This is a genomic window from Acinetobacter indicus (assembly GCF_009914475.1).
Lineage (GTDB): Bacteria > Pseudomonadota > Gammaproteobacteria > Pseudomonadales > Moraxellaceae > Acinetobacter > Acinetobacter indicus.
On sequence record NZ_CP045198.1, the window covers coordinates 57,672 to 173,014 of the forward strand.

Consider the following 115,343-nt stretch of genomic DNA (forward strand, 5'->3'; position numbering starts at 1 on the left):
AAAAACTTTGTCTGATGCCGGATTTGTGTGTACGATTCGTCAGACACGTGGTGATGATATTGATGCCGCGTGTGGCCAGCTGGTGGGACAGGTGGCAGACCGTACCCGTCGTGCGGAACAGTGGAAAAAGAAAGTTGCAGAGCGAAATGAAATTATGCGCTCTCAAGGATAATTAAATTTAGGGGGTGTCAGTTGAGAAAGCCAAGCTTGAAATTTATTTGCACTTCTATTTTGGGGCTGACCTTAGTTGTTTCTGGTGGATGTCAGACTACCGGTGCCAAAGGTGATCCAGAAAAAGCAGTAAAGGTAAGAACTCAACTGGCAGCTGAATACATTAAAGTCAATAACTTTGATGCGGCGAAACGTGCACTTGATCAGGCACTTGAGATTAATTCTCGCGATGCAACAGCCAATATGATGATGGGCGTGCTGTTACAGCAAGAAGGAAGCAAGTTTAATGTAGAGCGAGCAGAGCGCTATTTTAAACAGGCACTTTCTATTGAGCCAAAAAATGCGCAGGCACGTAACAACTATGGTACGTATTTGTATCAGGTGGGGCGTTATAATGATGCGATTGAACATCTCCAAATAGCAGGAACAACTTTGGGATATGATCAACGTTTTCGTGCATTGGAAAATTTAGGTCGAGCTTATGTGCAACTGGGTAAATTAAAAGAGGCGGAACAAGCTTTTATTCAGGCACTACAGATTAATCGTGATGCCTATATTGCTATGCTTGAATTGGCTGAGTTGAAGTATTTCAATCAGCAACAAGCAATGGCGACAGAACTTTATGAAGATTTTGTACGCGGTGTCGGGCAAAATAATCAAGATGCTCGTGCTTTATGGATCGGGATTCGTATTGCTCGAGCAAACCAAGACAATTTGGGGACACAGGTGTTGGTCAATCAACTGCGTGCCTTGTATCCAGAGAGTCAGGAATACCAACGTTATCTGCAATTGAAATACAGTACTGAGGCCGTATGGAAGTAAATCCTAATTCACCGCAATCAAATACAAATGTAGCGCCCAATGCATTAGGAAATATCCAACGCCCAGGTGAGTATCTGCGTCAAATCCGTCAAAATCAGAAGCTTGAGCTTGAAGATGTGGCGCAAGAATTGAATATTCCGGTCAAAACCCTGATGGCGCTGGAGCAGGATGAATACAAGTCACTGCCTGAAGCGACCTTTATCAAGGGTTATTACCGCACCTACGCCAAATATTTAAAAGTCGATGCCACCAGTATCATCCAGCGTTTTGATGAAATCTATGCCAATGATACCGGCATGCTGCCGAATCATGCCCTGAATAATTCCCCAATTAAAATTATGGGCAAACTGCCTGGCTCGAATCGTGACCGTAACCGCAAATGGTTAAAACGTATTGCGCTGGCGGTAGTGGCACTGGCCTTAATCTGGATTATCATCGCGGCCGTGCAAAACTGGTCATCTTCGCAGTCGAGCGACACTGAGCAGAATATTGTGCCAATGTCTGATGTCGAAATTATTAATTTAGACAACAGCAGTGCCGTGACCGGCGATCAGCTGTCTTTAAGCTTTAACCGTCCGACGTCGGTTCATATTGTGGATTCGACCGGGAAGGTGCTGGCCACAGGCCGTCAGGCGTCCAGCTTGAATTTAACTGGTGAGGCACCATTTCAGATTCGTTTAGATGATGCAACCGCAGTGTCATTAAGTCTAAACAATGAAAATATTTCATTGTCTCCATATACCGTCAATGGCAAAGCGGAATTCCGTTTGTCGCGTTAATGGCACAGAGTAGAGCGAAATCATGATTGAGAATCCAATTCGACGCCGTCCAACCCGTAAAATTCGTGTCGGTTCAGTCTATGTGGGCGGTGATGCGCCAATCAGCATTCAGAGTATGACCAATACCGAAACCTGTGATGTCGCTGCAACGGTTGCGCAAATTCAGCGCTGTGTTGATGCTGGTGCAGACATCATGCGGGTATCGGTACCAAGCATGGAAGCCGCACAGGCTTTTGGTGAAATCCGTAAGCAGGTCTCTGTTCCTTTGGTGGCTGATATTCACTTCGACTATAAAATTGCTTTGGCTGTGGCCGATTTCGGCGCTGACTGTCTGCGGATTAACCCGGGTAATATTGGTTCGGAAGCGAAAATCCGTGAAGTGGTGGCTGCGGCTAAACATCATGATATTTCCATGCGGATTGGGGTCAATGCCGGTTCACTGGAAAAAGATATTCAAAAGAAATATGGCGAGCCGACCGGTGCGGCTCTGCTTGAATCGGCCATGCGCCATATTGATATTTTAGACCGTCTGGATTTCCAGGAATTTAAGGTATCAGTCAAAGCATCGAATGTATTTTTAACCATGGATGCCTATCGTTTGCTGTCGCAGCAAATTGATAATCCGCTACATTTAGGTGTGACTGAAGCGGGAATCTATCGGACCGGTTCGGTGAAATCAGCGATTGCCTTAGGTGGCCTGCTGATGGAAGGCATTGGCGACACCATGCGTATTTCCCTGGCAGCAGAGCCGGAAGAAGAAGTCAAAATTGGCTTTGATATTTTAAAATCGCTCGGCCTGCGTTCTAATGGCATTAACTTCATTGCCTGCCCAAGCTGTTCACGTCAGGAATTTAACGTGATTAAAGCCATGCAGATGTTGGAAGAGCGTCTGGAAGATGTCCGCACTCCAATGGATGTGTCGGTGATTGGCTGTAAAGTTAACGGTCCGGGCGAAGCCAAAGAAGCTGATATTGGCGTGGTAGGTGCAAGTCCGCGTTCACTGGTGTATCGTAATGGTGAAAAGAGCCATTTAATTGATACCAATCAATTGGTTGATGAAATCGAAACAATGGTTCGTCAACGTGTTAAAGAGCTTGAAGAAGCTAAGTCAAAAGAGATTATTCGCACAGGTTTTTCTGAGTAGATCATGAGTTCAATCGTCGCAATCAAAGGTTTTAATGACATTCTCCCAACCCAGACCCCGGCTTGGAGACGTCTGGAACAGCATCTGTCCAGTCTTATGGATGCTTATGGTTATCAGCAAATCCGTTTGCCGATGGTTGAGCAGACCCATCTGTTCAAGCGTTCCATTGGCGATGCAACCGATATCGTTGAAAAAGAAATGTACACCTTCCTGGACAAAGGCAATCCGCCAGAGTCTTTGACTTTGCGTCCTGAAGGTACTGCGGGCTGTGTACGTGCCATGTTAGAGCACAATTTACTACGTGGCGCGACCCCGCGTGTGTGGTATATCGGCCCGATGTTCCGCTATGAAAAGCCGCAAAAAGGCCGTTACCGCCAATTTCATCAGTTTGGTGTAGAAACCTTTGGGGTTGCAACGCCAGACATGGATGCCGAACTGATTTTAATGACCGCACGGTTATGGAAGCGCATGGGCGTTGCCGATAAAGTTCGCTTAGAGTTGAATACTTTGGGTGAGTCGGATGAGCGTGCTGCGTATCGTGCTGCTTTGGTTGAGTTTTTAGAAGCTCACAAGGCCGATTTAGATGAAGATTCTCAGCGTCGTTTAAGTACTAATCCACTGCGTATTTTGGACTCTAAAGATGCTAAAACACAAAGCATCTTAGAAAATGCACCGAAATTACATGATTTTATGGGTGAAGACACCATGGCGCATTTTGCCCTGTTGCAGCAGTATCTGACTGATGCCGGTGTCAGCTTCGTGATTAATCAAAAATTGGTCCGTGGTCTGGATTATTACAACAAAACCGTATTTGAATGGACCACCACCCATTTGGGTTCACAAGGGACAGTGTGTGCCGGTGGCCGTTATGATGGTCTGGTGGGGCAGTTAAAAGGCAAGCCAGAACAGTCGGTTCCGGCAGTTGGTTTTGCCATGGGTATGGAGCGTTTATTGCTTCTACTGGAACAGGTCGAAGACAACAGCCCAAGCCGCGACTGTGAAATGTTCCTGGTGGCCGATCCGGCATCACAAGGTAAAGCACTGGTGCTGGCCGAGCAGATTCGTGACCAGCTTGAAGCCAGTGGTAGTGCCATTCGTTTGAAAGTCGGCTCGCAAGGCTCGATGAAAAGCCAGATGAAAAAAGCCGACCAGTCGGGTGCACTGTATGCTCTAATTCTGGGTGAGCGTGAGTGGGAAAACCAGCGCTTTACCGTTAAAGAACTGGCCACTGCCGAGCAGTTGGATGTAGCTGTGGCAGAGATTGTGCCATTTATGATTGAAAAATTTTCTTCAAAATAAGCCAAAGAACATAAGGAAAAGGGTAATTCAATGAGCGCATTAAGTGATGATGAACAACTTGATCATTTAAAATCATTCGCTAAGAAATATGGTTCTGCAATTATTAGCGGGATTTTGATTGCGCTGATTGCCTTTTTCGGATGGCAATACTGGCAGAAGAAAAACCTGGCTGAAGATCAGACCAACACCGCCAAAGTCCAGCAACTGATGGACGAGGCGCGTGCGGCTGAAGGCGATGACAAAGCTTTCCAGAATCTGTCAACCACGGCCGATAAGATTGTGAAAGAAGCGCCAGATTCCGTCCAGGCCATTCAGACCCAGTTCTTAATGGCGAAACTGGCCTATGATCAGGGCGATTATGCCGGTGCAGAAAAAGCCTTAAAGAAAGTTGAAAATTCTAAAGTCGATGATGCCGGCTTAATGCAGGTATTAAAACTGCGTTTGGCCTATGCGCAATTGGCACAAAAGAAATATGATGAGGCACTGAAAACCTTGTCTGCCGTCAACGATCCTGCCTTTAAAGCAACAGCTGAAGAAGCGCGTGGTGATGTGTACGTGGCGAAAAACGATATTGAAAATGCCAAAAAAGCGTATCAGAACGCATGGAATGCGTTACTTGAACGTCAACAGGAACGTCAAATTTTACAAATTAAACTCGAAAGTGTCGGCGTTTTAGTTGATGATCCTGAAATTGAACATCCTGTAATCGACACACAAGTGGATGAAACTGAATGAATAGAAAATATAAGATCCCGTTTGCACTAACTGTTTTAAGCCTTGCATTGGCTGGCTGTTCAAGCAACAGCATTAAAGTTGAAAAAGTAAAACCGAATCCTTTGCCAAAACTGCAACAGGCCAAAACCCTGGTGCCTGTATTTTCTCAAAACACCTCATCGACTGCTGAAGAAGATCCGCTGCGTTTACAGCTAGATGTCGATAATGGCGTAGTATTTAGTATTGATCCTAAAGGTGAAGTGGCGGCCTATCGTGGCAAGCAGCGTTTGTGGCAGGCCGAAGTCAGCAAACAGGGGCTCAGCTCAGGTGTAGAAGCGGCAGAAGGTCTGGTGATTGTTGGGAATCAGAAAGGCCAACTGTTTGCACTGGATCAGGCCACAGGTGAGAAAAAGTGGACCGCACAATTGACTGGGGCTATTCTGGCACCTTCGCTGGTGCATGCCAACCGTGTGGTGACTATCAGCAATGATGGTATTGTCTATGCGCATAACCTGGCGACTGGCCAGCAAATGTGGACTTACAATTTGCCGAATGTCCAGTTTAGCCTGCGTGGTAGCGCTGCACCGGTAGCGGTTGATCCGCGTACCGTCCTGGTAGCAACCGCCAATGCTTATATTTATGCAATTGATGTGGTGACCGGTACGCCGCGTATGCAGCGCCGTGTGGCCATCAGTGAAGGTCGCTCCGATATTCAGCGTTTAAATGATATTGATGGCGATCCGGTAGTAGCTGGCCAGTTCCTGGTCACTACCAGCTTCCAGGGCCAGGTGACCGTCACTGATCTGGCTTCACAGCAAGTGGTTTGGAGCGAAGACCTGAGCAGCACCAAACGTCCGGAAGTGGTCGGCAATGGGGTTTTTGTCGCCAGTGCCGATGGCCGTTTAGTGGCTTATGAAATTACCAGTGGCCAGAAGCTGTGGGAAAATGACCAGTTGCTTAACCGTCGTTTAAGTAACCCGGTAATGCTGGGTCAGGACCTGGTGGTGGGAGATATGGATGGTGTCTTGCATCTGTTTAACCCGAGCAACGGTCAGCTGATTGGTCGCGCCAAAACCAGCGGTGAAGTGCGTTCTTTACGTGTCATCGACAACCAGTTATATGTTGGTACGCAAAAGGGTGCATTCAGCATTTGGCAGAACCGTTAACTTTTTGTTGCCTTATGTTAAACTAGGCGACAATTTCCGTATTTTTTAACGCGGGGTGATTGAATGTTCAATGCCCCGTGTTTTTATTCAGGTCTTTGACTGAAATTTTTTCTTCCCATTTGTTTCTGATGTTCAGACCCGTGTAGTGGACTGATCTCAAATAAAGGTTAATCTATGAAACCCGTAATTGCGCTCATTGGTCGTCCGAACGTCGGAAAATCAACGTTGTTTAACCAGATCACCAAGAGTCGTGATGCTCTGGTCGCAGACTTTGCCGGCCTGACGCGTGACCGTAAATATGGTGATGCGACCTATCAGAATAAATCCTTCATCGTGGTCGATACCGGCGGTATTGGCGAATCTGAAGGTGGTATCGATTCTTACATGGCCGAGCAGTCGAAAACCGCCATCCATGAAGCCGATATGATCATCTTCGTGGTCGATGCGCGTGCCGGTCTGCTGGCTTCGGATGAGCAGATTGCCCGTGAACTGCGTACGCTGGGTAAAAAAGTCTTTCTGGTGGCCAACAAGGTCGATGGCGTACATGCAGAAGCCGCGCTGGTTGAATTCTTTAAACTGGGGATGGGCGAGCCAATGCAAGTGGCCGCCAGCCATGGTCGCGGTGTTCAGCAGATGCTGGAAGAAGTACTGCAAGATGTGCCGGAAGATGAAAACCCGGAAGAGCGTGATGAAGACACGGGTCTGCGTCTAGCGATTATTGGTCGTCCAAACGTGGGTAAATCGACGCTGGTGAACCGTTTGCTGGGTGAAGAGCGCGTGGTTGCTTTTGACCAGCCGGGCACAACACGTGACTCGATCTATATTCCGTTTGAGCGTGAAGGGCGTAAATACACCCTGATTGATACTGCCGGTGTACGCCGTAAAGGCAAGGTTGATGAAATGATCGAGAAATTCTCGATTGTAAAAACCTTGCAGGCGATGAAAGATGCCAACGTGGTGGTTGTGGTGGTCGATGCGCGTGAAGGGATTGTCGAGCAGGACCTGCACCTGATTGGTTATGCGCTGGAAGCTGGCCGTGCCATGGTGATTGCGATCAATAAATGGGACAACATGTCTGAATATGATCGCAAGCAGTGTAAGCTGGATGTCGAGCGCCGCTTTGACTTTATTCCTTGGGCGCGTATTCACCTGATTTCAGCGCTGCATGGCACTGGGGTGGGTGATCTTTATCCATCGATTCATCGTGCTTATGAGTCTTCGCGCTTAAAAGTATCACCAGCCAAACTGACTCAGATTCTGAATGATGCAACTGAAGCGCACCATCCGCCAAAAGTGCAGGGTCGTGCCATTAAAATGCGTTATGCACACATGGGAGGCCAGAACCCGCCAACGATTGTAATTCACGGTAACAAGGTTGATAAAACCCCGGCCGATTATCGTCGTTACCTGGAAAACGTGTTCCGTAAGGTCTATAAGCTGGAAGGAACTCCGGTGAAGATTGAATTTAAAACCTCTGAGAACCCGTTTGAAGGACGTAAATCACAGGTGGATGAACGTACTGCTGCGCGTCGTCGTCGTTATGTACAGAAGTTTAAGAAAGCCGAGAAGAAATTTAAACGCGGTTAAGCGGTTTGTCACTTGATACAAAAAAAGCCCGAATCAGATTCGGGCTTTTTTATGGCCATCAGTTTCTAGTCTGGACGCCGTGCCAGCCACATATTGCTATAACGATTCACCCACTGCGGGCTTAGGCGCGACAGGGTAAACAGGAATTTGCTTTTAAATCCGACCGGCTGATGGGTGGCGGTAAATAACGAGTTTTTTCGCGTAACACAACTGAAAATTTCATCGGCCACATCTTCCGCGCTTAAATGTACCCCCATGTTTTGAATGGTGCCGGCATCCATATCTTTGACCATGGCGGTTTGCACAAATAGCGGCATTACATCCAGTACCCGGATACCGTATTTTTGCCATTCTACATCCAGCCCTTCGCTTATACCGCGTACCGCAAATTTACTGGCCGAATACGACACCAGATCGGCCTGTCCATAAATGGCCGAAGCCGACGACAGGTTCACCACCCGGGCAAAAATCGCCTGTTTTAAATAAGGCAGTGCGGCATGACAGCCATTTAGCACCCCATTGACATTAACCTGCATGGTACGCTGATGCGCCTGAATCTCGGTGTCTTCAAAAGCACCCGAATATAAGATACCGGCATTGTTGACTAAAATATTCAGCTCGCCAGCCCAGTCTACAAAACGCGCCAAAGCCGTTTGCCACTGCGCATAATCTGCGACATCCAGCCCGCCGGCTTGCGCATTGGGACCCAGCTGCTGCGCCAGTTGCTCGGCCAGTGCAAAATTTAAATCATAAATTCCGACTTTATAACCCGCCTGATAAAATAAGCGGGCCACTGCTGCACCAATGCCTTGTGCTGCGCCACTAATGAAGATACTGTGCATGTGGCTAACTCCTTGTGTTTTTGTTTTTCAAAGTATTGTTCTGTTGAGAGCATAGCAAATATTTTTGTGTAGATGATGGTTGAAGAAGGTGGAAATCGGCATGGATCAGTTATTGGCAGTGATGAAACAGCTTCGTGAGCAATGTCCGTGGGACCAGAGGCAAACCCCGGAATCGCTGACCAAGTATGCGATTGAAGAAGCCTATGAAGTCGAAGCGGCTGTGCGCAGTGGTCATGCTCAGGACGTCAAAGAGGAACTGGGCGATCTATTGCTGCAAGTGGTGTTTCAGTCGCAAATGTATAGCGAGCAGGGTGCTTTTGATTTTCAGGATGTGGTGCAGGCCATTACCGATAAAATGATTCGCCGTCATCCGCATGTATTTCAGTCCGAGCAGTTTGCGGCCTTAAGCCCTGAAGATGTCAGTGCATTGTGGCAGCAGATCAAACAGCAGGAAAAAGCCGGCAAACCTGCATCGCGCTTATCTGAGGTCAAACATGGCCCGGCCATTCAGCAGGCGCAGCAGTTACAGCACAATGTCGCACAGATTGGCTTTGATTTTCCCGATATCGCTGGCGCAATGCAGAAAGTAGATGAAGAACTGCAGGAGTTGAAACAGGCGGTGGATCGGCAAAATTCCGACGAAATTCTGGATGAGCTGGGCGACTGTTTATTTTCTTTAATTAATGTTGGCCGTAAACTGAATCTGTCCAGCGAAATGGCTTTGCTGAGTACCGTACATAAATTTAGAACCCGCTTTGCTTTCATTGAACAGCAGTTACAACAGCAGCATAAAAATATAGAACAGGTGTCGTTGGCTGAAATGGATCAGTTGTGGGAGCAGGCAAAACAACAATTAAAATGACAGAGTGACCATGACAAGAAGAATAAGATTTCAACACGCTCAAGCTCTAATTCAACTGGCGTTAATGTTCTGCCTGTTTTGTAGTTTTTTCGCGCTGCAAAATGCGCAGGCAGAAAATTATGATGCGCGTTATCTGCGATGGAAGGCTGAACAAGAGGCAATTGATGCGCGTTTAAGCCCGTCGGCTTCTACGAAGACTTCCCAACCCCGTTCAGCTAGCGCAGGCAGCAGTGAAAAAATTAATCTGAATATGGCAACAGCCGCACAATTACAGCAATTATCTGGCGTGGGACAAAAGAAGGCGGAAGCCATTATTGAGTACCGCAATCGGCATGGAAAATTCAAACGGATTGAAGATTTACAGCTGGTCAAAGGGATTGGACCGGCATTATTGGCCAAAAACCGGCACCGGCTGGGTATTTAATCGGGTCTGATCATCGGCCAACACCGCATCAGCCGGGCCCGAGTATTGAGATAATCAAATTGCCCTTTGATTGTGTTAGAGATATGATTAGCGTCATCTAATCTATTTTACGTTCAGACGTAGGAGACAGCGTCTTTTGCAAACTTTGCGCGCGTCAAAATGTGGTTTATCAACCACGCAATTACCTGCTTACATTCTAGATGTTATTGATGCTTTAACCAAAGCTGGCTATGAAGCTTATATCGTTGGTGGTGGTGTTCGTGACCTGATGTTGGGCCTGAATCCGAAGGATTTTGATGCCGTGACCAATGCCACGCCATCTCAGGTCAAAGAGGTGTTCGGACGCCGCTGTCGCATTATCGGACGCCGCTTTGAGCTGGCTCATGTCTATTCTGGACGTGAACTGGTGGAAGTTGCTACCTTCCGTGCACCACCGAAAAGAGCGGTGACCTCTGCTGCGGGCATGATTTTAAGAGACAATAACTGGGGCACGATTGAGCAGGATTTTGCCCGTCGTGATTTCAGTATCAATGCTTTGTATTATCAGCCACGTAAAGGAATTGTGCTGGATTTCTGTCATGCAGTTGATGACATTAAATCCAAAACCTTGCGTCTGCTCGGTGATCCGACCGTCCGTTTTGAAGAAGATCCGGTGCGGATGCTGCGGACCTTACGTTTTGCGGCCAAGCTGAATTTCAATATTGATCCGGCCATTCTGGAGATTTTTACTCCGGAAATGACTCAGTTGCTGCGCGATGTTTCTCCGCACCGTCTGTATGATGAATCGCAAAAACTGTTCACCATGGGGCATTTAAATCGCGTCTTGCCGATGCTGATTGACTTCGGTATCTGGCGTCAGCTTTTTGCCGACATCAAGCCGGACATCACACCCTTTATTGAATTGGCTGCAAAAAATACCGATCAGCGCATTGCGATTGGCAAAACCATCAACCCGGCCTTTTTCTATGCGGTGCTGCTGTGGAAGCCATTTTTAGAGCGCTGTGATTTTTATCTGTCCAAAGGGGTAATTCCGGCAGAAGCACGTGCCCAGGCTGGACTGGATGTGTTGAAACGTCAGGCCACCCGCACGGTGATTCCGCGTTTTGCTGAAACCTTTATTCGTGAAGTCTGGGAAATGCAAACCCGTTTGCTGAATCCAAAACCTCAGCAAATTGCTGCCCTGTCCAACCATGCACGTTTCCGTGCCGGTTTCGACTTTTTGCTGCTGCGTGAAAGATCTGGCGATGCTCAGACTCAAGAGATGGGTACGTGGTGGGATCAGTACCAGACCATGAGCACCGATGAAAAAGAACGTGCCATTGGCCAGTACAACCGTCAGCGGGCCAAGAGCCGTCGCAAAGCTGCACAGGAAGAACATCTGGAGCAGCAGCTGAATGCCGCGCAGACCGCCGAAATTGAACCGCTGGTGAATGAGCCGGAGCCACGCAGCCGCCGTGCCCGTAAAGCCAAACAGCAGGAAGACGCCCGTGCCCAGGTTGCATCAACATCATCAAGCAATGGCTCGGGGATTGGTGCAGACCATCCAATTCTGAAGCGCAAGCGGGTACAACGTGATTTAAGTCAGGTTATTTTCGGGCCAACACAATGAGTAGGGTGACTTATATTGGCCTGGGCAGTAACCTGGGTGATTCACGCCAGATTCTGACCGAAGCTGTACACAAGCTGGCAACGTTGGGTCAGGTCAAAACCTCTAAACTGTATCAAAGTCCGCCGATGGGGCCACAAGACCAGCCGAATTATTTAAATGCGGTGATACAGCTGCGTACAGATTTACCGGCGCTGGAATTGCTGGATCAGCTGCAACGTTTTGAGCAGGAAGCCGGACGGGTGCGTTTACGCCATTGGGGTGAACGCACGCTCGATCTGGATTTACTCCTCTATGGACAGGAGCAGATTCAGCATGAACGTCTGACTGTGCCGCATGTCGGCGTTTTAGAGCGCGATTTCGTGGTGATTCCATTACTGGATTTAGACCCCGAACTGCGTGTGCATACGCAATTATTAAAAGACTTGCCGTTCATTCAACAGCCCGCACTGGATGTGCTGGACCATGAACACTGGGCAAATATTTAAAGTGATTTTTAGCATGTTCTATGCTTTTCCTAGAGGAACATCTCCATGATTAGTCTCAGTGACTTAAGACAATTTAAAGCCGATGGTCGCAAATTCTCCTGCCTGACTTGTTATGATGCGAGTATGGCCAAGGCAATGGAAATTGCTGAAATTGATAGTATTTTAATTGGCGACTCGCTGGGGATGTCGATTCAGGGCCGTGACTCTACCTTGCCGGTGACCGTTGAAGATATGGCCTATCATACGGCAGCAGTGCGTCGTGGCAATCAGCATGCCTTTATCATGACCGATCTGCCATTTATGAGTTATGCCACCTTGAATGATGCACTGCAAAGCTCGAAAACCGTGATGCAGGCCGGTGCGCAAATGGTCAAAATGGAAGGTGGTGCCTGGCTGGCTGAAACCGTAGAAGTGCTGACCCGTAACGGAATTCCAGTGTGTGTGCATTTGGGCCTGACGCCGCAATCGGTACATGTCTTTGGCGGTTATAAACTCCAGGCGCGTACCCGTGAAGCGGCAGACAAGTTGATTGCTGACTGTCAGGCGGTGGTTGATGCTGGTGCTGCGCTGTTATTGCTGGAATGTGTACCTGCACAGCTTGGTCAGGAAATTAGTGTCCTGTTTCCGCATATTCCGGTAATTGGGATTGGTGCCGGTGCAGACACCGATGGTCAGGTGCTGGTGGTGCAAGATATGCTGGGTCTGACGTTTGGCCGCGTTGCCAAATTTGTACGGAACTTTATGAAAGAGCAGTCTGGTGAAACGGCCATTTTAGATGCCTTCAAAGCCTATCATGCTGCGGTACAAGATGGTTCTTTCCCGGCACGTGAACAAACTTTCCAAGTTGAGTTGTAAAACATGAAAACAGAAACCACGATTCAGGGATTGGCAGCCTCATTAAATCCTGCACGTGCAGCGCGTAAAATTATTGGTTTTGTCCCGACCATGGGCAATTTGCATGAAGGCCATCTGAGCCTGGTGCGTGAAGCGCGTCAATTATGTGATGTGGTGGTGGTCAGCATCTTCGTGAACCCGATTCAGTTTGGTCCAAATGAAGACTTTGACAACTATCCACGGACCTTGGAACAAGACAGTCAATTGCTGGCAGAAGCCGGTTGTGACATCGTATTTGCACCTTCTGTCGAGCAAATGTATGGCAAAAACCCGCGTTTAACCAACATCAGTGTGTCTGAAATTACCGAAGACCTGTGTGGTTTGCAGCGTCCGGGACATTTTGATGGTGTCGCGGTGGTGGTGACCAAGCTGTTTAATATTGTGCAGCCGAACTATGCCTTCTTTGGCCAAAAAGATTATCAACAGCTGGCGGTGATCCGTCAGTTTGTACGTGACCTGAATATTCCGCTGGAAGTGATTGGCGTGCCAATTGTCCGGGCAGAGGATGGTCTGGCGCTCAGTTCACGTAACGGTTATTTAAGTGAACAGGAACGTAAAACGGCACCAGTAATTTATCAAAGCCTGAAAAATGCTGAACAGGCACTGCAACAGGGTGAAAAGCTGTCAGAAGTGTTAGCGAATATTAAGGCAGCATTGACGCAGGCCGGCTTTGTTGTGGACTATGTAGAGGCACGTACACCTGAACTGCAAAAAATTGATGAATTTAATCAAGAGATTGTTTTGTTCGTGGCGGCAAAATTGGGAAGCACCCGCTTAATTGATAATATGCAGATCAAACCGACTGCATAGCTCAGCAATGGAAAGGACAGCCTTGTCATGAAGCGTATTTTGATTGTGACCGGACAATCAGGTTCAGGAAAATCCTCGGCATTACAAGTGTTGGAAGATTTGGGTTATTACTGTATTGATAATTTACCTTTGGCATTGCTTCCCGAAATTGTGGATAAACTGGATCAGGAAAATAACTTGGAACAGTTGGCATTGGGGGTAGATGTACGCAGTACCCGTGCCGACTTGCAAGAGTTTGATTTGGTATTTGAGCAACTGCAAAAGCATGGTTCAGTCGATATTATTTATCTGACCACGCAAGATCAGGAATTGATTGCCCGTTTTAGCGCATCACGCCGTCCGCATCCACTCTCTAGCCGTTTTAAAAGCTTGAATGAATGCATTCAGGAAGAAAAAGTCCTGCTTATGCCGATTCAGCTGCGCTCCACGGTGCACATTGATACCACCGACAAGAGTGTGCATGACTTAAAACACACCTTGCTGTCGAAGCTGGGCCAGACCGATAAGCTGATTGTGATTTTGCAATCTTTTGGCTACAAGCATGGTATTCCGCTGGATGCCGACTATGTCTTTGATATCCGGCATTTGCCGAACCCACATTGGGATCTGTCTTTGCGCAAATATTCCGGGCTGGATGAGCCGGTGCAACAGTTTCTGGAACAGCATGAACAGACCAATGAAATGTTCCAGGATATTTATCAGTTTTTAAATAAATGGCTGCCTGCATTTGCAGAAGGGCATCGTCATTATATGACCATCTCTATTGGCTGTACCGGTGGGCAGCACCGATCTGTTTATATGGTGGATAGACTAAAAAAGGCACTTGAGGCACAATGGTCTATTCAAGTCTTACACCGGGAAATGAAGCACTGGTCATGATTGACACAACTGTTGACGTAATTAATAAACTAGGTTTACATGCGCGTGCATCAGGCAAACTGATTGAAGTCACCACGAAATTCCGTTCGTCCATTCAAATTGGCAAAGGTGACAAGTTGGTCGATGCAAAAAATATCATGTCCCTGCTCATGCTCGGCGCAGGTAAGGGCACAACTTTACGTTTAGTGATTGAAGGTGCAGATGAAGAACAAGCTTTATCTGAAATTCAGGCACTTTTTGCAGCAAAATTTTACGAGGCAGATTAATCGTGGCACGTCGACCGCACCGTTTTACCGAAGATGATTTCGAATCTTTAGAAGGACGTGCAAGTAAAACTGAACAGAAAAAAGCCGTACAGCGTATGGCTGCTTTGGGCGAGCAGTTGGCTCAACTGAACCCGAAGCAAATTCAAAAGCTTCCTGTAGATGAGCGTTTAATTGATGCACTCATTGAAGTGCAGAATATCAGTTCGCATGAGGCGCGTCGCCGTCAGTTCCAGCGGATTGGGAAACTGCTGCGCAATGAAGATGAATCGGTGATTCTGTCTTATTTAACCCCGCAGCAGGGTGCCAAAAAAACCGCACAGCTGCAACGCTGGGTCGAGCGGATTATTAAAGATGGTGATCCGGTAATTAATGATTTCTGCAAAACTTATAATGCGGCAGAACGACATACCCTGCGTCAGCATGTGTTGCGCATTCACCGTGATTTGAAAGTGGAAATGCCGGAAGCAGAGCTGGAAGCATCCAAGTTAAAATTATTTAACTATGTGCAGCAAGTGGCGCTGTTATCTGACAATTAAGCTAATCAGACTTCATCTGGTCCGAAGCCATTAAAAACGACTCAATGGAGTCGTTTTTTTATTGCGGTTCATTTTTGGGTGACTGATTTGAAAACGGGCACTATGACCCGCATCAACATCTCAGCTGGCTTTAACCGAACTCGCCGACAGCGCGTTCTTTGGCCCATTCACGTAATACAAACTTCTGTAATTTGCCGGTCGAGGTTTTAGGAATCTCGGTAATCACCACTTCTTTTGGCACTTTAAAGCGCGCCAGATGCTGCTGGCAGAAGGCAATGATTTCATCTTCGGTCACGATTTTACCTTCTTTAATTTCAATAAAGGCGCACGGGACTTCCTGCCAGCGCGGATCCGGTTTGGCCACCACTGCCGCGGTGAGGACCGCAGGGTGCTGGTACAGCACCTCTTCAACCTCCAGCGAGGAAATATTTTCACCGCCGGAAATAATCACATCCTTGGAGCGGTCGGTAATTTTGGCATAGCCATCCGGCTGGCAAACGGCCAGGTCGCCGGTATGGAACCAGCCACCGGCAAAGGCTTCGGCCGTCGCTTCCGGATTTTTTAAATAGCCTTTCATCACGATATTGCCACGGAACATAATTTCGCCCATGGTTTCGCCATCGTTCGGTACCGGTTGCATGGTCTCCGGGTCGAGGACTTTCATGCCATCTTGCAGCGGATACGGCACGCCTTGGCGTGAATGCAATTGCGCCTGTTCCTGAATAGTCAGCTCAGACCAGCCAGCTTGTGATGCACATAGCGCCGATGGGCCATAGGTTTCAGTTAAGCCATAAACATGGGTCACGTTAATGCCCAGATTACGCATCCCTTCAATAATCGCCGCAGGTGGTGCAGCACCGGCCACCATCACTTCTACGCGATGCTCAATTTTGATCTGTTGCTGTTCCGGAGCATTAATCAGCATCGACAGTACAATCGGTGCGCCGCAGAAGTAATCAACTTTATGTTCAGCAATCAGTTTAAAAATCAGCTCAGGATCGACTTTACGTAGGCAGATATTGGTACCGCCATTGGCTGCCATGGTCCAAGCAAAACACCAGCCGTTGCAGTGGAACAGTGGCAAGGTCCATAAATAGGTGGCACGTGGGGTCATACCGCAGGCAATAATATTACTGGCGGCATTGATATAAGCCCCACGATGATGATAGACCACGCCTTTCGGGTTGCCGGTGGTGCCAGAGGTATAGTTCAGGCTAATCGCATCCCATTCATCTTGTGGAAGTGACCATTCAAAATTGGCATCGCCTTCAGCCAGCCAGTCTTCATATTCAATCTGGCCAATCGGGGCAGTAAAGCACTGCTCATACAGCTCATCTTCAACATCAATCACAAAAATCTCTTGTGGCACCAACGCCAGCGCTTCTTTGGCCACGGCAGAAAATTCCGGATCAACCAGTAACACTTTGGATTCGGCATGTTCCAGCATAAAGGCCAGACTTTTGGCATCGAGCCGGGTGTTGAGGGTATTGAGGACGGCGCCTGCCATTGGTACGGCGAAATGTGCTTCCAGCATGGCTGGTACGTTCGGGAGTAGGGTGGACACGGTATCATTCTTGCCGACCCCCAGCTGTTGTAGCTGATGGGCAAACTGGCGGCAGCGTTGATATTTTTCTCGCCAGGTAATGCGGCGTTTACCGTGAATAATGGCGTCCTGATGCGGGTAGATATAAGCAGCGCGTTCAAGGTATCTCAGTGGAGACAAGGCCACGAAATTGGCAGGGGTACGCGGCAATTGATCATATGCGCTAACCATTATTATTACTCCCTAATCATATTTATTGTTTCTCTGGTTTAAAGATATTCATTTCAGTGCAGGCTTGCAGTTATTCTTTAGTCGAGTGAGCGGTATTGCTGCTGAATAGGCACGCTATCACCTGAAATATAAACCTTTTTTGATCCGGTAAAATTGTATAGAGATATTTCTTTTTTATCTGGGTGTAGCTGATGATGGCAGTTGCAGATAGATTGGCCAGATCAGCATATAAAAAGCCACATCATCCGTTTGACCGGTAAATCCGGAAATAAAATTGGCCCATGCAGCACATTTTTTTAAATCGGAAAAAATTAAGCATAAACACGAGGCTTAATTTGAATTTTCTCGGAGAAAAGGTTTAATCACCGCGCCAAGACGTGTAAAATTCTAGTCGATTTTTTTATTTACCACCGTTTTTTATCTTTTGAGGTTCTCCTCGATCATAATCTCGCGGTGACATGCTCCATGGTACGGGGCATCACTCCTTAAGGATTTTCTATGCCAATTATCACTTTGCCGAATGGTGATCAAAAACAATTTGATCAAGCCGTATCTGTGATGGAAGTTGCACAAAGCATCGGCCCGGGTCTTGCCAAAAATACTGTGGCAGGTCGTGTGAACGATCGTTTAGTCGATGCCTGCGATTTAATTACCGAAGATGCCACCTTACAAATCATCACACCGAAAGACGAAGAAGGGGTCGAAATTATTCGTCACTCTTGTGCGCACCTGGTGGGCCATGCGGTAAAACAATTGTTCCCTGAAGCAAAAATGGTGATTGGTCCGGTCATTGAAGAAGGTTTCTACTATGACATCTGGATGCCACGTCCATTTACTTTAGATGACATGGCGGCCATCGAAGAGCGTATGAAAAAGCTCATCGACCAGGACTACGATGTTGTGAAAAAAATGACCCCGCGTGATGAAGTTATTGCTGAGTTCACTGCGCGTGGCGAAGAATACAAACTGCGCCTGATTGCAGACATGCCTGAAGAAACTCAAATGGGCCTGTACTACCATCAGGACTATCTGGATATGTGCCGTGGTCCGCACGTACCAAATACCAAATTCTTAAAATCGTTCAAGCTGACCAAAATCTCGGGTGCTTACTGGCGCGGTGATGCCAAGAACGAGCAGCTGCAACGGATTTACGGTACCGCTTGGGCTGACAAAAAACAGCTGGCTGCCTACATCAAACGTATTGAAGAAGCAGAAAAGCGTGACCACCGTAAAATTGGTAAAGCCTTAGACCTGTTCCATATGCAGGAAGAAGCGCCGGGTATGGTGTTCTGGCATCCAAATGGCTGGACCATTTACCAGGTGCTGGAACAGTACATGCGTAAAGTGCAGCAGGACAACGGTTATCAGGAAATCCGTACTCCGCAGGTGGTCGATTTCACCTTATGGGAAAAATCGGGTCATGCCGCGAACTATGCGGAAAACATGTTTACCACGCATTCTGAAAACCGTAACTACGCAGTGAAGCCAATGAACTGCCCATGTCACGTGCAGGTGTTTAACCAGGGCCTAAAGTCGTATCGTGATTTACCAATCCGTCTGGCAGAATTTGGTTCATGTCACCGTAACGAGCCATCGGGTTCATTGCACGGTATTATGCGGGTACGTGGTTTCACTCAAGATGATGCGCATATTTTCTGTACCAAAGAGCAGATTGGCCAAGAGGTTGCTGACTTTATTCAGTTAACCTTAGATGTCTACAAAGACTTTGGCTTTGAAGATGTGCAAATGAAGTTATCGACTCGTCCTGAAAAACGTGTGGGTGATGATGCACTGTGGGATCTGGCAGAAAAATCACTGGCCGATGCTTTGGATGCAGCGGGTCTGGCCTGGGAACTACAGCCGGGTGAAGGCGCATTCTATGGTCCGAAAATTGAATTCTCATTGAAAGACTGCTTAGGCCGTGTATGGCAGTGCGGTACCATTCAGTGTGACTTTAACTTGCCAGAACGTTTAGATGCTTCTTATGTGACGGAAGATAACGACCGTGATCAGCCGGTAATGTTACACCGTGCGATTCTTGGAAGTTTTGAGCGTTTTATTGGTATACTTATTGAGCATTATGCAGGCTTTATGCCACCTTGGTTATCGCCAACACAAGCCTGTGTAATGAATATTACCGACGCGCAAGCTGAAGCCTGTGGGTCAGTCGTCGAGAAACTGAAAGAAAACGGTATTCGTGCGATTTCTGACTTGAGAAATGAGAAAATCGGCTTTAAGATTCGTGAACGTACTTTAGAGCGTATTCCTTACTTGCTGGTTCTTGGCGACCGTGAAGTAGAGGAAGGTACAGTGAACGTGCGTACCCGCTCAGGAAAAAATTTGGGTACTATGTCAATTGATGCTTTCGTTGACCTAGTAAAAGCAGCCGTTGCCGAACGCGGCCGGTACATTGTGGAGTAAGAAAGATTAAACAGCCTGACCGTAACCAACAACAAGGTGCTAAGAGTAACCGCCCTGCAATTAATGACGAGATCCGTGCAAAAGAAGTACGCCTCGTTGCAGCGGATGGTGAACAAAAAGGAATTGTTTCTTTAGCGGAAGCATTGCGTGCTGCAGAGGATGCAGATCTTGACCTCGTTGAGATTGTGGCAAATGCAGAGCCGCCTGTTTGTAAAATCATGGATTACAACAAGCACTTGTTTGACCTGAAGCAAAAGCAAAAAGATGCCAAGAAAAAGCAGCATCAAGTGCAGGTAAAAGAAATTAAATTGCGCCCAGCAACCGATGTAGGTGACTACAACGTAAAACTGCGTGCAATTATCAAATTCCTTGAAGAAGGCAACAAAGTCAAAATCACACTGCGTTTCCGTGGTCGTGAAATGGCTCACCAACAGTTAGGTTTGGCTCAATTACAAAAAGTTGAAGCTGACGTAGTTGAATATGGTGTAGTTGAACAGGCGCCAAAAATGGAAGGTCGTCAAATGGGTATGCTGCTTGGACCGAAAAAGAAAAAGTAAGCATCTCCGAATCAAAAAAGCACTGCCCAGCAGTGCTTTTTTTGTGACTACAGTTTATGAGGTCACTAATATTTTGACATAATGATCGTTCGGTATGTTGAGCAGCTCAGCATACTTTGCATGATAAAAGCCCGGTGACTTTTGAACAGCTGCGGGTCATCTCTGGTGTTTAATTTTTATGTGACAACAGTTGCCCTGCTCAGGCTTATCTCGTATCTTTAACGGCAGAGCAATAACACATGACAACGACAAGAGCGCAAGGATATACACATGATTGATCTTTATTATTGGGGCACGCCCAATGGTCATAAAATTACGATTGCCTTAGAAGAAATGGCGCTGCCATACCAGATTTTCCCGATTAACATCCTTGAAAACGACCAGTTCCAGCCAGATTTTCTGCGCATTTCTCCCAACAATAAAATTCCAGCTATCGTCGATCAGGATGGACCGAATGGCCAGCCGATTTCGATTTTTGAATCGGGGGCAATCTTGCAATATCTGGGCCGTAAAACCGGCATGTTCTATCCGGTAGATGAGCTCGAGCGGGTAGAGGTGGAGCAGTGGCTGATGTGGCAAATGGGTGGCTTAGGCCCGATGCTCGGTCAGAACCATCACTTTAGCCGCTTTGCACCCGAGCGTATTGCCTATGCCACCGAGCGTTATGTCAATGAAAGCAAACGTCTGTATGGCGTGTTAAACAAGCAGCTGATCGGGCAGAAATATGTAGCCGGTGAATATTCAATTGCCGATATGGCGATTTTACCGTGGTTGTTACGCCATGAATGGCAGCAGATTCCGCTAGAAGATTATCCGCATGTGCAGGATTATATTGAGCGTTTAACCGCCCGTTCGGCAGTACAACGCGCCCTGGCAATTCAGGTTTAAATAATCATCATAAAATCACCTAAAGCATCTTCGGGTGCTTTTTTTGTGATTTCAGTTAAGATGGGCAGAACCTGTTAACTGCATCTGTTATGGCTTATCTGCTGTTATTTCTGTCGGCCTTTGGGGCGGCTACCTTATTGCCGTTGCAATCTGAAGCGGTATTACTGGGCCTGCTCATTCAAGAGCAACATTCGGTGATGGCTTTAATAGCCATCGCCAGTCTGGGCAATATTCTGGGCAGCTGTGTGAACTGGTGGTTAGGACTCAAGATCGAGCAGTATAAAGACAAGCGCTGGTTTCCGGTGTCTGAACCCAAGCTGCAGCAGGCACAGCAGATTTATCGGAAATATGGCTTCTGGTCCTTACTGCTGAGCTGGGTGCCGGTGATTGGTGATCCAATCACCCTAATTGCCGGTTTAATGAAAGAAAACTTCGCCCGATTTCTGCTGATGGTGAGTGTAGCCAAAATCGGGCGTTATCTGTTTATTTATCTGGCTTATGCCATGTTCTAGTTTAGCCCTCACATTCTGCTGGCTGAAAACGGACTTCATCTTTCAGGCTGGATTTTTTATAGATCCAGAATTTGCGTGGTACATCGACCTGTGCACCTTGCAGCGCCTGAATCAGTTTCTGGTCCAGCGCATAACGGCCGGAGCCTTGCTGAATTTTAACCTTGTGGATGTTGCCGTATTTATCGGCTTTCATTTTGAACTGAATCCGGCGGGCATGACCATTTAACTCATCTTCGGTGACGTTCAGTTGAGGCTGGCTGCGATATTGAAACGCGCTTTTTGCGCCAGCTTGCTGCGCTTGCCAGACAGTCGAGTCAAAGCTGTAGTGGCAGTCCTGAGCAGTATCTTTTAAATCCAGATGAAAGACCTGATAACCAATCACTGGAACCGGGGTATCATCGACCAGATGTGGTTTGATTCTGGCCTGTTTTACCGCCTGGCTAATCAGCTGATCTAAAGATTTTAGTCCGGTGCTTTCCTGTACCGTGACCTTGTTGATTTGCCCCGATTCATCGGCATGAATCCGTAAAATGGCCGCGCGGTTTTGCTGCTTTAAATCGGCATTGCTATAACGCAGCTGCGGAAACTCGGTCCATTGAATACGCGTGGTCAGATGGGCGGCCAACGCCGAGGTTTTTTGTACTTGCAGTTGTTCGGCAGGGGCAGCAATGGCAAGCGTGGCACTAAGCGGCAGTGCCAGACACAGACTCAGGCAAATGGTTTTTTTCATGAGGATTAGCTTGTTGTTGGGCAAAAGAAGGAACGCTGCGCAGTATTTCCTGAATCGGGCTTCAGTACAAGTCTTCCGCTATAAAAATAAGATGTTCCATCTTCATGTTTTGGCTGTTCAATAACAAGGAGAGATCCTGCTAATCTCAAAGACCTCATCTGCCAATAGAAGGCGAGCGACTTTTGCAATATTTGCTTTTGTTTTAGACAAAGATGCTTTAGAATACGTGCTCCCTTACCTGCAGGTCGTTTGTAATGGTGCAAATGAGCCGAACAGGTACTTAAAAGAGGTTGTTATGGCTAAGTTAAAAACTCGCCGTGGTGCAGCTAAACGTTTCAAAGCGACTGCTAACGGTTTCAAGCGTAAACAAGCGTTCAAACGCCACATTTTGACCAAAAAATCTGCTAAACGTATCCGTCAATTGCGCGGCTGTGTAATGGTTCACGTGAGTGACGTTGCTTCAGTTCGTCGTATGTGCCCATACATCTAAGGAGATTTATAAATGGCTCGTGTAAAACGTGGTGTACAGGCTCATCGCCGTCATAAAAAAATTCTTGCTCGTGCTAAAGGTTACTATGGTGCTCGTTCACGCGTATATCGCGTAGCGTTCCAAGCGGTAATCAAAGCAGGTCAATACGCTTACCGTGACCGTCGTCAGAAGAAACGTCAATTCCGTGCTCTATGGATTGCGCGTATCAATGCTGGTGCTCGTCAAAACGGCTTGTCTTACAGCCGTATGATTGCTGGTTTGAAGAAAGCTCAAGTGATCATCGACCGTCGCGTACTTGCTGACATCGCTATGCATGACGCAGTTGCATTTGCTGCTTTAGCTGAAAAAGCGAAAGGTGCATTGGCTGCCTAAGTCCTCGTGACTTAAAAGAAGACCGCTTTATGCGGTCTTTTTTATTGCGCAGAATCAGGGTCTGAATGATAGAGTAGGGAAATTGTATGCAGCGAATTAATGTGGTTGGTACTTCGGCTTCAGGCAAATCGACTTTTGCCCGGGCGCTGGCAGAAAAGCTGGGACTGGCCTATATCGAGCTGGATAATCTGTTCTGGTTAGATGACTGGCAGCAAAGTGCTGATACAGATTTTTTTGCCAAAATTCAGGCAGCCAGTGAGCAGGCACCCAATGGCTATGTGATTGATGGCAACTATACTCGCACCATTCCCATTAAATGGGCGCAGGCCGATACCATCATCTGGCTGGATTTACCGTTTCATACCAATTTGCTGCGCTCTGTACAACGCGCCGTGCAGCGCGCGGTTTCACAGCAAACCCTCTGGTCCAATTCTAATAATCGGGAAACGATCAGGCAGCTGTTTAGTCGCGATTCGATTGTCTGGTGGATGATCAAGACCCATCAGAAAAATCGCCGGCATTATCTGCAGCTGATGCAATCTCCTGAATATGCCCATCTGCACTGGATTCGGCTGACCTCAGTGGTTGAGGTTGAGCGATTTTTAAACAGTGTTTAAAGTCCGAAATAATAGGCCAATAAACAAATCACCACGGTAATAAGAATTAGCTTGATGACCCCGGTCGCACCAACTTTATGATGAGACGGTGCTTTGGCTGAATGCGCTGCTTGCGCATGGGTGGTCTTGCTGTCAGATGCGAACGGTTCCAGCGGATTCGGCTGTGCGGTGGGCGTCAGCTGGGCACTTTGGTAATGGTTGGCTACCTTGACAATAAATTTGGCGCTTAAATCATCCAGCTTCTGGGCAAAATGGCGCAGGTCAAGCTGTTCTTCCGGACTTAGCACCTCATTATCTGCATTATAGGGATGTTGGATTTTCTGCTGGATATTATCTTTTAGCGCTTCTAAACGGTACAGCATACGATGTGCATAATCGGCCTGATAGTGAGTCGGTAATAAAGACAGCTGATGCGGATCAGGTGTATCTGCCGTAAGCGGAACACCATAATAGGGTAAATTCTGCTGTTCAGGTGGCTGAAAGTCGGCCGCCAGTGTATGGGAAAACAGCTCCTGCTCGGTAAACAGATGAATTTCATCCCAGTGAGCGGGTTCTAGATCGGCCTCTACCTTTTTGGCCAGCTTACTATTGAGTTCATAACGCCAGAACGTTTCCTGGCGCAGTTCAATACGCTGTGCCGATGGAAATTCATAATCATTGTCGGCGTTATACCATTCCGGCAATTCCTTGCCACAAATCCAGGCGAATTTTTTATGTGCTTCATGGCTGACAATAAAATGCGGGTAGGGCAGCAGCTCGACATTGGCGTTGGGATTTTTTTCATCGACCAGCAGACTGGCATTGTGCAGACTCAGTCGGGTTGTACCCTGGCGTTTTAAGCCTTCCAGCCAGATTTCAAAATGCTGGGCCAGCAGATGCTGGGAATTTAAATCACGAAACCAGAACATGTGCTGATTAAAAATGGGATGCGCACGCCAGCGACTGAAACTCAAATCCTGGCTCAGATATTCATTGCCATAGGTGACCAGGGTCAGTTGCTGTTTCCAAATTTGATCGAGCGCCATAGTGTTTGATCTCATTGATATTTTGATTATCTTATACTTTTTCCAAATTGCGATGCCAATCTAATTTTCCTGCAATGCAACTTCATTCTACTGTCCAAAAACTGTTAGAATGTGGGGTTTTTTAATTATATTCAAAATTTGTTGCTTTGAGAGTTACTATGTCACTGGAAGCCCTGACCACTGAAGCGCTCGCTGCCATTGCAGCAGCAGACGACCTTGCTACACTCGATCAAGTACGGGTGCAATTTACGGGGAAGAAAAGCCAGCTCGCGGAACAATCTAAGTCACTTGGTAAAATGGATCCTGAACAGCGTAAAGCGTTTGGTGCGCAAATCCATGCGGTGCGTGAAGCCATTAATACTGCATTAACCGAGCGTCAGGCAGAATTACAGCAAGCGGCATTAGAACAAAAACTTGCCAGCGAAACGGTGGATATTACTTTACCAGGCCGTGGTCAGACCATTGGCTCCATTCACCCGGTAACTCAGGTGCAAGAGCGTATTTGCCAGTTCTTTACCAAAGCTGGCTTTACTGTGGCTACTGGCCCAGAAGTTGAAGATGATTATCACAACTTTGAAGCGCTGAATATTCCAGGCCATCACCCGGCCCGTGCCATGCACGACACGTTCTATTTTGATGCGACTCATTTGCTGCGTACCCATACCTCTGGTGTACAGATTCGGACCATGGAAACCCAGCAGCCGCCAATCCGTATTGTCTGCCCGGGCCGTGTTTATCGCTGTGACTCCGACCAGACGCATTCACCAATGTTCCACCAAATTGAAGGTTTGTACGTGGCGGAAAACACCAGCTTTGCTGAACTGAAAGGTTTACTGGTGAACTTGCTGAACGAATTCTTTGAAAAAGATTTGAAAGTCCGTTTCCGTCCGTCGTATTTCCCGTTCACCGAGCCAAGTGCTGAAGTGGATATTATGGATGAGCGCGGTAAATGGTTAGAAGTGCTGGGCTGCGGTATGGTGCATCCAAATGTATTACGCGCGGCAGGTATTGATCCGGACAAATATAAAGGCTTTGCTTTTGGTCTGGGCGTAGAGCGTTTTGCAATGTTGCGTTATGGCATTAACGACCTACGTATGTTCTACCAGAATGATGTGCGTTTCTTACGCCAGTTTGCTTAAAACAAATTTATACCTCTCCTAAAAGGAGAGGGGTTGTCCATCGGTGACATAGGGTTCTCCCCCTTTTTTTAAGGGGGAGTTAGAGGGGGATTTTAGAGATTTGAATTACAGGTTTTATATTAATGAAAATTAGCGAAAATTGGCTACGCACGTGGGTCAACCCAGCCATCGATAGCGAAAAACTTTCTGACCAGTTAACCATGCTGGGTTTGGAAGTTGATGATTTATCTCCAGCTGCAAAACCATTTACTGGTGTAGTGGTTGGTGAAGTGCTGACGGTTGAACAACATCCAGATGCAGACCGTTTACGTGTAACGACGGTGAACATTGGTTCCGGTGAGCCTTTACAAATCGTCTGCGGCGCGCCAAACGTACGAGCAGGTATGAAAGCACCTGTGGCAACTATTGGTGCAGTATTACCAGGCGATTTTAAAATCAAGAAAGGCAAACTGCGTGGTGTGGAATCACAAGGCATGCTCTGCGGTGCATCTGAAATTGACTTAGAAGATAAAATCGACGGTCTATTAGAACTTCCTGTGGATGCACCGGTCGGTGTCAACATCCGTGAATATCTGGACCTAGATGACAACGTGATTGACATCAGCATTACGCCAAACCGTGGTGATTGTTTCAGTATTCGTGGGATCGCACGTGAAATTGGGGTGATTAACCAACTGCCTGTGACTGCGCCTGACATTCAAGAAGTGGCTGCAAGCATTTCTGATGAAAAGAAAGTGGTTGTATCTACTGAAGGCTGTCCACGTTATTTAGGTCGTGTGATCAAGAACGTGAATACCAAAGCCGCGACGCCTGAATGGATGGAGCGCGCATTGGCACGTTCGGGTATCCGTCAGCACAGCATTCTGGTTGATATTACCAACTATGTCTTGATGGAACTGGGTCAACCACTCCATGCCTTTGATGGTGCAAAAGTGCAAGGTTCAGTACAGGTGCGTCAGGCGACTGCGGGTGAAAAACTTGTTCTATTGAATGAACAAGAAGTAGAACTGCAAGACGATGTCATGGTGATTGCCGATGATGAAAAAGCTCTGGCGATTGCCGGCATCATGGGTGGTCTGTCTTCATCGGTTACCGATGAAACCACTGAAATCTTCCTGGAATCTGCTTTCTTTGCACCGCTGCATATTGCCGGTCGTGCGCGCCGTTTTGGCCTGCATACCGATGCCTCTCAGCGTTATGAGCGTGGTGTGGATTTTGAACTGCCATTGATCGCCATGCACCGTGCCTCTCAGTTAATTTCTGAGCTTGCAGGCGGTGAGTTTGGCCCAATTACGGTGGCGGAAAATGCAGCAGTATTGCCAACACGTGACGCGATTGAACTGAAACAGGCACAGGTCGATCAGCTGCTGGGTTATAGCGTAGATTCAGACTTTATTACCGATGCTTTAACACGCTTGGGTTGTGAAGTGACGGTAAAAGCGCAAGGTCAATGGTCTGTGGTACCGCCATCGCATCGTTATGACATGGCCATTTACCAGGACCTGATTGAAGAAGTCGCGCGTATTCACGGTTATGACAATATTCAAATCAGCCTGCCGGTGATTGACACCAAACTGGCGAAGTATCAGGATCAGTTTGAAGTGGCACAGCTGCGTCAAACCCTAGTGACTTTGGGCTATCAGGAAGCAATCAGCTTTAGCTTTGCTGACCTGAAACTGGAAAAACAGCTAAATGCAGCGGTCAACCCACTGGCATTGGCGAACCCGATTTCAAGCGATCTGGCGGTGATGCGTTCAACCTTGCTGTCGAGCCTGATTCCTTGCGTACAGTACAATATTAACCGTCAGCAAAGCCGTGTGCGTTTCTTTGAACTGGGTTTACGTTTTGATTATCAGAACGCAGCCTCAATTCATGACCTGAAACAGATTCCAACCCTGGCAATGATTGCTGTGGGCGCTAAAACAGCAGAATCATGGCATGGCAAGCCACAAGCCATGGACTTCTTTGACCTGAAAGGTGAAGTTGAAGAGTTGCTGGCAGCAGGTCGTGTACAGGTCGAATATGTACGCTCAGAGCGTAGCTGGTTGCATCCAGGCCAATCTGCAGAGATTCTGGTCAATGGTCAGTCAATTGGTTATTTGGGCCGTTTGCATCCATCTCTGGAAAATGAACTGGATTTGGGCACCACTTGGGTGGCGGAACTGGATCAGCAGGCTGTTTTGCAAACTTATGTATCTAATTTTACAGAATTATCACGTTTTCCGTCGGTAAGACGTGATATTGCGCTTTTAATTAGTGATAAGATTAATGTTAGCGAAATTCAGCAACTTATCGAACAAACGGGCGGCGAGCTTCTGCATTCAACCTGGTTATTCGATGTGTACACTGGTCAAGGTGTTGAAGCGGGTAAACGCTCATTGGCATTTGCACTGTTATGGCAACATCCGACACGTACGCTTGAAGATGCTGAAATTAAATCAGGTATGGACAATATCCTAAAAGTGTTAGAAAACACTTATCAAGCGACATTGAGGGCTTCATGACAGCATTAACAAAAGCAGAAATGGCTGATCATTTAAGTGAGCTCACGAGTTTAAACCGTCGTGAAGCGAAACAAATGGTCGAGTTATTCTTCGATGAGATTAGCCAGGCGCTAATCTCTGGGGAGCAGGTGAAACTTTCAGGTTTTGGTAACTTCGAGTTGCGTGATAAACGTCAACGTCCAGGCCGAAATCCGAAGACGGGTGAAGAAATTCCGATTTCTGCACGCCGGGTGGTAACCTTCCGTGCCGGACAGAAGTTCCGCCAACGTGTTGGAAATGAGCAGATCGATTGATCTGCTTTTTTTATGCTGCTAAAAAAGTAAGGGCTGAGGTTCTAACGGCAGGTATTACCGTGCTCCTTGTATGTGATGATGAGATGTTGTAAGAAATATTCAGACAATAAAAAAGAGAGCCAAAAGGCTCTCTTTTTGTCAATAATCTAAGATTATTGAGCTTCAGAAGCAGCAGCGTCAACAGCAGCATCAGCAGCATCAGTAGCAGCATCAGCAGCGTCAGTAGCAGCAGCAGCAGCAGTGTCAGCAGCATCAGCAGCAGCGTCTACAGCAGCATCAGCGCCAGAAGCAGCTTCAACAGCAGCAGCGTCAGCAGCAGCTTCAGCTTCAGAAGCAGCTACAACAGCTTCAGATGCAGCTTGGTTAGCGTCAGCAGCAGCTTCTTCAGTTTTTTTAGCACAACCAACGAAAGCTAAAGTAGTAGCAACTGCAGCAGCAATAGCGATTTTTTTGAATAACATGGCATCACTCTCTAAAAAATTGAGATTAAAAAAAACCGACGTTAGCCTGTTATATGCTTTTATTATTCCTAATTTTGTTAGGCACTAACAACGCAGGAGCAGTCTAACTGGTCTGCGAATATGCTATCACTGAGTTTTTTTAATTACTACTAGCTTGCTCTAAAAAAAGCCGAAAAAAGCCCTAAAATGCGTTGTTTTTTAACAGAAAATAACAATCAAGAGTTCAGTTTATATTGGCGAAAGGCGATTTAAATCATTAAAAACTATAGGGTTTTTTTGAAATACTTATTTATAATCATTTACTTAAAAATAAGTTTACACAGAAAACGTCCAATTGTATCTTTATGTAAAGATGGTCAACCGAAATAAAAAAGCCATCGTTATACGATGGCCTTTTTAAAAAGTTTTGATCTTAGTTGCTGGCTTTACGCTTCATATGATCAAAGAACTCGTCATTGGTTTTGGTTTCTTTCATACGATCCAGCAGGAATTCCATGGCTGCCAGTTCATCTTGGGTATGCAGCAGCTTACGCAGAATCCAGACCTTACGCAGGTTGTCTTCAGACATCAGGCGCTCTTCACGACGGGTACCTGATTTCTTGATGTTCATGGCAGGGAACACGCGTTTTTCGGCAATACGACGATCAAGCGTAATTTCCTGGTTACCGGTACCTTTGAATTCTTCGTAAATCACTTCATCCATCTTGCTGCCGGTTTCAATTAACGCGGTTGAGATGATGGTCAGTGAGCCGCCTTCTTCAATATTACGTGCGGCACCAAAGAAACGCTTTGGACGTTCCAGTGCGTGAGCATCGACACCACCAGTCAGGACTTTACCTGAAGATGGCACCACGGTGTTATAGGCACGCGCTAAACGGGTAATCGAGTCAAGCAGAATCACCACATCTTTTTTGTGTTCTACCAGACGCTTGGCTTTTTCAATTACCATTTCAGCCACTTGTACGTGACGGGCTGGAGATTCATCAAAGGTTGAGGCAACCACTTCACCACGCACGGTACGTTCCATTTCGGTCACTTCTTCCGGACGTTCGTCAATCAGCAGAACAATCAGGAATACTTCCGGGTTATTACGTACAATCGACTGGGCGATGTTTTGTAATAACATGGTTTTACCAGCTTTTGGCGGCGCTACAATAATTGAACGCTGGCCTTTACCAATTGGCGCAACCAAGTCAACCACACGCGCGGTTAAATCTTCAGTGGTACCGTTACCAAGTTCCATGACCAGTTGTTCGGTTGGGAACAGCGGGGTCAGGTTTTCAAACAGGATTTTATTGCGCGAGTTTTCTGGCGTGTCGTAGTTAATCTGGTTAACTTTTAACAGGGCAAAATAACGTTCGCCTTCTTTTGGTGGGCGAATGGTGCCGGTAATGGTGTCACCGGTACGCAGGTTAAAACGACGAATTTGCGAAGGGCTGACATAGATATCGTCAGGACCGGCTAAATAAGAGCCTGCTGCAGAGCGTAAGAAGCCAAAACCATCTGACAGAATTTCGAGCACGCCATCACCAAAAATCTCTTCGCCATTCATTGCATGACGTTTTAAGATGGCAAAAATAATGTCTTGCTTACGGTTACGAGCCATTCCTTCAAGGCCCATAAACTCGGCAATCTTGATGAGTTCGCCAATCGGTTTTTTCTTGAGTTCGGTTAAATTCATAGGTGATCAGATAGAATCAAAAATTCTGGGGTACAGGTTGGAAGGGAAGCAACATTTGACCGCATGCAGGCAATAAAACGAACGCAATTGTATTTGCACAATAACAATTCAGAGGACTGATTAATTGTTTCAGAGAAAAATGTGAAAAAACAATTTCTGTTGCCGAGCGGCATTTTTGTGTTGTGTCTTTTAAGAAACGGGCGGGACGGGAAGTCCTTTATTTCTTGAGCAAGCAATATAAGAGAGAAACGCCGATTTGTCAATTTATAGACGAAAAAAATACGCTATGAAACATAGCGTATTTTAATTTTTCTAAACAGACAGGATTTAGATGTTTTCATCAATAAATGCAGTCAGTTTCGATTTTGGTGCAGCACCAATCTGCTGGGCAACCACTTCCCCATTTTTGAACATCAACAGTGCAGGGATGTTACGGATGTTGTAGTTCACGGCAGTTTGTTCGCAAGCGGTCACGTCAACTTTCACAATTTTAACTTTGCCTTCATATTCAGTCGCCAAAACTTCAAGTACTGGCGCAATTGCCTTACAAGGCGCACACCAGCCCGCCCAGAAGTCAACCAATACAGGTGTTTCAGATTGAAGAACGTCTGCTTCGAAATTTGCATCCGTTGTGTTTACGATGTTGCCAGACATGGAATGTGCTCCAAATGAATTTTTGTATAGATAGCTATATTTATTAGTATTACATAGCCATCTAGAACAATGTAGAGGAATATGTAAATTTTCGATCTTTCCTGTGAATTTGTCTAATTGATGCTCACGATGCTGATGATCGTGTCACACAATTGTCACATCTGCCGAAAATTTAAATACTCATCGAAATGTGCGCACAAATGGCTTTTAAATTGCATGTATGTGAATTACTCTAGGCACAATTCTGTATAGGTTTGTTTGAAGAATGTCTGATTTTTTAATTGATGAAGAGTTACTTGCAGCCATCGATATGGGGTCGAACAGCTTCCACCTGGCCATTGCCCGTGTGGATCATGGTGAAGTAAAAAAAGTGGCATCAATGTCAGAAAAAGTACAGCTTGCCGCTGGTTTAGATGAGAATAAAAATTTAACCGAAGCCGCACAGCAGCGCGGTTTAGCCTGTCTGGCACGCTTTGTTGGACGTTTAAGCGCTGTACAGCCGAACCGTTTACGTATTGTTGCTACCAACGCCTTGCGCCAGGCCAAAAACGGACATGAGTTTATTCAAAAAGCCGCAGAAATCTTGCCAAAACCAATTGAAATTATTGCCGGTCGTGAAGAAGCCCGCTTAATTTATCTGGGTGTGTCGCACACCATGGAAAACAGTGGTCGCCGCCTGGTGATTGATATTGGCGGTGGTTCAACCGAGCTGATTATTGGTGAAGAATTCGAACCTATTCATACCGAATCTTTACAGATGGGCTGCGTGGCCTATACCAAAGCCTTTTTCGCCGAAGGTGAAATTAACCATAAAAGTTTTGACAAAGCCGTGTTTGCCGCACGCAAAGAATTATCTACCATTGCCAATACCTATAAAAATGCCGGCTGGGATACCGTGGTCGGTTCAAGTGGCACCATTAAAGCCTGTCGCCAGATTACCGTGAATATGGGCTGGAGCAATGCCCAGGAAAATCTGACCCGTGAGGGCCTGGAAAAACTCAAAGATAAGCTGCTTAAATATAAGCATGTCTCTGAAATGGACTTTGACGGTTTAAAAGAAGATCGACGAGCAGTTTTGCCAGCCGGGATTGCGATTTTATATGCAGTTTTTGATATTTTAGATATTGATAAACTGGTTTATTCCGATGGTGCCTTACGTGAAGGCGTAATGTATGACCTGCTGGGCCGTTTCCAGCATGAAGATATCCGAGACCGCAGTGTGCAGGCGCTGATGGGCCGTTATAACGCCGATCCGAAACAGGCAGAACGTGTGGTCAAAACCGCGCAGTACCTGTTTGAAGGCGTAGCCGCGGAGCTGAAATTGACCAGCGATGACAGTGATTTACTGCGCCGCGCGGCCTATTTACATGAAATTGGTCTGGCGATCAGTCATGGTGGCTATCATCGTCATGGTGCTTATTTATTACAACATTCGGATATTCCGGGCTTTTCACAAATTGATCAAAACCATCTGTCGCATCTGGTTGCGCATCATCGCCGCAAGCTGCGTCAGGACGATAAAATTGATGTCAACAAGGTCGGTGGCCATAAATTAATGCATTTATGTCTGCTGCTACGCCTAGCAGTTTTAGTCAATCATAGTCGTAGCGATCAGATGCTTCCTGCCATTGAATTGAGTGTTCAGAATGCGCAACAATGGCAGCTCAGCGTTTCGGGTGATGCTAAACAATGGCCATTGCTTGTCGCTGAATTGCACGATGAACAAGTGCAGTTCAAGAATTGGGACATTGAATTAAAAATTCATTCGGAACAATTTGTCGATTAACGTTTTGGTTAATTTAGGGATAACAGTCGACTTATGAAAAATAAAGCTGCTCAATCAAAAGCATGGACAACGGTCCAAATTGCACGTCATCCAGAGCGTCCGCAATTCCTGGACTATGTAGGCGAAATTTTCACTGAATTTGATGCGTTGCACGGCGACCGTTTATTTGGTGATGATGGTGCAATGGTGGGTGGCTTGGCACGCTTCGATGGTCAGCCGGTCATGGTCGTGGGCCAGCATCGTGGTCGCAGTACCCGCGAGAAATTGCAGCACAATTTCGGCATGAGTAACCCGGAAGGTTACCGTAAAGCACAGCGTTTGCTGGATATGGCAGAACGTTTCAAGCTGCCGGTCTTTACCTTTATTGACACCATGGGTGCTTATCCGGGTGTGGGTGCAGAAGAACGTGGTCAGGCGGAAGCGATTGCTACCAGTCTTGCTCAATTATCGAACCTGAAAGTGCCGGTCGTGGCAACAGTTCTGGGTGAGGGTGGTTCAGGCGGTGCCTTGGGTATTGGTGTGGCGGACCGTGTGGTGATGTTATCTCACAGTATTTATTCAGTAATTTCTCCAGAAGGCTGTGCATCTATTTTGTGGAAAACTGCTGAAAAAGCAGAACAAGCAAGTGAAGCATTGGCACTGACTGCTGAAAAATTACAGCAGATGGGCATTGTTGAATATGTGGTTGATGAAGGTGAGGGAGCTCACTTGCAACCAGAAAAAGTCATGCAAGATTTAAAAGCCGTGTTAAAACAGGCTCTAGAAGAATTGCAACCGATGGATGCACAAGAACGATGCGAAGCACGTTACCAGCGTTTGATGAAGTTTGGCAGCGACAATTTAGGACTGGCGTCTTAACCCAGATTCAGTCTTTTCCAGAAGATACGCATTTTCTCATCGGATGTAGTGGCGGCATGGATTCCATGCTGCTGCTGCATCTGATGGCGTTTTTATGCCCGGAAAAAGTCCGGGCCATTTATATTGATCATCAATTACAGTCTTCCAGCCAGGCCTGGGGCGAATTTGTCCAGCAGCATTGTCAGGCCTTCAATATTCCGTGCATGATTCAAGCCGTACAGGTCGCCGAAGGCAATCTGGAACAGCAGGCACGCGCCGCACGTTATCAGGCATTTCAGCAGCATATTCAAACCAATGAGATATTGGTACTGGCCCATCATCAGCAGGATCAGGCAGAAACAGTGTTATTGCGCCTGTTTTCCGGTGCCGGTATTCCTGGCCTGGTGGCCATGAAAACTTTCGATTCACGCTCTGAGCTGTCAATCTGGCGGCCGTTATTGGCTTTATCGCGTGAGCAGATTCAGAGCTGGTGCCAGCAGCTTTCGGTTCCACATATTCAAGATCCGACCAATCAGGATATTCACTACGACCGGGCCTGGTGCCGGGAACAGTTGTGGCCGCTGTTAAACGCGCGCTTTCCCAAAATGCAGCAAAGCATTTGCCGCAGCAGCCAGCTGATGCAGGATGCCGAGCAGATTCTGACCGAAGTATTGCTGCAGGATTTAGCCAACTGTGGCGATGCCGAGCATCTGGATTTACACCGTATTCAGCAATTGTCCGAGGCGCGGCAACGCCAGTTACTGTCGTTCTGGATGAAAGGGGACAGCCAGTACCGGCCAAGTTTTGACATGGTGCAGCGTATTCAGCAGGAAGTGATTCAGGCCCGGGCCGATGCGCAAGCGGCTTTGCATTGCAACGGCTTTTATTATGTGCGCTATCAAAATGTCATTTACCGTCTGCCTCAGCTGGAATATTTGGCCAGTCAACAGGCCATCCCTGCGCGGGAACAGGTGTGCTGGCAGTTGGGGCAAACCCTAGATTTACCAGCCGGACAGTTTCAGTTGAATGCACCGCATCAGGTTGGTTTGTCTTTTGCATTACTCCAACAAGAATTGACTTTAAGTACGCGAGTGGGCGGAGAAAAAATCCATCTTCATGGACGTGTCGGGGCCTGGCCATTAAAAAAGGCGATACAGCAGGCACAAATTTTTCCCTGGAAGCGTCATACAATTCAAATATTAAGCAGAGATAATGTTATGCTAGGGGTTTTCACGCCAAAAGGGTTTTGGCTGGCAGATTCTGCCTATTGCGAACCGGATGGCTGGCAACCGACTTTAATCTCTTAACTATAAAGAACTCAACCAAGAGTGTGAATCATGAGTGCAGTGTTAAATTGTAATATTAGTTTTATTGGTGGCGGAAATATGGCACAGGCCTTAATTGGTGGCCTGATTGCACGTGGCATGCCTTCAACGCGTATTACAGTTGCTGATCCGGTCGAAAAAATCCGTTTGTTGCTTGAAGAAAAAGATGTACATGTGACCGAAGACAACCAGGCTGCCATTCGTGACGCCGATATTGTGGTGTTCGCAGTCAAACCGCAGGTGCTGGCCAGCGTGCTGCAACCGCTAAAAGGGCAGTTTGAAGGCAAACTGGTGATTTCGATTGTTGCCGGTGCAGAAATTGCCACCATTTCGGCATTGCTCGATACCGACCGTGTGGTGCGGGTGATGCCAAATACCCCGGCACTGGTACAAACTGGTGCGCATGGTTTATATGCGCATGATGCGGTCGATAGCAAAGACCGTGAATTGGCAAGTCAGGTTTTGGCTGCCACGGGTTTAACAATTTGGGTAAACTCTGAAGCGCAAATTGATGCAGTCACGGCAGTATCCGGTTCTGGCCCGGCTTACTTTTTCTATATGATGGAAAGTATGATTCGTGCCGGCAAAAACTTGGGCCTGGATGAAAAAGTGGCAACGGCTTTAACCTTGCAAACTGCGTTGGGTGCGGCACAAATGGCAATTACCAGTTCCAATACCCCGGCAGAGCTGCGTAAAAACGTGACCTCTCCAAACGGGACCACGCAGGCAGCGTTGGAAGTGTTTGACCGTGCGCAAGTGTCGCAGAATATTCAGGCGGCGTTGGCGGCTGCCAAAACACGCAGTCAGGAACTGGCTGCCGAGCTGAGTGACAGCATTAAATAAAGTATTTAATTTTAGGAACGTTCAAGTATGGGTGCAAATTCTGCGCTAATTTTTGGCATCATCATTAACGTAGCGATTTTGCTCGTCTTCTTCCGTTTTCTCATGCAGCTGGCTGCGGTGAGTCCTTATAATCCGGTGGTGTTGTCTACGATCAAGGCCACGAAAATTGTAGATGTATTTAGCCGTATTTTCCCGACCGTGGCAAAAGGCCGGGTGAATCTGGCGGCATTGGCGCTGCTGGTGGTGCTTTATCTGCTGAAAAATTACGGCATGATGTATTTAAACGGGGCGATGCCTAATGGCCCGGTACATCTGCTGATTCTCACCTTTGTGACCATGATTCAGGACCTGCTACGTTTCTGTCGTTACCTGATTTTTGCCACCATTATTTTAAGTTGGGTAGTGATGTTTACCCAGTCACGCGGGCCTTATATTGAAGTGATTCAGGAGCTGGCAGAACCTTTACTGGCGCCGTTTCGCCGGATCATGCCGAATATGGGCATGATTGACCTGTCTCCAATTCTGGCATTTCTGGCGTTATATATTGCTGAAATTCTGATGAACCAGGTGGCGATTGTTTTGCTGACCGGCTTCTAATAAATTCAGCTCAAGAAAAAAAGGACTCAATTGAGTCCTTTTTTATGGCTCAAGTTTTGAGGTGAAGACCTTGATATTTCGCCCAAGAGGCAAATGACCTTCAGCCCAGCCTTCCTCCGAGGAGGAAGGTGGAAAGACTTTAGTGTGCTTCATCCCAGTTCTGGCCTTTACCCACTTCGACCACCAGCGGAACAGACAGTTCAATCACCGACTGCATCACTTCGGCCAGTTTGGGTGCCAGTTCATCGGCGACATCGGCATCCACTTCAAACACCAGTTCATCGTGTACCTGCAGTAGCATTTTGGCCTGATCGCGTGGCAACATTTTGTCTACCTCCACCATGGCCATTTTAATAATATCTGCCGCAGAGCCTTGTAAGGGCGCATTAATTGCTGCACGTTCTGCTGCTTTACGCACCATCATGTTACGGGCATCAATATCCGGGGTATATAAACGGCGGCCGGTCAGGGTTTCAACAAAGCCTTGTTCCAGAGCCACCTGACGGGTGCGCTGCATATATTCATAAATGCCCGGATAACGCTGGAAGTATTGCTTGATATAGTTCTGCGATTCTTCCCGGGTAAAGCCCAATTGACGGATCAGACCAAATTCGGACATACCATATAACAGGCCGAAGTTAACCGCTTTGGCCTGGCGACGCTGATCCGGCGTGACATCTTCCAGGGCAATATTCAACACTTCTGCAGCGGTACGGCGGTGTACATCCTGACCATGATTGAAGGCATCAACCAGCGCGTCATCTTGCGAGAAATGCGCCATTAAACGCAGTTCAATTTGCGAATAGTCGGCAGCCAGTAACACGCGGCCTTCTGGTGCAATAAAGGCTTTACGAATTTGACGGCCAATATCCATACGCACTGGAATATTTTGCAGGTTCGGATCGGTCGAAGACAGACGGCCTGTTGCGGTCAGTGCCTGATGATAACTGGTATGCACGCGATGGCTGCTGCTATTAGCCTGCTTTTGTAAGCCATCGGTATAGGTACTTTTCAGTTTAGACAGACCGCGATATTCCACAATCAGGCTGGCAATCGGGTGCTCAATCTTTTCTAAAATACTTTCACTGGTGCTGTATTGGCCGGTGGCAGTTTTCTTGCCGCCTTTGATGCCCAGCTTTTCAAACAGGATTTCGCCAACCTGTTTGGGCGAGCTGACATTAAACGGCTGGCCGGCCAGTTCAATAATCTGCTGTTCCAGTTGCAGCATGGTATTGGAGAATTCTACGCCCAGCTGATCCAGGAAATTCAGATCCAGCTTGATGCCGTTTTCTTCCATCTGGGTTAGCACGCGTGCTACCGGCATTTCAATATGATGCAGCAGATTGCTTAGTTCCGGATGACGCTGCAGCTTTTCATTCAGCACTTCATACAGGCGATACGTCACATGTGCATCTTCGGCGGCATAATGCGCGGCTGTTTCAATCTCGATCTGGTTAAAGGTTTTCTGTTTGGCGCCTTTACCGGCAATCTGTTCATAGGTGGTGGTCAGGTGACTTAAATACAGACGCGCCACATCATCCATCCCATGACGGGTGGCGACAGAATTTAAGACATACGAGGCCAGCATGGTGTCAAAGTACCAGCCCTGTAAGTGAATACCGTGGTTTTCCAGCACATGTGCATCATATTTTAAATGATGGCCAATTTTTTCAACCGCTGGATTTTCCAGAATTGGTTTGATCTGCGCCAGCACTGCTTCACGGTTTAACTGTTCTGGTGCGCCGGCATAGTCATGCGCCAGAGGCACATAGAAGGCTTCCGTGGCATCAAAAGCCACCGAGAAGCCGACAATCTGGGCAATCCGATAATCCAGACTGGTGGTTTCGGTATCAAAAGCAAAACGTGTGGCGGTGCTTAAACGCTGGAATAGCGCATCCCAGTCTGCCGGGCTTAACACCGTATGATAGGTGGCTTCACCTAACTGATCTTCACTGCTGCTGAGCTGGGCCTGATCTTCAGTGGCAACTTCTGCGGTCGCTGGGGTTTGAGTAATGGCCTGGCTGACCTGTTTATAGCTGTTGCTGTTCGGGTTGTTCGGATGATCGAGCGACTGCAGCTGGTTCCGGAATTCCAGTTCGGTATACAGACGGCGCAATTCTTCGGTATTCGGATCGCACAGTTTCAGATCTGAAAAGGTCAGGCCCATGTCCAGATCGCAGACAATACTGGCCAGCTGATGGTCAATGGCAATGCCATCGACATTGTCTTTAATATTCTGGCCAACGCGTCCTTTAATCTTGTCGACATTTTCTAGAATGCCACCTAAAGAGCCGTATTCGGTCAGCAGTTTGGCGGCAGTTTTAGCGCCCACACCCGGTACGCCCATAATCCCGTCCGAGGCATCGCCCATCAGGGTCAGATAATCAACAATCTGATTCGGCCAGACGCCAAATTTCTCAAAGACACCCTGCACATCCATTGGTTTCTCTTTGAAGCTGTCTTCCAGCGTAACTTTGTCGGTCACCAGCTGAGCCATGTCTTTGTCGCCGGTGGAAATTAACACCTGATGACCTTCGGCTTCGGCGCGTTTGGCCAGCGTGCCAATAATATCGTCGGCTTCGGCACCCGGCAGCATATAAAGAGGAATCCCCAGTGCGCGAATTAAGGCGTGTAAATAAGGAATCTGCTGTGACAGTTCATCTGGCATACTTGGACGGTCACCTTTATAAATGGGTGACAGTTCGTGACGGAAGGTTGGTTCCGGGGTATCAAAAATCACCGCCATATGGGTGGGCTGGGTACGGCGCATCAGTTTCTGGATTGCGGAAATTGCCCCACGGATGGCGTTGGTATGTATACCGGTTGACGTGGTTAAAGGGGGTAAGGCGTGAAACGCACGAAATAAAAAATAAGACCCATCGACCAAGACAAATGGTGGCATTGAAAGTTTCCTAATCCAAAAAACCTGTTTATTGTACGTGATTTTACACACGCACGCTGAGTGATGATTGTATATGCAGGTTACCGAATATCTGATGAATATAAAATAAGCACTGTGCAAGTTGTTGTATGATCAGCACAATTAATAAAGGAATAAAACAAGATGCTGAGAGGGCAGAGCGAAATCCGCATGATCTGGTTGATGAGCCTGATGATTGTCGCCATCAGCGCGTGGTTTTTATCATTTCCACTGCTGACCTATGTCTGTGGTTTTGCGCTGCTGATGAGTGTCATGCACTATGTCGATGCTATTCAGCAACCGGCCCAGGCGCTAGGCGAACAAAGGTTAATTGCATTTCGTGCCACCTCCAAAGTGCCGCTGTATCTCTCCTCGATTATTGCCGTGGTCGGTGGGCTGCTGGATTGGGGCTGGATGATTGCTGCTGGCGCTGCGGCTTGGATTTTCTTTTTTCTGCGCTGGCTGCGGCGTCTGGAACAGTATTTGGGCCAGATTCAACAGGCCCAGCATTTTTTGCCGCAGCCGGCTTCTTCGGTACAGTCGGACATACCGCCTTTACCGTTTAGTGCAACAGCTGAAGCTGCACCAGCGCCCGCTCCCAATTTAGTCCAGCAAATCAAACACTGGATTTTTGAGGGTAATCCGGTGCTGAAAACCGCGATTTCTATTCTGGTGATCGGCATTATTCTGCTGCTGCGTTTTGCCACGGAACATTGGCAGCTGAGCCTGGCCACCAAACTGGCCATGGTCGCGCTGAGTAGTGCTGCCGTGACTGGACTGGGTTATCGCTTGCAGCAGCGCAATCGCAGTTTTGCCCTGGGGCTGGAAGGGCTCGGGCTGGCAGCCTTGTGTCTGACCTTATTCTTTGCCTATTACAATGCAATAATTCCAAACTTGCTGATTGCCAGTGGCTATTTTCTGCTACTAATGGGCCTGACGTTATGGCTGAGTTTAAGACAGCAGTCGGTTGAACTGGCGTTAATGGCCATGGGGATGGCCTATCTGGCGCCGTTTACCTTGCCGGTACGTGATGCAACTGCGCCTGAATTTATTAGCTATTATCTGGTGATTAATATTGCGGTGGCCGTGCTCAGCAGCCTGCGGCCATGGAAGTTTCTGAATCAGATTGCCTTTTTAATGACCGTGCTGGTCGGTGGCAGCTATGCCTTTGTGCATGGCAGCGATGCTGACCGCGACCTGATGACTGGGTTGATTCTGGCACATGCCGCTATCTTTATCTGGCTGGGTTTCCGCTTTAGCCAGTTATTGGCACAGCAGGACTTAGATAAGTTTAAGCTCAAGCCGGCGCTGGATATTGGGCTGATTTTTGCTGCACCGTTGCTGGCCTATAGCAGTTTATATGTGCTGCATTTTCAGGATACGGCCTGGCAGGCAGGGCTTAGTCTGCTGTTTGCACTGCTGTTCGCCGTGTTGTACCGATTGTCCAGACACCATCAAACGGTACAGCTAATTGCGCACAGCTATTTAAGCCTGACCTTAATTTTTCTGGCCTTAATTCCGCCGATTTTATTACCAGCTGAAAAAAGTGTTATGGGCTGGGCCATTGAAGGCCTGCTGATTTTCCTGTTGGGGCTGGTGCGGCAGTCCAAAATCAGTCTGTATCTGGCCATGGGCCTGCTGGTCGTGGCGGGACTGTCGAGTCTGTATTATCTGGTGGAGCTGATTGTATTTCCACGCGCCATGTTCTGGGTATTGTGCCTGAGTTATGTGGGCGTGGTGTTGCTGTCCAATAGCCGGCTGCAGTTTCAGCAACAACTTAGTAGCAGTATGATTGGCTTTCAATGTCTGCTGATGTTGCTGGCGACCACCATGCTGCTGGTGCTGCTCCAAGATGAATGGTCCGGCGAGCTCAGTGCGGTGCTGAGCCTGTTCAGCCTGAGTCTGGCCTATTGGGTTGTGAATGAAATCCTGTTACGCCGACAGGCCGGGGTGGCCTGGTTATTCAGCAAATGGTCGGGCCTGGTTCCCTTGCTGCTGTTTGCGGCAGGAATTGTCATGCTGCGGATGCAGCAGGGTAGTATTGTCTGGGCATCTTTCAATGAGCGGCTGTTGTTTGCCGGAGCTGGCATCATCCTCAGTCTGCTCTGGTTAAGGCCGCTTTTAGGTGTACGAACCGAAAAAGAATGGGTCAGTGCCGGTACTTTACTCAGTCTGCTACTGACCAGTCTGACTTTATTACCGCAGCAACCGTATATCAGTATGGTGATTTTACCGCTGCTGTTTTGCGGCTGGTGTTACTGGCAGGCACAGCCCGACTGGCAGATGTTCTGGCAGGCCCGAAGCAGTTTGCTGTTGATGCTGGCCTGGATGATCTGTTCGCAGCTGTTAAGCCAGCAGGCGTTTCATGGCTATCTGCTGCCCATCTTAAATCCTTTTGATCTGGTCAGCATCGCCATGCTGGTCGGCTTTTTATGGATGCTGTCGTTACAGGTTAAGGCCGGGCTGGACCGCAGTATGGCCGCAGTGTTGATGGTGCTGAGTTTATTGTGGCTGAGTAGCTATATTGTGCTGCGTGGCTTGCATGTCTATGTGGGTACACCGCTGAATGAACTGGCGCTGTGGCGTAATGGCACGGTACAACTGAGTTTGACTTTACTTTGGGTCAGCCTGGCATTTGTTACCATGAGCTGGGCCAGTCGCAAACAGCTGCGTTCGGTCTGGGTCCTGGGCGGCAGTATTCTGGTGGTTGTCAGCTTAAAGCTGGTGCTGTTTGATCTGTCGCATATTGGCACTTTAACCCGGGTGATTTCCTTTTTAGCCGCCGGTGCGGTGATGCTGATCATTGCCTATATTGCGCCAATGCCCGATCCAGAACAGCCAGTTGAACGGTCACCCTCTGAATAGAAAAAAGCCTTCTCTTGGTGGAGAAGGCTAATATTAAAAAATCTATTTTAAATCCGGTTCACGTTTCAGGGCTTTTTCATTGGCATATTGATCAATCTCTGCATTTTCCAGCGGTCGAGACAGCGGATGATCGACAAAGCCCATTTTCGGTACCGGAATTTCAATCTGGTTATCGACAAAGCCATTACGAATCCGTTCCTGCATTTCATCACGTACTCGCAGGAAATTTTCCTGCTGGCACCAGATCGCAAACAGCAGTTCAATTGAGGATTCTCGGAAGGCAGTTACCGTCACCGCAGGTTTCGGATCGGCCAGCACCAGCGGATATTTATTGGCCACATCCAACAGCACTTCACGTACCTTGATAATATCTTCATGAAAATTAATGGCCAGAGTAATTGGAATCCGCCGGATCGGGAATTTGGACAGGTTGTGTACCGGCGCCCGAATCAGCTGTTCGTTCGGTAAACGCACATACACGTTGTCCTGGGTGAGCAGTTTTACCGAGAGCAGGTCAATCGAAATCACTTCACCTTCTACGGTATGACCACGAATGAGGGTAATCTGGATGGTGTCACCCACTTCAAAGGAACCTTCACCAATCAGGAACAGACCGCTGATCAGGTTGGAGGCCGAAGTTTGTGACGCGAAACCCAACGCCACGGTTAAGATACCGGCTGCACCCAGGAAGACACTAAGTTTAAAACCGGCTTCTTTCAGGCTGGCCATCACAAAAATCAGGAAAATAAAATAGAAAATCCCGCGACGCCAGACCAGACTCTGATGCGCATTAAAGCGTTTACCAATGGTGCGGATAAAGGCATTAGAGACAAACCGTGCCACCAGAAAGCCTAAGAAGCACAGCACCAGCGCCACCAGAATTTCAGTCAGGCGCTCGGTGTTGATATTGGTGAAAATCCCTTTCAGGCTATTGGTAATTTCTTTAGGGATATTGGAATCGGCCATGTCTACTCCCTAGAAGAATGAATCAAACATATTAAATAACGCCCCCGCGGTTTCACGTGGCGGATGCACATAAATCACTTCACCGGCATGCGGTGGGGTACGGTTTTCAATTCGTACCCGTGGTGGCCGGTCAGAGCCTTCGTGCAAGACTTTAATTTGGGAGGTCCATAAACGTCCGGTACTTTCACTAAAAAATAGCGGCAGTGCCGGCACCGGTACATTCATCCGGTCAAAGCGCAATTGCTGGTTGCTGATATTATGAAACTCAATAGGCGTAATGGCACGAAAAGCGCGCGGGCGTAGCTGGTGCAGCTCGGTCCGGCCATCCACCGCGGTGGCATAACAGATTTCGCCATAACGGTGATTCGGTCCAAACCAGGTATCTTTGGGCAAAATCACCGGCAAATCAAAAATCGGCTCGCGCTGACCATCGACAAAACCGGCAATCCATAACGGGGTACTAATGTACAGCGTGCCACGCTGGCCAGCCGGAATATAAATTGGATCGACCGGTTTAATCACCACTGAACGGTCTGCCAGACGTGGCATCAGCTGGAGTTTGTTGGTGGTCGATTTGAACATGTAGCGTTCAATTTGCACCGGCTGCGGAAAGGAAAAATTCGGGTCATTGATGCGATGCCATTGCTGTTCATAGTCATACTGCACCTGCGGACGATGATATTCCAGACGCCACTCCTGCATGCCGCGTGTTAAACGAAACAGCAGGGAGCCAAATTGCCAGGCTTTGGGCTGATGCAGTTCAAACTCGTGTTCGCCCCACCATTTTAAATCGGGCAATTCATCATGATTCAGTAATTCATTCGGATGCGGCAAGGGCGTCTTCCTTTCAATTTAAAACCCTAAAAACAGACTTCACGCTGTCATAAGCTTAGAGTACACTCAAATGAGATTTTTTCATCATTATTATAATCGCTGATGCAAGTACTTAAACAATTACAAATTCCCTATAGTTTTGCAAAACGCCATGGCGTGCTGATTCGCTATGAGGGGGATCATGCTTTTATCGTGCGCCGTGAAAATACGCCGCTGCTGGCCATTCAGGAAGCACGCCGTTTTCTCGGGCATCCGGCCCAGTTCCAGTTATGTACCGATCAGGAATTTCATCAGCTGTTAAGCAGCAGTTTTGCCGGCGATACCGGGGAATCACAGCAGGTTGCGGCAGGTCTGGAAGATCATCCGGATTTACTCAGTCTGGCCGACTCGGTACCTGAAGCCGAAGATTTAATGGACCAGGAAGATGATGCGCCCATTGTCCGGCTGATTAATGCACTGCTATCCGAAGCCATTCGGGTCGGTGCGTCGGATATTCATATTGAATCGTTTGAAAAACGCTTATCGGTGCGTTTGCGGGTAGATGGACAATTACGTGAAATTGTACAGCCGCGTCGTGAGCTGGCGCCGTTACTGGTATCGCGGATTAAAGTCATGGCCAAACTGGATATTGCTGAAAAACGCATTCCGCAAGATGGCCGTATTTCGCTGCGACTGGCGGGCCGTGAAGTCGATGTACGGGTCTCAACCTTGCCATCTTCGCATGGTGAACGGGTGGTAATGCGTCTGCTGGATAAACAGGCCGGACGGCTGAACATGACCCATTTGGGCCTAATGCAAAATGATTATGACCGGCTAAAACAGCTGGTGCATCGTCCGCATGGCATTATCTTGGTGACTGGTCCAACCGGTTCGGGGAAAACCACCACCTTGTATGCAGCACTGTCGGACCTGAATGATGGCTCGAAAAATATTCTGACCGCTGAAGATCCGATTGAATATCAGCTGGAAGGGATTGGGCAAACCCAGGTCAACACCAAGGTCGATATGACTTTCGCCCGTGCTTTAAAAGCCATGCTGCGTCAGGACCCGGATGTGGTAATGGTCGGGGAAATCCGTGATCTGGAAACCGCAGAAATTGCGGTACAGGCTTCGCTGACTGGTCACCTGGTATTATCGACCTTGCACACCAATACTGCGATTGGCGCCGTAACCCGTTTAAAAGATATGGGCATTGAACCTTTCCTGCTGTCCAGTTCCCTGATTGGTGTGATTGCGCAGCGTCTGGTCCGAACCTTGTGCGCGCACTGCGCCACCTGGCATGATGCTGATGACTTTGAAAAAGAACTGTTTAAACCTGTCAGCAGTGCAGAGGTATTGCGCCTGCCGAAACCGAAAGGCTGTGAGCAGTGTGCGCATACCGGATTTACCGGTCGGACCGCCATTTATGAAATTGTGCCGGTAGATGATCACATGCGTCGCCTGATCCATGGCAATGCTGCAGAGTATGAACTGGAAAACTATGCGCGCCAGCAATCCGGTTCGATTCGTGAAGACGGTTTGCGTAAGGTGCTGGCCGGTAAAACCACGGTCGAAGAAGTATTACGCGTCACCAATGAAGCAGCAGACTAGCAGATTTGCAGAGTCTATTTAAAAAATCGTCAGTCCCTACCACAGGCTGACGATTTTTTGCATTAATAGGGCACGTAAGGGCGCCGTCGGATTGCCGGGATTGCGCTGGCTTTCATGAGTATAAAATGCCTGCCAGGCCTGCACCATCTCCAGGGTTAAACCTTGAATTTGCATCTGATGCACATCGGCAGCTGTGATAGAATCTAAACGCGCTTGCGCACCTTCCGGGCCGCTGCCCCAGCCAATTAGTCCTTGTCCAAAGGCCGGAAGATTCATCTGATTCGGTGTGGCTGGAACCGGCAGACGTGCCATCTCCGGATTGACCTGAGAATAAACCACAGGACGCATTTTTTCAGAAATACTCAGCTCGGCCAAGGCCAGTGTCGAGCACAGCAGCCCCAGACTGGTGATCACGATTTTAAACATCAGGATAATTTGTTGTTGAAAATAAGAATCATTATTATATGCAAGTTGAAAGCTTACGTCGATAACAATATCAGCGAGATCAAGGGAAAGACTTAATAATTGACTAACACGCGATGCTGCATTAAAGGCATTGACTCGCGTACCTGTTGCTGTTCTTTCAGGTCAAATTCGACTGTAATCAGTTGCGCGCCTTCGTCCTGCACCATGGCCAGTAATTGTCCACGGGAATTGGTCGCACCAGAATGACCCCAGGTTTGACGTTTTTCGCCGTGCCAGCCTTGCTGGGCAGCACCTAAAACCTGACACTGACTGTCCATGGCACGTGCTTGTAGCAGCAGCTGCCAGTGCATCTGGCCAGTGGTGTAGGTAAAAGCAGAAGGTGCTGTCAGAAGATTGGCGCCTTGTGCACGCAGTTTTAGCGCCAGTTCCGGGAAACGTAGGTCATAGCAGACCATCAGGCCAATATTGCCAAATGGGGTTTTGGCCACCACAACGTCTTGGCCCGGTTCAAAGAATTTGGATTCCTGATAACCCCCGACGGCATCACCCACCTGTACATCAAACAGGTGAATCTTGTCATAACGGGCTTCGGTTTTTTCCGGACTGATACACAGGCTGACAGTACGTACCCGGCCATCTTCAATGACTGAACCATCCGGGCGGAATGGACACGGCAGGGTACCCGCCACCAGCCAGATTTGATGCTGATGGGCCAGTTGTTCCAGACGTTGTTGAATAGATTCAAACTGGGCTGCAGTTTCGCGCTGCTTGCCGGCAGCAAAACAGATAAAATTTTCAGGAAGAACCAGCAGTTCACTGCCGGCGGCTTTACTCTGCTGAATCAGCTGCTCGACTGTGTTGAAATTGGCTTCAATATCATTTTGCGAGTTCATCTGTGCAACAGAAACGAAAGTCATGCAGGCATTCTCCCAAACTGAAAATTATACGTTTTGCTGATTAGACACCTGTTCCAAGTTGTCCTGTTCTTTTTGTAGCTGTTTGACCAGGGGTTCAAACATATTCTGGTTGCTGTCGTTGAGTTTCATCAGGGTTTTGTGGGCATCCAGTACGGTCGACAGCATATTGCTATGCGTCACATGCTCTTCAATCAGGGCACGGGTGCAGACACTCGGATCGCCACAGTAATTCAGAATCACAAACACCTGCCCCAAGCCCATGCTATTGGCCAGTGTGGTGATGTCCGGATTGGTCGACAGCATAACCGCCTGAATCTGATGTACCTGTTTAAGTTTTAGCCCGAGTTTTGCCAAAACACCCAAAACAGTACTGTCAATAAATGTGGTTTGAGTTAAATCGACAATGGCGCCGACCACATTGGTTTGCTGTTCAATTTTACTGAGTAGTTTGTCTAAACTGATACAAGATTGGGCACGCACTTCGCCGATCAGCTTGAAAATATGCGTTCCATCCAAACTTGCGTATTCAACATGACCTGTTGACATATAAATGCCATTTGCAGAGAAGGATAGATAAAATTATCCCATAGGGACACCACAGACTCAAGTGTCTGCTATGGACATAAGTCTAAGGATGGTTTTAAGTGGTTGATTAAGTGATTAATTCAGTCGGCACAAACTGAGGATGGCAATATCGTCGGCCACGTGTTCTGGCGCCTTAAAGGACTGATTCTGCAAGTGATAGACCAGTTGTTCAAACTGTTCATTGAGTCCACCAACATAGGGTTCCAGCGCACCATCTGAACAGATAATAAAGCGCGCCTGACGTGACAGCACGCATTCATATTCTTCTACTTCCAGGTCTTCGGTCAGGCCCAACGGGAAGCTGCTGGTGTTTAAGATTTTCGGTGGCTGATTTGGCTCAAAGATAATCGCAGGCGGATAATGTCCGGCACTGGACCAGCGCAGCTGATGGGTTTCCAGGTTTAAAATCCCGCTAATCATGGTGATATGCTTTTCAATATTTTCCTGTACCAGCATCCCGTTCAGTTTTTTCAGTAACTCGCGCGGGGTTTTGGAACGACCATGAAAAGCCGCCATCCACGAGGTTAATAAACTGCTGGTTACCCCATGGCCGGACACATCGGCCAGATAAAAAATCAGCTCTTTGTCACTAATTTTCCAGTAATCAAACCAGTCGCCGGATAAATAGGCCGAAGGCTGAAACAGGGTTTCAATTTCATAATTGACCAGTTCAATTGGGTTTGGCAGTAAACGTTTTTGTAACTCTGCAGCCGAGGGTAAATCACGGCTGTCCTGGTTGCGTTTATATTGCGCATCAATTTTAAGCAGGGCCTGCTGCGGCTCTGCTGGCAGTTTGCTCCAGATCCAGCCGGCCAGAGCGCCTTGTTCCCAGGCTTGCGACAGGGCCAGACCTTCATCTTCAAAGCCCAAAACAATGGTCGGTAAATTCCAGCGATGGGTTAAATAATCCTGTACATCGGCAATGGCAATGATGGTCTGATCATATAGGTCGATGTCATCTATGCGAATCATTTGCACACTGGGCAGTGTGTCAATCACCTGATCTAGATAGGGAATATCACGTGTGGGCTGAATGAAATACATAAATGTAGAATATAATCCTATGCGCTTTAGGGGATAGATGTACTATAACAATCAATGAATTACTAGGGGAAGTTGAACTTCCCGCCAGAAAGAAGTATTACAAATTATTCAGTGAGCGGTGCAACTGAATCAAAGTTTTCTTCATCTTCGATGTAGTCGTCTTCGACATCTTCAATAAATGAAATGCTCTCGGCCTCTAGGCCTTTTTTCTCGGCAATTTCAAAGTTTTTACGCTGCAGGTAAATATCACGGATGGCGGCATAGCGATCTCCTTGTAACACCTGTTCTACATCCAGAATCTGGGAGCGGGCATCAATGCCGCGTAAAGCCTGCTCGGTCCAGTACAGTCCATCATGATCTTCTAGAATGTATTTTTGTGGACGGGCCTGACTGTCAACCAGACGGCTAAAACCATCACGGAAGGTACTTGGGCCAATAATCGGCAAAACCAGATACGGGCCAGACGGCACACCGAAATAGCCTAAAGTGGTGCCAAAATCTTCATCTTCGGTTTCCATTCCCAAACGACGGGCCGGATCAGCCAGACCTAAAGTGGTGATGGTATTCACGGTAAAACGGCCCAGCGTTTTTGCCGCTCTGAGTGGACGGCCCTGAATCAGCTGGTTTACTGCATTCCATGGTTCACCCAGGTTTTTACGGAAGTTACGATAAGAACCACGCACATCGCCAGGAACTTTTTCTGTATATTGCACGGCCAGCGGACGGGCAATATTGCGGTCTAACACATCATTTAAAGCATAGACCTGACGGTTTAAAGGTTGCAGCGGATCTTTAACACTTTCCGGTTGTGCGGCATTGGCATTCACTTTCAAATCTTGTGCTTTAATATTTTTCAGCTCTTTTAAGGATTCAAAGCGTGAAGGGGCTTTGCTGGTTGCTGCAGATGAGTCTACTTCTGCTGTGGTGCGGGTAGAACTGTCTACTGCAGATTCATTGGCAAAAGCAGGGGAGGCCATCCCTAAAGTCAGCAGGCTAATCCATACATATTGTTGTTGACGCATAAAAGATCCTAGTGCTTTGAATACTGAAAGCAAAAAAGAGAAAGCAGAGTCATTCGACCCAGCGCACATTTTAAGAGAGTATTTAAACACTTTTGGCCGAAATTTATAGCTAAAAAAGGTAAAATGAATAAAAAATAATCGGATGATTAAATTTTTTTATCAAAGGGCTTGCAAGCGTAAATATTTCGCCTATAATGCACATCCATCGGCGGTGATGTTGATAAAAACTTGTTGATAAACAAGGGTTTAGCCAAAATGGTTGAGTTCTGGTTTAGGTGGTAAGTTTAGAAATAAAATCAACATTGCATGTTGACTTTCTAAAAATAGAGAGTAATATAGCCGACCTAGCTTGATGCTGACGAAGCATCGAGAAGATCATTAAGAGATTATGAAGAACAACTTGTGTGGATTTTTACTGGTTGATTAATCGAATATATTTTCATTAATTGATTGGTTTAAATTACTCGAAGTTTATTTGAGCGAAATTTAAGTCAGAAAATTGATGAGCCAAGTTTAAGAGTTTTACTTATAAAACTCGAAATGATTTTAAACTGAAGAGTTTGATCATGGCTCAGATTGAACGCTGGCGGCAGGCTTAACACATGCAAGTCGAGCGGGGATAGGGTGCTTGCACCTGATTCCTAGCGGCGGACGGGTGAGTAATGCTTAGGAATCTGCCTATTAGTGGGGGACAACATTCCGAAAGGGATGCTAATACCGCATACGCCCTACGGGGGAAAGCAGGGGATCTTCGGACCTTGCGCTAATAGATGAGCCTAAGTCGGATTAGCTAGTTGGTGGGGTAAAGGCCTACCAAGGCGACGATCTGTAGCGGGTCTGAGAGGATGATCCGCCACACTGGGACTGAGACACGGCCCAGACTCCTACGGGAGGCAGCAGTGGGGAATATTGGACAATGGGGGGAACCCTGATCCAGCCATGCCGCGTGTGTGAAGAAGGCCTTTTGGTTGTAAAGCACTTTAAGCGAGGAGGAGGCGCTCTAGGCTAATACCCTAGATGCGTGGACGTTACTCGCAGAATAAGCACCGGCTAACTCTGTGCCAGCAGCCGCGGTAATACAGAGGGTGCGAGCGTTAATCGGATTTACTGGGCGTAAAGCGCGCGTAGGTGGCTAATTAAGTCAAATGTGAAATCCCCGAGCTTAACTTGGGAATTGCATTCGATACTGGTTAGCTAGAGTATGGGAGAGGATGGTAGAATTCCAGGTGTAGCGGTGAAATGCGTAGAGATCTGGAGGAATACCGATGGCGAAGGCAGCCATCTGGCCTAATACTGACACTGAGGTGCGAAAGCATGGGGAGCAAACAGGATTAGATACCCTGGTAGTCCATGCCGTAAACGATGTCTACTAGCCGTTGGGGCCTTTGAGGCTTTAGTGGCGCAGCTAACGCGATAAGTAGACCGCCTGGGGAGTACGGTCGCAAGACTAAAACTCAAATGAATTGACGGGGGCCCGCACAAGCGGTGGAGCATGTGGTTTAATTCGATGCAACGCGAAGAACCTTACCTGGCCTTGACATACAGAGAACTTTCCAGAGATGGATTGGTGCCTTCGGGAACTCTGATACAGGTGCTGCATGGCTGTCGTCAGCTCGTGTCGTGAGATGTTGGGTTAAGTCCCGCAACGAGCGCAACCCTTTTCCTTACTTGCCAGCATTTCGGATGGGAACTTTAAGGATACTGCCAGTGACAAACTGGAGGAAGGCGGGGACGACGTCAAGTCATCATGGCCCTTACGGCCAGGGCTACACACGTGCTACAATGGTCGGTACAAAGGGTTGCTACACAGCGATGTGATGCTAATCTCAAAAAGCCGATCGTAGTCCGGATTGGAGTCTGCAACTCGACTCCATGAAGTCGGAATCGCTAGTAATCGCGGATCAGAATGCCGCGGTGAATACGTTCCCGGGCCTTGTACACACCGCCCGTCACACCATGGGAGTTTGTTGCACCAGAAGTAGGTAGTCTAACCTTAGGGAGGACGCTTACCACGGTGTGGCCGATGACTGGGGTGAAGTCGTAACAAGGTAGCCGTAGGGGAACCTGCGGCTGGATCACCTCCTTAACGAAAGATTGACGATTGGTAAGAATCCACAACAAGTTGTTCTTCATGACGATGTATCTGAGGGTCTGTAGCTCAGTTGGTTAGAGCACACGCTTGATAAGCGTGGGGTCACAAGTTCAAGTCTTGTCAGACCCACCACTAACGACAAGCAAGCAATTGCAGAGCGAATAGAAATCAGAACATTGACTTAAATGATAAGCTGGGGACTTAGCTTAGTTGGTAGAGCGCCTGCTTTGCACGCAGGAGGTCAGGAGTTCGACTCTCCTAGTCTCCACCATAGATTATAGAGCTTAGTAAGTTTATGCTTATTAATCTCTGTGATTTATCACAGTTGACTGCAGTCCGACGAGGATGCAGTGAATCATTAACAGATTGGCAAAATTGAGTCTGAAATAAATTGTTCACTCAATCAATATACGTTAACGCGTTGTTATGACGGGTTGATGAACGTAGATTGAATTGAGAACTAGCAAATTAACTGAATCAAGCGTTTTGGTATATGAATTTAGATTGAAGCTGTACGGTGCTTAAGTGCACGGGACTTCGAACTGTAGATTAAATAGATAATTGATTATTTATTTAATTGTCTTAATCCTACTTGTAGGGATTAACGACTGTTTGGGGTTGTATAGTCAAGTAATTAAGTGCATGTGGTGGATGCCTTGGCAGTCAGAGGCGAAGAAAGACGTGATAGCCTGCGAAAAGCTCCGGGGAGGCGGCAAATATCCTTTGATCCGGAGATGTCTGAATGGGGAAACCCACTTACCATAAGGTAGGTATCAATACATGAATACATAGTGTATTGAGGCGAACGAGGGGAAGTGAAACATCTCAGTACCCTTAGGAAAAGAAATCAATTGAGATTCCCTCAGTAGCGGCGAGCGAAAGGGGAACAGCCCATTAAGTTATGTGTGTTTTAGTGGAATGCTCTGGGAAGTGCAACCATAGTGGGTGATAGTCCTGTACACGAAAGGGCACACATAATGATGACGAGTAGGGCGAGGCACGTGAAACCTTGTCTGAATATGGGGGGACCATCCTCCAAGGCTAAATACTCCTGACTGACCGATAGTGAACCAGTACCGTGAGGGAAAGGCGAAAAGAACCCCTGTGAGGGGAGTGAAATAGATCCTGAAACCGCATGCATACAAGCAGTGGGAGCCACTTCGTGTGGTGACTGCGTACCTTTTGTATAATGGGTCAGCGACTTACATTCAGTAGCAAGGTTAACCGCATAGGGGAGCCGTAGGGAAACCGAGTCTTAATAGGGCGTATAGTTGCTGGGTGTAGACCCGAAACCAGGCGATCTATCCATGAGCAGGTTGAAGGTTGGGTAACACTAACTGGAGGACCGAACCCACTGTCGTTGAAAAGCCAGGGGATGACTTGTGGATAGGGGTGAAAGGCTAATCAAGCCTGGTGATAGCTGGTTCTCCCCGAAAGCTATTTAGGTAGCGCCTCGGACGAATACCATTGGGGGTAGAGCACTGTTTCGGCTAGGGGGTCATCCCGACTTACCAAACCGATGCAAACTCCGAATACCGATGAGTACTATCCGGGAGACAGACTGCGGGTGCTAACGTCCGTAGTCAAGAGGAAAACAATCCAGACCGCCAGCTAAGGCCCCAAAATCATAGTTAAGTGGGAAACGATGTGGGAAGGCATAGACAGCTAGGAGGTTGGCTTAGAAGCAGCCACCCTTTAAAGAAAGCGTAATAGCTCACTAGTCGAGTCGGCCTGCGCGGAAGATGTAACGGGGCTAAAACTATGTGCCGAAGCTGCGGATGTATACATTGTATACGTGGTAGGGGAGCGTTCTGTAAGCCGATGAAGGTGGATTGAGAAGTCTGCTGGAGGTATCAGAAGTGCGAATGCTGACGTGAGTAACGACAAAACGGGTGAAAAACCCGTTCGCTGAAAGACCAAGGGTTCCAGTCCAACGTTAATCGGGGCTGGGTGAGTCGACCCCTAAGGCGAGGCCGAGAGGCGTAGTCGATGGGAAATTGGTTAATATTCCAATACTTCAGTGTAATGCGATGAGAGGACGGAGAAGGTTAAGTCAGCCTGGCGTTGGTTGTCCAGGTGGAAGGCTGTAGGCATGCATCTTAGGCAAATCCGGGGTGCTCTATGCTGAGAGCTGATAGCAAGCTAGTTTACTAGCGAAGTGGCTGATACCATGCTTCCAGGAAAAGTCTCTAAGCTTCAGTTACACTGGAATCGTACCCGAAACCGACACAGGTGGTCAGGTCGAGTAGACCAAAGCGCTTGAGAGAACTCTGCTGAAGGAACTAGGCAAAATGGTACCGTAACTTCGGGAGAAGGTACGCTGTTGACGGTGATGGGACTTGCTCCCTGAGCGGTTGACAGCCGCAGAAACCAGGCCGCTGCAACTGTTTATTAAAAACATAGCACTCTGCAAACACGAAAGTGGACGTATAGGGTGTGATGCCTGCCCGGTGCTGGAAGGTTAATTGATGGGGTTAGCGTAAGCGAAGCTCTTGATCGAAGCCCCAGTAAACGGCGGCCGTAACTATAACGGTCCTAAGGTAGCGAAATTCCTTGTCGGGTAAGTTCCGACCTGCACGAATGGCATAATGATGGCGGCGCTGTCTCCAGCAGAGGCTCAGTGAAATCGAAATCGCTGTGAAGATGCAGTGTACCCGCGGCTAGACGGAAAGACCCCGTGAACCTTTACTGCAGCTTGACATTGAACTTTGACCTTACTTGTGTAGGATAGGTGGGAGGCTTTGAAGTTGGAACGCCAGTTCCAATGGAGCCGTCCTTGAAATACCACCCTGGTAATGTTGAGGTTCTAACTCTGTCCCGTGATCCGGGACGAGGACCATGTCTGGTGGGTAGTTTGACTGGGGCGGTCTCCTCCTAAAGAGTAACGGAGGAGTACGAAGGTGCGCTCAGCGTGGTCGGAAATCACGCGTAGAGTATAAAGGCAAAAGCGCGCTTAACTGCGAGACCCACAAGTCGAGCAGGTACGAAAGTAGGTCTTAGTGATCCGGTGGTTCTGTATGGAAGGGCCATCGCTCAACGGATAAAAGGTACTCTGGGGATAACAGGCTGATACCGCCCAAGAGTTCATATCGACGGCGGTGTTTGGCACCTCGATGTCGGCTCATCTCATCCTGGGGCTGAAGCAGGTCCCAAGGGTATGGCTGTTCGCCATTTAAAGAGGTACGCGAGCTGGGTTTAGAACGTCGTGAGACAGTTCGGTCCCTATCTACCGTGGGCGCTGGAAATTTGAGAGGATCTGCTCCTAGTACGAGAGGACCAGAGTGGACGAACCTCTGGTGTACCGGTTGTGACGCCAGTCGCATCGCCGGGTAGCTATGTTCGGAAGGGATAACCGCTGAAAGCATCTAAGCGGGAAGCCTACCTCAAGATAAGATTTCCCTAGGAATTTATTCCTCTAAAGAGCCGTTCGAGACTAGGACGTTGATAGGTTGGGTGTGGAAGCATAGCGATATGTGAAGCTGACCAATACTAATTGCTCGTGAGGCTTGACTATACAACACCCAAACAGTTGTTGTATCAAGCTGAATTCTAAACTAATCCTTGATTTAGTTAATGCGACACAATAAAATTCAGACCCAATGGCCAATCCGTTAATAACTCATTTGGAACAAAGTAAGGCATTACATGCAAAAGCATCAAGCTTAAGCAAAGTAACTAAGACCCGAACAAGTCCATAACAGTTGTGCTGGCGACAATAGCAAGAGTGAACCACCTGATCCCTTCCCGAACTCAGAAGTGAAACCTCTTAGCGCTGATGGTAGTGTGGGGTTACCCATGTGAGAGTAAGTCATCGCCAGCTCATTAATTCAAAATCCCCCTAGCTTAAATAGCAGGGGGATTTTTTTATGCTTTTAATAAAGCTATAGTGCTTCAATATAAATAAAATTATCAAAAAATAACCCATGTATAGAAAATTTTATCCCCGCTATTTGCTGTTAAATATTTGCATTTCAGTCATTTTCGTGGCTATTGGTATGTATCCTGAGCATATATTATTGAACTACTGGATGGTGGTAATACATTGGATTCTCGGAATTGTGCTGATGCATATATTAATTATCCGTTTACCGCTTTTTAATCGCTTTTATATTAATCGAAAAAAATTATATTATTCTATTGTACAAACCCCAATATATAAGCATGCAGAGTATAAGGCAGCACCCGTAATGTCTGGATTAGTGGTCTTTGGCTTGGTGTGTACCGTGTTATATGTATTCAACATGACAGAGTTTTATGTTGAATATGCGTTTATTGCAGGCTTATCTACAGGAAATATGAGTTTTTATTATGCTCCCTAAACCATCTCTAAGGCTCATTGAACTGCCGTAGCAGCATGCTTTAATACGTCCTTTAAGTCTTCTTCAAGGGGTGATAGGGGTTAAGTAAGAATCTCAAGATCATACCTTCACCATCTAGCAAGTTGAACGGTATTTATTTTCGTGGTGAGTGTAATGGTAGAGTTGCTGTAGAAAATAAAGAACAGATAAAAAGAAACCCCATCATCCTGACGGGGTTTCTTCGTATTTCGTGCTTTAGGTATAACTCCTGTCGTACCTCACGATCCTGGTGTACAAACTTATTATTGTTGTTTTTCGTTTGGGAAACATCCTGTTTCCTGATGAATTTAGAATACGAAAATTCTGTGTGTACGCCTAGCCTCAATTATCTTCATTCAGTGTAAGCCAAAACGTACAAGGAGACTGAACTATTTATTGGAAAATTTCAGCCATAAAAAACCGCCTATGTCAGGCGGTTTGGAATCAGACTGCTTAAGCAAACATTTGGCTTGCTGCGCAATATAGAATCCATAGAATCGCAATTGCTACGACAGGTTCCAAAACTTTGGCCCAGCCTGGAACAGTCGGTTCTGCTGCGACTGTGCTTTCTACCGGCGCATGATCGGCTTGTTGATGTAACATTTGATTAAACTCCTTCATCGTATCATCTAATGATAGCTCTTCTTGGGGAAGGGGTTTAGAGCCCTTTAACTCTGTTAGTTCGTTTGTTGACCAAACCCAATCATCTGCCTGACCTGACAGATGTTCAATTTGACCCTGTAGCAGCTCTTTTAAGCCGTTGCTGCCAAAGTTACCGGTTTCATCCAGCTGTTTTAATTCGGTCAGTTGCAGGCTTAAAATTTCACTAATACCGTGTTCGAGTTCAGGTTTAGGCAGTTCAGACTGGTTGTGTACCGAAGTGGTCAGATGACGGGACACTTCCTGAATATACAGCGGATCGAGGGTCTTGATTTCCTGATAGAGCTTATTGTCATCTTCGCGCCACAGACGAATCAGTTTGCCTAGAGTTAGCGCATTGAGTTCCTGGATATATGCATTGCGGCTATCAGCATCGTACTGCTGCAAAAGCTGAGGCTTTTGAATTTTAACCTGATCGCTAAAGTATTGTACTAAATCAAAAGCCATGCATTTACTCCTATTTCTTTTTTAATCTAATAATCTTAGGCTTGGTTTTTTCTTTGGTGTTTCAGTTTGTTCCTCTGTGCTTGATTTTAAAGCATTTGGATCATTTTGGATATGTTCATATTCACTTGGATCAAAGAATAAACCCTGGCCATTTTCGCGAGCATAAATCCCCAAAACTGCAGCAATGGGTACATAAATATCGCGTGCTACGCCACCAAAGCGCGCCGAAAAGCTGATGGCATCATTGGAGATGTGCAAGCCATGGACTGCATGTGGCACGATATTTAACACAATCTGGCCATCCTGAATGAACTGCTCTGGCACCATGGTGTTGGGTTGGGTGGCATCGACCAGAATATGCGGTGTAAGCTGGTTGTCGCAAATCCATTCATAAATGGCACGCACCAGATAGGGACGGGTTGGGCTTAAGTTGAGTTCCTGTTCAGACATATCTACTCTCTACTTATTTATTAAAAATTCGCTATAGCGGTTTTTTTCCTGCACGGTTAAGGATTTTACAAATGCAGGGCGACTAAAAATTCGCTGGCAATATAAATGAATCGGGCGGCAATGCTGTTTTGGCAGTTCAATGCCCATGGCTTTCAAGCGCAGGAAAATTGGGGCCAGCATACAATCCAGGATGCCAAAGTTTTCCGCCATAAAATAAGGGAAATGCTGAAATAATGGTGTGAGTGAGACCAGTGTATCACGAAGCTGCTTTTGTGCCTTGGCCTGTGCTGCGCTATTCAGGGTATCTTCATGGCAAAGCAGGATATCGGCCAGCTTTAGCCAGTCCTGCTCAAAACGCCAGATGTATTGGCGCTGCTCTGCGCGGGGTGCTGGTGCATCGGCATAGAGCTTGTTTTGCCGGTAGCGGTCATCAACATATTCGGAAATAATTGGGGCATGGAACAGTTTTAAATCTTGCTCTACCAGCATGGGTAAGCGATTATAAGGATTCAGGCTGGCTAAATCTTCATCTTCATGGTCGACCAGGACCAGATGATATTTAATATTCTTCTCAGCCAGTACCAGGCGAATCCAGTGCGAGCGGAAATCGTCTGCATGACTGTATAGTGTAATTCCCTGTAGCGGTGTATTTTCCAAGGACATAAATCAGTAAGCAGCAAAATGAATCAGTTAGGATACTAAAATTCAACCTAAAAAGCACGAAGCGAAAAAGGATGAATCGGGTGAAAATGGGTTAGATTATAAAAAAATAACAGGAGCGGCGCAGTATGATGATAAAACTTGTGTTTCTGATGTTCTGCTTAGGAATTGGGGTAGTGAACTATTATTTCAGCAAGGCCTTCTGGCTGCATGAGGGCAGTTGGGGTAAAGATGTACCTGAACAATAAATTCCTTTATCTTTAAAATAACAGCCAATAAAAAAGCCTTGGATAAACCAAGGCTTTTTGTCCAACTCGGTAAACGAATTAACGTTTAGAGAATTGAGGACGTTTACGTGCTTTACGTAAACCAAGTTTCTTACGTTCAACTTCACGAGCGTCACGAGTAACGAAACCAGCTTGACGAAGAGCAGGTTTTAAAGTCTCGTCAGAAGCGATTAATGCACGAGTAATACCGTGACGGATCGCGCCTGCTTGACCACCGATACCACCACCAGCAACAGTGATGTAAAGGTCATATTTTTCAGTTGCTTCAAGAAGCTCTAAAGGTTGACGAACAACCATACGAGCAGTTTCACGACCGAAATATTGCTCTAATGAACGGTTGTTGATCACGAGTTTACCAGTACCAGCAGATAAGAAAACACGTGCAGTTGCGGTCTTACGGCGACCTGTACCATAGTTAGTAGCCATGTGCTGTATCCCTTAGATATCCAAAACTTGTGGCTGTTGAGCAGTATGAGGATGCTCGCTACCAGCGTACACTTTCATTTTCTTGATCATTGCATAACCAAGAGGACCTTTTGGCAACATGCCTTTCACAGCGCGTTGGAAGATTTCTTCAGGTTTGTGAGCAACTAACTTTTCAAAGTTAGTTTCTTTTAAACCGCCTGGGAATTCAGTGTGGCGATAGTATTTTTTGTCAAGTGACTTGTTACCAGTTACTTGAACTTGTTCAGCGTTGATAACAACGATGTAGTCACCAGTGTCAACGTGAGGAGTATAAGAAGTCTTATGCTTACCGCGTAAACGACGAGCGATTTCAGTCGCAAGACGACCTAAAGTTTTGCCAGAAGCATCAACAACGTACCAGTCGTGTTGAACTTCAGCTGGCTTAGCGCTGAGAGTTTTCATTAAACCACTACCTATTATAGTTGGTTTGGACGGTGAATCAGTCCAAACAAAAAGGAGACGAGATTCTAAACGAAATTGTTGAGAACCACAATGAAAATATAAAATTTCAAGCGCTGTATTTTAATCAAAATCCTGAGAAAAGAAAAGACTTGCCAAGAACATCCATCTGCCGTGCCTAGTACTGATCAACTTTCAGCTAAATATCCGCCTTCAAAAGCAGTTTAGATTGCCCCAAAACCGGCCAATCTGCCCGAATCTTCAGCAGAATTCACGGCCGCTGCGGTCAAAGTCTGCTTATAATGGGAGATGCCTTATTGTTTAGGATCAATCATGCTGCCTTTATATGTGACCAGTGGTGAACCTGCCGGCATTGGCCCGGATATTTGTCTGCATCTTGCCGACCGTGTAGATGAGCGTCCCGTTGTGGTTCTGGCCGATCTGGCCATGCTGGCCCAGCGTGCGCAAGTGTTGAAGATGCCGGTAGAACTGATTGAATACAGCGGGCAAACTGCTTCTTCAGAAAAAGGGCAGCTCTATGTCGAGCATGTGCCTTTACAGCAAGCTGTGGTGATGGGCGAGCTGAATCCGCAAAATGCCGCTTATGTGTTGGAACAGCTACGTCGTTCGGCCGATTATGCCATGTCAGGCAAAAGTGTCGGGGTAGCGACTGCGCCGGTACAGAAGTCAGTCATCAATGACGCTGGTATAGCCTTTAGTGGCCATACCGAATATTACCAGGAGTTTGCGGGCGTGCCGCGCGTGGTGATGATGCTGGCCACCAAAACCCTAAGAGTGGCCCTGGCCACTACGCATTTACCGCTGCGTGCAGTGGCTGATGCGATTACCGCTGAACGTCTGCATCAGGTGATTGATATTCTCATCCACGATTTAAAATCCAAATTTAAAATTGAGCAGCCGAATATTCTGGTCTGTGGTTTAAATCCGCATGCCGGTGAGGGCGGTTATTTGGGCATGGAAGAAATTGAGGTGATTAATCCGGTGCTGGAAAGCTATCGCGCGCAGGGCATCCAGATGAGTTTAAGCCTGCCGGCTGATACCTTATTTACTCCGGAAAACCTAAAAGATGCCGATGCGGTTCTGGCGATGTATCACGATCAGGGCTTACCTGTGCTAAAATCGCAAGGCTTTGGTGAAGCCATCAATATTACTTTGGGCTTGCCGTTTATTCGCACTTCAGTTGATCATGGCACAGCACTCTCCCTCGCAGGCAGCGGTCTTGCGAAAAGCTCAAGCCTGAATGTGGCTGTTGATTTGGCGCTGGATTTAGCGCGTCACTGATCTTGTCTTTATTACACGTTGGAAATCTTTATGTATCAGATTAATGCCTTAAACCCGAAAGATGAAGGGCACCACACGCGCAAGCGTTTTGGTCAAAACTTTTTACATGACCAACGTGTGATTGCGAAAATTGTACGCTCGGTCAATCCGCGTCCGGGCGATAATATTGTTGAAATTGGCCCGGGTCTGGCGGCCTTAACTTCACCATTAATTGGTGAATGTGATGCCTTGACCGTGGTGGAACTGGACCGTGATCTGGCTGCCGGTTTGCCGGGGCGTGTGCCACATCCGGAACGTTTAACCATTATTGAAACCGATGCGCTGAAATATGATTTTAGCAATCTGTTTGAAGATGACCGTCCACTCCGTGTGGTGGGTAACCTGCCGTATAACATTTCGACCCCACTGTTGTTCCATCTCTTGGAGTTTGGTGACAAAGTCAAAGACATGCACTTCATGCTGCAAAAAGAAGTGGTCGACCGGATTACTGCTGCGCCAAATACCAAAGAATACGGCCGTTTGTCGGTGATGATTCAGTATTACTGCAAACCAACTTTCCTGTTTGAAGTGCCACCGGGCTCTTTTAACCCGCCACCAAAAGTGACTTCTGCGGTGTTTCGTTTAGAGCCGTATGAGGTGAAACCGATTGTGGCAAAAAATGAAAAGGCTTTATCGCGTCTGGTTTCGCATGTGTTTACCCAGCGTCGTAAAACCTTGCGCAATAGCTTAAAAGGCATGCTGGCAGAAGATGGTTTTGAAAAAGCCGGTGTTGATCCAATGGCGCGTCCGGAAACCCTGACCCTGGCCGAATTTGTGGCTTTGGCAGATCAAATGGTGGTGTAAAAAAACGATGGCACGTTATAACTATGTGATTGGCGATGTACAGGGCTGTTTTGAAGCCCTGAAAGCCTTGCTCAAGGAAATCCGCTTTGATCCGGATCAGGACTTTATCTGGTTTGCCGGTGATCTGGTGGCACGTGGTGAAAACTCGCTTGGCGTATTGCGCTTTGTGAAAAAGCTGGCTGATCGTGGTGTTGCGACCACAGTGCTGGGCAATCATGACCTGACTTTGCTGGCTGGTGCACGTGGCCTGAAAGAGATTAAAGACAAAGACCAGACCCGCGATGTGATTGATGCCATCGACAGCGATGAATTGATTGACTGGTTACGCAAGCAGCCGTTATGTGTCTGTCCGAATGAATCGACCATCATTACCCATGCCGGTATTCCGCATTTGTGGGACGCAGAAAAAACTCAGGCGCTGGCCAAAGAAGTTGAAGCGGTGATTCAGCATGACGATTTTGCGGTGATGGATCATTTTCTGGCCGAGATGTTTGGCAAAGAGCCGGCCCTCTGGTCAGATGATTTACAAGGCAATGAACGCTTACGTTGTATCGTCAACTATTTAACCCGCATGCGCCTGACCGATGCAGAAGGACGCCTGGAGTTCAGTTTTAAAGACAGTCTGGACGATCCGATGCCGGCCGGGTTTAAACCGTGGTTTGAATATGCCTCGGCTGCGGCTGCAACACATCAGATTATTTTTGGGCACTGGGCCGCGCTGCAAGGCAAAACCATTTCCGCCCAGATTCAGAATGTCGATGGGGGCTGTGTCTGGGGGCATCAACTGGTGGCTTACCGTCTGGAAGATGACGCGATTTTTCAGGTCGATAACCCGCTGGCTGATTTCTAACTACAATCGCCATAAAAAAAGCCACATCATGATGTGGCTTTTTTTGTCTGTACTGATTGGTCTTTGTCGATGTACAGCTTAGTCAATACGAATCCAGGTCTGATTGCGTCCCAGCACAGACACCCCAAGATTGGCTCTTAAGGTCAGGCGTCTTTTACTGCTGTTTAAACGGATTTTGGCATTATAGATTTTGCCGGCCAGCGGATCGATAACACGTCCGTGGTTATAGGTGCCGGTGCCTGCAACATGCTTAAGGCCTTGCAGGATTTTCATCCCTAAAATGGGCTGGTTGGTAAACGGTGCAGGGCAGTTCTGGCAGAGTTCGCGTGCCTGATAGCCGGGACGAGGTGTGACTTTCACAATAGTGCCGCTATAACTTTTATCGGCTTCCTGGCGAATCTGGATAATGGCTTTGGCCGCACCGGTTTTATCATCAATCTGCTGCCAGGTACCAGACAGATCATCGGCCCAGACATTGCTGCTCAAGAGCGTTCCGGTCGCCATTGTCAGCAATAATTTCTTCAACATAATTAACCCTGTTGCATCCCCTTGTTTTTAGAGGCTGCTATATTAGGTTAATTACTCCAGGAGTCAATAAAAGCCTTACCAGAACTGGGATTGTCGCAAAAATAAAGCCATAAATGTGGCTTCGTTAACAGATTGAAAACGGACTTATTCCATACGAATCCAGGTCTGGCTACGACCAAGTGCCGACACGCCGATATAGCCGCGCAGGGTCAGACGCTTGCCAGTTGAATTCATCCGGATTCTGGCGTTATAGATTTTTCCTGCCAGCGGATCGATAACCCGGCCTTTTTCATAATTGTTGGTGCCTTCAACATGCTTCAGGCCTTTTAAGATTTCCATACCCAGAATTGGCTGGTTGGTATACGGCGCAGGGCAGTTATTACAGGTTTCACGTGGCGTATAGCCCGGACGCGGAGTCACTTTAATGATTTTACCGGTATAGGTATTGTTGGCTTCTTTGCGTATTTCAATAATTGCTTTGGCAGAGCCGGTTTTATCATCAATTTGTTGCCAAACACCACTTAGGTCATTGGCGAATGCTGCAGTTGAGAATAACAGGCTGGTGAATGCGGTGAGTAAAATATTCTTTTTCATTTCAATTCCTTTACCGGGTACAACTTTTATTTTTTATCCCTGTTTTCAGGTATAAGACCTGTGACGCAGAGAGTCAACCCTTATTTTTATAAATTTCTATTTTTCAACGTATTAGTAGAACATGCCACCTCCTGTGGCATGTTCGCATGTAGCTTAGTCTGCTTTAATCCAGGTTTGGCTACGGCCAAGCGCAGATACGCCGACATAACCTCTGAGGGTTAGACGTTTACCGTTGCTGCTCAGTTTGGCTTTGGTGCTGTAAATATTGCCAGACAGCGGATCAATAATCTTGCCGCCGCTATAGTTGAGTTTGCCTTTATACGCCAGTCCTTTTAGTACATCCATGCCTAAAATTGGCTGATTGGTATAGGGTGCAGGGCAGTCCACACAGGTGGTTTTCGGGGTATACCCCGGACGTGGTGTAATTTTGACAATTTTAGCGGTATAGGTGCCATTGGCTTCTTGACGAATCTCTAAAATGGCTTTGGATGAACCGGTTTTATCATCAATATTGCGCCAGGTACCGGAGAGATCTTCCGCGAAAATGCCGGCACTGAATGTGGCTGCCAGAAGTGCCACTGTATATTTAAATTTCCCCATGTTTCTATCCCTTTAATACACTTCAAAAAATTCAATTTTCATCTTAAGAATATTTTTTCATCAACACAAGATGTAAATATTGATTCTTGAGTCACATTTTTTGAATAAAGAGTATAAATGTTGGCAGCCAGACTGCGGTAAACACGGCATTCACCGCCATTCCAAATGCAGCATAACGTCCGGCCACACTACCGCGTTGCCAGGCTTGCGCTGTGCCAATTGCATGCGCAGCAAGGCCTAAGGCCAGTCCTGAGGCGCGCTCATCATTAATATGACGCAGCAGCAGCGGCGAGAAAGCGGCACCAATCACCCCAGATAAAATCACAATCAGAATGGCCAGACTGACCGGTGCTTCCAGTAGGGTGGCAATATTAATGGCAATTGGTGTGGTCACGGCACGGGTGGCAAATGCCATGATGTCATCGCCGGCCATATGTAAGAGATAGGCCAGTCCCATTGGCAAGGCTACGGCACTGATGCTGGCAAACAGCAAAATGCCCAGAATGGCTTTGAGCGGCAGATCATCATAGCGCATGGCCGCCAGCGGAATCGCCAGTGCCACGGTCACATAACCCAGCAGATGGTTAAACAGCGGATTGACCTGTGCCATATAATCTTCATAGGGAATGCCAAATACATACAGCAGTAGCACAATAAAAATCATGCCAAAGACAATGACCGGAATTTGCGGCAGTTTCTGGTTACAGGGTTTGGCAAGCAGATAGGCCACCAGGGTGATTAAAAAGCCATAAACAATTGCGAGCATGTTTTAATCTCCTAGAGCCAGCGTTTGGCCATTTTGGCATACAGCCATAACGGCAGTAGGGTGCTGAGAAACAGCACCACCAGAAAAGCCGGAATTTTATTGCCCATATGGGTCAGCATCAGCAGTGAGCCGGCACTAATCGGTAAAAAGGCAAACGCACTTTCTTTCATGATTTTATTGTTGGTATCGACAATCCGGGCTGGAATTTTATGCAGTCGGCGCCACAGGAAAAGCACCACCAGCAGGCTGAGTAAACCCATCAGGTTGCCCAGTTCAGGATGGTTGAAATAGGTCGCAATCCAGACGGCTGTTTCACGAAATACAATAATTAAGAGCAGTGTGCCAATCCAAGCTGGCCAGTCGATACGTTTAAGCCTGTTCATTTTTTATCAGTCGGTCATATTTTACTGTTCAAGTTTTAACTGATCTCATCATCAATTTCAAATTCTTCTAAAGGCCGTTTAAATTGCTGAGCCTTGGCACCCAGAATTTCGTCCAGCGGCAAGTGCGCCTGACGGATCATCTGTTCCAGTTTGGCAGGGGCCATATTTACGCGCAGATTCAGTTGTCCCTGCTCATCATAGTGCTCGGACTGAATCACATTCAGTTCATAAAACTGGTTGCGTAATTTGCCATAGGCCGGTTTTAATACCACATCAAAACTTTGAATCTGGCCCATCAGACATTCATGTACCGCCTGACGTAACAGTTCCAGTCCCTGACCGGAATGCGCAGAAATATAAACCCGCTCCGGCTGATGCGGCTTGGCATAGACAATTTTGGCCTGCTCGCCGGTGCGGTCGATTTTGTTATAAACCCTGAGCACCGGCACATCTGCGCCAATTTCTTTCAGGACGCGCTCAACTGCTTCAATCTGTTCCAGCATGTCCGGACTGCTGGAATCAATCACATGCAGCAACAAGGTTGCTTCCAGAGTTTCTTCCAGCGTGGCCTTAAATGATTCCACCAGCGAGTGCGAGAGATTACGGACAAAACCCACGGTATCGGCCAGCACCAGCGTACCAATCCCATCCCATTCCAGCCGGCGTAAGGTCGGGTCGAGCGTAGCAAAGAGCTGATCGGCGGCGTAGACATCGCTATTGGCCAGAATATTAAACAGCGTCGATTTGCCGGCATTGGTATAGCCAACCAGTGATACGGTAGGAACGGCGGCTTTTTGACGGGCCACACGACCCTGCATACGGGTCTGGCGGACTTTATCCAGTTTGGCTTTCAGCTGGCCCATACGAATTCTTAACAGGCGGCGGTCGGTTTCCAGCAAGGTTTCACCCGGACCACGTAAACCAATCCCGCCTTTTTGACTGTCCAGATTGCCGCGGCTACGAATCAGGCGTGAGGAGAGGTGATGCAATTGTGCCAGCTCGACCTGCAATTTCCCTTCATAGGTCCGGGCGCGCTGGGCGAAAATATCCAGAATCAGCTCGGTCCGGTCGACCACACGGCATTTCATGATTTTTTCAAGATTACGTGCCTGTGCCGGCGTCAACGCATGATCGAAAATCACCAGTTCAGCCTCGAGTTCTGCAACCAGCGCAGCAATTTCTTCCGCTTTACCGGAACCAATAAATAACTTGGCATCGGGTTTAATCCGCTGGGCAAACACATGCTGCAAAACTTCAGCGCCTGCAGACTTTGCAAGCAGATGAAATTCTTCTGCATCAAGGTCTTCCAAAATCTGCACGTTGACGCTCACGAGCACAACGCGTTCACCGCCTTGATGTTGCTGGTAATCTGGCACCTGGGCATTTCTCCTCATGAAAATTCTATTCTAGAGCAAAAAGCGCCAGCTGCGTGAACTAGATGAAGATGATTACAGCAGCATGACAAAAAGCAGGCGAATCCTCACAATCCCCAGTTTGGAGGCTGTATCATCATTTCGTGAGATAGAGGAATGGGCAGTTTGATAGTTGCCTCTGATCCACCAAGATCATCATGACATCGGTGGATTCGTTCTGGATCTATCTATTACAGCAAGACTGTAGAAGAATTGGCATAGCGCATTTCAATTGAGCGATCTGGACAGTTTTTCGATGCTTATGATCAATGTCTGGTCAATTGCTTCAAGATAGAATACAGTTCTCTGAACAATTCTTGCTGTGATTTTCGCAATTCACGATTATGCTATGTCTCAAGTTTCTTTATCTTCATCCGCTTCAATGAATAGTTTGTCCAAATTTTTTCTCTATTCTAAAAAAATCACTGCCGGTCTGGCAGCGGTGAGCGAAGGCTTTTATCTGGTGTATCGTCACAGCTTGTATAAGCAGCCGAATAATCCGCAGAATACCCGTTATGTGCAGCATTTTTGCCGTCAGTTGTGCAAGGTGTTCAATATTGAAGTCGAAGTGCATGGAGAAATTCCCACCCAGCCGGCCTTATGGGTCAGCAACCATGTGTCGTGGCTGGATGTGCCGGTGCTCGGTTCAGGTGCGCGGGTATTTTTTCTGGCCAAAGCTGAAATTGAGCAATGGCCGGTGTTTGGAAAGTTGGCCAAAGGTGGCGGGACCTTATTTATTAAACGCGGTTCGGGAGATTCAATTAAAATCCGCGACCAGATTACCCAGTTTTTAAAACAGGATGTGCCGGTACTGTTTTTCCCGGAGGCCACGACTTCGGATGGGACTAAAATTAAAAAAGTACATGGCCGTTTATTGGGCGCGGCAATTGAAGCGCAGCGTCCGGTGCAAATCTGCCTGATCTGTTATATCAACCAGCAGGGCGAGCTGGATACCGTAGCGCCGTTTATCAATGAAATGACCTTTATTGAGCATGTTAAAAATGTGCTGGAAATGCCGAAAGTCACCGCACATTTAATGGCTCTAAACCCGATTTCGGTAGAAGGGCATACGGTGGAAAGCCTGACCTCGCTGGTTCAAAACAAGATGATTGAGGGCTTAGAGCAGCTGCATCAAAAAGTCCTGATTCAGCAGGCCAGTGCTTAAGCTTTAACCTGTGTTGCAGGCTTACATAAAGCCTTCAATTGGCAGCCAGGAAATGATTTTCATGGCTGCTTTTTCATACCATTTCATTTTTGGTTCTTTAACAAATACGCGTTCTTCACCTTTGCTATTCACGACACGCCAGTTAATGTTGTTTTGTGCATCCAGCACCAGACGGTAGGCATATTTGGATAAATTGGCATCCATGGTCTGATGCACCGATTTCGCCAGCGTCGGACTGTTGAGCAATACCCCAATTTCACTGTTTAAATAGGCTGAGCGCGGATCAAAATTAAAAGAGCCAATAAAGACCTGTTTTTCATCCAGTGCCATCAGTTTGGCATGCAGGCTGGAACGGCTCAGGCCTTTTAAGCTGACTTTGGCTTTTTTCGACAGTTCTTCGGTATTGCTGTTCAGATGCTCGGCCTCGGGTGCATATAAAAACTCATACAGCTCGACATCATTTTCCAGTAAGTCCTGACGGTATTTGGCATAAAACGCGTGTACCAGCGGAACGTCATTGGCCTTATAGGAATTGGTCAGTACCCGCACCTGTACGCCGTCATTGGCCAGCTGTTTTAAGCGGTCAGCCCCGGATTCTTCCGGCACAAAATAGGCCGAAATAATATCCACACTTTCAGTCGGTTTTTCCAGATGACTGAGCAGCTGGAAATTCAGTAATTCTTCTTTGGGTGCGCGGTCTTTAATCTTGCTTGGCGAGTCTTTCACCACTTCTGCTTTGACCCAGTCAAACTGGATTTTGTGGTTAAACCACTGTTCAATGGCTTGGGAGCGTGTGGCTAAATCAAGATAATTTTGTACCGCCACTTCTGCAGAATGGTCTTCGAGCTGCTGTTTCAGGCTTTCATAACGCAGATGATGCTGCTGTGGATTGACCAGCTGCTTGACCGAATAGGCATAATCATCATTCCAGTATTCATCAAAGGAGTGAATGATTTCATCGGAGGCAGAACCGACCAGCATCACATCGACATCGGAAAACTGATAGCTGTCGCTGACGTTATAATACTGGTTACTCATATTGCGCCCGCCAATCAGGGCAATCTGGTTATCGGCAATAAAGCTTTTATTGTGCATGCGCCGGTTGATACGTTTTAAATCTAGCACCATGTCCATGGCGCGGTATTTACGGAAGCGGTACGGATTGTATAGCTTGACGTCGATATTGCTGTGCTGGTCCAGCGCCAGATAAATACCTTCCATTTTCTTGGCATTGTTATCATCGACCAGCAAGCGCACTTTCACGCCGCGATCAGCTGCGCGAATAATTGAATGTAGTGCCAGTGCCCCGATTTTGTCGTTGTCCCAGATATAATATTGCAGGTCTAGGGTTTCTTCTGCCTTATCAATTAAATACAAGCGTGCTGACAGGGCTTCCAGCGGATCGTACAGCACCCGATAACCGGTCAGCTGCGGATTTTTTTCACGCAGCGGCAATACAATCTGGGCCAGATGGGTATGCTCGGTTGGCGTTTCAAAAGCCATTTGAACCGGATGTTCAATCTGTTTGGGCAGGGTTGAACAGCCACTGACTCCCAACACTAAACTGCAACTCAACAGCATGGCCGCGGTAGAAGAAGACATAGAACTTCTCGCGTATGTATTTGATTGCAAATTAAATTTGTCAGGATGTATCATATTGTCTAAAACAAGTCCAAAATTTGGTTTGAGTATAATTGCCAGCTGTGAAAAGATAAATATAAGAACGGACGAATTTAGTCGCCGGGGGAGAGTCGGGCATAACTATGTGGGATAGCCAATCAATTATACTGTATTTCTATATCGGCTTGGCCATACTGGCAGTTTGGGCCGTGTCACAGGCGTGGCGCAGTCAGGCCAATACAGAAACGATTCATCCCTTTAAAGCCTTTGTGCATCTGCTGGCCTTTTATCTATCCTATTTATTAATTCCGCTGTTCTTCTTTAGTATTTATGCCGGCTGGATTGGCTATTACTCCTTGCATGAAGCCATTTTTATCGGGCTGGTCAGTGGTGTGCTGGTCTATGCGCGTTTTATTGAGCCACATCTGATTCTGGTCAAAACCACCCGCTATCAGATGCTGCCCGATCAGCCGCTACAACGCCCGGTCCGAATTGCCCTGATTGCCGACCTGCACATTGGTCTGTTTTCCGGGCATGAACGCCAGCTCAAGCAGATTGTCGCCAAGATTAACCAGGAAGAACCGGAAATGGTGCTGGTGGCAGGTGACTGGACCTATGAGCCGGAAAATAAACTGGCCGATGAGCTGGCAATACTAAAAGAGATTAAAGCGCCAATTTATTCTGTGACCGGCAATCATGATGAACAGTATCCTGGTCCGCCGATTCAGGAACTGCTCAAACATGCGCTTGAGGTTAATCATGTGATTGATATTGAAGGGCAGATTGTCGAGTTTGACGAGTTCCGCCTGATTGGGATTGGCGATTTATGGTCCGGCCGTACCGATATGCGCTATATGCCGGATTTACCGCAAGACAAGCCGTGGCTGATTTTGTCGCATAACCCCGATACGGTCGATATGGTGCCGAAATTGCCAACTCATCCCTTAATGCTGTCGGGGCATACCCATGGCGGTCAGGTGGAATTGCCGTGGCTGACCGATTATGTAATGAAACGCGTATCGATTGTCGGCCATAAAAAAGGCCTGTACCGGCATGAACATGCCGATGTGTTTGTCACTGTTGGTACTGGGATGGTGGGTGTGCCATTTCGTTTTCGGGTGCCACCGACCATTGATATTATTGAACTCTGCTAATGCCAAAAGGTGGGCGTTTTAAAAGACCCACCACAGCAAGGCAATCAGAATCACGACGCCAATCAAGACCAATACCCCGATATTCAGGCGGTGATTGTTCCGGTTTAAATCTTCAATGCCATTTGCCGCTGTTTCGACCGGGGCTTGTGCTTCGGTATGTAGCTGCGGGCGCGGTGGATCTTCAGTATCAAAATAGGGTGTGCTGATGTCGTCTATCGGTTTGGGGGCACATTCACCCTTGGAGGCCTCCATGGCCAGACCGTGCTGGCGAATCAGTTCATCAATCAGCTGCTGGGCTTCTGCTTCAGTCAAATGACTGTCTCTTCGGAGGTACTGCACCGCTTCATGGCGTTTGCCATCATCCAGCAACAAAATAACTTTCACCAGTTGTTCTTCCCGAAGGGTTTCAATCAGACGATCCATACAATGACCTGCTAGCGGGGGATAAGCTTTTATTGTTTCTAAACTTGGCCAGATGCAATAGTGTGTTTGTGTATGATTTTGCATCACAAATAAAAAACCAGCGTTATCTACGCTGGTTTTTTCAGTCAGATGAATGTTTTAAATCTGGCTGTTGACATCATCATGCTTGGTTTCACGAATTGCCAGGAAGGCCAGAAGTGACAAGATAGATGCAGCTGTCAGGTAATAACCCACGGCAGCCAGACCATATTCGGTCGCCAGTTTGGTGGCAATCAGCGGAGCAAAAGAGGCACCGAAAATACCGGCCAGGTTAAAGGTCAGCGCAGACCCGGTATAACGTACCGAAGTCGGGAAAATTTCTGACAGAACGGTGCCAATTGGACCATAGGTCAGCCCCATAATCGCCAGACCAATACACAGGAACAGGAACACCACCAAGGTATTGCCAGATTCCAGCATGCTGGCAAAAACCAGACCAAAGAGCGCCGATACAATACACACCCCAATAGACGTGGCTTTACGACCGAATTTTTCTGCCAAAATCGCTGAGAGTGGAATAAACGCTGCAAAGCACAGGGTAGCAATCAGCTGTAATTCCAGGAAGTCGGCGCGGCTATAACCGAGTTGGGTGGTGCCCCAGTTGAGCGCGAATACCGTGGTCAGATAGAACACCACGAACGTACAGATCGCGGCAATGGTGCCTAAAATCAGCATGCCCCAATGTTTGGTCATGACTTCTTTAAACGGTACATTCACTTCTTTCTGTTTGTTTAAAACATTCTGGAAAGCCGGTGTCTCATGCAGTTTTAAACGAATCCACAGACCAACAATCACCAGTAAAGCACTGGAAATAAAGGGAATACGCCAGCCCCAGCTCATGAATGCTTCTTCGCTCATGAACGCGCCTAACAACAGGAAGGAACCGGTGGCCAGAATAAAACCAATTGGAGCCCCCAGTTGCGGGAACATGCCGTACCAAGCACGTTTGCCTTCCGGTGCATTTTCGGTGGCCAGTAAAACCGCACCTGACCATTCACCGCCCAAGCCCAGCCCCTGACCTAAACGGCACAGGGCCAGCAGTAACGGTGCGGCAATGCCGATTTGTGCATAGGTGGGTAACAGGCCAATGGCTACAGTGGAAATCCCCATGGTCAGCAGCGCAGCGACCAGGGTGGCTTTACGCCCAATACGGTCACCGAGGTGACCAAACAGTGCCGCGCCAATCGGGCGGGCAATAAAGGCAATGGCAAAGGTGGCCAGAGACTGAATGGTGGCGGTCATTGGATCGCTACTGGTCGGGAAGAACAGGTACGGGAAAATAATGACCGCAGCAGTCGCATAAATATAAAAATCGAAGAATTCGATGGTAGTGCCTACCAGACTCGCGGTGAGGACACGAAATTTTGAGTTCGTTGGTGCTGCTTCTTCATTGATTGCAGCAGAAGTTGATGACGCCATGAATGACCTTACACTTATTAAAAATAAAAAATTAGTTTTACAAGCGTAATCTTTTTAAAAAAGGCGTAATTTCTTAAAAAAACAACGGCAATCGTTTCGATTCAATGCGCTCAGGGTCACTGAAATGGAGAATCAAAACAATTAAATCACGTACAGATAGATAGACAGAAAATGTGATCCTGCCCCGATCAATACAAAAATATGCCAGATAGCGTGTGTGTATCTTACCCGTTTTAACGCATAAAACAATGCACCAATCGTATAAGAAATTCCACCAATCAATAAAAAAGTCAGCGCAGGTGGACTTAAAAAGCGTTGCATATCATCAATCACCAGAAGTGCTAACCAGCCCATTACCAGATAGGCAATTAGCGAAATTTTCTGGAACCGGTTGATGAACACCAGCTTAAATACGGTGCCAATCAGGGCAATAATCCACAGTGCAATTAACAGATATTGCGCTTTGGCGGTGGGAATGGCGATAGACAGAAAAGGGGTATAGGTGCCGGCAATTAAATAATAGATGGCGGTGTGATCGAGCTTTTTATACCAGCCGCGGCGCTGCGGACTGTCGGCATAATGGTACAGACTGGACGCCGAAAACAATAGGAACATACTCAGCGCATAGACCCACAGCCCGATCCAGGGGCCGATAGTTAAATAACTGCCTTTAATCACTAAAAAAATACCGGCCACCAGCGCCAAAGCCGCGCCTATGGCATGGCTGATGAAGTTCATTCGTTCTTCAACCGGATCGTAGTCGGGTGCCAAGGGTGCATTCATAAGCGTGGGATCGTTATAATTAAAATATACGAATGTATAGTAATTCAATTTTGCATTTCGCGTAAGACGCTTTACACTTTAGCTGCAATTCATTTCAGGTTTTACTCATGTCTCAATTGGCGACTTCTCCCAATCCGGAACAACAATTTCTAGATGCGTTTCAGCAAGCCATTGAAACACAGCGTTTTGAGCGTTTAATTCTGAGTCAGTACAAAGGTGAACTTGAACAGCTGGAAAAAATGACCTTCCGGGTCATTTCTTTGCAAAATGAAGCTGTACTGAACTGTGTGTACCGATATAAAACCCAGGATGTCACCAAAAACTATCCGCTCACTGAGGCAGTGGCTCAGGTCAGCGCACTGCTAGGCTGCTGCAAACAGGCCAATTTATTGACCCTGGATGAAGACCTGCAGCTGAAAAAGAACAAGAAAAAAGCCATGCTGATGGTGAACAAGAAAAAAGCTGAGACTGCACCGGCAAGTGTCGCGCAAGGTCATGACCGCAGCAAACAGCGTTATGTCGAACAGGACAGCCCATTTTTGCAGCATTTAAGCATTACCGATCAGCATGGCCAGATCATTCCGAGCATGGCGCGAAAATGGAAACAGATTAATAAATTTGTGGAAATTTTCTCCGGGGCCGTGGAGCAGCTCAACACTCAAGATCAGCCCTTGCATATTGTTGATTTTGGTTCCGGTAAAGGCTATTTAACCTTTGCCCTGTATGACTATCTGGCCAAGCATCAGCAGATACCGTATGTGACCGGTGTGGAACTGAATCCGAAAATGGTCGCGTTCTGTCAGCAGGTGGCGCAAGATTCCGGCTTTCAGCAACTGGACTTTTTCCAGGGCGATGTCCGTACCTATGCACCGGAACAGCTGGATGTGATGATTGCCTTGCATGCCTGTGATGTCGCCACCGACTTTGCCATTCACACCGGCATTCGCCTGAATGCACAAATGATTATGTGCGCGCCGTGTTGCCATAAAGAATTGCGTCCGCAGTTACAGGCACCCAAAGTGCTGCAACCGATGCTGCACTTTGGAATCCATGCCGGACAGCAAGCAGAAATGCTTACCGATACCATTCGGGCTTTATTGCTGAAAGCCTATGGTTATGAGACCAAGGTGTTTGAGTTTGTGTCACTGGAACATACCAGCAAAAACAAGATGATTCTGGCCACCAAACGCAAAGACTATACTGCGCCAGATGCGGCGGTGCTGGCCCAGATTCAGGCCTTAAAAGAACTCTATGGCATTCAGAAACATTCGCTGGAGCTCTTGCTGAATGATCAGTGGGACCAGCAGGATATCGGACGTAAATGTTAAGGATAAAACAATGAGCCAGATCAGTATTCATGCCGGCAGCTGGCAGGACTTGCAGGCCGATGCCAAAGTAATTCGTGAAGCGGTTTTTATTCAGGAGCAGGTGATTGCCCCGGAAGATGAATGGGATCAGGAGGATGCAGTAGCGCTACATTTTGTCGCGTATGCACAGCAGCAGCCGATTGCCACCGCACGGTTGCTCTCCAACCATAGCATTGGCCGGGTCGCGGTCTTAAAGTCTTACAGGGGCTTAGGTCTGGGCAAGAAAGTGATGGAAGCCATTATTCAGCAGGCCCAGCAGGAGCAGCGTCCGTTTCTGGTGTTGTCGGCACAAGTGTATGCCACCGGTTTTTATCAGCAGCTTAGTTTTCAGGTCGAAGGTGAGGAATATCTGGACTGCGGCATTCCACATATTCGGATGCGCCGTGAATTGCATCCAACCGAAGAAAAATAGCAATCTGCATCCAATAAAAAAGCGGACATGGAGTCCGCTTTTTTAATATTTGCTGATTAGTGACCGTGTCCAGTGGTATCGCTATGGCTTTCATCCATGGCAGCGTGTTCCGCTTCGGTCATTTGATGCTGTTCTGCACTGGCCGCCGCACGAGCTTCACGTGCTTCGCGATCAGCCTGAGCTTTGGCTAAAGCCTCTTCAGACATGGCAGGCGCATTTTTAAACGCATGTTGCTGGGTGTTGTGTTTATTCTGCTGGCTTGGCATATAGTCCGGTTCATTGCTCACGGCAAGATAGAACAGGCCAAGAAATAACGCACCTAAAACCGAGAAAATAATAAGTGCTTTCCAACCCCAAGGAGATTTTTCTGGAGATGAGTGGTCGGTCATAACAAACTGCCCAATTGGATAAAAAGAAAACTGAATCTGTTGAAACTTTATAACATAATTATTTCAAAGTCCAAGCCAAGAAAATGCTTTCCTTGCGCCGAGGCGCGGCTCAATACTGTCGCCAGAACAGACAAGAGGCCCTAAAGGCCTCTTGAATGCTACCCAGATGGATGGGTTTAAATTTGTTCACCTTGCGCGACTTTATCTTTCAATAACTGCGGTGGGGCAAAACGCTCACCATAGCGTTGTTCCAGAGCTTGTGCTCGGTTTAGCGCATCTTTTAGTCCATATTGATTCAGGAACTGCAGGGCACCACCTGTCCACGGGGCAAAACCAATCCCGAAAATCGAGCCGACGTTACCATCTACCACCGATTCCAGCACGCCTTCTTCCAGACAGCGCAAAGTATCCAGCGATTGGACAAACAGGAAGCGGTCAATCAGTTCCTGCTCATCGACAGTCTGCTCTTTTTTCCAGTAACTGAGGCCTTCCCAGAGCGATTTTTTGCCACCTTCAGGATAGTCATAGAACCCGGCGCCGGCTGCTTTACCTTTACGGTTAAACTGATGGATCATGGTTTCAATGACTTCATCTGCACCTGAGCGTGGGCGTTCTTTGCCTTCCGCCTGCAAGGCTTTGCGGGTTTCTGCCGCGACATGCTCGGATAAGGTCAGCGAGACTTCATCCTGAATCGCCAGCGGTCCAACAGGCATCCCGGCTTTGAGCGCGGCCATTTCAATTTTGGCCGGATGGATGCCCTCTGCCAGCATACGCAGACCTTCCTGCACAAAGGTACCAAACACACGGCTGGTAAAGAAACCACGACTGTCATTGACCACAATAGGCGTCTTGCCAATCTGCTGGACAAAGTCATAGGCCTTGGCCACGGTTTCACGATTGGTGTTCTGGCCTTTAATAATTTCAACCAGTTGCATCTTATCGACCGGACTAAAGAAATGCAGGCCAATAAAACGGCTTTGATCGTTCGCGGCTTGCGCCAGACCGCTAATGGGCAGGGTCGAGGTATTGGAGGCCATCACGCCATCGGCAGTCAGATAGCCTTCGGCTTCCTGGGTCACCTGTGCTTTTAATTGCTGATTTTCAAACACCGCTTCAATGATCAGGTCACAACCAGCCAGATCTGCGGTTGAGGCCGTTGGGGTAATGCGTGCCAGAATCTGGTCACGTTTTTCTGCAGTCATCCGCCCTTGAGCAACTTTTTTATCCAGCAGTTTCTGGCTGTAGGCTTTGCCTTTTTCAGCATTTTCTACAGCAACATCTTTCAGGATGACCGCAATGCCTTTAATGGCTGCAGCATAGGCAATTCCGGCACCCATCATTCCGGCACCTAAAATACCGACTTTTTTCGCCTGCCACTGCGGAATATCCTGTGGGCGGCTGGCACCGGATTTAATGGCATTCAGGCCATGCCAGAAGGTGCCAATCATATTTTTAGAGACCTGACCGGTCGCCAGATAGGTAAAATAACGTGATTCAATGGTCAGTGCGGTATCGACATCAACCTGTGCACCTTCGACCGCAGCCGACATAATTGCTTCCGGTGCTGGATAACAGCCTTTGGTCTTGTCACGTAAAATCGCCGGAGCAATCGCCAGCATCTGCGCCACCGCTGGATGTTTCGGATCACCGCCCGGAATTTTATAGCCTTTTACATCAAACGGTTGTTGTGATTTCGGATGTGCCTGAATCCAGTTGATGGCTTTTTGCAGCATTTCATCTGCTGAGTCGGCCGTGTCATGGATCAAGCCCAAAGACAGAGCTTTTTCTACCCCAAACTGTTTGCCTTCGATTAAAAATGGAAAAGCAGTTTGCAGGCCGAGCAGACGTACCATCCGCACGATGCCGCCACCGCCTGGCAGCAACCCTAAAGTCACTTCGGGTAAACCGAATCTGGTTTTCGGGTCATTCAAGGCAATGCGGTGATGGCAGCCCAGCGCCAGTTCCCAGCCACCGCCAAGAGCTGTGCCATTTAAGGCAGCCACCACCGGAATACCACGCGTTTCGATATAACGCAGCTGGGCTTTCATGCCTTCCACCATCTGGAAAAAATCGCTGGCCTGTTCCGGTTGAGCCTGAATCAGTTCATCGAGATCACCGCCGGCAAAGAAGGTTTTTTTGGCCGAACGGAAGATAATTCCGGCAATCTGTTCATCGGCTTTGAGTTTTTCCACGGTTTCCGCCAAAGCGGCACGGAAATCTGCATTCATGGTGTTGGCGGACTGGTTTGGCGAGTCTAGCGTTAAGATTACAATATTGTCGGCGTTTTTTTCGAATTGAATAGCGCTCATGCGGCTCCTCCTTAAACCAGTTCAATAATGGTGGCAATACCCATACCGCCACCGACACATAAGGTGGCCAGACCACGTTTTTTGCCCTGACGTTCCAGCTCATCCAGCAGGGTGCCTAAAATCATGGCACCGGTGGCCCCGAGTGGATGACCCATGGCAATTGCACCGCCGTTGACATTGACTTTGGCCGGATCGACCTGCATCTCGTTAATAAACCGCATCACCACCGCCGCAAAAGCTTCATTGACTTCAAACAGGTCAATGTCCTCAATGCTTAAGCCAGCTTTGGCCAGAGCTTTACGGGCTGCCGGTGCAGGACCGGTGAGCATGATGGTCGGGTCAGCACCAACCAGTGCCGTGGCCAGCACTTTGGCGCGTGGTTTTAAACCCTGTTCCTGTACGGCTTTTTTCGAGGCCAATAACACCAGCGCGGCACCATCGACAATACCGGAGGAGTTACCGGCATGATGCACATGCTGAATTTTCTCGACTTCAGGATATTTTTGCAGTGCAATGGCATCAAAACCCATCTGTCCCATCATTTCAAAACTTGGATTGAGTTTGGCCAGGCCTTCCGCGGTGGTATTCGGCTTAATAAATTCATCTTTGGCTAGAATTACAACACCGGCTTTGTCCTTGACCGGCACAATTGAACGCTCAAAATGACCATTGGCCTGCGCAGCCGCGGCTTTCTTTTGTGACTGCTCGGCAAAGGCATCGACATCGGCACGGCTATAGCCATCAATGCTGGCAATTAAATCGGCACCAATGCCTTGCGGGACAAATTTCGAGGCCATGTTGGTTTCCGGGTCCAGCGCCCACGGGCCGCCATCTGAACCCATTGGTACGCGGGACATTGACTCCACTCCACCGGCGACGACCAGATCTTCCCAGCCAGAGCGGACTTTTTGCGCGGCCAAGTTCACGGCTTCTAGACCGGAGGCACAGAAACGGTTGATCTGCACACCTGCCACATCATTGTTCCAGCCGGCAGCAATCGCTGCTGTTTTGGCAATATCGGCACCTTGATCACCGACCGGTGTGACGCAGCCCAGCACAATATCATCGACCTGGGCAGTATCCAGCTGATGGCGCTGTTTTAATTCACGCAACAGGGTGGTGACCAGACTGATCGGTTTCACTTCATAGAGTGAACCATCTTTTTTTCCTTTTCCGCGTGGTGTGCGAATGGCATCAATAATATAAGCCTCGCTCATGTGCTATCCCTTTGATGAGTTTTAAATTGTTATGCTTTTTGAGTGTAATGATTAATTGATGAAGTGCAATGACGAGAACGGGCGAGGTCAGATGATGCTTTTCGCCAATAAAAAAAGCCCTCACTTGGCGGTGAGGGCGGAGAGGAAGATCAAACCTGAAAAGACGTTGTCTAAAAAATGTTTAGTGATAACCGTGTAACTGGCGATATAGTCCTGGTGTCACTCCAGTCCATTTTTTAAAGGCACGGTGGAAGGTACTGGTTTCACTAAAGCCGACCTGTTGCGCTACATCTTCTAGCGTCAGTTCCGGATTCAGCAACAGGTGAATCGCGGCATCACGACGTAAGGCATCTTTGACGCCCTGATAGCTTTTACCTTCGGCTGCCAGACGGCGGCGCAGGGTTTGCGGCGACAGATACAGCATTGAGGCAACATCATTCAAGGTTGGCATTTCTTCGCCAATCTGGCTCTTCAGGACATCACGAATTCGTGAAGTTAAAGAGTTGGTATTTTTGAATTTCACTAATAACTGTGCCGGTGCCGCTTTCAGGAATTCTTCCAGGGTTTCTTCATTCTGGCGAATTGGCAAGTCCAGATAGTCGGCCGCAAAGGTAATTTCGGTACGCGGCATATCAAACTGCATCACTGGGGCGAAGAACAGCGCATCATATTCATCGGCATGGGCAGGGCGCTCATAACCAAAGTGGACACGTTCCAGCGGCAGACGGCGTTCAATTAACCACGATGCCAGACCATGCCAGATCATCAGCATACTTTCAGTAATAAAGTGGTCCGGGTCCATGCTCTTAGGAATTAACGGCACCAGACGGGCTTCGTGTTTGTCACGTTCCAGCGTCACCGACCATTCATCGCCAAACAGTTTATAGAACTGGGAGGACAGTTCTAAGGCATCACCCAAGGTTTTGGCATGGATGATCAGCTGGCACATGATGGCAAAAGTACCTAAGCGGCGGCCTTGAACATCAAAGCCAATGTGCTCGTCCTGAGTCACCATCCACAGCATTTTAATAAAACGGGTATATTGTTCTGGCGAGATTCGCGCTTTGGGCTGGCGTAACAGCTCGGCCTCAATACCCACGTGTGATAATAAGGTCTCGACGTCCATGCCAAGGCGTTTGACACCGGTTAGAGCCGCATTTACGAAGTGGATACTGATGGTATCGCGGCTCATATTAAAGCCTTCTGACTCTTTGTCTTTGGTAATCACGTATGTTTGACCTAAATGACATTAAAAATAAAGTTTTTGGCAATTTACTTGAGTTGTTTTGCCATTTTCACATATTAAATTGCCGAAATGATCAAGGTAAATGGCTGAACATGACATTGTGTTTATGCTTTTATATTTCTAAGATGATGAAAAAATCAACACAAATAGAGTAAAAACTCCAATGTCATACGCTTTAAACGGACTCAAAGTTTTAGATTTTTCCACCTTGTTACCCGGACCATTTGCCACGCTTTATCTGGCCGATTTAGGCGCAGAAGTGGTGCATATTGAATCACCGAACCGTCCCGATCTGGTCCGGCTATTTCCGCCCTATGCCAATGGCCAGGCGACTTCGCACAGTTACCTGAACCGCAATAAACAGTCGGTGACGCTGGATTTAAAAGACCCGGACAGCATTGCACAAATTAAAGCCAAAATTAAAGATTACGATATTGTGGTTGAGCAGTTTCGCCCTGGGGTAATGCAGCGTTTGGGGCTGGATTATGCCACATTGGCAGAAATTCATCCCGGACTGATTTATTGTTCCATTACCGGCTATGGACAAAGCGGTCCTTATCAGGCCAAGGCTGGACATGATATCAATTATTTAGCGCTTTCCGGTATTGCCGGGCATAGTGGCCGGGCACAGTCCGGGCCACCGCCAATGGGCATTCAGATTGCTGATGTTGCAGGTGGCTCACTACATGCGCTGGTCGGTATATTGGCCGCCGTCATTGAACGGCAAAGCAGCGGACAGGGACAATATATTGATATTTCCATGACTGACTGTGTGGCGGCCTTAAACAATATGGCTGCGGCAGCCAGCCTGGCCGGACAGGAACAGCAGCGTCCCGAAGCTGGCCATTTAAATGGCGCGATTTTTTATGACTATTATCGTACCTCAGATGGCCGCTATCTTTCGATCGGTGGTTTGGAGCCACAATTTATGCAAGGTCTGGCCGCGGTCCTGGAGTTGCCACTAATTGTGGAAAAAGGAAGTTCTTTTGATTCAGACGACCGGCAGGCGGTGAAACAGGCCATTGGCAATAAAATTCAATCCAAAAGCTGGGTAGAATGGCAGCAAATATTTGCCGAGCAGGATGTTTGTGTCGAACCGGTGCTGTATTTAGAAGAAGCACTGCATTCACCACTGGCCCAGCAACGCGAATGGGTGGTTCAAGTGCCACTGGAACAGGACAGCCCAGACACTGAAGCGCAGTTGGCCTGCCCGATTAAATTCTCGCGCTCCAAAGCTCGTTATGATTTCCGTGGCCAAGGTTTGGGGCAGGGGAACTGGTAACGCGCCGGTCTATAAAAGAGGTTTATCAGCCAATATAAGATGTTTATCCAGACCCAAAAGTGAGGATAAACATCTTATGAAAAAAAATGCTAAATAACGCAAAAAATAATGAAAGATCCAGAAAATAATAATGAATGGCTGCAAAGGCTTGCTTACAGCGCAAGTCCAGCTGACTTATCAATAAAATCGCTATGAAATATGTAAAAAACGCATTTTGTTGATAGATAAAATGTCGCTATCCTGTCGGTCGTTATAATGAAACTACTAGCTGTACGCCATGTATTTATATACTGATTTCGATCAGCAACTGATTAATGAACGTGTTGCGCAGTTCCGTGACCAGACGGAACGTTATTTAGCGGGCAAATTGACAGAAGATGAATATCGTCCACTTCGTCTCCAAAATGGTTTATATGTACAGCGCTATGCGCCAATGTTACGTATTGCCGTGCCTTATGGTTTAATGAGCTCGACCCAGCTGCGTAAAGTCGCCGCCTTGGCCAAGGCCTATGACCGTGGTTATGCCCACGTTTCAACACGTCAAAATATTCAGTTTAACTGGCCTGCACTAGAAAACGTGCCAGATATGCTGGCTGAACTGGCCACAGTTCAGATGCACGCGATTCAAACCTCAGGTAACTGTATCCGGAATACCACCACGGACCAGTATGCCGGTGTGGTCGCTGGTGAAATTGCCGATCCGCGTCCGACCTGTGAGCTGATCCGTCAATGGTCGACTTTCCATCCAGAATTTGCCTTCTTGCCACGTAAATTCAAGATTGCGGTATCTGCACTTGAAGAAATTGACCGTGCGGCAACTGCTTTCCATGATATTGGTGTGTATATTGTACGCAATGCAGCCGGCGAAATGGGCTATAAAATCATGGTTGGCGGTGGTTTGGGTCGTACCCCAATCATCGGTGCAGTGATTAAAGAATGGCTGCCACGTGAAGACTTAATTGCTTACTTGGAAGCAGTGCTGCGTGTCTATAACCTGCACGGCCGTCGTGATAACAAATATAAAGCACGTATCAAGATTCTGGTAAAAGCACTCACGCCAGAAGTATTTGCCGAGAAAGTTGAAGCTGAATTTGCACATACGGTGAAAACCTTAAAAGTCGATGCAGACACCCTGAAAAAAATGGATGAGAACTTTACGCCATTCGATTATCAGGACTATGCAGATGAGGACTTCACCGCGCTGTTTGCACAATATCCGAAGTTCAAGCAATGGTTTAACATCAATACCAATGCACACAAAGTGAAAGGCTACCGTATTGTCACCATTTCACTGAAACGTGCCGGTATTGCCCCGGGTGATGTCACCACGGAAGAAATGAACCTGATCGCTGACCTGGCTGATCAGTACACTTTCGGTGAATTACGTACTACACACGAGCAGAATATTGCGCTGGTAGATGTACCACAAAAAGACCTGTTTGCCTTATGGCAAACCCTGGATCAACACAATCTGGCGCGTGCGCACATTGGTTTCTTGACTGATATTATCTGCTGCCCAGGCGGTGATTTCTGCTCGCTGGCCAATGCCAAATCAATTCCAATTTCTGAAGCGATTTCACGCCGTTTTGATGACCTTGATACCATTTACAACCTGGGTAAACTGGATCTGAACATCTCCGGTTGTATGAATGCCTGTGGTCATCACCATGTCGGCAACATCGGGATTTTAGGTGTTGATAAAAAAGGCGCGGAATTCTACCAGATTACCCTGGGTGGTAATGCTGATCATGATGCCTCAATCGGTGACATCTTAGGGCCATCATTTGCTGCGGAAAAAGTGCCAGATGTGGTGGAAGAAATTTTAAATACTTATCTTGACCTGCGCCAGGAAGGTGAAGAGTTTATTGATACCTATCGCCGTGTAGGCATTCAACCATTTAAGGAGCGTGCATATGCTTAATACCGCACTACAAGTGCTCTCTAAAGATGGCACGATTGCAGACAATACTTACCAAATTATTGGTGAAGATGGCGTGTTACCACAAGGTGATGTGGTTTTAACGGTTGAGCAGCTCGATCAACTTGCTAATGTTTCAGGTAAAAAAGCATTGTACTTAACCGTAGATGCTTCGCCTGAAACCAATGAGTTTCCGTTAGATCAGCTCGATGCCATCTTTATTGAGTTTGCAGGCTTTAACGATGGTCGTGGTTATTCATTTGCAGCACTGCTTCGCCGTCAGGGTTTTGAAGGCGAACTCCGTGCCACAGGTGATGTATTTAAAGATGTACTGAACTATATGAAGCGTTCCGGTTTCGATACCTTCGTGATTAAAGAAGGTAAAGATATTCAGGAAGCGGCAGCCGGTCTGGGTGATTTTACCCATCCTTATCAGGCTTCGACGGCCGTGGCTCAGGCACGTTATCAAACGGGTGCTTAATTTCACCCGTTGCGAAAAACCTCCGTCAGGAGGTTTTTTTGTTTTTATGCGATAGATTTAGATCAGCATCGTCACTGACTTTGCTTTAATTTGGTGCAAATACAACATTGTGGCACAATATGGTGCATTCTGTGAGCAGGCTGAATCATGGCTTGAATCCACAGAAGAAGCACCCAATCATCTTCGTTTTATGAATCTGATTTGGAAAAGTTTAACTATTAGCTTGAAGTGATTTGTCTGTATGCAACATTCTATTCGTATTGGTATTGCTGGTTATGGCAATTTAGGGCGTGGTGTGGAAACTGCCATTCAAAAGAATCCAGATTTACAGCTTGTGGGTATTTTTACTCGCCGTGCGCCTGAAACTGTTTCACCCTGCTTTACTGAAACCAAAGTTTTTCATATGGATGCATTGGTTGACTTCCAGAATCAGATTGATGTACTGATTTTATGTGGTGGATCGAAAGATGATTTGCCTAAACAGACCCCTGAATTAGCAAGTAAATTTAATACTGTCGACAGCTTTGATACACACGCACGTATTCCAGAGTTCTTTGATGCTGTAAATGCGCCAGCACTTGCGAACAAGAAAACAGCCATGATTTCGATTGGCTGGGACCCGGGTATGTTCTCTATCAATCGTTTGTTCGGTGAAGCATTACTTCCAGACGGTGAAACCTATACCTTCTGGGGTAAAGGTTTGAGTCAGGGTCACTCAGATGCGATTCGTCGTGTTGAGGGTGTGAAAGCGGGTGTGCAATATACCATTCCCTCCACCGATGCGATGGACAAGGTGCGTAGTGGTTCACGTCCAGAGTTAAGCACCCGAGATAAGCATACGCGTGAGTGCTATGTGGTACTTGAAGGGGGTGCAGACGCAGCCAAGGTTGAACAGGCCATTGTGACCATGCCGGATTATTTTGCGGACTACAATACAACGGTAAACTTCATTGATGAAGAAACTCTTCGTAATGAACACAATCGTATGCCACATGGTGGATTCGTGATTCGTAGTGGCAATACCAGCGATGCCCATAATCAAGTCATGGAATTCTCTTTGAAACTGGAGAGTAATCCTGAGTTTACGGCAAGCGTATTGGTGGCTTATGCACGTGCGTGTTACCGCATGAACCAGATGGGTCAGTACGGTGCGAAAACCGCATTTGATGTTGCACCAGGTTTATTGTCGATGAAGTCACCGGAACAACTGCGTAAAGAAATTCTTTAAGTATTAAAATTTAAACGGTTACTTTAATTGTGATGATAAAAAGCCTCCAAGTGGAGGCTTTTTATTTTCCTTCCTAGTAGTTCTCTCTCCCTTTGGGAGAGAGTTAGAGAGAGGGTAGATCTCTCCCTGGCCCTCTCCTTGTAGGAGAGGATTGGGAATGATTGATTGAATCCCTCTAAGTCTCCCCTTTAAGAAAGGGAGACTTTCAATTAAAGCAACTCAATCGCCACAGCAGTTGCTTCACCACCACCGATACACAGGGCTGCGATACCACGCTTGCCGCCGGTACGTTTCAGGGCATGAATCAGGGTTAAAATAATACGTGAACCGGTCGAACCAACTGGGTGACCAAGTGCACAGGCACCGCCATTGATGTTGACTTTTTCTGGGTCCAGTTTGAACTCGTCCATTGGACACATGGTCACCATGGCAAAAGCTTCATTGATTTCCCACAGATCCACATCTGCAACCGTCCAGCCGGTTTTATCCAGAACTTTTTGAATTGCACCGACTGGCGCAATGGTAAATTCAGATGGATGCTGTGAATTCGAAGCATAGGCAATCAGCTTGGCTAGCGGTTGTAAACCTTTTGCTGCAGCGTTGTCTGCTGAGGTTAATACAAGTGCAGATGCACCATCCGAAATAGAGCTGGCATTGGCCGCAGTAATGGTGCCATCTTTAGCAAACGCTGGGCGTAGTGTTGGAATTTTTTCAATATTGGCGTTGAATGGTTGTTCATCTTTATCGACCACGACATCGCCTTTACGGGTAGACACCGTTACAGGCACGATTTCATCGGTAAAATAACCTTCATTCACTGCAGTTTGTGCACGTTTTAATGAACGAATAGCAAAGTCATCCATTTGCTCGCGGGTATAACCTTTGGTATTGGCCATGTCCTGTGCAAAAGAACCCATTAAACGGCCGGTTTCTGCATCTTCAAGGCCATCTAGGAACATATGGTCTTTGACTTCACCATGGCCCATACGGAAACCGCCGCGTGCTTTTGGCAGGATATACGGCGCATTGGTCATTGATTCCATACCGCCTGCAACTACGTAAGTCGCTGAACCGGCTTTAATCATATCTGCGGCTTGCATGACCGCTTTCATGCCTGAACCACACAGTTTATTAATGGTTACGGCACCGGTTGAATCCGGTAAGCCTGCCTTACGCATGGCTTGACGTGCAGGACCCTGTTTTAAGCCAGCCGGTAAAACACAGCCCATAATGACTTCTTCGATATCGGTCGGTTGTAAGCCAGCACGAGAAATAGCGGCTTGAATGGTGGCTGCACCTAAGTCGGGTGCGGTTAAACTGGCAAGACTACCCTGAAAACCACCCATTGCTGTCCGTGCACCATTAACAATTACGATATCCGTCATCGTTGTATCTCCAATCTGTTTCTAATCAATTCAATATTTATTTTGAGCTTAAGCCCTAGCAGTATAGGGGAAAAATCCACAGAATAAAGCGTAATTTTCATACATCTTTAGACGCATAAGTTTTAGCAGCTATTGGGAAATTCTATGCGTAGAAAACCACGATTACTGAGGAAAATACGCTGATTGGGGGTAAAACCTGAACAATAATAAAAACTGCCATTAGAGCCTAAAGGTAAACCCTGCTGGGCGTTAAATCTGAGACTGGGCAAAGACAGGGCGCCTTTCCATTCCAGGTTACCGTATTTCAGGTGGGTCTTTTCAGTTAAGACAATAGATTCACCTGAATCGAGGCTTCGGTTGCGGTTATGATCGATAAAAATAATAAAACCACTGTTCCATTGATTATTCTGACATTGCTGCAGATCGGCACTCGGGCAAATTACAATATTGGCGCGATAGGTGAGGGCTTGGGATTTGGCCAGGTTAATACTATATTGCAGTAAATAACGGATGCGCTTGGCTTCTTGCTGGGCCAGATATTGCTGAAAATGAGGCAAAGCAATCGCACTAATGATGCCAATGATGGCAAGCACCACAATGAGTTCAAACAGACTAAAGCCTGAAGTGTGAGATTTAATTGGGTACATACTAAGTAGACCTATAATCTTTATATTTTTATTATGTTTCTGTAATACAAAATATTGTTTTGTAATATTTTTCTAGGTTGTCATTATTTTTACGCATCTTTCTATAAAGCTGCTAAAATAAAATAAAGTGGAAGTGACAATAAGCTATCCACAACAAAAAATTGAGTAAAAATTTACCGAATTACAACGGAAATTGTAAGTAATTTTGTCAATAATTTACTTGATTAAAATTATCAAGCACTTGGAAAAAGAATAAAGTGTTTGTATGATTCAAAGTGACTAGCTTAAAAAGAAAACTGGGGTAAAAAAAGCCTATCTCAGGATAGCCAAAACTTTAGGCTTGAGCTTGAACAACAATTTGTTATCTCTGGAGGATAAATCCATGAAAATGAGTCGTATTGCATTGGCAATGCTCGTAGCTGCGCCTTTAGCAGCTGCAAACGCAGGCGTAACTGTTACTCCATTAATGCTTGGTTACACTTTCCAAGACACTAAACACAACAATGGTTCTGAACACCTAACTTCATCTGCTGAAATGGAAGATGATTTATTTGTTGGTGCTGCATTGGGTGTTGAACTGACTCCTTGGTTAGGTTTTGAAGCTGAATATAACCAAGTGAAAGGTGATATGGCTGAACAAGCTGGCGCTGAATATAAGCAAACTCAAATCAATGGTAACTTCTATGCGACTTCTGATTTGATCACTAAAAACTATGACAGCAAAGTTAAGCCATATGTATTGTTAGGTGCTGGTCACTACAAATACGAGTTTGACAACGATTTAGGTCGTGAAGGTCGTGGTCTTAAAGAAGAAGGTACTTTAGGTAATGCGGGTCTAGGTGCATTCTGGCACTTAAACGATGCATTAGCGCTGCGTACTGAAGCTCGTGCTACTTATAACATCGATGAAGACTTCTGGAACTACACTGCTTTAGCAGGTCTGAACGTTGTTCTTGGCGGCCGTTTGAAACCAGCTGCTCCAGTAGTAGAAGTTGCTCCAGTTGAGCCAGTTGCTCCAGTTCAACCAGCTCCACAAGAGTTGACTGAAGACCTGAACATGGAACTTCGCGTATTCTTTGATACCAACAAATCAAACATCAAAGATCAATACAAGCCAGAAATCGCTAAAGTTGCTGAAAAACTGGTTGAATATCCAAACGCAACAGCGCGTATCGAAGGTCACACAGACAACACTGGTCCACGTGCACTGAACGAACGTTTATCTTTAGCTCGTGCGAACTCTGTGAAATCTTCACTTGTAAACGAATACAACGTTGACCCAGCTCGTCTGTCAACTCAAGGTTTCGCTTGGGATCAACCGATTGCTGACAACAACACCAAAGAAGGTCGTGCTATGAACCGTCGTGTATTCGCGACAATCACTGGTAGCCGTACAGTTACTGTACAACCAGAAGCAGCTGCTCAATAATTTGAGTAGACCTTAGAAAAAACGACTCTTCGGAGTCGTTTTTTTTTATAATGGAATTTTATTGTCTTAAAAATCCCGCAGTCTGGGTAAGATGGATATGAGCACAGAAATTCCGGATCAACTCCTTCAACTTGAAGCCAATGGTGGTATTTTTGCTATTTGGAAGATTTTTCAGCACTATGGGATTGATCTGGAAATTGCCGATCTGGTCCAGCTGTGCCGGCATAATAATGAAGATGGCACTTTCGGAATTGCGCTAGCAGTGGGGTTGAAAAAGCTGGGGCTTGAGGTGAGCTTTCATACCGATCCTGATCCGCACCAGCACCCGACGGAAGTGTTGTGTTATCAGGAAGCGCAGCAATTACAGATTCCGCTACAGCCGGCACTCAGCTATAGCGCTTTGCAGACATGTGTTGATCAGGGCCGCTTTGTGATAGTGTTCTATGACACACTAGAAGGCGTGGGGAATCATTCCTTAATCTATTCAATGGATGCAGAAGAGGTCTGTTTCTTTGACAGCTTTGATGCAATGCCAGCACAGGTTTTCGAGCAGCAGCGTCAGGCAGAGGGCATTTGCCGTCAGGCCATTGTGATTGATGACCGAAATTTTGTGATGCGTTATAGCTAAGCTACATTTATCGAGATCATAAAAAAGCAGTCACTTGGACTGCTTTTTTGTTGCGTGCTTTTAAAGAAAGCTGAATCAATTATTCACGGTCGATCTTCATCGGCTGCACATCCATCTGCTGATAAGGAATCAGCTTGGTTTTGTATTTCCATTTATAGCCTAACCAGATGGCCAGGAACAATAAAATCCCGATATAGGTGGAAAGCACAGCCAGCCACTCACCCTCAAGTACCGCCTGATAGTTCTGGCCCAAGACCACAATCGCACATAAAGTGAAGGCAAACCATGGTGCGAACGGGAAGAACTTGGCACGATACGCCAGATCTTCAAGTTTATAGCCCTGAGCAAGATAGCCTTTGCGGAAACGATAATGAGAAACCGCAATACCCAGCCAGACAATAAAGCCACACATGCCTGACATATTTAGTAGCCAGTTAAAGACCTGTTCTTCACCAATAAAGGTGGTCAAGAAACATAATGCAGCAATGGCTGTAGTGGCATACAGCGCATTCATCGGTACGCCACGTGGATCAAGGCGGGCAAAGGCTTTTGGTGCACTGCCTTTACGTGCCATATCAAACAGCATACGCGTAGATGAATACATGCCTGAGTTACCCGCAGACAGAATCGCAGTTAGAATGACTGCATTCATGACACTGGCAGCAAAGGCAAAACCGGCCTGCTCATACAGTAAGGTAAAGGGTGACAGTGCCACATCATCTGTTGCAGCGGCCTGCAGTAATCGTGGATCATCATAGGCAATCAGGGTGCCGATAATGAAAATACACACGATATAGAACAACAGGATACGCCAGAAAATCTGTTTGATTGCAATCGGAATGGTTTTCTGCGGATCTTTGGATTCACCCGCAGCCACGCCGACCATTTCCGTGCCCTGGAAGGAGAAACCGGCAATCATCGCCACACCAATCAGGGCCGATAAACCACCGACAAATGGCGCTTCACCTTGGCTCCAGTTACCAAAAGTTGCAACATCCGGGGTCATCATGATCTTGGCGATCATGACCAGACCAATAATAATAAAGATGATAATCGCAAGCACTTTGACTAAAGAGAAGAAGAACTCGGACTCACCAAAGCCTTTGACTGTCAGGGCATTAATCGCAAACACCACGGTCAGGAACAGGGCACTCCAGTAGAAACCGGGAATATCCGGGAACCAGAACTTCATGATGAACTGTACCGCAACCAGTTCAAATGCCACGGTAATGGCCCAGTTATACCAGTAGTTCCAGCCTAGCGCGAAACCAAAACCACCTTCAACATATTTGCTGCCATAGGTAAAGAATGCACCTGAGGTCGGATTGTGGGTCGCCAGTTCGCCCAAGCTGGTCATCAAGAAATAGATCATGACGCCAATCAGGGCATAGGCCAGTAATGCACCACCCGGACCGGCATTGGCAATGGTCGCACCGGAGGCCAGGAATAAACCGGTCCCGATCGATCCGCCAATGGCGATCATATTTAAGTGGCGAGCACCGAGCTTACGCTGCAGCTGTCGGCTGTGTTGAGTTTCGCTCATCATACTTCCTTAACATTTTTTTGAGTGCTCGCGAACAGCACTTTAAAACCTTGTTGATCTGCCTTGACCGTACACTGGCCAAAACTCTGTTCAATCAACAGGGGATAATTTAAAAAGCGGTTGGCCACAATCCACAGTTCACCACCCGATTTCAGGTGGCGGCGCGCAGTTTTGCACAGTTTTTCGCTGGCATCATAGTAGGTCTGAATCCCCTGATGAAAAGGCGGATTGCTGACAATGGCATGTAAAAACAGCGGCGCATCTTCAATGCCACTGACGGCTTTAATTTCAAGCTGCTGCGGATTGAGCTGGTTGTGCTCAAAAGTCATTTGGGTTGAAGCGAGTGCAAAAGCATCTACATCCAGCGCGAAGATACGGTTATCTGGATTCAGCTTGGCCAGATAGGCACTGATAATGCCGGCGCCACAACCAAAATCGGCAATTTTACCCGATGGCACTTGGCTTAAATAAGGCAGGAAGACCGCTGTACCGATATCAAGCCGGTTCTGGCTGAACACACCTGGCAGGGCACAAATCTGTAGATCACCTTTTGGCGTCGCTACAGTATAACGCTGCGCCCAGTCGGCCAGTGCTTTTTTCTCGACGCTGCAGTCTAGTGTTAATTGCCAGAGTTGGCAATGACGGGCACTGTCGAGTTTTAAGGCTTTACCATAAGGCTGTAGCTGTTTGGCCGCACGTTCGACGCCGCCTTTTTTCTCACCGACCAGAAAAACACTGCTGCCGGTTTGCAGATGGGCGGCAACATTGTGCAGCACATAATTCAGCAGTTCTTTGGATTTCGGCACAAAAATAACCGCCTGATCAAATTCGCCTTCTGGAAAGTCGGCACCAAAATGAACGGGGGCAGTCTGGTTCTGGAAATAGTGGTAATCGTTAAAATTCCATGTCCAGAAAAAAGGCTGGACCGATTCACCGAATTCAGCGAACAGCTGGTCTGTAGGCGCATTGATCAGTAACACACGACCTGATAAATAATCATATTGTCGTAATAGCACTTCGCTTTTAGCATCCATGAGTCGCTCTCCAATAGAAAAACACTGTCCAAGCCCGGCTCAGACAGTGTTTTCTGGACATGAAATTACTTCTTGGTTTCAGGTAATACAATATTCAGAATCAGCGCTGCAATACCGCCGGTCGCAACACCTGAGCTAAAGATATTACGGAATAATTCTGGCAGATGCTCCAGAATTTGTGGCACTTGTGCAACGCCTAAACCCAGTGCCAGAGAAATGGCAATGATCAGCAGGGCGCGACGGTCCAGATGAATACCCGATAAAATGTTAATTCCCGATGCGGCTACCGCACCAAACATGACCATCACTGCACCACCCAGAACGGCTTGAGGCACAGCCTGAATCACGCCCGCAACGGCTGGTAATAAACCTAAAATCACCAGCATCGCGGCAATCCAGATTCCGACATAACGGCTGGCAACGCCTGTCAGTTGAATTACACCATTGTTTTGGGCAAACACCGAACTTGGGAAAGTATTGAAAATACCGGCCAGGAATGAGTTGGCACCATTCACCAATACACCACCTTTGATACGCTGCATCCATTGCGGGCCATCTACAGGTTGATTGGAAAGTTTGGATGTTGCGGTGATGTCACCAATTGCTTCCAGTGAAGTCACCAAATAAATAAAGGCCAAAGGAATGAACAGACTCCAAGAGAAATCTAGTCCAAAATGCATAGGTGTAGGAACTTGTACCAGTGGCGCTTCCTGTAGACCAGAGAAGTCCAGATGACCCATAAAGCCAGCCACAATATAACCCACGATCAGGGCAATCAGGATGGCGGAGCTTTTAATCCAGGTCACATTAATCCGGTTCAGGATAATGATTAACGCTAAAACGGTACAAGACATGATCAGGTTGTCGGCATTGGCGAAAGTCTTGTCCGACATGGCCTGATAGCCACCGCCCATACTGATTAAACCTTCTTTAATTAAGGTTAAACCAATCAGCAGGACCACAATCCCGGTCACCAGCGGGGTAATCAGTTTTTTAACCCATGGCAGAATTTGTGAAACACCCATCTCGATAAATGAACCGGCAATCACCACACCAAAAATAGCAGCCATAACCGACTCAACTGGTGTACCTGCTGCGACCATTGCAGAACCAATCCCGATGATTGGGCCAATAAAGTTAAAGCTGGTGCCCTGAACAATTAACAGTCCGGCACCAAAAGGACCTACTTTTTTAGCTTGCAGGAAGGTTGCAATCCCCGAAATCACCAAAGACATCGATAAAATCATGTTGGTGTCTTCTTTGGAAACACCCAAGGCCAGACAGATCAACAGACCTGGTGTCACAATCGGGACAATAATAGCCAATAAGTGTTGGAAGGCAGCAAGAAAAGCAATAAATGGTTTAGGACGGTCATTCAGACCATAGACCAAATCCAGTTGCGGTTTTTGATCAGGAGATGAATTAAATTCAGACATAAGTCAAAAGCAAATTAGGCTAGGTGGCGGTATTCTAATCGAGTTACACGTCTTTACAAACTTTAAATCGTCGCTTCTGTCGAAAAAAGTTCGATTGTCAATAAAGTGTCACTACTAAATGAGAGTATTTTTCTGTATAATTTGCCCTCAAATTTAAAGCGTATCGAATTTACATGTCAGATATTAAAACTCTCCGCAACATCGCGATTATCGCGCACGTTGACCACGGTAAAACCACTCTTGTAGATAAACTTTTACAACAATCAGGTGCTCTCGGTGAACGAGCGGGCGAGATTGAGCGTGTCATGGATTCAGGCGCTATTGAAAGTGAACGTGGTATTACCATTCTTGCAAAAAACACTGCAATCAAATGGTTAGATAAACGTACCGATACAGAATACCGTATCAACATCGTGGATACCCCGGGACACGCCGACTTCGGTGGTGAAGTTGAACGTGTCATGTCGATGGTGGATTGCGTACTTCTTCTGGTTGACTCACAAGAAGGTCCAATGCCACAAACCCGTTTCGTAACGCAAAAAGCGTTCGCACGTGGTTTGAAGCCAATCGTGATCATCAACAAGGTCGACAAGCCAAACGCGCGTCCTGACTGGGTGATTGACCAGGTATTCGATTTGTTCGACAACCTGGGTGGTACTGACGAGCAGCTAGACTTCCCGGTGGTATATGCGTCTGGTTTACGTGGTGTTGCTGGTCCATCTCCAGAAGAACTGGCTGAAGATATGACACCGTTGTTTGAAACCATCGTAGACATCGTTGAACCACCAGCAGTTGACGTTGATGGTCCATTCCAGATGCAAGTGTCTTCACTGGACTATAACAGCTTCGTGGGTGTAATCGGTGTTGGTCGTATCCAGCGTGGTTCTGTAAAACTGAACACACCTGTCACTGTCATCGACAAAGACGGTAAAACACGTAACGGCCGTATCTTAAAAATCATGGGTTACCACGGTTTAGAGCGTATTGATGTAGATTCTGCATCTGCGGGTGACATCGTATGTGTAACCGGTATGGACGAGCTGCATATTTCTGACACCATCTGTGATCCGAAAAATGTTGAAGCATTACCACCGCTTTCTGTAGACGAACCAACCGTATCGATGACATTCCAGGTCAACAACTCGCCGTTCGCGGGTAAAGAAGGTAAGTTCGTGACCTCACGTAACATCCGTGAACGTCTAGACCGCGAATTGATTCACAACGTTGCACTGCGCGTTGAAGATACTGACAGTCCTGACCGTTTCAAAGTGTCTGGCCGTGGTGAACTTCATCTTTCAGTTCTGATTGAAAACATGCGTCGTGAAGGTTTCGAGATGGGTGTATCTCGTCCGCAAGTGATCTTGAAAGAGATTGACGGCGAAATGCAAGAACCGTACGAAAACGTAACGTTTGACGTTGAAGAACAGCACCAAGGCGCTGTGATGGAACAAATGGGTAACCGTAAAGGTGAGATGACCAATATGGAAGTGGACGGTAAAGGCCGTATCCGTATTGAAGCAACTGTTCCTTCACGTGGCCTGATTGGTTTCCGTTCTGAATTCATGACCATGACGTCTGGTACCGGTATCATGACCTCTAGCTTCTCGCACTACGGTCCAATGAAACAGGGTTCTGTAGCAAAACGTCAAAACGGTGTACTGATTTCTATGGTTCAAGGGACTTGCTTGGGCTATGCACTGTTCAGCTTGCAAGACCGTGGCCGTCTATTCGCTAAACCTCAGTTAGAAGTTTACGAAGGTATGATCGTGGGTATTAACTCTCGTTCAGACGATATGGTGGTGAACCCAACCAAAGCGAAACAGTTAACCAACGTACGTGCATCTGGTACGGATGATGCGTTAACTCTGGTTCCTGCAATTGAATTCACACTTGAACAAGCACTTGAATTCATTGAAGATGATGAGCTGGTTGAAGTAACGCCGAAGTCAATCCGTATCCGTAAGCGTTACCTGACTGAAAACGAACGTAAGCGTAACAAATCTTAATTTTTAAAATTAAGAAGAAAAAAGAAACCGCCAGGTCCACTTGGCGGTTTTTTTTGTATTAAATGTTCTAAAACTACTTGGAAATAATTGAAAAAAGCGTACATTAAGCAGAAATCAAATCCTAGTAATTATGTATACTTCATCACATAAATAAAGATATATTCTGGAGCGCATATGAGCATTTTAAAAGAATTTAGAGAGTTTGCCATTAAAGGCAACATGATGGACCTGGCAGTCGGTGTCATCATTGGTGGTGCATTCGGTAAGATTATTGATTCACTGGTAAAAGATGTGATCATGCCGCTGATTTCATGGATTTTAGGTGGTGATGTCGATTTCACCAATAAATTCCTGATTCTGGGTGATAACCCGAACAATGTCCAAACCTTGGCTGCTGCCCAGGAAGCCGGTCTGAACATTTTCCATTATGGTAATTTCCTGACCATCTTCATTAACTTCCTGTTATTGGCCTGGGTGGTGTTCTGGTTGGTGAAACTGATGAACAAAATGCGCCGTAAGCAGGAAGCAGAGCCAGAACCGGCAGCAACTCCAGAAGATATTGAATTACTGCGTGAAATTCGTGACGAATTGAAAAAACGTCCGCAGGCGTAATTGAAAGCAAAAGAAAACGGCGCAAAGGCGCCGTTTTTTTATAGAATCCCTCCCAACCTCCCTTTAATAAAGAGAGGAGAAGTCCCTCTTTGCTAAAGGGGGATTTAGAGGGATTAAAAATCCATCCGGAATTTAATTTCCACCAAATGAAAACCAAACTGGCTTTTGACCGGGCCATGCAACACCCGTTCAGCAGCCGTAAAGACCAGTTTATCAATCACTGGGACCAGTTGGCCTTTTTTCACTTCACCGAGTTCACCGCCACGTTTGGCTGAGTTGCAAGTGGAATACTGTTTGGCAATTTTGGCAAAGTCTGCTCCCGCTTGCAGCTTCTTTTTTAGCTGCTCGGCAGTATCTTTATCTTTCACCAGAATATGACGGACGATGGCCGTTTTCATGGGTATTACCTCGCTGTATGTTTTGGCTTGCTGGTTTTAGGACGAGCCAGTTTGACTTTCTTCAGCGGTTGGCACTCCGGGCAAAACACTGAGGCGCGCTGACCAAGCTTGAGGTTTTCCAGTGTGGTTTCACAGTTGACACACATTTCACCGGCACGACCATAGGCCAGCAGGGTTTGCTGAAAATAGCCATTTTCACCCATGGCATTGCTATAGTCGCGTAAGGTCGATCCACCCAAATCAATGGCCTGTTTTAAAATCCGTTTGATCTCCAGGGTCAGCTGCTCAATCTGTTCCAGACTTAAGCTCGACGCCGGTTGTGCCGGGTGAATGCCCAGATTAAACAGACTTTCTGTGGCGTAAATATTGCCCACGCCCACCACCACATGGTTATCCATGATTGCAATTTTAATGCCGACATTTTTGTTTTTCAGTTTATCGGCCAGATAGTGAGCATTGAAAGCATCACTTAAAGGTTCAGGCCCGAGCGTATCAATCAGTTTGCTTTGCGAGTTTTCATCTAGCCAGAGAATGCAGCCAAAACGGCGCGGGTCGTGGTAGCGCAACTGAATATCATCAAACTGGATAATCAGATGGTCATGTTTGCGCAGTTCGGCCTCGGGTTCACATAGGCGGAAGCTGCCGGACATGCCCAGATGCCACAGCATGCTGTCCTGTTCAAACTGGGCCAGAATATATTTGGAGCGACGGGTCAGGTTCAGCAGTTTTTGCCCGACCAGTTTTTGTAGATCGTCTGGAATTGGCCAGCGTAAGCTGGACTGGCGTACCTGCACGGAATGCACGCGCTGTTCTAGCAGCGGCAATAAACTGGTTTTGGTGGTTTCAACTTCAGGTAATTCAGGCATGGACAGGCTTCGGCATGAGGATGCAGCTAATATCGGGTTGAATCTTGAAAAATACAAGACAGAGCAAGGCTGCATTATAAAGTGAATTGCCGTACCGTGCAGCCGGATCAGTCTTGCGGCTCAAACTGAACATTCACAGAAAAATAAAAGCGATTCAGCGTCCAGGTAAAAAAATGTAAGCCTGCACATCATTAATGTTGAAAATCACATGCCGCCCACAAAAAAACGCCAAGATAGGGCAAAACAAAAATGAGTTATCCAGATGAGGAGCAACATGCATACGCCGCAACACATCATCGAGATCTGTCAGCAGCAGCAACGTCAATTGAATCTGTTTCTCGATTTAGACGGCACTCTGGCCGATTTTCAGCTTGACCCGCAGCACAGTTTTATTCCCACCTCGACTTTAAACACCCTGGCCGAATTATTGCAGTTGGGGATTCCGGTGAGTGTGGTTACTGGCCGTTCCATTGAGATGGCCAGACAGCTGTTACAGCAGTTACCGCTGCCGATTGCTGAGTTACATGGATTACAAATTTGGTGGAATAGTACAAAGAAATTACAACTTGATTTAAGTCATATTAATTATAAGCAGCTCCGGGCAGACCTGAGTCAGGCCTGTCGCGCCTACCCGAATTTACGTATTGAGGATAAGCAGTTTTCGGTAGCCCTGCACTACCGGGAATATCCAGAGCTTGCGCCGGTTGCACAGCAGATTATGGCGGTGCTGCAAGTGCGTTATCCTCAACTTAAGCTCAAGCAGGGCAAGTGTGTGGTCGAGCTTTTGCCTCAGCAAGCGAGTAAAGGTTTTGCAATTAGTCGCTTACTGGAAGCAATGCCAGAAAACAGCACTTTTCCCATTTTTATTGGTGATGATGTGACGGATGAAGATGGATTTGCCGTGGTCAATCAGCATCAGGGTTTGAGTATTAAAGTTGGTGAAGGCAAGACACTGGCCCGCTATCGGCTGGCCAATACCCAAGCGGTGGCGGAGTTGCTGCATTTAATAAAAATACATTGCGAAACAGGAGCAATGACCATCAAAAGAGGATGTGAGGGTAAAAATGTCAAAGCTAATCGTGTTATCCAATCGGGTCAGTTTACCGAATCCTGAAAAAAAAGCCGCAGGTGGTCTGGCGGTGGCCATGCAAGATGCACTGCATGATATTGGCGGGGTCTGGGTGGGCTGGAATGGTGAAAGAGTCGAGCAATTTTCCCAGCTGAAATTCGACTCGGTGCAGCATCAGGGTGTGGAATATCTGACCAGCCCCTTAACTGAACAGCAGTACCAGCAATATTACTGTGGCTTTGCCAACAATGCCTTGTGGCCGGCCATGCATGATCGCAGCGATTTAATTGAATACTCCACAGACGAATATCTGACTTATCAGGAAGTCAATCGCATGTTTGCCGAACAGCTACAGGCGATTGCTGAGCCGGATGATGTGATCTGGGTGCATGACTATCATTTTTTCAGTATCGCCCGGCATTGCCGCCAGTTAGGCATGCATAACAAGATTGGTTTTTTCCTGCATATTCCTTTTGCCCATGAAGCGGTGTGGCGGGAAATTCCGGTGGCATCACGTTTACTGCAAGACCTGTGTGAATATGATGTAGTTGGACTGCAAACCCAGCGCGATCAGCAGCAATGTATGCGCATTTGCCAGACCATGCTCAGTGGTGAGGAAATTCATCCTTATATCCTGCGTTATCAGAATAAGCTGACCATGATGAAGAGTTACCCCATTGGGGTGAATCCAGACCTCATCCAGCACGCGGCCGCTCAGCCCTTAACGAGCACCCAAGATATCTTTGATTTTGACTCCCTGGCCCAACAAAAAACTATTATCGGCGTTGACCGGATTGATTATTCCAAAGGGCTGTTAGAACGTTTTGATGCTTTTGCCCATTTCCTGGCTTCTTATCCTGAATATCATCAGCAGGTGGTGGACCTGCAAATTGCCTGTCCATGCCGCATGGATATTCCCGCCTATCAGCGCCTGTACCAGCGTTTAGAAGACCAGATTGCCGCCATTAACAGCCAATATGCTACAGCAGACTGGTTGCCGGTTAATTGCAGTCATCAGACCTTGGCGCATGAGGTGCTGATGAAAATTTACCGCCAGTCGGATATTTGCTGGGTCACTTCGTTAAAAGACGGTATGAATTTGGTGGCCAAAGAATATATTGCCGCTCAGGATGCCGATAATCCGGGCGTGCTGATTCTGTCCGATAAAGCCGGTGCCGCAGACCAGATGCCGGATGCACTAATTGTGAATCCACATGACCGCGAGGCCATGACGCGAGCCCTGAAACAGGCACTGGAGATGCCGCGAGCAGAGCGGATACAGCGTTACAGTCGCTTAATGGATGGTCTGAAAAAATTTGATATTGCCGACTGGCGTACTACTTTCTTAAATGATCTGCGCCATAACAGCTTCCTGTATCACTACAAGATGCCGCTTCGCGCCCAGGTCTCGCCGGTGATTCACTAATACGTTAACAATTTTCAATATTTATCTGCCCAGCCACGTGCTAAATCTAAACAGGGTCATCAGTTAAAAAGATCAATATCGTCATACGGTGACTGCAAGTTTGGCTACTCATGCCCGCTTGGGGTCACTGTGCTGGCAATGATGACAACCGGATAGATTGAGAACAATTATATATTTGGAATATAGAACCACTATGGACCAGATTCTGGCTGAATTTGAACAGCAGACAGCGCCTACCGCCGAAGATTACGTCACCACACTACGCCGTTTGCTGGCAGTATCACTTGAATTTCCTCATCCGGGCAGGGGGCAAACCCTGCTGCGCTGGCAACTGCTGGCCAAAGTTGCGGCCACCGATTTAACTTTGGTGAAATGGCTGGAATCACATTTCGATGCGCTGAGTATTTTAAACGAACTACAGATTCAGTCCGTTCCGGCGGGCTGGTGGGCAGTCTGGGCCGCGGAAGGCCATCCACAACCTGTACAGTATGAGCAGGGCTATTGTTCCGGTTATAAGACTTGGTGCTCGGCGGCATATGCGGTGGATTTTGGTTTAATGACTTATCGCGGTGCAGATGGCCAGTCACAATTATTGATGGTCGAGATGCAGCAGCCTTCAATCCAAGTAGATGATAGCAGTTGGCAAGCCATCGGTATGCAGCAGACGGCCACAGCAACTGTTCATTTTCAGCACACTCCAGCCACACGCATTGCACAACCCGGAGATTATCTGAATCGGCCGGGCTTCTGGCATGGTGCAGCCGGTGTTGCGGCCTGCTGGTATGGTGCTACAGTACGTCTGGCTGAATATTTACAGCAGCATGTGCAGCAGAAAACCCATGCCTATCATGAATTGTATTTGGGCGAAGTCAGTACCCGACTGGTCGTGACACGACAGTTTTTTACCCATGTGGCTGCCCAGATAGATGCAGCGCCGGCACACAGCCATGAACTGATCATCCGGATGTTACGCGCCCAAGTTGAGGATACTGCGCTATTGGTACTGGAAAAGGTCGGAAAAGCGCTAGGCGCACGACCTTTTTGCGAGCAGGCACATTTTGCCCGGTTGGCTGCCGACTTGCCGGTATTTTTGCGCCAGAGTCATGCTGCTTTTGATCTGGCTGCAATTGGCCGCTTATCGCTACAGGAGGGGCAAACATGGCAACTCTGATCGATCCGGTAGTCGGTGACCGGAAAATCTATGGTAGCGGTACCGATCAGGCGCAGTGGCTCAATTGGTCCGGACTGACCGGGCTGCCGGATTTGAATCTGACGCAGCACTTTCCTGAGCGTGGCCGGGTACTAATTTTCGCGCCACACCCCGATGATGAAATTCTCGGTTGTGCGGGTCTGATGCAGCAACTGGCCGCGGCAGGGCGTGAACTGCTGCTGGTTGCAGTAACCAATGGTACCGGCAGCCATCCTCGGTCAAAATGTTATAGCGTTGAGCAGCTGAATGTGCTGCGGCCACAAGAAAGTCTGAATGCCTTGGCGGTGCTGGGACTGGAACATAAGGTCCAGCGCATTGCCCTGAACATTGCAGATGGCCAGGTGATGCAGGCTGAATCCGAACTGTTGCAGCAGCTACAAAACTGGGTGCAGCCTGAGGATATTCTGGTGACCACCTTCGCTCAAGATGGCCATCCCGATCATGAAGCCACCGGACGGGTGGTGCAGCACTGGGCCAGACAGCACCGGCAGCGCTGTTATCAGGTGCTGATTTGGGCCTGGCATTGGGCCATGCCAGCAGATGCACGGATTCCCTGGGCACAGGCACGAAAACTCCGTTTAACTGCGCAGCAGCTGGCCTTAAAACAGCAGGCGATTCAATGTTTTAAAACCCAGATCAAGGCTGATGATACTATTCACCAGCCGCCAATTTTATCGGCAAAAACCATTTCACGACTCTTAATCCCGTACGAGGTCTATATTGATGCGACTGAACACGGATGACTATTTTGACCAGCTGTATCAGGACAATGATGATCCCTGGCACTATCAGCAGCGCTGGTATGAGCAGCGTAAACGGCAGCTGTGTCTGGCGGCCTTGCCGCAGGCGCGGTTTCAGCGGGTACTGGAAATTGGCTGTAGCAATGGCATCTTCAGTGAATTGCTGGCTCCGCGTTGTCAGCAGCTCATCTGTGTAGATGCCAACCGTCGTGCGGTTGAACTGGCACAGGCCCGTCTGGCGAGGTTTGCGCATGTGCAGGTGAGGCAACAACGTGTCCCTGAAACCCATCTGGCGCTGGAAAATGATAGTCTATTTGATCTGATTATTCTCAGTGAAGTGGCCTATTACCTGCGTCCGGCCGAATTAGTGCAGCTAATGCAGCAGCTGCAGCAGTGTTTAAGTGCAGACGGTACGCTGCTGGCCTGTCACTGGCGTTACCCGATTGCAGGCTTTAAGCTGAATGGCGATCAGGTACATGCCTGTTTAAGGCAACACTTGGTGCTGCATCATTATTTGCAGATGAATGATCCGGATTTTCTGCTCGATCTCTGGACTCAAGATGTACAATCTGTGGCTGCGCGGGAGGGACTGATATGAGGATGGCGGTGGTGGTGCCTGCCTATAACGAAGCCGAAACGCTGGGCGCCTGTCTGGCGGCTATTCAGCAGGCCATTGCACAATTACCACCCGCTGTGTCTGAAGTCAAGGTGCTGGTGGTGCTGGACAGTTGTGATGATCAGTCTGTCGAAATTGTACAACAGGCCGGAATCGACTACTTGTGCTGTGAAGTACGCTGTGTGGGTAAGGCACGGGATTTGGGGGTGCGCGCCATGATTGCCAAAGGTGCCGACTGGATTGCCTGTACCGATGCCGATACCCAGGTTGATGCGCAGTGGTTATCTGCACAATATGCCCATCAACCGGCAGCGCTGATTTGCGGCGTGGTTGAAATTAAAGACTGGTCGCCTTTATCTGTGGCCGCCCGGCAGAAATATCTGCGCCATTATCAGGACAAAATGGACCATCGGCATGTGCATGGGGCCAATCTCAGTTTTTCTGCTGCGGCCTATTTAAAAGCCGGTGGTTTTCAGGCCAGCAGCTGTCATGAAGATGTGCAGCTGGTCGAGCAGATGCAGTGCTTAAACCTGCCGATTGTCTGGAGCAACCAGGTACGGGTCACCACCAGCAGTCGTCTGGACAGCCGGGTCAGTGATGGCTTTGCTGCCTATTTAAACCGGCTGGAACAGGCTTGTCGTGCTGCGTCTGAAGTGTGATCGCTCGTGCAAAAAAATGGCTGTCATCGGGCTGACAAAAACGCAGCGTATTTTGATCAACGCCACAGTTTAATTCGGTTACATAAAGCGGTAAAAATAAACAGCTTTTAGCCAATTCGGCCGTCTATCTCGGTTAGAATAATTTTCATGAAAATCATAAGGCAGGATCGCCCCATGGCATTATTATTTGAACCTATCCATTTTGGCACGCTCGAATTAGACAACAGAATTATTATTGCCCCCATGTGTCAATATTCGGCCAATGATAAAGGCGAGCTCAGCTATTGGCATGAGCAGCAATGGGCTAACTATGCCTTGTCGGGTGCCGGTTTATGTATTATTGAAGCCACGGCGGTACAGCCAGAAGGGCGGATCAGCTATGCCGATTTAGGCCTATGGAATGATTTGCAGCGTGCGCAGATGAAAGCCTTGCTGGCCAAAGTCAAAACTTTGTCACCAATGCCATTTGCGGTGCAGCTGGCACATGCCGGACGTAAGGCATCTACCGATAAACCGTGGCTGGGCAAAGACCAGTTTGCGCCGGATCATGCCCAGGGCTGGCAAACCGTATCGGCCAGTAATTTGCCGTTTAACCCGACCGATCATGCCCCCCATGCACTAAGTCTGAATGAAATTGAACAGGTAATTGCCGACTTTGCCAGTGCTGCGGTGCGTGCAGTGGATGCCGGCTTTGATTTAATTGAAATCCATGCTGCCCATGGCTATTTGCTGCATCAATTTATGTCGCCGTTATCCAATGTCCGCGATGATGAATATGGTGGCAGCTTTGAAAACCGGATCCGTTTAACCCTGGAAGTATTCCAGGCCATGAAACAGGTGGTGCCAGAAGGTTATCCGATTGGGGTACGCCTGTCTGCTACCGACTGGATGGATGCGCAGGGCGGCTGGAATATCCAGTCTACGGTTGGGGTGGCCAAAGCACTGGAACAATTGGGTGCGGCCTATATTCATGTGTCTAGTGCCGGTCTGCATGCCCAGCAGAGTATCGAGATCGGGCCAAGCTATCAGGTGCCTTTTGCCCATGCCATTAAACAGGCGGTGCATCATATTCCGGTGATTTCTGTGGGCCTGATTACCGAAGCGGTACAGGCTGAAGAAATTCTGCAAAATCAGTATGCAGATGCCATTGGTCTGGCACGAGCGATGCTTTATGATCCACGTTGGCCGTGGCATGCCGCCGCTGAACTGGGCGGGCAGATTGCCATCGCGCCGCAATACTTGCGCTGTCAGCCGCATGGCTTGAAAGATTTGTTCCATCCATTTCCTGTTCAGGAATAAGCAACAGCAGCATCAGGGATGATGCATTTTAGATCTCGTTCTAGAGAAGGAAGGCACTTTTGTTGCTGAATATTTTACTGCCCTTGGTGGCAGTACTGGCGCTGGGCTATAGCAGCGTACGTACCAATTTTCTGGCGGCCACGCATATTCAGGCCCTGAGCCAGTTTGTGATGAAGGTTTCACTGCCAGCCTTTTTACTGTATGCCCTGGCCAGTAAAGACCTGGCTGAAATCTGGCATCCCGGTTATTTTATTGGTTATGGACTGGGCTCACTGATCCTGTTTTTTCTGGCGCTGGCCATTTATAAAACCTATTTCCGGCATAGCCTGACCCAAGCCAGTGTACTGTCGATGGGTGCGTCGATGTCCAATACCGGCTTTATTGGCACGGCTATTTTAACCCTGCTGATTGGCAGTCATTCCGCCATTTATCTGTCGTTAACTCTAATTATTGAAAACCTGATTATTGTGGCGATGGTGCTGTTTCTGGCCGAAGCCGGTTTGCAAAAGCAAAACCATCATCTTTCGGCGTTATATCTGAACACCTTAAAAAGTTTGCTAAAAAATCCGGTGATTCTGTCGATTATTGCCGGGATGGCCTGTGTCTTGCTTAATTTAAAACTGCCGGACAGCATCAATCAGATTCTGGAGATGCTTGGCAAAACTGCCTCGCCGTTGGCCTTATTTGTGATTGGTGGCAGTCTGGTCGGAATGCGGCTACACTCGGTTAATCTGCAAAGTGTGCTGCTGGTCGGGATGAAAGTCCTGCTGATGCCGCTGGTCATTTTCACCTTGTTGTGGAGTCTGCCCAATGTCAGCTCGGAAATGCTATTTGTCGGCACCTTGCTGGCGGCATTGCCGATGCCTGTGGCCTTTGGGATTTTTGGCCAGAATTATGGCCTGAATGAACAGGCACTCCAGCCTTTAATTATGAGTACGGTCCTGGGTTTAATCGGGGTGGCTTTCTGGTTAAGTCAGTCATCGCATTTTCTTTAAATCTTTATGTATCCCAAATAAAAAAAGCCCGGTCATCGGGCTTTTTTCGGTCAGCCGCATTAGCTTTTCTTGGCTGCTGCTTTTGGTGGATTCTTGGCTTGATCGGCAATCATCTTGTCCACCACAGCCAGCGATTCTTTGGCTTGTGGGACATTTTCCTTGGCTAGGGCAGAGAAAATCTTTTTCGCTTCCGGCAGGTTTTGCGGCACGATGTTGCCATTGGTAAACATATTGCCAACCGCCATCAGCGCTGGAATATAGCCTTTTTGTGCTAAATCCTGAATGCTCTTTAAGCCTTGCTGAATGGGTGCTTCATTTTTGTTTTTAAAGCCCAGGCTAATGTCATATAAGGCTTTGGCATGAATGGCCTGATTGTTGCCTTTTTTAATGAGGGGTTCCAGTAATTGCAAGCCTTTTTTATCTGAATCGGCTTTGTTTTCAGAGAAATACACCACCGCTAAATCAATGGTGGCATCATGAAAGCCTTGTGATGAAGCTTTTTGCAGATACTGTTTGGCTTTATTGGTATCCTGTTTTAGACCCAAAGTGCCGGTCAGATGGTTTTTACCGAGTACATAATTCGCCACCGGATAGCCTTTTTTCGCGGCCTGCTCATATAGCTCGATGGCTTTCTTTTCATTTTTGGCCGTACCTTGGCCGGTTTGGGTCAAATAACCCAGATTATAAATCGCTTGCGGATTACCGGTTTTGGCCAGTTTGTCTAATTCCTGATAGGCACCGCTCAGGTTGTTGGCTTTGACCATGGCTTCAATTTTGGCGAAAGCCGGATCGGTCGGAATACTGTTATTGCTGTTGGCGAGGGTAAATTGTGTCGAAAGGGCAACCAGACTTGCCAAAATCAGTTTTTTCATCGTTGTATAAAACCTTGTATCAATGACCACATAATTCCATTTATGTGTGGGGAATAAATTGTCACTCATCATCATAAGATGAAATCAAAGAATGTAAATATAGATGTATCGGAATCCGGTAATTTTTTCAAACCACGTAGGAACAATAATAAAAAAATCCTGAATTTAAGGATTGCTTCAATTTGTAAATCAGTCTCGTTTTTTTGACGGATAAAAAAACAACCCAAGTTACACGTGTCACTTGGGCTGTTTTTCATAGATCTGCTAGTGACACGCTTAATTTTGCGGCCGCGCCACATCACCGCTTAAAGCTTCAGGTAAATCCAGAACCGTTACATCCATCTCGGCTAAGGCATCTGGTTTTGCTACCACCAAAGCTTGATAACCGCTATCAATAGCCAGGCTATTCACTACTTCTACATCATTGTTCAGTTTGCTGGCGATAGCCGGAGCATCGCCTGTACCCTGAATCAGATGCAGCCAGTGTTTTGGCTTGGCTTTAAACCATAAACGGGCAATCACTTCCTGACCCAAATAACAGCCTTTGTCATAATGAATGCCTTCACGCTGATGCAGGCGCAGTTCCTGTGGCTGGAACAGTTCCGCGGTGCTGGCCTGAATCCAGGCCTGACCACTTTCAAGCGCCTTTAATTGCCATGCTTGAATATCCTGTTCAGTACTTGTGAACTGGGTGTTTAGACCGTTTACGACCGGATAAACCTGACCGGCTTCTTCCAGTTTCATTTTCGAGAAAGCACCAAACTTTTTAATGTGTTTGGCAAAGTCTTCAGCTTGATCGGCTGTTACTACAATTTCAAACTGTTCAGCATTCTGTTTGGTCAGCCATAAACCAAACAGAATACGGCCTTTCAGGCTACAAATTGCAGTATAACGGGTTTCGGTTTGCGGCAGTTTTTCGACATCTACCGTGACTTGACCTTGTAAGAATTTTTGCGCATCTACACCGTTTAAAGTGAATGCAGAGAAAGTCAGATTACTCATGTTCTAATCTCGAAACCGTATCTAATACTAAAGAATGAGGTTAATTTTGCGCTATTTTTCAAAAAAAATCATATTTCTGGCCAGAATTTTCTACTAGATGTAACCAAATTTTTCAAAAATGTATCTTTTTTAACTTAAGTTTATGAAATATATGAAATTTGGGAAATAGGCTTCGGGCAGCGTACAATGCCAAGCAGCATGAATGTTAAACAACAAAACTTTGAAAGAAGAAGTCAGAACAAGGCAGGTACGCTATGAATAACAACTACCGTAAACCGCTGCAAGGCACCCCGCTAGAATATTATGATGTGCGACAAGCCGTTGAAGATATTCAGCCAGGCGCATATGCCAAACTTCCTTATACCTCCAAAGTGCTGGCCGAGCAGTTGGTGCGTCGTTGTGATCCAGCCATTTTAGAGCAGTCCTTACGCCAGCTGATTGAACGCAAGCAGGAGCATGATTTTCCATGGTATCCAGCACGTGTAGTCTGTCATGATATTTTGGGGCAAACGGCACTGGTCGATCTTGCCGGTCTGCGTGATGCCATTGCCGATCAGGGCGGTGATCCATCCAAAGTCAATCCGGTGGTGCCAACCCAGCTGATTGTCGATCACTCACTGGCGGTGGAATACGGTGGATTTGATCCGGATGCATTTGAGAAAAACCGTGCAGTCGAAGACCGTCGTAATGAAGACCGTTTCCATTTTATTGAATGGACCAAAACAGCCTTTAAAAATGTCGATGTAATTCCGGCAGGCAACGGCATCATGCATCAAATTAACCTGGAAAAAATGTCACCGGTAATTCAAAACCGTGATGGCGTAGCATTCCCGGATACCTGCGTGGGTACAGACTCGCATACCCCGCATACCGATGCGCTAGGCGTGATTTCAGTCGGTGTGGGTGGTCTTGAAGCTGAAAACGTGATGCTGGGTCGTGCATCTTGGATGCGTCTGCCGGACATTATTGGGGTAGAATTGGTTGGTCAGCGTCAGCCGGGCATTACTGCAACAGATATCGTCTTGGCGTTAACTGAATTCCTGCGTAAAGAGCGTGTGGTCGGTGCCTATTTAGAGTTCTTTGGTGAAGGTGCGGACAGCATGTCAGTGGGTGATCGTGCCACCATCTCCAATATGACCCCTGAATATGGTGCAACCGCTGCGATGTTCTATATTGATCAGAACACCATCGACTATTTAACCCTGACCGGTCGTGAGCCTGAACAAGTCAAACTGGTTGAAACCTATGCCAAAGAAATTGGGCTTTGGGCATCTGACATGACACAGGCGGAATATCCACGTGTGCTGCGTTTCGACTTATCAACGGTAACCCGTAATATTGCAGGGCCATCCAATCCACATGCACGTGTATCCACAAGTGACTTAAAAGAAAAAGGCATTGCCGGTATTGTTGAACAGCGTACCGATGGTTTGATGCCAGATGGTGCCATCATCATTGCCGCGATTACCTCATGTACCAATACCTCAAACCCACGTAATACCGTTGCAGCAGGTTTGCTTGCACGTAAAGCCAATGAACTTGGTTTAGTACGAAAACCATGGGTGAAGTCGTCATTTGCACCGGGGTCTAAAGCGGCTGCGCTGTATTTGGAAGAAGCCGGTGTACTGAAAGACTTAGAAAAACTCGGTTTTGGTATTGTGGCTTATGCATGTACCACCTGTAACGGGATGTCAGGTGCGCTTGATCCAAAGATTCAGCAGGAAATTATTGACCGTGACCTGTATGCGACTGCGGTGCTGTCGGGCAACCGTAACTTCGATGGTCGTATCCATCCGTATGCAAAACAGGCTTTCCTGGCATCTCCACCACTCGTGGTTGCCTATGCAATTGCCGGTACCATTCGTTTTGACATCGAAAAAGATGCGTTGGGCACCGACCAGAACGGTAATCCAATTTATCTGAAAGATATCTGGCCATCGGATGAAGAAATTGATGCATTAGTGAAAACCTCGGTGAAGCCTGAGCAGTTCCAGAAAGTCTATATTCCAATGTTTGATTTGGGCGAAGTCGAGCAGGCGGCAAGTCCGCTGTATGACTGGCGTCCGCAAAGTACTTATATTCGCCGTCCACCATATTGGGAAGGCGCGCTGGCTGCACCGCGTACTTTGGCCAATATGCGTCCGCTGGCAATTTTGGGCGATAACATCACCACCGATCATTTATCTCCATCGAATGCAATTATTCTGGATTCGGCGGCAGGTGAATATCTGGCGAAAATGGGCTTGCCTGAGGAAGATTTTAACTCCTATGCCACCCACCGCGGTGATCACTTGACGGCACAACGTGCAACGCTGGCCAACCCGAAATTGTTTAATGAAATGGTGGTACGTTCTGACGGTACCATTAAGCAAGGTTCCAAAGCGCGTGTCGAGCCTGAAGGCGAAGTAATGCGGATGTGGGAAGCGATTGAAACCTACATGAATCGTAAACAGCCGCTGATTATTGTTGCCGGTAAAGACTACGGCCAAGGCTCAAGCCGTGACTGGGCGGCTAAAGGTGTACGCCTTGCTGGTGTTGAAGCGATTGTGGCAGAAGGTTTTGAGCGTATTCACCGGACTAACCTGGTTGGGATGGGTGTATTGCCGCTTGAGTTTAAGCCAGGCACAGACCGTAAGACTTTAGGTTTGGATGGTACAGAATTGTATAGTGTGATTGGTAATATCGCGCCACGTTCGACTTTAACACTTGTGATTGAGCGTTCCACTGCTGATGGTAAAAACCAGATTCTGGAAGTGCCAGTAACCTGCCGTTTAGATACCGAAGAAGAAGTGTCTGTATATGAGGCGGGTGGGGTGTTACAGCGATTTGCGCAGGACTTCTTGGAAGAGAATGTGGCTTAATTATTAAATGAATCCTCCCCAACCCTCCTTTAAGAAAGGAGGGAGTTTCTCTTTTTTTCTTATGCCATGTATGGCTCAGGGTTAGGGGGGAGATTAAAGTTATTGAAATTGTTTAAAAACGCTCTAATGTACATTGGGGCGTTTTTTATCCTTCGCCCAAACGCCATCATCACTCGTCGAAATGGACAATAGACAATCATCACAGATTGGTTATACTGAATAGACCATTTCTAAATCATACGGAGAACAAAGATGGTAACTGCAGGCGACAAGCCAGGAACAGGCTTCTATTTTTGTGTCCAATGCGGACATCGCGTTTACTTAGAAATTGGTACAGACCGTTTACCCCCGTGTACCAAATGCCAAGGCAATCAATTTAACAATAAGAATGCCTAAGCAACAGCACTCAAACAGTTACCCTCTGTTTTGAATGAAAGCCCTATCACACGATAGGGCTTTTTAATGGGATCAATCAAAAATGCTGAATTTTCGCGGTGTTAGAACAGTTGAAGCCCTACAAAAAGAAAACGCAAAATCGAGATACAAATTGGTTGGATTTAAGGTTGTATCTTATTGAAAATGAATAATAAAAACTAGAGTGTTTATTGCTTGAATCTGTTTAAAAATCAGCCATTAATCCCCATATTGAACAAGATATATAGCATATTCCAGGTGCAGTCTTTGCAACATTATCTTGATCTTAACCATGACTCTGGCGTGGCCAATTATGAAATTGGTCATGAGTTTATTCGGGTTCAGTTCCGTAAAAATAGCAGGGTCTATACTTATAGCTATACCAGCGCCGGCGTGCAGCATGTCGAGAATATGAAACAGCTGGCCCAATATGGTGATGGGCTGAATGCCTATATCAACCGTTATACCCGCTGGCTGTATTTAAAATAAATAACTGGTCTGATTTTTGCTTCATGATGCTTCCTAGGAGCGCCACATCCACTTTCGGGTGGATGCTGGTTTTAAAGAAAAATCATCAGGAGCAAAGTCATGTCAAACTCTCAAGCTGCCGACTCTTATACTCAATTGCCGATTAAGGCGCATCTGCTGGCGGGCTGGCCGTTACTGCTGGTGCTGTTTGGTGGTGCCATTGGGGTGGTTTATGCCGTGCTGGCTTACATCCTGAATATTAAAATTTATCAATCGACCTTATCTAAACTGAATAAAGTCTTGGCCAATTTGCTCTGTGGTATGTCGGCCTTAAGTGGCTGGTGGTTTAGCGCCCAGCTCATTCAAGGGCAGTTATTTTAAATAGCTCGATACCTCTCACGATTAAAGATCTGTGATGTCCTGAACCGGGCAGAATAATCTGTGCCTGAATATTCCAGAAAAACACGGAATCATGAAAAAGAATCATGATTATGGCAGCCTGAAAATAAAAAATTCTATCTAAGTCGTTTGATGTGAGAAAAATTATCAAAAAGATGAAAAAACGCCGAAGCTTAGGAAAACAATCCCGCCGGCTTTTGACTATTCTATTGCTCAAGGGTGAAAGGGGATCGAAAAGAGTAGATTGCTACCAGTAACGTATCACGTGCGTGTAGTACTTACCCACAAGGTCTCGATTCGGCTTAGGACGCTATAGATCAGAAGTTTATAGGCAAAAAGTTAGAACTTACCAAGTTTTAATGGTTGAAGTATTTCCCGCTCCCTTAAAAATAAAAATTTCAACATCTCTATTCTTCTTTATCTTTTTGTTATTCCTATTTCACTATATTCGTTTAAATCACCTTCATTTTCCTTTCAGTTATCGCAACCTTATTTGTCAGAATCCTACAGGGTACTGAAAGCAGCTATGCTATAAAAAATAAAAACTACCGAGCAGAACAATGAAAATTTATGTCACCAGTTTTATAGTCGATGATCAGGAAAAAGCCTTGCAGTTTTATACCCAGATACTCGATTTTTAGCTAAAACAGGATGTCCCGGTGGGTGAATATCGCTGGTTGACGCTGGTTTCTCCCGAGCAGCCAGATGGTGTTGAGCTGCTACTAGAACCGGATGTGCATCCCGCAGCGAAAGCCTTTAAAGCCGCCATCAAGGCAGATGGTATTGCTTATACCTCATTTCAGGTCAACGATCTTGAGGCAGAATATCAGCGTTTACTCGCGCTAGGCGTGGTTTTTACTCAAGCACCGATGCTGGCTGGTAATGTGAAAATTGCCGTGCTGGAAGATGGCTGTGGCAATTTAATTCAACTGATGCAAGCGCTGCCTGAGTCATCATAATCACTTAGATAAATTCTCTTAAAATCGCCAGTTTCTGCAAAATAAAATGAAGAATTTAACCTGAAATATAAAAATTTCTTGTGATTAGGCTTTATTTGGGAAAATTTCCTGAAAATATTTTAAATTGGCTGATCTTCGGAAAACAATTTCGGCAGGCTTTGACTACTATATCTCTCAAGGGTGTGACGGGATCGAAAAGAGTAGCATGCTGTCAGCGGCGCAAAACGCGAGTGCAGTACTCACCCAAAAGGTCTCGATTCGGCTTAGGACGCTATAGATCAGAAGTTTATAGGCTATAAGATCATGACGTACAACGTGATGATAGTTGAAGTAAACAGCAAGTTTTCCCTGACACCCTAAAAAATTCCTTGCATGACCAGAACAATAAACTATAAAAATCAAACTCGAAAAACCAGAGAATAAAAGCCGTTTCTCTCCAGCATCCTCCAGATTCAATACAGACCTCTCCAATAGATTGACAGCGGATTGGCCGCTTGATATTTTGCCCGCTTTCGACTCCCAAGCCGTACCGCCATGCCTTTAAACGACAACTTTGTATATTGCCCGCCGCAAGAGCCACTGGTCCTGGTCTATGAAGATGATGATCTGGTGGTGATTGAAAAGCCGGCGGGTCTGCTGTCGGTGCCGGGGCGGTTGCCGGAGCATCAGGACAGTGCCTATTTACGCGTGTTGGCGCGCTATCCACAGGCCAAAATTACCCATCGTTTAGATATGGCCACCTCCGGTATTCTGATGTTTGCCAAACATCGCGATGCAGAAGTAGCAGTGAGTAAAATGTTTCAGGCGCGTACCGTGACCAAGCACTATATTGCACTGGTACAGGGCAAACTCGACGGTGAGGGCAAAGTCGAAGTGCCCTTAATTACCGACTGGGAAAACCGGCCACGTCAGATGGTGCATTTTGAACTGGGCAAGCCGGCACAAACTTTATATCAGGGACTGGACTATGATGGCGAGATGGACATCAGCCGGGTATTACTGACCCCAATTACCGGACGTTCACACCAGCTACGCGTGCATATGCAGTATATCGGCCATCCAATTACTGGCGATAAGCTGTATCATCCGGAGCCTGCACGCAGTCCTTTAAAACGCATGGCCTTACATGCCAGTTATCTGGCCTTTACCCAGCCTTTAAGCGGTGCCGCGGTTGAAATTCATGGACAGGTGCCGTTTTAAGCAGTTGAGCTGTTTTTTTAGAATGCTCCCCAAAACAGGGGATTGCCGATTTGGATAGAGATCAGGATGATGGAACAGAAAAAAATTAAGCGCTCTATCTCGGAACTGCAACAAAATTAGGGTAAGCTGACTATTAGAACAACAACACAGAACAAGGACAAAACGATGTCACGCGATTATGAACAATTTCCAGATGACGACAACGGCAACGTACTTTGGCAAATGCATGAAGATGGTGATGATCTGGACGAGGCCCATGAAATTGAATATTCAATTGCCTTTACCGACCAGGAACAGGCCGAACGTTGTGCCTTATTTCTGTTAAATGAAGAACAAAAAATCTCTTTATTTCAGGATGATGATTCTGGTGTGACCGAATGGATTATTACCATTTATGTCTATATGGAACCGGCCTATGCCGATATTGTTGATTTAGAAGAATGGTTCACCAAAATCGCCAACCAGTTCCAGGGTGAATATGATGGCTGGGGCTGCATGGCCTATGTCTATGATGATGAAGACGAAGAAGAAAACTATCCGGTTTAACCCCATTTTCTAGTACAAAAAAGCATGCCGGAGCGCATGCTTTTTTGCTTTACGCTCGCTTCAACCAAAGTCATACACAGGCCCAAGGCAGAAGGCGTAGACTGAAAATTATTCGCTGTAAACAGGTGACGTCATGCAACACAGCGTACAGTTACACCGTATATTTCAGGCGCCGTTATCGCGGGTATATCGGGCCTTTGTCGATCCGCATGCCCTGGTCAAATGGATGGCACCACATGGCTTTACCGTGCAGATTGAACAGTTTGAACCCGTGGTCAACGGTCAATATAAAATTGCCTTTTGTAATTTGAGCACGGGCAAATGCCACGGTTTTCACGGGCAGTATCTGGAAGTGATTCCCGAGCAGCGACTGCGTTATCAGGATGAGTTTGATAGTCCGGATTTACCGGGACTGATTCAGGTCACGATTGAGTTTAAGGCGGTATCGGTCGGAACCGAAGTCTGGATTCAGCAGGACAATCTGCCCGATGCCATTCCGGTCGATGGCTGTTATTTGGGCTGGCAGGAATGTCTGGATTTACTCAGCCTGCTGGTGACCCCTGACATTCCGGATGAGTAAAACCATGCCCATTGCTACCAAACGTATTTATCAGGCTGTAAGCAAGCAGGACGGTACCCGGATTCTGCTGGACCGGATCTGGCCGCGCGGGATCAAAAAAGCCGATGCCCAGATTGACCTGTGGCCGAAGGATTTAACCCCCTCGACGGAACTGCGTAAATGGTTCCATGAAGATATTGAGCAGCACTGGCCGGAGTTTCAGCAACGTTATTGGCAAGAGTTGCAGCAGCATTTGGATGCGGTGGAGGAAATCCGGCAACTGGCGCAGAAGGGCCCAATTACCCTGTTAACCGCAGCCGAAAACGAACAGCATAATCATCTGCAGGTGTTTAAACAGCTGCTGGAACACCAAGGTAAATAACGCAAATACTGTTATTAATCCCTAAACCGGTTAGGGAATTTAACGTGATGAAAAATATAAATGTTATAGTAGACCTTTATATTTTTTATTTTGCTCGTTTCGAGGTTTTTATGTCTTTACCGAATTGCCCAAAATGCCAGTCCGAATATACCTATCAAGATGGTGACTTGCTGATTTGTCCTGAATGCGCAC

111 protein-coding genes, 2 tRNA genes and 3 rRNA genes (2 of these 116 cut by a window edge) are annotated in these 115,343 nt (G+C 47.2%); 73 read left to right on the plus strand and 43 right to left on the minus strand.

Annotation, left to right across the window (positions count from 1 at the left end; translation table 11 throughout):
- The 8 genes from rlmN to der form a co-directional block, all read left to right on the plus strand.
- On the plus strand, positions 1-172 hold the 3' portion of the coding sequence (gene rlmN, locus GA693_RS00720; protein WP_005182389.1) for a 23S rRNA (adenine(2503)-C(2))-methyltransferase RlmN. It extends 1,064 nt beyond the left edge of the window; 172 of the gene's 1,236 nt are visible here — the last part of the coding sequence; its start codon lies off the left edge, out of view; the stop codon is at positions 170-172.
- A gap of 20 nt (positions 173-192) precedes the next feature.
- Complete coding sequence (gene pilW, locus GA693_RS00725; RefSeq protein WP_104489142.1) at positions 193-993, plus strand: type IV pilus biogenesis/stability protein PilW; 801 nt, start codon at positions 193-195, stop codon at positions 991-993.
- A complete protein-coding gene (locus GA693_RS00730) occupies positions 984-1,772 on the plus strand; it encodes a helix-turn-helix domain-containing protein (RefSeq protein ID WP_160241612.1) in 789 nt (262 codons plus the stop codon). The genes pilW and GA693_RS00730 overlap by 10 nt, the downstream gene beginning before the upstream one ends.
- A 22-nt stretch (positions 1,773-1,794) precedes the next feature.
- Positions 1,795-2,916, plus strand: coding sequence for a flavodoxin-dependent (E)-4-hydroxy-3-methylbut-2-enyl-diphosphate synthase (ispG, locus tag GA693_RS00735; protein ID WP_005182396.1), 1,122 nt, complete (start codon positions 1,795-1,797; stop codon positions 2,914-2,916).
- 3 nt (positions 2,917-2,919) lie between these two features.
- A complete protein-coding gene (hisS, locus tag GA693_RS00740; RefSeq protein WP_160241611.1) occupies positions 2,920-4,215 on the plus strand; it encodes a histidine--tRNA ligase in 1,296 nt (431 codons plus the stop codon).
- Between the two features lie 30 nt (positions 4,216-4,245).
- Positions 4,246-4,950: a YfgM family protein gene (locus GA693_RS00745; protein WP_160241610.1), complete on the plus strand. Its 705-nt coding sequence runs from the start codon at positions 4,246-4,248 to the stop codon at positions 4,948-4,950.
- The gene (gene bamB / locus GA693_RS00750; protein ID WP_160241609.1) at positions 4,947-6,095 is read left to right on the plus strand and encodes an outer membrane protein assembly factor BamB; all 1,149 of its coding nucleotides are present in this window, start codon (positions 4,947-4,949) and stop codon (positions 6,093-6,095) included. The genes GA693_RS00745 and bamB overlap by 4 nt, the downstream gene beginning before the upstream one ends.
- Before the next feature lie 174 nt (positions 6,096-6,269).
- The gene (der, locus tag GA693_RS00755) at positions 6,270-7,682 is read left to right on the plus strand and encodes a ribosome biogenesis GTPase Der (protein ID WP_005182406.1); all 1,413 of its coding nucleotides are present in this window, start codon (positions 6,270-6,272) and stop codon (positions 7,680-7,682) included.
- A 65-nt stretch (positions 7,683-7,747) separates the two neighbouring features.
- Here the strand turns inward: der and GA693_RS00760 are convergent, their stop codons facing one another.
- Entirely contained in the window at positions 7,748-8,524 is a 777-nt protein-coding gene (locus tag GA693_RS00760; protein ID WP_160241608.1) for an SDR family oxidoreductase, read from the minus strand.
- Positions 8,525-8,624: 100 nt separating this feature from the next.
- On the opposite strand from GA693_RS00760, the gene mazG reads away from it, so the two are divergent.
- From mazG to yjgA, 9 genes are all read left to right on the plus strand, one after another.
- The gene (gene mazG, locus GA693_RS00765; RefSeq protein WP_160241607.1) at positions 8,625-9,386 is read left to right on the plus strand and encodes a nucleoside triphosphate pyrophosphohydrolase; all 762 of its coding nucleotides are present in this window, start codon (positions 8,625-8,627) and stop codon (positions 9,384-9,386) included.
- A 10-nt stretch (positions 9,387-9,396) separates the two neighbouring features.
- Positions 9,397-9,810, plus strand: a complete 414-nt coding sequence (locus GA693_RS00770; protein ID WP_160241606.1) for a ComEA family DNA-binding protein — start codon at positions 9,397-9,399, stop codon at positions 9,808-9,810.
- Between the two features lie 136 nt (positions 9,811-9,946).
- Positions 9,947-11,419: a polynucleotide adenylyltransferase PcnB gene (gene pcnB / locus GA693_RS00775; RefSeq protein ID WP_005182410.1), complete on the plus strand. Its 1,473-nt coding sequence runs from the start codon at positions 9,947-9,949 to the stop codon at positions 11,417-11,419.
- A complete protein-coding gene (gene folK, locus GA693_RS00780) occupies positions 11,416-11,904 on the plus strand; it encodes a 2-amino-4-hydroxy-6-hydroxymethyldihydropteridine diphosphokinase (RefSeq protein ID WP_160241605.1) in 489 nt (162 codons plus the stop codon). The genes pcnB and folK overlap by 4 nt, the downstream gene beginning before the upstream one ends.
- 45 nt (positions 11,905-11,949) lie before the next feature.
- The gene (gene panB, locus GA693_RS00785) at positions 11,950-12,759 is read left to right on the plus strand and encodes a 3-methyl-2-oxobutanoate hydroxymethyltransferase (protein WP_160241604.1); all 810 of its coding nucleotides are present in this window, start codon (positions 11,950-11,952) and stop codon (positions 12,757-12,759) included.
- Between the two features lie 3 nt (positions 12,760-12,762).
- The gene (gene panC, locus GA693_RS00790) at positions 12,763-13,608 is read left to right on the plus strand and encodes a pantoate--beta-alanine ligase (protein WP_005182413.1); all 846 of its coding nucleotides are present in this window, start codon (positions 12,763-12,765) and stop codon (positions 13,606-13,608) included.
- 27 nt (positions 13,609-13,635) lie between these two features.
- Positions 13,636-14,487, plus strand: coding sequence for an RNase adapter RapZ (gene rapZ / locus GA693_RS00795; protein ID WP_160241603.1), 852 nt, complete (start codon positions 13,636-13,638; stop codon positions 14,485-14,487).
- A complete protein-coding gene (locus GA693_RS00800; RefSeq protein ID WP_034598158.1) occupies positions 14,484-14,753 on the plus strand; it encodes an HPr family phosphocarrier protein in 270 nt (89 codons plus the stop codon). The genes rapZ and GA693_RS00800 overlap by 4 nt, the downstream gene beginning before the upstream one ends.
- Before the next feature lie 2 nt (positions 14,754-14,755).
- Positions 14,756-15,289 (plus strand): ribosome biogenesis factor YjgA, encoded by a 534-nt coding sequence (gene yjgA / locus GA693_RS00805; protein ID WP_005182421.1) that lies wholly within the window; start codon positions 14,756-14,758, stop codon positions 15,287-15,289.
- A gap of 130 nt (positions 15,290-15,419) precedes the next feature.
- On the opposite strand, the gene GA693_RS00810 is transcribed toward yjgA, so the two are convergent.
- Positions 15,420-17,063 carry an acyl-CoA synthetase gene (locus tag GA693_RS00810; protein ID WP_160241602.1) on the minus strand — a complete coding sequence of 548 codons (1,644 nt, stop codon included), beginning with the start codon at positions 17,061-17,063 and terminating at the stop codon, positions 15,420-15,422.
- Positions 17,064-17,561: 498 nt separating this feature from the next.
- Here GA693_RS00810 and thrS point away from each other — a divergent pair, with 498 nt between their 5' ends.
- The 4 genes from thrS (at position 17,562) to GA693_RS00830 (ending at position 21,441) form a co-directional block, all read left to right on the plus strand.
- Entirely contained in the window at positions 17,562-19,484 is a 1,923-nt protein-coding gene (thrS, locus tag GA693_RS00815) for a threonine--tRNA ligase (protein WP_016659522.1), read from the plus strand.
- 5 nt (positions 19,485-19,489) lie between these two features.
- On the plus strand, positions 19,490-20,041 hold the full coding sequence (gene infC / locus GA693_RS00820) for a translation initiation factor IF-3 (protein ID WP_160241813.1): 552 nt from the start codon (positions 19,490-19,492) through the stop codon (positions 20,039-20,041).
- Positions 20,042-20,311: 270 nt separating this feature from the next.
- Positions 20,312-20,929 carry a glutathione S-transferase N-terminal domain-containing protein gene (locus GA693_RS00825; RefSeq protein WP_160241601.1) on the plus strand — a complete coding sequence of 206 codons (618 nt, stop codon included), beginning with the start codon at positions 20,312-20,314 and terminating at the stop codon, positions 20,927-20,929.
- 89 nt (positions 20,930-21,018) lie between these two features.
- The gene (locus tag GA693_RS00830) at positions 21,019-21,441 is read left to right on the plus strand and encodes a YqaA family protein (protein WP_005182435.1); all 423 of its coding nucleotides are present in this window, start codon (positions 21,019-21,021) and stop codon (positions 21,439-21,441) included.
- A 1-nt stretch (position 21,442) separates the two neighbouring features.
- On the opposite strand, the gene GA693_RS00835 is transcribed toward GA693_RS00830, so the two are convergent.
- Positions 21,443-22,171 carry an energy transducer TonB gene (locus GA693_RS00835; protein WP_005182437.1) on the minus strand — a complete coding sequence of 243 codons (729 nt, stop codon included), beginning with the start codon at positions 22,169-22,171 and terminating at the stop codon, positions 21,443-21,445.
- Positions 22,172-22,466: 295 nt separating this feature from the next.
- On the opposite strand from GA693_RS00835, the gene rpmI reads away from it, so the two are divergent.
- From rpmI to GA693_RS00850, 3 genes are all read left to right on the plus strand, one after another.
- On the plus strand, positions 22,467-22,661 hold the full coding sequence (gene rpmI, locus GA693_RS00840) for a 50S ribosomal protein L35 (RefSeq protein ID WP_001096359.1): 195 nt from the start codon (positions 22,467-22,469) through the stop codon (positions 22,659-22,661).
- 12 nt (positions 22,662-22,673) lie between these two features.
- On the plus strand, positions 22,674-23,033 hold the full coding sequence (rplT, locus tag GA693_RS00845; RefSeq protein WP_005182440.1) for a 50S ribosomal protein L20: 360 nt from the start codon (positions 22,674-22,676) through the stop codon (positions 23,031-23,033).
- Between the two features lie 86 nt (positions 23,034-23,119).
- Complete coding sequence (locus GA693_RS00850) at positions 23,120-23,650, plus strand: AAA family ATPase (RefSeq protein ID WP_160241600.1); 531 nt, start codon at positions 23,120-23,122, stop codon at positions 23,648-23,650.
- On the opposite strand, the gene GA693_RS00855 is transcribed toward GA693_RS00850, so the two are convergent.
- A complete protein-coding gene (locus GA693_RS00855) occupies positions 23,647-24,675 on the minus strand; it encodes a hypothetical protein (protein WP_160241599.1) in 1,029 nt (342 codons plus the stop codon). The two genes, GA693_RS00850 and GA693_RS00855, sit on opposite strands and share 4 nt — an antisense overlap.
- A 158-nt stretch (positions 24,676-24,833) precedes the next feature.
- On the opposite strand from GA693_RS00855, the gene pheS reads away from it, so the two are divergent.
- The 3 genes from pheS (at position 24,834) to GA693_RS00870 (ending at position 28,611) form a co-directional block, all read left to right on the plus strand.
- On the plus strand, positions 24,834-25,814 hold the full coding sequence (gene pheS / locus GA693_RS00860; protein WP_160241598.1) for a phenylalanine--tRNA ligase subunit alpha: 981 nt from the start codon (positions 24,834-24,836) through the stop codon (positions 25,812-25,814).
- A gap of 122 nt (positions 25,815-25,936) precedes the next feature.
- On the plus strand, positions 25,937-28,318 hold the full coding sequence (gene pheT, locus GA693_RS00865; protein WP_160241597.1) for a phenylalanine--tRNA ligase subunit beta: 2,382 nt from the start codon (positions 25,937-25,939) through the stop codon (positions 28,316-28,318).
- On the plus strand, positions 28,315-28,611 hold the full coding sequence (locus GA693_RS00870) for an integration host factor subunit alpha (RefSeq protein WP_004649746.1): 297 nt from the start codon (positions 28,315-28,317) through the stop codon (positions 28,609-28,611). Before pheT ends, GA693_RS00870 begins: the two co-directional genes overlap by 4 nt.
- 152 nt (positions 28,612-28,763) lie before the next feature.
- On the opposite strand, the gene GA693_RS00875 is transcribed toward GA693_RS00870, so the two are convergent.
- From GA693_RS00875 to trxA, 3 genes are all read right to left on the minus strand, one after another.
- Positions 28,764-29,072: a hypothetical protein gene (locus GA693_RS00875; protein ID WP_005182453.1), complete on the minus strand. Its 309-nt coding sequence runs from the start codon at positions 29,070-29,072 to the stop codon at positions 28,764-28,766.
- A gap of 412 nt (positions 29,073-29,484) precedes the next feature.
- Positions 29,485-30,753, minus strand: a complete 1,269-nt coding sequence (gene rho, locus GA693_RS00880) for a transcription termination factor Rho (protein ID WP_005182456.1) — start codon at positions 30,751-30,753, stop codon at positions 29,485-29,487.
- A gap of 327 nt (positions 30,754-31,080) precedes the next feature.
- Positions 31,081-31,407: a thioredoxin gene (gene trxA, locus GA693_RS00885; RefSeq protein WP_016659515.1), complete on the minus strand. Its 327-nt coding sequence runs from the start codon at positions 31,405-31,407 to the stop codon at positions 31,081-31,083.
- A 265-nt stretch (positions 31,408-31,672) separates the two neighbouring features.
- On the opposite strand from trxA, the gene ppx reads away from it, so the two are divergent.
- The 5 genes from ppx to GA693_RS00910 are packed head-to-tail and all read left to right on the plus strand — an operon-like array spanning position 31,673 to position 36,795.
- Complete coding sequence (gene ppx / locus GA693_RS00890) at positions 31,673-33,193, plus strand: exopolyphosphatase (protein ID WP_160241596.1); 1,521 nt, start codon at positions 31,673-31,675, stop codon at positions 33,191-33,193.
- Between the two features lie 33 nt (positions 33,194-33,226).
- Positions 33,227-34,051 carry an acetyl-CoA carboxylase carboxyltransferase subunit alpha gene (locus GA693_RS00895; RefSeq protein ID WP_045795976.1) on the plus strand — a complete coding sequence of 275 codons (825 nt, stop codon included), beginning with the start codon at positions 33,227-33,229 and terminating at the stop codon, positions 34,049-34,051.
- Positions 33,988-35,337 (plus strand): tRNA lysidine(34) synthetase TilS, encoded by a 1,350-nt coding sequence (gene tilS, locus GA693_RS00900; RefSeq protein ID WP_160241595.1) that lies wholly within the window; start codon positions 33,988-33,990, stop codon positions 35,335-35,337. The genes GA693_RS00895 and tilS overlap by 64 nt, the downstream gene beginning before the upstream one ends.
- A 30-nt stretch (positions 35,338-35,367) precedes the next feature.
- Complete coding sequence (gene proC / locus GA693_RS00905; RefSeq protein WP_005182498.1) at positions 35,368-36,198, plus strand: pyrroline-5-carboxylate reductase; 831 nt, start codon at positions 35,368-35,370, stop codon at positions 36,196-36,198.
- Between the two features lie 27 nt (positions 36,199-36,225).
- Complete coding sequence (locus GA693_RS00910) at positions 36,226-36,795, plus strand: YggT family protein (RefSeq protein WP_005182501.1); 570 nt, start codon at positions 36,226-36,228, stop codon at positions 36,793-36,795.
- A gap of 139 nt (positions 36,796-36,934) precedes the next feature.
- Here GA693_RS00910 and polA read toward each other — a convergent pair whose 3' ends face one another.
- A complete protein-coding gene (gene polA / locus GA693_RS00915) occupies positions 36,935-39,697 on the minus strand; it encodes a DNA polymerase I (RefSeq protein WP_160241594.1) in 2,763 nt (920 codons plus the stop codon).
- Positions 39,698-39,859: 162 nt separating this feature from the next.
- Between polA and GA693_RS00920 the strand changes: the two genes are divergently transcribed.
- Positions 39,860-42,580, plus strand: a complete 2,721-nt coding sequence (locus GA693_RS00920) for a DUF2339 domain-containing protein (RefSeq protein WP_160241593.1) — start codon at positions 39,860-39,862, stop codon at positions 42,578-42,580.
- A 42-nt stretch (positions 42,581-42,622) separates the two neighbouring features.
- Here GA693_RS00920 and GA693_RS00925 read toward each other — a convergent pair whose 3' ends face one another.
- Positions 42,623-43,546 carry a mechanosensitive ion channel family protein gene (locus GA693_RS00925; protein ID WP_016659510.1) on the minus strand — a complete coding sequence of 308 codons (924 nt, stop codon included), beginning with the start codon at positions 43,544-43,546 and terminating at the stop codon, positions 42,623-42,625.
- A gap of 9 nt (positions 43,547-43,555) precedes the next feature.
- Positions 43,556-44,359 (minus strand): hypothetical protein, encoded by an 804-nt coding sequence (locus GA693_RS00930; RefSeq protein ID WP_373683660.1) that lies wholly within the window; start codon positions 44,357-44,359, stop codon positions 43,556-43,558.
- Positions 44,360-44,482: 123 nt separating this feature from the next.
- Between GA693_RS00930 and gspE the strand changes: the two genes are divergently transcribed.
- A complete protein-coding gene (gene gspE, locus GA693_RS00935; RefSeq protein WP_104472732.1) occupies positions 44,483-45,970 on the plus strand; it encodes a type II secretion system ATPase GspE in 1,488 nt (495 codons plus the stop codon).
- A gap of 36 nt (positions 45,971-46,006) precedes the next feature.
- On the opposite strand, the gene GA693_RS00940 is transcribed toward gspE, so the two are convergent.
- The 5 genes from GA693_RS00940 to GA693_RS00960 form a co-directional block, all read right to left on the minus strand.
- Entirely contained in the window at positions 46,007-46,396 is a 390-nt protein-coding gene (locus GA693_RS00940; protein ID WP_104470612.1) for a DUF4951 domain-containing protein, read from the minus strand.
- A 92-nt stretch (positions 46,397-46,488) separates the two neighbouring features.
- Positions 46,489-47,313, minus strand: coding sequence for a carbon-nitrogen hydrolase family protein (locus GA693_RS00945; RefSeq protein ID WP_005182522.1), 825 nt, complete (start codon positions 47,311-47,313; stop codon positions 46,489-46,491).
- A 24-nt stretch (positions 47,314-47,337) separates the two neighbouring features.
- A complete protein-coding gene (gene gigB / locus GA693_RS00950) occupies positions 47,338-47,859 on the minus strand; it encodes an anti-anti-sigma factor GigB (RefSeq protein WP_005182525.1) in 522 nt (173 codons plus the stop codon).
- 114 nt (positions 47,860-47,973) lie between these two features.
- Positions 47,974-48,942 (minus strand): RsbU family protein phosphatase GigA, encoded by a 969-nt coding sequence (gene gigA, locus GA693_RS00955; RefSeq protein WP_016659506.1) that lies wholly within the window; start codon positions 48,940-48,942, stop codon positions 47,974-47,976.
- A 104-nt stretch (positions 48,943-49,046) separates the two neighbouring features.
- The gene (locus GA693_RS00960; protein WP_160241591.1) at positions 49,047-49,964 is read right to left on the minus strand and encodes an MlaA family lipoprotein; all 918 of its coding nucleotides are present in this window, start codon (positions 49,962-49,964) and stop codon (positions 49,047-49,049) included.
- A 548-nt stretch (positions 49,965-50,512) separates the two neighbouring features.
- Here GA693_RS00960 and GA693_RS00965 point away from each other — a divergent pair.
- From GA693_RS00965 to GA693_RS14855, 6 genes are all read left to right on the plus strand, one after another.
- Positions 50,513-52,050, plus strand: a 16S ribosomal RNA gene (locus GA693_RS00965).
- Positions 52,051-52,111: 61 nt separating this feature from the next.
- A tRNA-Ile gene (locus GA693_RS00970) sits at positions 52,112-52,188 on the plus strand.
- 63 nt (positions 52,189-52,251) lie between these two features.
- Positions 52,252-52,327: transfer RNA gene (locus GA693_RS00975), tRNA-Ala, on the plus strand.
- Between the two features lie 353 nt (positions 52,328-52,680).
- A 23S ribosomal RNA gene (locus GA693_RS00980) occupies positions 52,681-55,570 on the plus strand.
- A 191-nt stretch (positions 55,571-55,761) separates the two neighbouring features.
- A 5S ribosomal RNA gene (gene rrf / locus GA693_RS00985) occupies positions 55,762-55,876 on the plus strand.
- The 16S, 23S and 5S rRNA genes sit together here with 2 tRNA genes alongside, the layout of an rRNA operon.
- A 244-nt stretch (positions 55,877-56,120) precedes the next feature.
- Positions 56,121-56,375, plus strand: coding sequence for a hypothetical protein (locus GA693_RS14855; protein WP_228718906.1), 255 nt, complete (start codon positions 56,121-56,123; stop codon positions 56,373-56,375).
- 471 nt (positions 56,376-56,846) lie between these two features.
- Here GA693_RS14855 and GA693_RS00995 read toward each other — a convergent pair whose 3' ends face one another.
- From GA693_RS00995 to rplM, 5 genes are all read right to left on the minus strand, one after another.
- Positions 56,847-57,500 carry a hypothetical protein gene (locus GA693_RS00995; RefSeq protein ID WP_005175723.1) on the minus strand — a complete coding sequence of 218 codons (654 nt, stop codon included), beginning with the start codon at positions 57,498-57,500 and terminating at the stop codon, positions 56,847-56,849.
- Positions 57,501-57,521: 21 nt separating this feature from the next.
- Positions 57,522-57,950, minus strand: a complete 429-nt coding sequence (locus GA693_RS01000) for a ClpXP protease specificity-enhancing factor (RefSeq protein WP_005175725.1) — start codon at positions 57,948-57,950, stop codon at positions 57,522-57,524.
- Between the two features lie 9 nt (positions 57,951-57,959).
- Positions 57,960-58,613 (minus strand): glutathione S-transferase N-terminal domain-containing protein, encoded by a 654-nt coding sequence (locus GA693_RS01005; RefSeq protein WP_104470663.1) that lies wholly within the window; start codon positions 58,611-58,613, stop codon positions 57,960-57,962.
- A 323-nt stretch (positions 58,614-58,936) separates the two neighbouring features.
- Positions 58,937-59,323, minus strand: coding sequence for a 30S ribosomal protein S9 (gene rpsI, locus GA693_RS01010; RefSeq protein WP_004785251.1), 387 nt, complete (start codon positions 59,321-59,323; stop codon positions 58,937-58,939).
- Between the two features lie 12 nt (positions 59,324-59,335).
- Entirely contained in the window at positions 59,336-59,764 is a 429-nt protein-coding gene (rplM, locus tag GA693_RS01015) for a 50S ribosomal protein L13 (RefSeq protein WP_004857442.1), read from the minus strand.
- 330 nt (positions 59,765-60,094) lie between these two features.
- On the opposite strand from rplM, the gene pdxA reads away from it, so the two are divergent.
- From pdxA to GA693_RS01030, 3 genes are read left to right on the plus strand one after another with little or no spacing between them, the layout of a single operon-like run.
- On the plus strand, positions 60,095-61,063 hold the full coding sequence (pdxA, locus tag GA693_RS01020) for a 4-hydroxythreonine-4-phosphate dehydrogenase PdxA (protein WP_104472011.1): 969 nt from the start codon (positions 60,095-60,097) through the stop codon (positions 61,061-61,063).
- 30 nt (positions 61,064-61,093) lie between these two features.
- On the plus strand, positions 61,094-61,906 hold the full coding sequence (rsmA, locus tag GA693_RS01025) for a 16S rRNA (adenine(1518)-N(6)/adenine(1519)-N(6))-dimethyltransferase RsmA (protein ID WP_005175739.1): 813 nt from the start codon (positions 61,094-61,096) through the stop codon (positions 61,904-61,906).
- Between the two features lie 7 nt (positions 61,907-61,913).
- A complete protein-coding gene (locus tag GA693_RS01030) occupies positions 61,914-62,756 on the plus strand; it encodes a symmetrical bis(5'-nucleosyl)-tetraphosphatase (RefSeq protein WP_160241589.1) in 843 nt (280 codons plus the stop codon).
- A 78-nt stretch (positions 62,757-62,834) separates the two neighbouring features.
- On the opposite strand, the gene GA693_RS01035 is transcribed toward GA693_RS01030, so the two are convergent.
- From GA693_RS01035 to hflX, 6 genes are all read right to left on the minus strand, one after another.
- Entirely contained in the window at positions 62,835-63,284 is a 450-nt protein-coding gene (locus GA693_RS01035; RefSeq protein ID WP_016659798.1) for a DUF2147 domain-containing protein, read from the minus strand.
- 144 nt (positions 63,285-63,428) lie between these two features.
- Positions 63,429-63,878, minus strand: coding sequence for a DUF2147 domain-containing protein (locus GA693_RS01040; RefSeq protein ID WP_016659799.1), 450 nt, complete (start codon positions 63,876-63,878; stop codon positions 63,429-63,431).
- 153 nt (positions 63,879-64,031) lie between these two features.
- Positions 64,032-64,478, minus strand: coding sequence for a DUF2147 domain-containing protein (locus tag GA693_RS01045; protein WP_075167922.1), 447 nt, complete (start codon positions 64,476-64,478; stop codon positions 64,032-64,034).
- A gap of 91 nt (positions 64,479-64,569) precedes the next feature.
- A complete protein-coding gene (locus GA693_RS01050) occupies positions 64,570-65,244 on the minus strand; it encodes an LrgB family protein (RefSeq protein WP_016659801.1) in 675 nt (224 codons plus the stop codon).
- A gap of 11 nt (positions 65,245-65,255) precedes the next feature.
- Positions 65,256-65,627 carry a hypothetical protein gene (locus tag GA693_RS01055; RefSeq protein ID WP_045794996.1) on the minus strand — a complete coding sequence of 124 codons (372 nt, stop codon included), beginning with the start codon at positions 65,625-65,627 and terminating at the stop codon, positions 65,256-65,258.
- Positions 65,628-65,662: 35 nt separating this feature from the next.
- Positions 65,663-67,021, minus strand: a complete 1,359-nt coding sequence (hflX, locus tag GA693_RS01060) for a ribosome rescue GTPase HflX (RefSeq protein ID WP_171502414.1) — start codon at positions 67,019-67,021, stop codon at positions 65,663-65,665.
- A 367-nt stretch (positions 67,022-67,388) separates the two neighbouring features.
- On the opposite strand from hflX, the gene GA693_RS01065 reads away from it, so the two are divergent.
- Entirely contained in the window at positions 67,389-68,204 is an 816-nt protein-coding gene (locus GA693_RS01065; RefSeq protein WP_034597361.1) for a lysophospholipid acyltransferase family protein, read from the plus strand.
- Positions 68,205-68,225: 21 nt separating this feature from the next.
- Here GA693_RS01065 and GA693_RS01070 read toward each other — a convergent pair whose 3' ends face one another.
- Positions 68,226-69,806 carry a phospholipase D family protein gene (locus GA693_RS01070; RefSeq protein ID WP_168382188.1) on the minus strand — a complete coding sequence of 527 codons (1,581 nt, stop codon included), beginning with the start codon at positions 69,804-69,806 and terminating at the stop codon, positions 68,226-68,228.
- Between the two features lie 161 nt (positions 69,807-69,967).
- Here GA693_RS01070 and GA693_RS01075 point away from each other — a divergent pair, with 161 nt between their 5' ends.
- Positions 69,968-70,978: a metallophosphoesterase gene (locus GA693_RS01075; protein WP_104470660.1), complete on the plus strand. Its 1,011-nt coding sequence runs from the start codon at positions 69,968-69,970 to the stop codon at positions 70,976-70,978.
- An 18-nt stretch (positions 70,979-70,996) separates the two neighbouring features.
- Here the strand turns inward: GA693_RS01075 and GA693_RS01080 are convergent, their stop codons facing one another.
- From GA693_RS01080 to trhA, 3 genes are all read right to left on the minus strand, one after another.
- On the minus strand, positions 70,997-71,401 hold the full coding sequence (locus tag GA693_RS01080) for a hypothetical protein (RefSeq protein WP_160241588.1): 405 nt from the start codon (positions 71,399-71,401) through the stop codon (positions 70,997-70,999).
- 138 nt (positions 71,402-71,539) lie between these two features.
- Positions 71,540-72,859 carry an MFS transporter gene (locus GA693_RS01085; RefSeq protein WP_160241587.1) on the minus strand — a complete coding sequence of 440 codons (1,320 nt, stop codon included), beginning with the start codon at positions 72,857-72,859 and terminating at the stop codon, positions 71,540-71,542.
- Positions 72,860-73,000: 141 nt separating this feature from the next.
- Positions 73,001-73,642, minus strand: coding sequence for a PAQR family membrane homeostasis protein TrhA (gene trhA / locus GA693_RS01090; protein WP_160241586.1), 642 nt, complete (start codon positions 73,640-73,642; stop codon positions 73,001-73,003).
- 107 nt (positions 73,643-73,749) lie between these two features.
- Between trhA and GA693_RS01095 the strand changes: the two genes are divergently transcribed.
- Positions 73,750-74,970, plus strand: coding sequence for a class I SAM-dependent methyltransferase (locus GA693_RS01095; RefSeq protein ID WP_160241585.1), 1,221 nt, complete (start codon positions 73,750-73,752; stop codon positions 74,968-74,970).
- A 10-nt stretch (positions 74,971-74,980) separates the two neighbouring features.
- Positions 74,981-75,421 (plus strand): GNAT family N-acetyltransferase, encoded by a 441-nt coding sequence (locus GA693_RS01100; protein WP_160241584.1) that lies wholly within the window; start codon positions 74,981-74,983, stop codon positions 75,419-75,421.
- A gap of 56 nt (positions 75,422-75,477) precedes the next feature.
- Here the strand turns inward: GA693_RS01100 and GA693_RS01105 are convergent, their stop codons facing one another.
- The 4 genes from GA693_RS01105 to GA693_RS01120 all read right to left on the minus strand — a co-directional run bounded on the left by GA693_RS01105 (position 75,478) and on the right by GA693_RS01120 (position 80,528).
- On the minus strand, positions 75,478-75,810 hold the full coding sequence (locus GA693_RS01105) for a hypothetical protein (RefSeq protein WP_104473664.1): 333 nt from the start codon (positions 75,808-75,810) through the stop codon (positions 75,478-75,480).
- Positions 75,811-75,986: 176 nt separating this feature from the next.
- Entirely contained in the window at positions 75,987-78,119 is a 2,133-nt protein-coding gene (locus tag GA693_RS01110; protein WP_160241583.1) for a 3-hydroxyacyl-CoA dehydrogenase NAD-binding domain-containing protein, read from the minus strand.
- A gap of 11 nt (positions 78,120-78,130) precedes the next feature.
- Positions 78,131-79,336, minus strand: coding sequence for an acetyl-CoA C-acetyltransferase (locus tag GA693_RS01115; protein ID WP_160241582.1), 1,206 nt, complete (start codon positions 79,334-79,336; stop codon positions 78,131-78,133).
- 181 nt (positions 79,337-79,517) lie between these two features.
- Positions 79,518-80,528, minus strand: a complete 1,011-nt coding sequence (locus GA693_RS01120; protein WP_034597576.1) for an AraC family transcriptional regulator — start codon at positions 80,526-80,528, stop codon at positions 79,518-79,520.
- A 217-nt stretch (positions 80,529-80,745) separates the two neighbouring features.
- On the opposite strand from GA693_RS01120, the gene GA693_RS01125 reads away from it, so the two are divergent.
- The 4 genes from GA693_RS01125 (at position 80,746) to GA693_RS01140 (ending at position 85,491) form a co-directional block, all read left to right on the plus strand.
- Positions 80,746-81,864 (plus strand): CaiB/BaiF CoA transferase family protein, encoded by a 1,119-nt coding sequence (locus GA693_RS01125; RefSeq protein WP_016659813.1) that lies wholly within the window; start codon positions 80,746-80,748, stop codon positions 81,862-81,864.
- A gap of 277 nt (positions 81,865-82,141) precedes the next feature.
- Positions 82,142-83,785 carry a nitrite/sulfite reductase gene (locus GA693_RS01130; protein ID WP_016659814.1) on the plus strand — a complete coding sequence of 548 codons (1,644 nt, stop codon included), beginning with the start codon at positions 82,142-82,144 and terminating at the stop codon, positions 83,783-83,785.
- A complete protein-coding gene (locus GA693_RS01135; RefSeq protein ID WP_005175797.1) occupies positions 83,778-84,263 on the plus strand; it encodes a DUF934 domain-containing protein in 486 nt (161 codons plus the stop codon). Before GA693_RS01130 ends, GA693_RS01135 begins: the two co-directional genes overlap by 8 nt.
- A 241-nt stretch (positions 84,264-84,504) precedes the next feature.
- Positions 84,505-85,491 (plus strand): diaminopimelate dehydrogenase, encoded by a 987-nt coding sequence (locus tag GA693_RS01140; RefSeq protein ID WP_005175800.1) that lies wholly within the window; start codon positions 84,505-84,507, stop codon positions 85,489-85,491.
- Positions 85,492-85,700: 209 nt separating this feature from the next.
- Here GA693_RS01140 and GA693_RS01145 read toward each other — a convergent pair whose 3' ends face one another.
- Together GA693_RS01145 and GA693_RS01150 are read right to left on the minus strand one after the other, a co-directional pair.
- The gene (locus tag GA693_RS01145; RefSeq protein ID WP_104470652.1) at positions 85,701-86,876 is read right to left on the minus strand and encodes a thiolase family protein; all 1,176 of its coding nucleotides are present in this window, start codon (positions 86,874-86,876) and stop codon (positions 85,701-85,703) included.
- A 122-nt stretch (positions 86,877-86,998) separates the two neighbouring features.
- Positions 86,999-87,523 carry a GspH/FimT family pseudopilin gene (locus tag GA693_RS01150; protein WP_160241581.1) on the minus strand — a complete coding sequence of 175 codons (525 nt, stop codon included), beginning with the start codon at positions 87,521-87,523 and terminating at the stop codon, positions 86,999-87,001.
- Between the two features lie 382 nt (positions 87,524-87,905).
- Between GA693_RS01150 and omp38 the strand changes: the two genes are divergently transcribed.
- A complete protein-coding gene (gene omp38 / locus GA693_RS01155; protein WP_005175810.1) occupies positions 87,906-88,952 on the plus strand; it encodes an outer membrane protein Omp38 in 1,047 nt (348 codons plus the stop codon).
- A 97-nt stretch (positions 88,953-89,049) separates the two neighbouring features.
- Positions 89,050-89,580, plus strand: coding sequence for a hypothetical protein (locus GA693_RS01160; RefSeq protein WP_045794979.1), 531 nt, complete (start codon positions 89,050-89,052; stop codon positions 89,578-89,580).
- 79 nt (positions 89,581-89,659) lie between these two features.
- Here the strand turns inward: GA693_RS01160 and GA693_RS01165 are convergent, their stop codons facing one another.
- The 3 genes from GA693_RS01165 to GA693_RS01175 form a co-directional block, all read right to left on the minus strand.
- On the minus strand, positions 89,660-91,123 hold the full coding sequence (locus GA693_RS01165; RefSeq protein WP_160241580.1) for an amino acid permease: 1,464 nt from the start codon (positions 91,121-91,123) through the stop codon (positions 89,660-89,662).
- Positions 91,123-92,157 (minus strand): class I SAM-dependent methyltransferase, encoded by a 1,035-nt coding sequence (locus tag GA693_RS01170; protein WP_160241579.1) that lies wholly within the window; start codon positions 92,155-92,157, stop codon positions 91,123-91,125. Before GA693_RS01170 ends, GA693_RS01165 begins: the two co-directional genes overlap by 1 nt.
- 65 nt (positions 92,158-92,222) lie before the next feature.
- Positions 92,223-93,593: a uracil-xanthine permease family protein gene (locus GA693_RS01175; RefSeq protein ID WP_160241578.1), complete on the minus strand. Its 1,371-nt coding sequence runs from the start codon at positions 93,591-93,593 to the stop codon at positions 92,223-92,225.
- Between the two features lie 173 nt (positions 93,594-93,766).
- Between GA693_RS01175 and typA the strand changes: the two genes are divergently transcribed.
- Both typA and mscL read left to right on the plus strand, forming a co-directional pair.
- The gene (gene typA, locus GA693_RS01180) at positions 93,767-95,599 is read left to right on the plus strand and encodes a translational GTPase TypA (RefSeq protein WP_005175828.1); all 1,833 of its coding nucleotides are present in this window, start codon (positions 93,767-93,769) and stop codon (positions 95,597-95,599) included.
- A 174-nt stretch (positions 95,600-95,773) separates the two neighbouring features.
- The gene (gene mscL / locus GA693_RS01185; RefSeq protein ID WP_005175830.1) at positions 95,774-96,211 is read left to right on the plus strand and encodes a large conductance mechanosensitive channel protein MscL; all 438 of its coding nucleotides are present in this window, start codon (positions 95,774-95,776) and stop codon (positions 96,209-96,211) included.
- A gap of 113 nt (positions 96,212-96,324) precedes the next feature.
- On the opposite strand, the gene GA693_RS01190 is transcribed toward mscL, so the two are convergent.
- The gene (locus tag GA693_RS01190; RefSeq protein WP_005175832.1) at positions 96,325-96,609 is read right to left on the minus strand and encodes a peptidylprolyl isomerase; all 285 of its coding nucleotides are present in this window, start codon (positions 96,607-96,609) and stop codon (positions 96,325-96,327) included.
- 5 nt (positions 96,610-96,614) lie between these two features.
- Positions 96,615-97,475 (minus strand): bifunctional DNA-formamidopyrimidine glycosylase/DNA-(apurinic or apyrimidinic site) lyase, encoded by an 861-nt coding sequence (gene mutM, locus GA693_RS01195; RefSeq protein WP_160241577.1) that lies wholly within the window; start codon positions 97,473-97,475, stop codon positions 96,615-96,617.
- Between the two features lie 274 nt (positions 97,476-97,749).
- Here mutM and otsB point away from each other — a divergent pair, with 274 nt between their 5' ends.
- The 8 genes from otsB (at position 97,750) to GA693_RS01235 (ending at position 105,489) form a co-directional block, all read left to right on the plus strand.
- Complete coding sequence (otsB, locus tag GA693_RS01200; RefSeq protein ID WP_160241576.1) at positions 97,750-98,589, plus strand: trehalose-phosphatase; 840 nt, start codon at positions 97,750-97,752, stop codon at positions 98,587-98,589.
- The gene (locus GA693_RS01205) at positions 98,540-99,970 is read left to right on the plus strand and encodes an alpha,alpha-trehalose-phosphate synthase (UDP-forming) (protein ID WP_127800811.1); all 1,431 of its coding nucleotides are present in this window, start codon (positions 98,540-98,542) and stop codon (positions 99,968-99,970) included. The genes otsB and GA693_RS01205 overlap by 50 nt, the downstream gene beginning before the upstream one ends.
- 193 nt (positions 99,971-100,163) lie before the next feature.
- Positions 100,164-101,141 carry an acyl-CoA dehydrogenase gene (locus GA693_RS01210; protein WP_160241575.1) on the plus strand — a complete coding sequence of 326 codons (978 nt, stop codon included), beginning with the start codon at positions 100,164-100,166 and terminating at the stop codon, positions 101,139-101,141.
- Positions 101,129-101,923, plus strand: coding sequence for a PIG-L deacetylase family protein (locus GA693_RS01215; RefSeq protein WP_160241574.1), 795 nt, complete (start codon positions 101,129-101,131; stop codon positions 101,921-101,923). The genes GA693_RS01210 and GA693_RS01215 overlap by 13 nt, the downstream gene beginning before the upstream one ends.
- The gene (locus GA693_RS01220) at positions 101,904-102,518 is read left to right on the plus strand and encodes an SAM-dependent methyltransferase (RefSeq protein WP_160241573.1); all 615 of its coding nucleotides are present in this window, start codon (positions 101,904-101,906) and stop codon (positions 102,516-102,518) included. Before GA693_RS01215 ends, GA693_RS01220 begins: the two co-directional genes overlap by 20 nt.
- Positions 102,515-103,195 carry a glycosyltransferase gene (locus GA693_RS01225; protein ID WP_160241572.1) on the plus strand — a complete coding sequence of 227 codons (681 nt, stop codon included), beginning with the start codon at positions 102,515-102,517 and terminating at the stop codon, positions 103,193-103,195. The genes GA693_RS01220 and GA693_RS01225 overlap by 4 nt, the downstream gene beginning before the upstream one ends.
- A 174-nt stretch (positions 103,196-103,369) precedes the next feature.
- Complete coding sequence (locus GA693_RS01230; protein ID WP_160241571.1) at positions 103,370-104,494, plus strand: NADH:flavin oxidoreductase/NADH oxidase; 1,125 nt, start codon at positions 103,370-103,372, stop codon at positions 104,492-104,494.
- 59 nt (positions 104,495-104,553) lie between these two features.
- Complete coding sequence (locus tag GA693_RS01235) at positions 104,554-105,489, plus strand: AEC family transporter (RefSeq protein WP_104500062.1); 936 nt, start codon at positions 104,554-104,556, stop codon at positions 105,487-105,489.
- 59 nt (positions 105,490-105,548) lie between these two features.
- Here the strand turns inward: GA693_RS01235 and GA693_RS01240 are convergent, their stop codons facing one another.
- A complete protein-coding gene (locus GA693_RS01240) occupies positions 105,549-106,361 on the minus strand; it encodes a tetratricopeptide repeat protein (protein ID WP_005175859.1) in 813 nt (270 codons plus the stop codon).
- 276 nt (positions 106,362-106,637) lie between these two features.
- Positions 106,638-107,363, minus strand: a complete 726-nt coding sequence (ygfZ, locus tag GA693_RS01245) for a CAF17-like 4Fe-4S cluster assembly/insertion protein YgfZ (RefSeq protein WP_160241570.1) — start codon at positions 107,361-107,363, stop codon at positions 106,638-106,640.
- Between the two features lie 254 nt (positions 107,364-107,617).
- On the opposite strand from ygfZ, the gene acnD reads away from it, so the two are divergent.
- The 10 genes from acnD to GA693_RS01295 all read left to right on the plus strand — a co-directional run.
- Positions 107,618-110,224: a Fe/S-dependent 2-methylisocitrate dehydratase AcnD gene (acnD, locus tag GA693_RS01250; protein ID WP_160241569.1), complete on the plus strand. Its 2,607-nt coding sequence runs from the start codon at positions 107,618-107,620 to the stop codon at positions 110,222-110,224.
- Between the two features lie 252 nt (positions 110,225-110,476).
- A complete protein-coding gene (locus GA693_RS01255) occupies positions 110,477-110,620 on the plus strand; it encodes a zinc ribbon-containing protein (RefSeq protein WP_075167893.1) in 144 nt (47 codons plus the stop codon).
- Between the two features lie 285 nt (positions 110,621-110,905).
- Entirely contained in the window at positions 110,906-111,127 is a 222-nt protein-coding gene (locus tag GA693_RS01260; RefSeq protein ID WP_160241568.1) for a hypothetical protein, read from the plus strand.
- A gap of 99 nt (positions 111,128-111,226) precedes the next feature.
- Positions 111,227-111,487 (plus strand): hypothetical protein, encoded by a 261-nt coding sequence (locus GA693_RS01265; RefSeq protein ID WP_160241567.1) that lies wholly within the window; start codon positions 111,227-111,229, stop codon positions 111,485-111,487.
- A 677-nt stretch (positions 111,488-112,164) separates the two neighbouring features.
- Positions 112,165-112,464 carry a VOC family protein gene (locus GA693_RS01270; protein ID WP_306669338.1) on the plus strand — a complete coding sequence of 100 codons (300 nt, stop codon included), beginning with the start codon at positions 112,165-112,167 and terminating at the stop codon, positions 112,462-112,464.
- A gap of 534 nt (positions 112,465-112,998) precedes the next feature.
- On the plus strand, positions 112,999-113,664 hold the full coding sequence (locus tag GA693_RS01275; protein WP_160241566.1) for a pseudouridine synthase: 666 nt from the start codon (positions 112,999-113,001) through the stop codon (positions 113,662-113,664).
- A gap of 165 nt (positions 113,665-113,829) precedes the next feature.
- A complete protein-coding gene (locus GA693_RS01280) occupies positions 113,830-114,210 on the plus strand; it encodes a ribonuclease E inhibitor RraB (RefSeq protein WP_016659844.1) in 381 nt (126 codons plus the stop codon).
- Positions 114,211-114,343: 133 nt separating this feature from the next.
- Positions 114,344-114,790 (plus strand): SRPBCC family protein, encoded by a 447-nt coding sequence (locus tag GA693_RS01285; RefSeq protein WP_045796392.1) that lies wholly within the window; start codon positions 114,344-114,346, stop codon positions 114,788-114,790.
- Positions 114,791-114,794: 4 nt separating this feature from the next.
- On the plus strand, positions 114,795-115,151 hold the full coding sequence (locus GA693_RS01290) for a DUF488 domain-containing protein (RefSeq protein ID WP_160241565.1): 357 nt from the start codon (positions 114,795-114,797) through the stop codon (positions 115,149-115,151).
- A 110-nt stretch (positions 115,152-115,261) separates the two neighbouring features.
- Positions 115,262-115,343: the 5' portion of a zinc ribbon domain-containing protein YjdM gene (locus tag GA693_RS01295; RefSeq protein WP_160241564.1), read on the plus strand. Its footprint extends 263 nt past the window's final position; the window shows 82 of its 345 coding nt (coding positions 1-82); the start codon lies at positions 115,262-115,264; its stop codon lies beyond the right edge, outside the window.

Bases quoted from the DNA above. Each gene is read 5' to 3' on its own strand.
- rho (WP_005182456.1), bottom strand. From the start codon at position 30,753: ATGAATTTAACCGAACTCAAGAAAAAACCGATTGGCGAACTCATCAAG.
- GA693_RS01140 (WP_005175800.1), top strand. From the start codon at position 84,505: ATGCAACATTCTATTCGTATTGGTATTGCTGGTTATGGCAATTTAGGG.
- mscL (WP_005175830.1), top strand. From the start codon at position 95,774: ATGAGCATTTTAAAAGAATTTAGAGAGTTTGCCATTAAAGGCAACATG.
- GA693_RS01165 (WP_160241580.1), bottom strand. From the start codon at position 91,123: ATGAGCGAAACTCAACACAGCCGACAGCTGCAGCGTAAGCTCGGTGCT.
- pdxA (WP_104472011.1), top strand. From the start codon at position 60,095: ATGCTGCCTTTATATGTGACCAGTGGTGAACCTGCCGGCATTGGCCCG.
- GA693_RS01040 (WP_016659799.1), bottom strand. From the start codon at position 63,878: ATGAAAAAGAATATTTTACTCACCGCATTCACCAGCCTGTTATTCTCA.
- GA693_RS00810 (WP_160241602.1), bottom strand. From the start codon at position 17,063: ATGGTTAGCGCATATGATCAATTGCCGCGTACCCCTGCCAATTTCGTG.
- ispG (WP_005182396.1), top strand. From the start codon at position 1,795: ATGATTGAGAATCCAATTCGACGCCGTCCAACCCGTAAAATTCGTGTC.
- trhA (WP_160241586.1), bottom strand. From the start codon at position 73,642: ATGAATGCACCCTTGGCACCCGACTACGATCCGGTTGAAGAACGAATG.
- GA693_RS00770 (WP_160241606.1), top strand. From the start codon at position 9,397: ATGACAAGAAGAATAAGATTTCAACACGCTCAAGCTCTAATTCAACTG.
- GA693_RS01070 (WP_168382188.1), bottom strand. From the start codon at position 69,806: ATGTCTTCTTCTACCGCGGCCATGCTGTTGAGTTGCAGTTTAGTGTTG.
- pheS (WP_160241598.1), top strand. From the start codon at position 24,834: ATGTCACTGGAAGCCCTGACCACTGAAGCGCTCGCTGCCATTGCAGCA.
- gspE (WP_104472732.1), top strand. From the start codon at position 44,483: ATGCAAGTACTTAAACAATTACAAATTCCCTATAGTTTTGCAAAACGC.
- acnD (WP_160241569.1), top strand. From the start codon at position 107,618: ATGAATAACAACTACCGTAAACCGCTGCAAGGCACCCCGCTAGAATAT.
- GA693_RS01005 (WP_104470663.1), bottom strand. From the start codon at position 58,613: ATGTCCTTGGAAAATACACCGCTACAGGGAATTACACTATACAGTCAT.
- GA693_RS00945 (WP_005182522.1), bottom strand. From the start codon at position 47,313: ATGACTTTCGTTTCTGTTGCACAGATGAACTCGCAAAATGATATTGAA.
- thrS (WP_016659522.1), top strand. From the start codon at position 17,562: ATGCCAATTATCACTTTGCCGAATGGTGATCAAAAACAATTTGATCAA.
- GA693_RS00730 (WP_160241612.1), top strand. From the start codon at position 984: ATGGAAGTAAATCCTAATTCACCGCAATCAAATACAAATGTAGCGCCC.
- GA693_RS00855 (WP_160241599.1), bottom strand. From the start codon at position 24,675: ATGGCGCTCGATCAAATTTGGAAACAGCAACTGACCCTGGTCACCTAT.
- trxA (WP_016659515.1), bottom strand. From the start codon at position 31,407: ATGTCTGGCAACATCGTAAACACAACGGATGCAAATTTCGAAGCAGAC.
- GA693_RS00850 (WP_160241600.1), top strand. From the start codon at position 23,120: ATGCAGCGAATTAATGTGGTTGGTACTTCGGCTTCAGGCAAATCGACT.
- GA693_RS01085 (WP_160241587.1), bottom strand. From the start codon at position 72,859: ATGGCGTCATCAACTTCTGCTGCAATCAATGAAGAAGCAGCACCAACG.
- GA693_RS01080 (WP_160241588.1), bottom strand. From the start codon at position 71,401: ATGGATCGTCTGATTGAAACCCTTCGGGAAGAACAACTGGTGAAAGTT.
- GA693_RS01230 (WP_160241571.1), top strand. From the start codon at position 103,370: ATGGCATTATTATTTGAACCTATCCATTTTGGCACGCTCGAATTAGAC.
- ppx (WP_160241596.1), top strand. From the start codon at position 31,673: ATGTCTGATTTTTTAATTGATGAAGAGTTACTTGCAGCCATCGATATG.
- otsB (WP_160241576.1), top strand. From the start codon at position 97,750: ATGCATACGCCGCAACACATCATCGAGATCTGTCAGCAGCAGCAACGT.
- GA693_RS01220 (WP_160241573.1), top strand. From the start codon at position 101,904: ATGCGACTGAACACGGATGACTATTTTGACCAGCTGTATCAGGACAAT.
- omp38 (WP_005175810.1), top strand. From the start codon at position 87,906: ATGAAAATGAGTCGTATTGCATTGGCAATGCTCGTAGCTGCGCCTTTA.
- GA693_RS01205 (WP_127800811.1), top strand. From the start codon at position 98,540: ATGTCAAAGCTAATCGTGTTATCCAATCGGGTCAGTTTACCGAATCCT.
- GA693_RS01280 (WP_016659844.1), top strand. From the start codon at position 113,830: ATGTCACGCGATTATGAACAATTTCCAGATGACGACAACGGCAACGTA.
- typA (WP_005175828.1), top strand. From the start codon at position 93,767: ATGTCAGATATTAAAACTCTCCGCAACATCGCGATTATCGCGCACGTT.
- GA693_RS01050 (WP_016659801.1), bottom strand. From the start codon at position 65,244: ATGCTCGCAATTGTTTATGGCTTTTTAATCACCCTGGTGGCCTATCTG.
- GA693_RS01150 (WP_160241581.1), bottom strand. From the start codon at position 87,523: ATGTACCCAATTAAATCTCACACTTCAGGCTTTAGTCTGTTTGAACTC.
- GA693_RS01075 (WP_104470660.1), top strand. From the start codon at position 69,968: ATGTGGGATAGCCAATCAATTATACTGTATTTCTATATCGGCTTGGCC.
- panB (WP_160241604.1), top strand. From the start codon at position 11,950: ATGATTAGTCTCAGTGACTTAAGACAATTTAAAGCCGATGGTCGCAAA.
- GA693_RS01125 (WP_016659813.1), top strand. From the start codon at position 80,746: ATGTCATACGCTTTAAACGGACTCAAAGTTTTAGATTTTTCCACCTTG.
- GA693_RS01160 (WP_045794979.1), top strand. From the start codon at position 89,050: ATGAGCACAGAAATTCCGGATCAACTCCTTCAACTTGAAGCCAATGGT.
- GA693_RS00835 (WP_005182437.1), bottom strand. From the start codon at position 22,171: ATGAAAAAAACCATTTGCCTGAGTCTGTGTCTGGCACTGCCGCTTAGT.
- GA693_RS00870 (WP_004649746.1), top strand. From the start codon at position 28,315: ATGACAGCATTAACAAAAGCAGAAATGGCTGATCATTTAAGTGAGCTC.
- GA693_RS00920 (WP_160241593.1), top strand. From the start codon at position 39,860: ATGCTGAGAGGGCAGAGCGAAATCCGCATGATCTGGTTGATGAGCCTG.
- rplM (WP_004857442.1), bottom strand. From the start codon at position 59,764: ATGAAAACTCTCAGCGCTAAGCCAGCTGAAGTTCAACACGACTGGTAC.
- GA693_RS01100 (WP_160241584.1), top strand. From the start codon at position 74,981: ATGAGCCAGATCAGTATTCATGCCGGCAGCTGGCAGGACTTGCAGGCC.
- GA693_RS00995 (WP_005175723.1), bottom strand. From the start codon at position 57,500: ATGGCTTTTGATTTAGTACAATACTTTAGCGATCAGGTTAAAATTCAA.
- GA693_RS01135 (WP_005175797.1), top strand. From the start codon at position 83,778: ATGCTTAATACCGCACTACAAGTGCTCTCTAAAGATGGCACGATTGCA.
- GA693_RS01255 (WP_075167893.1), top strand. From the start codon at position 110,477: ATGGTAACTGCAGGCGACAAGCCAGGAACAGGCTTCTATTTTTGTGTC.
- rplT (WP_005182440.1), top strand. From the start codon at position 22,674: ATGGCTCGTGTAAAACGTGGTGTACAGGCTCATCGCCGTCATAAAAAA.
- bamB (WP_160241609.1), top strand. From the start codon at position 4,947: ATGAATAGAAAATATAAGATCCCGTTTGCACTAACTGTTTTAAGCCTT.
- pheT (WP_160241597.1), top strand. From the start codon at position 25,937: ATGAAAATTAGCGAAAATTGGCTACGCACGTGGGTCAACCCAGCCATC.
- GA693_RS01030 (WP_160241589.1), top strand. From the start codon at position 61,914: ATGGCACGTTATAACTATGTGATTGGCGATGTACAGGGCTGTTTTGAA.
- GA693_RS00925 (WP_016659510.1), bottom strand. From the start codon at position 43,546: ATGGCCGATTCCAATATCCCTAAAGAAATTACCAATAGCCTGAAAGGG.
- GA693_RS00800 (WP_034598158.1), top strand. From the start codon at position 14,484: ATGATTGACACAACTGTTGACGTAATTAATAAACTAGGTTTACATGCG.
- GA693_RS01215 (WP_160241574.1), top strand. From the start codon at position 101,129: ATGGCAACTCTGATCGATCCGGTAGTCGGTGACCGGAAAATCTATGGT.
- GA693_RS01275 (WP_160241566.1), top strand. From the start codon at position 112,999: ATGCCTTTAAACGACAACTTTGTATATTGCCCGCCGCAAGAGCCACTG.
- GA693_RS01240 (WP_005175859.1), bottom strand. From the start codon at position 106,361: ATGAAAAAACTGATTTTGGCAAGTCTGGTTGCCCTTTCGACACAATTT.
- GA693_RS14855 (WP_228718906.1), top strand. From the start codon at position 56,121: ATGCATATATTAATTATCCGTTTACCGCTTTTTAATCGCTTTTATATT.
- proC (WP_005182498.1), top strand. From the start codon at position 35,368: ATGAGTGCAGTGTTAAATTGTAATATTAGTTTTATTGGTGGCGGAAAT.
- folK (WP_160241605.1), top strand. From the start codon at position 11,416: ATGAGTAGGGTGACTTATATTGGCCTGGGCAGTAACCTGGGTGATTCA.
- GA693_RS01105 (WP_104473664.1), bottom strand. From the start codon at position 75,810: ATGACCGACCACTCATCTCCAGAAAAATCTCCTTGGGGTTGGAAAGCA.
- GA693_RS01210 (WP_160241575.1), top strand. From the start codon at position 100,164: ATGGACCAGATTCTGGCTGAATTTGAACAGCAGACAGCGCCTACCGCC.
- GA693_RS01170 (WP_160241579.1), bottom strand. From the start codon at position 92,157: ATGGATGCTAAAAGCGAAGTGCTATTACGACAATATGATTATTTATCA.
- rsmA (WP_005175739.1), top strand. From the start codon at position 61,094: ATGTATCAGATTAATGCCTTAAACCCGAAAGATGAAGGGCACCACACG.
- tilS (WP_160241595.1), top strand. From the start codon at position 33,988: ATGCGAAGCACGTTACCAGCGTTTGATGAAGTTTGGCAGCGACAATTT.
- GA693_RS01115 (WP_160241582.1), bottom strand. From the start codon at position 79,336: ATGAGCGAGGCTTATATTATTGATGCCATTCGCACACCACGCGGAAAA.
- rpsI (WP_004785251.1), bottom strand. From the start codon at position 59,323: ATGGCTACTAACTATGGTACAGGTCGCCGTAAGACCGCAACTGCACGT.
- GA693_RS00940 (WP_104470612.1), bottom strand. From the start codon at position 46,396: ATGTTTAAAATCGTGATCACCAGTCTGGGGCTGCTGTGCTCGACACTG.
- GA693_RS00875 (WP_005182453.1), bottom strand. From the start codon at position 29,072: ATGTTATTCAAAAAAATCGCTATTGCTGCTGCAGTTGCTACTACTTTA.
- GA693_RS01285 (WP_045796392.1), top strand. From the start codon at position 114,344: ATGCAACACAGCGTACAGTTACACCGTATATTTCAGGCGCCGTTATCG.
- rapZ (WP_160241603.1), top strand. From the start codon at position 13,636: ATGAAGCGTATTTTGATTGTGACCGGACAATCAGGTTCAGGAAAATCC.
- polA (WP_160241594.1), bottom strand. From the start codon at position 39,697: ATGCCACCATTTGTCTTGGTCGATGGGTCTTATTTTTTATTTCGTGCG.
- GA693_RS00825 (WP_160241601.1), top strand. From the start codon at position 20,312: ATGATTGATCTTTATTATTGGGGCACGCCCAATGGTCATAAAATTACG.
- GA693_RS01190 (WP_005175832.1), bottom strand. From the start codon at position 96,609: ATGAAAACGGCCATCGTCCGTCATATTCTGGTGAAAGATAAAGATACT.
- rpmI (WP_001096359.1), top strand. From the start codon at position 22,467: ATGGCTAAGTTAAAAACTCGCCGTGGTGCAGCTAAACGTTTCAAAGCG.
- GA693_RS01290 (WP_160241565.1), top strand. From the start codon at position 114,795: ATGCCCATTGCTACCAAACGTATTTATCAGGCTGTAAGCAAGCAGGAC.
- GA693_RS00910 (WP_005182501.1), top strand. From the start codon at position 36,226: ATGGGTGCAAATTCTGCGCTAATTTTTGGCATCATCATTAACGTAGCG.
- mutM (WP_160241577.1), bottom strand. From the start codon at position 97,475: ATGCCTGAATTACCTGAAGTTGAAACCACCAAAACCAGTTTATTGCCG.
- gigB (WP_005182525.1), bottom strand. From the start codon at position 47,859: ATGTCAACAGGTCATGTTGAATACGCAAGTTTGGATGGAACGCATATT.
- GA693_RS01055 (WP_045794996.1), bottom strand. From the start codon at position 65,627: ATGAACAGGCTTAAACGTATCGACTGGCCAGCTTGGATTGGCACACTG.
- GA693_RS01145 (WP_104470652.1), bottom strand. From the start codon at position 86,876: ATGACGGATATCGTAATTGTTAATGGTGCACGGACAGCAATGGGTGGT.
- GA693_RS01045 (WP_075167922.1), bottom strand. From the start codon at position 64,478: ATGGGGAAATTTAAATATACAGTGGCACTTCTGGCAGCCACATTCAGT.
- GA693_RS00960 (WP_160241591.1), bottom strand. From the start codon at position 49,964: ATGCGTCAACAACAATATGTATGGATTAGCCTGCTGACTTTAGGGATG.
- GA693_RS00895 (WP_045795976.1), top strand. From the start codon at position 33,227: ATGAAAAATAAAGCTGCTCAATCAAAAGCATGGACAACGGTCCAAATT.
- panC (WP_005182413.1), top strand. From the start codon at position 12,763: ATGAAAACAGAAACCACGATTCAGGGATTGGCAGCCTCATTAAATCCT.
- GA693_RS01120 (WP_034597576.1), bottom strand. From the start codon at position 80,528: ATGAGCCGCGATACCATCAGTATCCACTTCGTAAATGCGGCTCTAACC.
- mazG (WP_160241607.1), top strand. From the start codon at position 8,625: ATGGATCAGTTATTGGCAGTGATGAAACAGCTTCGTGAGCAATGTCCG.
- GA693_RS01225 (WP_160241572.1), top strand. From the start codon at position 102,515: ATGAGGATGGCGGTGGTGGTGCCTGCCTATAACGAAGCCGAAACGCTG.
- der (WP_005182406.1), top strand. From the start codon at position 6,270: ATGAAACCCGTAATTGCGCTCATTGGTCGTCCGAACGTCGGAAAATCA.
- GA693_RS01265 (WP_160241567.1), top strand. From the start codon at position 111,227: ATGTCAAACTCTCAAGCTGCCGACTCTTATACTCAATTGCCGATTAAG.
- GA693_RS01095 (WP_160241585.1), top strand. From the start codon at position 73,750: ATGTCTCAATTGGCGACTTCTCCCAATCCGGAACAACAATTTCTAGAT.
- GA693_RS00830 (WP_005182435.1), top strand. From the start codon at position 21,019: ATGGCTTATCTGCTGTTATTTCTGTCGGCCTTTGGGGCGGCTACCTTA.
- GA693_RS01130 (WP_016659814.1), top strand. From the start codon at position 82,142: ATGTATTTATATACTGATTTCGATCAGCAACTGATTAATGAACGTGTT.
- GA693_RS01000 (WP_005175725.1), bottom strand. From the start codon at position 57,950: ATGTCTGAACAGGAACTCAACTTAAGCCCAACCCGTCCCTATCTGGTG.
- ygfZ (WP_160241570.1), bottom strand. From the start codon at position 107,363: ATGAGTAATCTGACTTTCTCTGCATTCACTTTAAACGGTGTAGATGCG.
- GA693_RS01175 (WP_160241578.1), bottom strand. From the start codon at position 93,593: ATGTCTGAATTTAATTCATCTCCTGATCAAAAACCGCAACTGGATTTG.
- GA693_RS01065 (WP_034597361.1), top strand. From the start codon at position 67,389: ATGTCTCAAGTTTCTTTATCTTCATCCGCTTCAATGAATAGTTTGTCC.
- hflX (WP_171502414.1), bottom strand. From the start codon at position 67,021: ATGAGGAGAAATGCCCAGGTGCCAGATTACCAGCAACATCAAGGCGGT.
- GA693_RS00760 (WP_160241608.1), bottom strand. From the start codon at position 8,524: ATGCACAGTATCTTCATTAGTGGCGCAGCACAAGGCATTGGTGCAGCA.
- gigA (WP_016659506.1), bottom strand. From the start codon at position 48,942: ATGTATTTCATTCAGCCCACACGTGATATTCCCTATCTAGATCAGGTG.
- hisS (WP_160241611.1), top strand. From the start codon at position 2,920: ATGAGTTCAATCGTCGCAATCAAAGGTTTTAATGACATTCTCCCAACC.
- GA693_RS01035 (WP_016659798.1), bottom strand. From the start codon at position 63,284: ATGTTGAAGAAATTATTGCTGACAATGGCGACCGGAACGCTCTTGAGC.
- GA693_RS01110 (WP_160241583.1), bottom strand. From the start codon at position 78,119: ATGAGCGCTATTCAATTCGAAAAAAACGCCGACAATATTGTAATCTTA.
- GA693_RS00745 (WP_160241610.1), top strand. From the start codon at position 4,246: ATGAGCGCATTAAGTGATGATGAACAACTTGATCATTTAAAATCATTC.